86 protein-coding genes and 1 tRNA gene are annotated in these 87,892 nt (G+C 63.4%); 45 read left to right on the top strand and 42 right to left on the bottom strand.

Annotated features, from left to right (window positions below):
* Window positions 1–810 precede the first annotated feature (810 nt).
* Window positions 811–2,160 (bottom strand): membrane-bound lytic murein transglycosylase MltF, encoded by a 1,350-nt coding sequence (gene mltF / locus BLT42_RS10870; protein WP_233342442.1) that lies wholly within the window; start codon window positions 2,158–2,160, stop codon window positions 811–813.
* A 174-nt stretch (window positions 2,161–2,334) separates the two neighbouring features.
* On the opposite strand from mltF, the gene recA reads away from it, so the two are divergent.
* The 4 genes from recA (at window position 2,335) to BLT42_RS10850 (ending at window position 7,286) form a co-directional block, all read left to right on the top strand.
* A complete protein-coding gene (gene recA / locus BLT42_RS10865) occupies window positions 2,335–3,411 on the top strand; it encodes a recombinase RecA (RefSeq protein WP_091770667.1) in 1,077 nt (358 codons plus the stop codon).
* A 156-nt stretch (window positions 3,412–3,567) separates the two neighbouring features.
* Window positions 3,568–4,050: a hypothetical protein gene (locus BLT42_RS10860; RefSeq protein WP_091770665.1), complete on the top strand. Its 483-nt coding sequence runs from the start codon at window positions 3,568–3,570 to the stop codon at window positions 4,048–4,050.
* Between the two features lie 132 nt (window positions 4,051–4,182).
* Window positions 4,183–6,837, top strand: a complete 2,655-nt coding sequence (gene alaS, locus BLT42_RS10855; protein WP_091770685.1) for an alanine--tRNA ligase — start codon at window positions 4,183–4,185, stop codon at window positions 6,835–6,837.
* Complete coding sequence (locus BLT42_RS10850) at window positions 6,837–7,286, top strand: nuclear transport factor 2 family protein (RefSeq protein WP_091770664.1); 450 nt, start codon at window positions 6,837–6,839, stop codon at window positions 7,284–7,286. The genes alaS and BLT42_RS10850 overlap by 1 nt, the downstream gene beginning before the upstream one ends.
* Here the strand turns inward: BLT42_RS10850 and BLT42_RS10845 are convergent.
* From BLT42_RS10845 to BLT42_RS10835, 3 genes are all read right to left on the bottom strand, one after another.
* A complete protein-coding gene (locus BLT42_RS10845) occupies window positions 7,277–7,669 on the bottom strand; it encodes a hypothetical protein (RefSeq protein ID WP_091770662.1) in 393 nt (130 codons plus the stop codon). The genes BLT42_RS10850 and BLT42_RS10845 overlap by 10 nt on opposite strands.
* Window positions 7,670–7,842: 173 nt before the next feature.
* Window positions 7,843–8,187 (bottom strand): hypothetical protein, encoded by a 345-nt coding sequence (locus BLT42_RS10840; protein ID WP_176780334.1) that lies wholly within the window; start codon window positions 8,185–8,187, stop codon window positions 7,843–7,845.
* A gap of 175 nt (window positions 8,188–8,362) precedes the next feature.
* Window positions 8,363–9,577, bottom strand: coding sequence for an NADP-dependent isocitrate dehydrogenase (locus tag BLT42_RS10835; protein ID WP_091770658.1), 1,215 nt, complete (start codon window positions 9,575–9,577; stop codon window positions 8,363–8,365).
* A 106-nt stretch (window positions 9,578–9,683) separates the two neighbouring features.
* Here BLT42_RS10835 and BLT42_RS10830 point away from each other — a divergent pair, with 106 nt between their 5' ends.
* Both BLT42_RS10830 and BLT42_RS10825 read left to right on the top strand, forming a co-directional pair.
* Window positions 9,684–10,433, top strand: coding sequence for an RNA methyltransferase (locus tag BLT42_RS10830; protein ID WP_091770656.1), 750 nt, complete (start codon window positions 9,684–9,686; stop codon window positions 10,431–10,433).
* An 83-nt stretch (window positions 10,434–10,516) separates the two neighbouring features.
* Window positions 10,517–11,872 carry a pyridoxal phosphate-dependent decarboxylase family protein gene (locus tag BLT42_RS10825; RefSeq protein ID WP_091770654.1) on the top strand — a complete coding sequence of 452 codons (1,356 nt, stop codon included), beginning with the start codon at window positions 10,517–10,519 and terminating at the stop codon, window positions 11,870–11,872.
* 11 nt (window positions 11,873–11,883) lie between these two features.
* Here the strand turns inward: BLT42_RS10825 and BLT42_RS10820 are convergent, their stop codons facing one another.
* Together BLT42_RS10820 and BLT42_RS10815 are read right to left on the bottom strand one after the other, a co-directional pair.
* Entirely contained in the window at window positions 11,884–13,080 is a 1,197-nt protein-coding gene (locus tag BLT42_RS10820; RefSeq protein WP_091770652.1) for a hypothetical protein, read from the bottom strand.
* Between the two features lie 100 nt (window positions 13,081–13,180).
* On the bottom strand, window positions 13,181–14,629 hold the full coding sequence (locus BLT42_RS10815; RefSeq protein WP_091770650.1) for an MBOAT family O-acyltransferase: 1,449 nt from the start codon (window positions 14,627–14,629) through the stop codon (window positions 13,181–13,183).
* Between the two features lie 258 nt (window positions 14,630–14,887).
* Between BLT42_RS10815 and rpsD the strand changes: the two genes are divergently transcribed.
* The gene (gene rpsD / locus BLT42_RS10810) at window positions 14,888–15,505 is read left to right on the top strand and encodes a 30S ribosomal protein S4 (protein WP_091770648.1); all 618 of its coding nucleotides are present in this window, start codon (window positions 14,888–14,890) and stop codon (window positions 15,503–15,505) included.
* Window positions 15,506–15,706: 201 nt separating this feature from the next.
* On the top strand, window positions 15,707–16,228 hold the full coding sequence (locus BLT42_RS10805; protein WP_091770646.1) for a hypothetical protein: 522 nt from the start codon (window positions 15,707–15,709) through the stop codon (window positions 16,226–16,228).
* Here BLT42_RS10805 and BLT42_RS10800 read toward each other — a convergent pair.
* From BLT42_RS10800 to BLT42_RS10785, 4 genes are read right to left on the bottom strand one after another with little or no spacing between them, the layout of a single operon-like run.
* Entirely contained in the window at window positions 16,225–16,623 is a 399-nt protein-coding gene (locus BLT42_RS10800) for a DUF427 domain-containing protein (protein WP_091770644.1), read from the bottom strand. The genes BLT42_RS10805 and BLT42_RS10800 overlap by 4 nt on opposite strands.
* A 19-nt stretch (window positions 16,624–16,642) precedes the next feature.
* A complete protein-coding gene (grxD, locus tag BLT42_RS10795; protein ID WP_091770642.1) occupies window positions 16,643–16,975 on the bottom strand; it encodes a Grx4 family monothiol glutaredoxin in 333 nt (110 codons plus the stop codon).
* Entirely contained in the window at window positions 16,975–17,850 is an 876-nt protein-coding gene (locus BLT42_RS10790) for an aldo/keto reductase (RefSeq protein ID WP_091770640.1), read from the bottom strand. Before BLT42_RS10790 ends, grxD begins: the two co-directional genes overlap by 1 nt.
* A gap of 3 nt (window positions 17,851–17,853) precedes the next feature.
* Window positions 17,854–18,090, bottom strand: a complete 237-nt coding sequence (locus BLT42_RS10785; protein ID WP_091770638.1) for a BolA family protein — start codon at window positions 18,088–18,090, stop codon at window positions 17,854–17,856.
* A gap of 152 nt (window positions 18,091–18,242) precedes the next feature.
* On the opposite strand from BLT42_RS10785, the gene BLT42_RS10780 reads away from it, so the two are divergent.
* The 3 genes from BLT42_RS10780 to mddA all read left to right on the top strand — a co-directional run bounded on the left by BLT42_RS10780 (window position 18,243) and on the right by mddA (window position 20,848).
* On the top strand, window positions 18,243–18,746 hold the full coding sequence (locus BLT42_RS10780; RefSeq protein ID WP_143024113.1) for a YHS domain-containing (seleno)protein: 504 nt from the start codon (window positions 18,243–18,245) through the stop codon (window positions 18,744–18,746).
* A 72-nt stretch (window positions 18,747–18,818) separates the two neighbouring features.
* The gene (locus tag BLT42_RS10775) at window positions 18,819–19,817 is read left to right on the top strand and encodes a M28 family peptidase (RefSeq protein WP_091770634.1); all 999 of its coding nucleotides are present in this window, start codon (window positions 18,819–18,821) and stop codon (window positions 19,815–19,817) included.
* A gap of 284 nt (window positions 19,818–20,101) precedes the next feature.
* Window positions 20,102–20,848 (top strand): methanethiol S-methyltransferase, encoded by a 747-nt coding sequence (gene mddA, locus BLT42_RS10770; RefSeq protein WP_091770631.1) that lies wholly within the window; start codon window positions 20,102–20,104, stop codon window positions 20,846–20,848.
* Window positions 20,849–20,926: 78 nt separating this feature from the next.
* On the opposite strand, the gene purL is transcribed toward mddA, so the two are convergent.
* From purL to purC, 4 genes are all read right to left on the bottom strand, one after another.
* A complete protein-coding gene (purL, locus tag BLT42_RS10765; protein WP_233342439.1) occupies window positions 20,927–23,149 on the bottom strand; it encodes a phosphoribosylformylglycinamidine synthase subunit PurL in 2,223 nt (740 codons plus the stop codon).
* 325 nt (window positions 23,150–23,474) lie between these two features.
* Window positions 23,475–24,137 (bottom strand): phosphoribosylformylglycinamidine synthase subunit PurQ, encoded by a 663-nt coding sequence (gene purQ / locus BLT42_RS10760; RefSeq protein WP_091770627.1) that lies wholly within the window; start codon window positions 24,135–24,137, stop codon window positions 23,475–23,477.
* A 13-nt stretch (window positions 24,138–24,150) separates the two neighbouring features.
* Entirely contained in the window at window positions 24,151–24,390 is a 240-nt protein-coding gene (gene purS / locus BLT42_RS10755; protein ID WP_091770625.1) for a phosphoribosylformylglycinamidine synthase subunit PurS, read from the bottom strand.
* A 157-nt stretch (window positions 24,391–24,547) separates the two neighbouring features.
* Window positions 24,548–25,315, bottom strand: coding sequence for a phosphoribosylaminoimidazolesuccinocarboxamide synthase (gene purC / locus BLT42_RS10750; protein WP_091770623.1), 768 nt, complete (start codon window positions 25,313–25,315; stop codon window positions 24,548–24,550).
* A gap of 220 nt (window positions 25,316–25,535) precedes the next feature.
* On the opposite strand from purC, the gene BLT42_RS10745 reads away from it, so the two are divergent.
* Window positions 25,536–25,859, top strand: coding sequence for a DUF1476 domain-containing protein (locus tag BLT42_RS10745; RefSeq protein ID WP_091770621.1), 324 nt, complete (start codon window positions 25,536–25,538; stop codon window positions 25,857–25,859).
* Here BLT42_RS10745 and BLT42_RS10740 read toward each other — a convergent pair.
* From BLT42_RS10740 to purB, 3 genes are all read right to left on the bottom strand, one after another.
* The gene (locus BLT42_RS10740) at window positions 25,856–26,305 is read right to left on the bottom strand and encodes a thioredoxin domain-containing protein (protein WP_091770619.1); all 450 of its coding nucleotides are present in this window, start codon (window positions 26,303–26,305) and stop codon (window positions 25,856–25,858) included. The two genes, BLT42_RS10745 and BLT42_RS10740, sit on opposite strands and share 4 nt — an antisense overlap.
* An 80-nt stretch (window positions 26,306–26,385) precedes the next feature.
* Entirely contained in the window at window positions 26,386–26,946 is a 561-nt protein-coding gene (locus BLT42_RS10735) for a pyridoxamine 5'-phosphate oxidase family protein (protein ID WP_091770617.1), read from the bottom strand.
* 220 nt (window positions 26,947–27,166) lie between these two features.
* Entirely contained in the window at window positions 27,167–28,468 is a 1,302-nt protein-coding gene (gene purB, locus BLT42_RS10730; protein ID WP_091770614.1) for an adenylosuccinate lyase, read from the bottom strand.
* A gap of 426 nt (window positions 28,469–28,894) precedes the next feature.
* Between purB and BLT42_RS10725 the strand changes: the two genes are divergently transcribed.
* Both BLT42_RS10725 and BLT42_RS15005 read left to right on the top strand, forming a co-directional pair.
* Window positions 28,895–29,425, top strand: a complete 531-nt coding sequence (locus BLT42_RS10725; RefSeq protein ID WP_091770612.1) for a transposase — start codon at window positions 28,895–28,897, stop codon at window positions 29,423–29,425.
* Window positions 29,426–30,032: 607 nt separating this feature from the next.
* Window positions 30,033–30,965, top strand: coding sequence for a hypothetical protein (locus tag BLT42_RS15005; RefSeq protein WP_143024112.1), 933 nt, complete (start codon window positions 30,033–30,035; stop codon window positions 30,963–30,965).
* Here the strand turns inward: BLT42_RS15005 and BLT42_RS10715 are convergent.
* The 5 genes from BLT42_RS10715 to BLT42_RS10695 all read right to left on the bottom strand — a co-directional run bounded on the left by BLT42_RS10715 (window position 30,877) and on the right by BLT42_RS10695 (window position 37,263).
* Entirely contained in the window at window positions 30,877–32,094 is a 1,218-nt protein-coding gene (locus BLT42_RS10715; protein WP_091770608.1) for a threonine synthase, read from the bottom strand. The genes BLT42_RS15005 and BLT42_RS10715 overlap by 89 nt on opposite strands.
* A 40-nt stretch (window positions 32,095–32,134) precedes the next feature.
* Window positions 32,135–33,892: an amidohydrolase gene (locus tag BLT42_RS10710; RefSeq protein WP_091770606.1), complete on the bottom strand. Its 1,758-nt coding sequence runs from the start codon at window positions 33,890–33,892 to the stop codon at window positions 32,135–32,137.
* A 78-nt stretch (window positions 33,893–33,970) separates the two neighbouring features.
* The gene (radC, locus tag BLT42_RS10705) at window positions 33,971–34,651 is read right to left on the bottom strand and encodes a RadC family protein (protein WP_091770604.1); all 681 of its coding nucleotides are present in this window, start codon (window positions 34,649–34,651) and stop codon (window positions 33,971–33,973) included.
* 4 nt (window positions 34,652–34,655) lie between these two features.
* A complete protein-coding gene (map, locus tag BLT42_RS10700) occupies window positions 34,656–35,492 on the bottom strand; it encodes a type I methionyl aminopeptidase (RefSeq protein WP_091770602.1) in 837 nt (278 codons plus the stop codon).
* 88 nt (window positions 35,493–35,580) lie between these two features.
* Entirely contained in the window at window positions 35,581–37,263 is a 1,683-nt protein-coding gene (locus tag BLT42_RS10695) for a M28 family metallopeptidase (protein ID WP_233342437.1), read from the bottom strand.
* 219 nt (window positions 37,264–37,482) lie between these two features.
* Here BLT42_RS10695 and BLT42_RS10690 point away from each other — a divergent pair, with 219 nt between their 5' ends.
* Genes BLT42_RS10690 through BLT42_RS10680 form a run of 3 tightly spaced genes read left to right on the top strand, consistent with a single transcriptional unit; the run spans window position 37,483 to window position 39,782 of the window.
* Entirely contained in the window at window positions 37,483–38,055 is a 573-nt protein-coding gene (locus tag BLT42_RS10690; RefSeq protein WP_091770600.1) for a DUF7010 family protein, read from the top strand.
* A gap of 40 nt (window positions 38,056–38,095) precedes the next feature.
* Window positions 38,096–39,187, top strand: a complete 1,092-nt coding sequence (locus tag BLT42_RS10685) for a sensor histidine kinase (protein ID WP_091770599.1) — start codon at window positions 38,096–38,098, stop codon at window positions 39,185–39,187.
* Window positions 39,180–39,782, top strand: coding sequence for a response regulator transcription factor (locus tag BLT42_RS10680; protein WP_091770597.1), 603 nt, complete (start codon window positions 39,180–39,182; stop codon window positions 39,780–39,782). The genes BLT42_RS10685 and BLT42_RS10680 overlap by 8 nt, the downstream gene beginning before the upstream one ends.
* A gap of 7 nt (window positions 39,783–39,789) precedes the next feature.
* On the opposite strand, the gene BLT42_RS10675 is transcribed toward BLT42_RS10680, so the two are convergent.
* Both BLT42_RS10675 and sfsA read right to left on the bottom strand, forming a co-directional pair.
* A complete protein-coding gene (locus BLT42_RS10675; protein WP_091770595.1) occupies window positions 39,790–40,254 on the bottom strand; it encodes an acyl-CoA thioesterase in 465 nt (154 codons plus the stop codon).
* Complete coding sequence (gene sfsA / locus BLT42_RS10670) at window positions 40,254–40,958, bottom strand: DNA/RNA nuclease SfsA (RefSeq protein ID WP_091770593.1); 705 nt, start codon at window positions 40,956–40,958, stop codon at window positions 40,254–40,256. The genes BLT42_RS10675 and sfsA overlap by 1 nt, the downstream gene beginning before the upstream one ends.
* A gap of 64 nt (window positions 40,959–41,022) precedes the next feature.
* Here sfsA and BLT42_RS10665 point away from each other — a divergent pair, with 64 nt between their 5' ends.
* From BLT42_RS10665 to BLT42_RS10650, 4 genes are all read left to right on the top strand, one after another.
* Window positions 41,023–41,805 carry a competence/damage-inducible protein A gene (locus BLT42_RS10665; protein ID WP_091770590.1) on the top strand — a complete coding sequence of 261 codons (783 nt, stop codon included), beginning with the start codon at window positions 41,023–41,025 and terminating at the stop codon, window positions 41,803–41,805.
* A 130-nt stretch (window positions 41,806–41,935) separates the two neighbouring features.
* Window positions 41,936–43,732 (top strand): vWA domain-containing protein, encoded by a 1,797-nt coding sequence (locus tag BLT42_RS10660; RefSeq protein ID WP_091770681.1) that lies wholly within the window; start codon window positions 41,936–41,938, stop codon window positions 43,730–43,732.
* Window positions 43,733–43,881: 149 nt separating this feature from the next.
* Window positions 43,882–43,967 (top strand) — tRNA-Leu (locus BLT42_RS10655).
* A 525-nt stretch (window positions 43,968–44,492) separates the two neighbouring features.
* Window positions 44,493–45,629 carry a site-2 protease family protein gene (locus BLT42_RS10650; protein ID WP_176780333.1) on the top strand — a complete coding sequence of 379 codons (1,137 nt, stop codon included), beginning with the start codon at window positions 44,493–44,495 and terminating at the stop codon, window positions 45,627–45,629.
* Window positions 45,630–45,665: 36 nt separating this feature from the next.
* On the opposite strand, the gene BLT42_RS10645 is transcribed toward BLT42_RS10650, so the two are convergent.
* The 3 genes from BLT42_RS10645 to BLT42_RS10635 form a co-directional block, all read right to left on the bottom strand.
* A complete protein-coding gene (locus BLT42_RS10645; RefSeq protein ID WP_091770586.1) occupies window positions 45,666–47,153 on the bottom strand; it encodes a methyl-accepting chemotaxis protein in 1,488 nt (495 codons plus the stop codon).
* Between the two features lie 336 nt (window positions 47,154–47,489).
* Entirely contained in the window at window positions 47,490–49,586 is a 2,097-nt protein-coding gene (locus BLT42_RS10640; protein ID WP_091770584.1) for a TonB-dependent receptor, read from the bottom strand.
* Between the two features lie 63 nt (window positions 49,587–49,649).
* Window positions 49,650–50,102 (bottom strand): DUF2946 family protein, encoded by a 453-nt coding sequence (locus BLT42_RS10635; protein ID WP_143024111.1) that lies wholly within the window; start codon window positions 50,100–50,102, stop codon window positions 49,650–49,652.
* A 57-nt stretch (window positions 50,103–50,159) separates the two neighbouring features.
* On the opposite strand from BLT42_RS10635, the gene BLT42_RS10630 reads away from it, so the two are divergent.
* From BLT42_RS10630 to BLT42_RS10605, 6 genes are all read left to right on the top strand, one after another.
* Complete coding sequence (locus BLT42_RS10630) at window positions 50,160–50,783, top strand: DNA-3-methyladenine glycosylase family protein (protein ID WP_091770581.1); 624 nt, start codon at window positions 50,160–50,162, stop codon at window positions 50,781–50,783.
* Window positions 50,784–50,960: 177 nt separating this feature from the next.
* On the top strand, window positions 50,961–53,177 hold the full coding sequence (locus tag BLT42_RS10625) for a TonB-dependent siderophore receptor (RefSeq protein WP_091770579.1): 2,217 nt from the start codon (window positions 50,961–50,963) through the stop codon (window positions 53,175–53,177).
* Between the two features lie 66 nt (window positions 53,178–53,243).
* Window positions 53,244–53,525, top strand: a complete 282-nt coding sequence (locus tag BLT42_RS10620; RefSeq protein ID WP_091770577.1) for a hypothetical protein — start codon at window positions 53,244–53,246, stop codon at window positions 53,523–53,525.
* Window positions 53,522–53,842 carry a hypothetical protein gene (locus BLT42_RS10615; protein WP_091770575.1) on the top strand — a complete coding sequence of 107 codons (321 nt, stop codon included), beginning with the start codon at window positions 53,522–53,524 and terminating at the stop codon, window positions 53,840–53,842. Before BLT42_RS10620 ends, BLT42_RS10615 begins: the two co-directional genes overlap by 4 nt.
* Window positions 53,842–55,494, top strand: a complete 1,653-nt coding sequence (locus BLT42_RS10610; protein WP_091770573.1) for a PepSY-associated TM helix domain-containing protein — start codon at window positions 53,842–53,844, stop codon at window positions 55,492–55,494. Before BLT42_RS10615 ends, BLT42_RS10610 begins: the two co-directional genes overlap by 1 nt.
* 179 nt (window positions 55,495–55,673) lie before the next feature.
* On the top strand, window positions 55,674–56,636 hold the full coding sequence (locus tag BLT42_RS10605) for an NAD(P)H-dependent flavin oxidoreductase (protein ID WP_091770571.1): 963 nt from the start codon (window positions 55,674–55,676) through the stop codon (window positions 56,634–56,636).
* Window positions 56,637–56,641: 5 nt separating this feature from the next.
* On the opposite strand, the gene BLT42_RS10600 is transcribed toward BLT42_RS10605, so the two are convergent.
* Both BLT42_RS10600 and ald read right to left on the bottom strand, forming a co-directional pair.
* Window positions 56,642–57,295 carry an HAD hydrolase-like protein gene (locus BLT42_RS10600; RefSeq protein WP_233342436.1) on the bottom strand — a complete coding sequence of 218 codons (654 nt, stop codon included), beginning with the start codon at window positions 57,293–57,295 and terminating at the stop codon, window positions 56,642–56,644.
* Window positions 57,296–57,383: 88 nt separating this feature from the next.
* On the bottom strand, window positions 57,384–58,502 hold the full coding sequence (gene ald, locus BLT42_RS10595; RefSeq protein WP_091770567.1) for an alanine dehydrogenase: 1,119 nt from the start codon (window positions 58,500–58,502) through the stop codon (window positions 57,384–57,386).
* Between the two features lie 248 nt (window positions 58,503–58,750).
* Here ald and BLT42_RS10590 point away from each other — a divergent pair, with 248 nt between their 5' ends.
* Both BLT42_RS10590 and queF read left to right on the top strand, forming a co-directional pair.
* A complete protein-coding gene (locus BLT42_RS10590) occupies window positions 58,751–59,227 on the top strand; it encodes an Lrp/AsnC family transcriptional regulator (protein ID WP_091770565.1) in 477 nt (158 codons plus the stop codon).
* A gap of 80 nt (window positions 59,228–59,307) precedes the next feature.
* A complete protein-coding gene (gene queF / locus BLT42_RS10585; protein WP_091770563.1) occupies window positions 59,308–59,769 on the top strand; it encodes a preQ(1) synthase in 462 nt (153 codons plus the stop codon).
* 191 nt (window positions 59,770–59,960) lie between these two features.
* Here queF and BLT42_RS10580 read toward each other — a convergent pair whose 3' ends face one another.
* Both BLT42_RS10580 and BLT42_RS10575 read right to left on the bottom strand, forming a co-directional pair.
* Entirely contained in the window at window positions 59,961–61,148 is a 1,188-nt protein-coding gene (locus tag BLT42_RS10580) for an OprO/OprP family phosphate-selective porin (RefSeq protein WP_091770561.1), read from the bottom strand.
* Window positions 61,149–61,346: 198 nt separating this feature from the next.
* Window positions 61,347–61,973, bottom strand: a complete 627-nt coding sequence (locus tag BLT42_RS10575) for a nitroreductase family protein (protein WP_091770559.1) — start codon at window positions 61,971–61,973, stop codon at window positions 61,347–61,349.
* 115 nt (window positions 61,974–62,088) lie between these two features.
* Here BLT42_RS10575 and BLT42_RS10570 point away from each other — a divergent pair, with 115 nt between their 5' ends.
* The 9 genes from BLT42_RS10570 to BLT42_RS10530 all read left to right on the top strand — a co-directional run bounded on the left by BLT42_RS10570 (window position 62,089) and on the right by BLT42_RS10530 (window position 71,723).
* Window positions 62,089–62,730: a TetR/AcrR family transcriptional regulator gene (locus tag BLT42_RS10570; RefSeq protein ID WP_091770557.1), complete on the top strand. Its 642-nt coding sequence runs from the start codon at window positions 62,089–62,091 to the stop codon at window positions 62,728–62,730.
* Window positions 62,731–62,828: 98 nt separating this feature from the next.
* Window positions 62,829–63,956, top strand: a complete 1,128-nt coding sequence (locus BLT42_RS10565) for an efflux RND transporter periplasmic adaptor subunit (protein WP_091770555.1) — start codon at window positions 62,829–62,831, stop codon at window positions 63,954–63,956.
* Window positions 63,953–67,096 carry an efflux RND transporter permease subunit gene (locus BLT42_RS10560; protein ID WP_091770553.1) on the top strand — a complete coding sequence of 1,048 codons (3,144 nt, stop codon included), beginning with the start codon at window positions 63,953–63,955 and terminating at the stop codon, window positions 67,094–67,096. The genes BLT42_RS10565 and BLT42_RS10560 overlap by 4 nt, the downstream gene beginning before the upstream one ends.
* Window positions 67,097–67,121: 25 nt before the next feature.
* Complete coding sequence (locus tag BLT42_RS10555) at window positions 67,122–67,712, top strand: NUDIX domain-containing protein (RefSeq protein ID WP_091770551.1); 591 nt, start codon at window positions 67,122–67,124, stop codon at window positions 67,710–67,712.
* A 15-nt stretch (window positions 67,713–67,727) separates the two neighbouring features.
* Window positions 67,728–68,549, top strand: coding sequence for a serine O-acetyltransferase (gene cysE, locus BLT42_RS10550; RefSeq protein WP_091770549.1), 822 nt, complete (start codon window positions 67,728–67,730; stop codon window positions 68,547–68,549).
* Between the two features lie 120 nt (window positions 68,550–68,669).
* On the top strand, window positions 68,670–68,894 hold the full coding sequence (locus BLT42_RS10545; RefSeq protein ID WP_091770547.1) for a DUF3126 family protein: 225 nt from the start codon (window positions 68,670–68,672) through the stop codon (window positions 68,892–68,894).
* Entirely contained in the window at window positions 68,891–69,670 is a 780-nt protein-coding gene (locus tag BLT42_RS10540) for an ATP-binding cassette domain-containing protein (RefSeq protein ID WP_233342435.1), read from the top strand. The genes BLT42_RS10545 and BLT42_RS10540 overlap by 4 nt, the downstream gene beginning before the upstream one ends.
* Window positions 69,667–71,226, top strand: a complete 1,560-nt coding sequence (locus tag BLT42_RS10535) for a glycine betaine ABC transporter substrate-binding protein (protein ID WP_091770545.1) — start codon at window positions 69,667–69,669, stop codon at window positions 71,224–71,226. Before BLT42_RS10540 ends, BLT42_RS10535 begins: the two co-directional genes overlap by 4 nt.
* Window positions 71,226–71,723, top strand: coding sequence for a hypothetical protein (locus BLT42_RS10530; protein ID WP_091770543.1), 498 nt, complete (start codon window positions 71,226–71,228; stop codon window positions 71,721–71,723). Before BLT42_RS10535 ends, BLT42_RS10530 begins: the two co-directional genes overlap by 1 nt.
* 66 nt (window positions 71,724–71,789) lie before the next feature.
* Here the strand turns inward: BLT42_RS10530 and BLT42_RS10525 are convergent, their stop codons facing one another.
* Complete coding sequence (locus BLT42_RS10525) at window positions 71,790–72,554, bottom strand: PhoH family protein (RefSeq protein WP_091770541.1); 765 nt, start codon at window positions 72,552–72,554, stop codon at window positions 71,790–71,792.
* Window positions 72,555–72,844: 290 nt separating this feature from the next.
* Here BLT42_RS10525 and BLT42_RS10520 point away from each other — a divergent pair, with 290 nt between their 5' ends.
* On the top strand, window positions 72,845–73,375 hold the full coding sequence (locus BLT42_RS10520; RefSeq protein ID WP_091770677.1) for a gamma carbonic anhydrase family protein: 531 nt from the start codon (window positions 72,845–72,847) through the stop codon (window positions 73,373–73,375).
* Between the two features lie 30 nt (window positions 73,376–73,405).
* On the opposite strand, the gene BLT42_RS10515 is transcribed toward BLT42_RS10520, so the two are convergent.
* The 3 genes from BLT42_RS10515 to BLT42_RS10505 all read right to left on the bottom strand — a co-directional run bounded on the left by BLT42_RS10515 (window position 73,406) and on the right by BLT42_RS10505 (window position 75,287).
* Window positions 73,406–73,906, bottom strand: coding sequence for a DUF4339 domain-containing protein (locus BLT42_RS10515; protein WP_233342433.1), 501 nt, complete (start codon window positions 73,904–73,906; stop codon window positions 73,406–73,408).
* A gap of 138 nt (window positions 73,907–74,044) precedes the next feature.
* Window positions 74,045–74,668: a PilZ domain-containing protein gene (locus BLT42_RS10510; RefSeq protein WP_091770537.1), complete on the bottom strand. Its 624-nt coding sequence runs from the start codon at window positions 74,666–74,668 to the stop codon at window positions 74,045–74,047.
* Between the two features lie 58 nt (window positions 74,669–74,726).
* Entirely contained in the window at window positions 74,727–75,287 is a 561-nt protein-coding gene (locus BLT42_RS10505) for a PAS domain-containing protein (RefSeq protein ID WP_091770535.1), read from the bottom strand.
* A gap of 197 nt (window positions 75,288–75,484) precedes the next feature.
* On the opposite strand from BLT42_RS10505, the gene BLT42_RS10500 reads away from it, so the two are divergent.
* Complete coding sequence (locus BLT42_RS10500) at window positions 75,485–76,384, top strand: hypothetical protein (RefSeq protein ID WP_091770675.1); 900 nt, start codon at window positions 75,485–75,487, stop codon at window positions 76,382–76,384.
* A gap of 80 nt (window positions 76,385–76,464) precedes the next feature.
* Here the strand turns inward: BLT42_RS10500 and BLT42_RS10495 are convergent, their stop codons facing one another.
* Window positions 76,465–77,274, bottom strand: coding sequence for an arginine deiminase family protein (locus BLT42_RS10495; protein ID WP_091770533.1), 810 nt, complete (start codon window positions 77,272–77,274; stop codon window positions 76,465–76,467).
* Window positions 77,275–77,473: 199 nt separating this feature from the next.
* Between BLT42_RS10495 and BLT42_RS10490 the strand changes: the two genes are divergently transcribed.
* The 3 genes from BLT42_RS10490 (at window position 77,474) to BLT42_RS15000 (ending at window position 80,040) form a co-directional block, all read left to right on the top strand.
* Window positions 77,474–78,454: an LLM class flavin-dependent oxidoreductase gene (locus BLT42_RS10490; protein ID WP_091770531.1), complete on the top strand. Its 981-nt coding sequence runs from the start codon at window positions 77,474–77,476 to the stop codon at window positions 78,452–78,454.
* Between the two features lie 86 nt (window positions 78,455–78,540).
* Window positions 78,541–78,981 (top strand): hypothetical protein, encoded by a 441-nt coding sequence (locus BLT42_RS10485; protein ID WP_143024110.1) that lies wholly within the window; start codon window positions 78,541–78,543, stop codon window positions 78,979–78,981.
* 843 nt (window positions 78,982–79,824) lie between these two features.
* A complete protein-coding gene (locus BLT42_RS15000) occupies window positions 79,825–80,040 on the top strand; it encodes a hypothetical protein (protein ID WP_143024109.1) in 216 nt (71 codons plus the stop codon).
* 209 nt (window positions 80,041–80,249) lie between these two features.
* On the opposite strand, the gene BLT42_RS10480 is transcribed toward BLT42_RS15000, so the two are convergent.
* The 4 genes from BLT42_RS10480 to hfaA all read right to left on the bottom strand — a co-directional run bounded on the left by BLT42_RS10480 (window position 80,250) and on the right by hfaA (window position 84,116).
* On the bottom strand, window positions 80,250–80,861 hold the full coding sequence (locus BLT42_RS10480) for a GNAT family N-acetyltransferase (RefSeq protein ID WP_091770527.1): 612 nt from the start codon (window positions 80,859–80,861) through the stop codon (window positions 80,250–80,252).
* A gap of 697 nt (window positions 80,862–81,558) precedes the next feature.
* Window positions 81,559–82,770, bottom strand: a complete 1,212-nt coding sequence (gene hfaD, locus BLT42_RS10475; protein ID WP_091770524.1) for a holdfast anchor protein HfaD — start codon at window positions 82,768–82,770, stop codon at window positions 81,559–81,561.
* Window positions 82,712–83,722, bottom strand: a complete 1,011-nt coding sequence (hfaB, locus tag BLT42_RS10470; RefSeq protein ID WP_456085548.1) for a holdfast anchoring protein HfaB — start codon at window positions 83,720–83,722, stop codon at window positions 82,712–82,714. Before hfaB ends, hfaD begins: the two co-directional genes overlap by 59 nt.
* Window positions 83,712–84,116, bottom strand: a complete 405-nt coding sequence (hfaA, locus tag BLT42_RS10465; protein ID WP_233342432.1) for a holdfast anchoring protein HfaA — start codon at window positions 84,114–84,116, stop codon at window positions 83,712–83,714. Before hfaA ends, hfaB begins: the two co-directional genes overlap by 11 nt.
* Before the next feature lie 188 nt (window positions 84,117–84,304).
* Between hfaA and BLT42_RS10460 the strand changes: the two genes are divergently transcribed.
* Window positions 84,305–84,970 carry a rhomboid family intramembrane serine protease gene (locus BLT42_RS10460; RefSeq protein ID WP_143024108.1) on the top strand — a complete coding sequence of 222 codons (666 nt, stop codon included), beginning with the start codon at window positions 84,305–84,307 and terminating at the stop codon, window positions 84,968–84,970.
* Here BLT42_RS10460 and BLT42_RS15145 read toward each other — a convergent pair whose 3' ends face one another.
* A complete protein-coding gene (locus BLT42_RS15145; RefSeq protein WP_176780332.1) occupies window positions 84,971–85,585 on the bottom strand; it encodes a GDYXXLXY domain-containing protein in 615 nt (204 codons plus the stop codon).
* Complete coding sequence (locus BLT42_RS10450; RefSeq protein WP_091770518.1) at window positions 85,582–86,901, bottom strand: DUF2157 domain-containing protein; 1,320 nt, start codon at window positions 86,899–86,901, stop codon at window positions 85,582–85,584. Before BLT42_RS10450 ends, BLT42_RS15145 begins: the two co-directional genes overlap by 4 nt.
* A gap of 164 nt (window positions 86,902–87,065) precedes the next feature.
* Between BLT42_RS10450 and BLT42_RS10445 the strand changes: the two genes are divergently transcribed.
* Window positions 87,066–87,494 (top strand): CBS domain-containing protein, encoded by a 429-nt coding sequence (locus BLT42_RS10445; RefSeq protein ID WP_091770516.1) that lies wholly within the window; start codon window positions 87,066–87,068, stop codon window positions 87,492–87,494.
* The last annotated feature ends 398 nt before the right edge of the window (window positions 87,495–87,892 follow it).

The raw sequence follows: 87,892 nt of genomic DNA, 5'->3' as shown, positions 1-87,892 counted from the left end.
AGACGCTGTCGGAAGAACAGGAAGTCTCCTTCCTGCCCAAACCCTTTACGCTGATCCAGCTGGCCGAGAAGGTGAAGCAGGAGATGCTCAAGCGCGCCGAAAAAGGCTGACCGCACACGAAAATCTCCACGCGGCTCGCCGCTGGAGGTTTGAGTGGGCCTCCCTGGGATGGGAGGGTGCGGGACGCCGGCGAATGCCGGTAACCGGTAATGTAAGTAGCGTGACATTCGAGACGTCCCGCACGTGCAGTTTTCCCGTGGCGTCTCCACCGCCGTTTCCAATCCAGAAAGGTACTCAGGTCGGTCGTTTAGTGCCGTCAGACCTTAATGGACGCCCTGCCAGCGCTTAAGGATGTCACCCCTCTGCCCGGACAGGCTGCACGCTCCCGACCGCCGCGAATGACTGAGCTCGTGCCTCCCGTGCGACCGGAACGGCTGAAGCATACAAGCGGCTGGAGGGGGCGGGGATAACATCGCTCAAAATTCGTCATCCTGACGCATATCAGAACCTCGATAGACCGGGCTCCGCATGTGCTACGTCTAGGTCCTGACAAGCGTCAGGATGACGTGGGATAATTTTCGGAGGGCGGGGATAGGCGGTCAAAATCTGGCCCCTGCCATCACCAGATACACCAACTTCCCCCGGAGGAGCGCAGCGAATTGCGGAGTCCGCCTGCGGTTGGCAGCCTGGCTGGATTTCCCGCCGGCAGGCCCCTGTGTATTGCGAGTGTGCGAGGAAGATTGCGCGAAGGAGGCCGTCAGGCTCCGCAATTCCAACCCGGCCAGCGCCCGGGAGCGGGCAGGCGCTCTCCTAAATCCCCTGCGCGTTGAGCAGGGCGCGATATTCGCGAACTTTGCGGACATAGCGCACCGGTTCCTGGCCGCGGGCATAGCCATAGCGCAGATCCCGGTAATAGGCGGGGTCGGACAGGAGGGGCAGGACGGTGGCGAGGTCATCCCAGCTGTTCTTGTCGAGGCCCTGGCGTTCGGCCAGGGCGCGGGCATCATACATATGACCCATGCCGACATTGTAGGCGGCGAGCGCGAACCAGATGCGGTCCTCGCCGGTGACGCCGCTGGGGACGCGTTGGTAGAGATCTTCAAGATAGGCCGCGCCGCCGGCAATGCTCTGGCGCGGATCGGTGCGGTCCTCGACGCCGACGCGCTCGGCGGTCGACAGGGTCAGCATCATCAGGCCGCGCACCCCGGTATCGCTGATGGCGTCCGGGTCCCAGTGCGATTCCTGATAGGCCTGGGCCGCGAGCAGGTCCCAGTCGAAAGTGGTCCGCTCGGCTGCCAGTTCGAACCAGCGCTCATAACGTGGCAGGCGGGTTTCGACCCGGTCGACGAAGCTGGAGACATCGACATAGTTGAAATCGGCAAACTGGCCGAACCAGACTTCGTCCAGCCGTTCCAGCAGATCGCCTTCATGGATCTGGCTGAACCAGGCCGTGAGCACATCTCCAAGTCCCGCAACCTGGCCGGAATAGGCCCAGGCCAGGGATTCCTCCTCGCTCAGATCCATTGCGACAATCAGGTCGGGATGGCGGCGGCGGGCGAAGTCGGCGAGGTGGGAATCGGCGATGGTGCAATCGAATTCGCCGGCATCGACGGCTTCCAGCAGCGGCATGGCGGAGCCGCCGTCTCGCTCGGTCCAGCCTGCCGCATCGCTGCGCACGGGCAGGGCCTGCAGGGTTTCCAGATAACTCGATCCGGCCAGCACCACGATGCGGGCCCGGCCGAGATCGTCCAGCGAGGTCGGGGCCGGGCCGCCATTATGGCAGACCAGTTGTTCGGTCACCGTCTTGTAGGCCGGGCCGAACTGCATCCGCGCTTCACGCCCGGCCGTGACGGTCAATCCCGCAGCCGCAATATCACCCTCGCCATTGGCGAGCGCTGCCGTCAGGGCGGTGATCGAGGGGCGCGTCCGGAATTCTGCCTCGACCCCGAGATGGGCCGCAAAGGCCCGCACCAGATCGACTTCATAGCCGCCGGGGCCGTCATCGCCGGCCAGATAGCTGGTCGGGCCTTCCAGGGTGAGGACCACGAGGCTGCCGCGCGCCTGCAGCGCTTCGACGGATTCGATTGCGTCGGGCCGCGTGGCCTCGCTGCAGCCAGCCAGGGCAAGGGTGATCGCGATGAGACGAAGACTATGGCGCAAGGTCATCTCCGCAAAGATAGGCATTTGCCATGCATCCGCCAAGTGGAATGCGCCCGTATGCCTTTTCGTTCCGTTTTGTTAACCATAAATGTTCCGCTTGTGTTCCGGAACAAAGCTGGTACGTTGTGTCTCGGTTGCCCGTGACCGAGGGGCGTGAAATAAGGGAATATCGATATGAGCAAGGGCGCGATTCGACTCGTGAACGATTCAGGTATGGACAAGAAAAAAGCGATCGAGGCCGCGCTGGGCCAGATTGACAAGGCCTTCGGCAAGGGTTCGGTCATGAAGCTGGGCGCCAAGCCGGCGATGGAGATCGAATCGATCTCTTCCGGCTCGCTCGGGCTCGATATCGCGCTCGGCATTGGCGGTCTGCCCAAGGGCCGGATCGTCGAGATCTACGGTCCGGAAAGCTCCGGCAAGACGACGCTGGCGCTGCACACGATCGCCGAGGGGCAAAAGCTCGGCGGTGTCTGTGCCTTCATCGATGCCGAACACGCACTCGATCCGGTCTATGCCGGCAAGCTTGGCGTTGATGTCGCCGAACTCCTGGTCTCGCAGCCCGATACCGGTGAGCAGGCGCTCGAAATCGCCGATACGCTGGTGCGGTCCGGCGCGATTGATGTGCTGGTGATCGATTCGGTCGCCGCGCTGACCCCGCGTGCCGAGCTGGAAGGCGAGATGGGCGACAGCCTGCCCGGTCTCCAGGCCCGTTTGATGAGCCAGGCGCTGCGCAAGCTGACCGGCTCGATCTCGAAGTCGAAATGCATGGTCATCTTCATCAACCAGATCCGGATGAAGATCGGCGTGATGTTCGGCAGCCCCGAGACCACGACCGGCGGTAATGCGTTGAAATTCTACTCCTCGGTTCGCCTCGATATCCGCCGCATCGGCGCGATCAAGGATCGTGATGAAGTGATCGGCAACCAGACCCGCGTCAAAGTCGTCAAGAACAAGGTGGCACCGCCCTTCCGCGAGGTTGAGTTCGACATTCTCTATGGCGAAGGCATTTCGAAAATGGGCGAGCTGATCGATCTTGGCGTCAAGGGCGACATTATCGAGAAGTCCGGTTCCTGGTATTCCTATAATTCCGAACGGATCGGTCAGGGTCGTGAAAACGCTCGTAAATTCATGATTGCCAACCAGGCCATGGCCAAGGAAATCGAAGCGAAGGTCCGCGCCAATGCCGGGCTGATCGCCGATGTCCTTCTGGTCGGCAAGGATCTGGAAGAAGACGAGGCCATCGCTGGCTAACCGGGACTGCCCGGCTGGTCTTGTTAAAGCACCGGCCGGGCATCCTCCCTTAATCCTTTGATGTCAGGGTGTCCGTCATGGCGCCTGAATGGCTGGGTTCCTGAAAGGGGACCGGGCCATTTTTGCGTCCGGGGCACGCTGCTGAAGGAGAGAGCCATGGCTGTTGGAATGTCGGTCGACCTGGAGCGCGAAATCCGGATCTTCGTGTTCAGCGAGACGGTGATCCCTGCCGACTTCGATTTTGTTGCGCGTCTCTATGGCGATCGCGAGAACTATCGCTTCACCGACCGGGAGATTGTCTTCTTCACCCCCGATGTGTCGATGGCGCAGATCGAGACCGAGGATATTGGCGGCCTGGCCGACAGCTATTTCGAAGCGCTGCGGGCGCGCAATGACACCAAGCCCGATCGGTCAATCTGGGTGATGCCCGACCATGTGCGCAATGATGCCCGGCTCTGGCGTGAATTTACCCGTGAGCCGGAAAACCATCACAAGAGCCGCGAATACATGGACAATTTCGCGGCGGCGCTGGCCGCATACGATCTCCCTTCATCCTGGCTCGATGATATCCGGCAGGGCCGGGGACTGCGTGAATTCGGTCAGGTCGCAGCGCTGCGCAATCTCGCGCCGCTGGGCTGAACCGGGCCACAGCGCCACACCGTCTGGTGCGCGCGACTTGCGCAGGCGGCCGCGTTTCCATATCTCCTGAAAACTGCTAACGCAGCGGCTTCGGCCGGGCGCCGCAAAGACGATGCGATACAGGATGATATGATGGCCAGCTTGCGCGATATCCGGGCAACATTTCTCGACTACTTCGGCACGAATGGTCACGAGATCGTGCCCTCCAGTCCGCTGGTGCCGCAGGACGATCCGACCCTGCTCTTCGTCAATGCCGGCATGGTGCCGTTCAAGAATGTCTTCACCGGCAAGGAGCGGCGCCCCTATACCTGCGCGACCTCGTCACAGAAATGCGTCCGCGCCGGCGGCAAGCATAATGATCTCGACAATGTCGGTTATACCGCTCGTCACCACACCTTCTTCGAAATGCTGGGGAATTTTTCCTTCGGCGACTATTTCAAGGAAAAGGCGATCCATCATGCCTGGGAGCTGGTGACGAAGGAATATGGTCTGGCCGCCGACCGTCTGCTGGTCACGGTCTATTCCGAGGACGAGGAAGCGCGCGTCCTCTGGCGCAAGATTGCCGGCCTGTCCGATGACCGCATCATCTCGATTTCCACCTCGGACAATTTCTGGTCGATGGGGGATACCGGCCCGTGCGGTCCGTGTTCCGAGATTTTCTTCGATCACGGCGCTGACATCCCCGGCGGGCCTCCCGGTTCCCCCGATGAGGATGGCGACCGCTTCATCGAGATCTGGAATCTCGTCTTCATGCAGTATGAGCAGCTCTCCCCGGATGAGCGCGTCAATCTGCCCAAGCCCTCGATCGATACCGGCATGGGGCTGGAACGCATCGCGGCGATCCTGCAGGGCAAGCATAATAACTACGAAATCGACCTGTTCGCCAATCTGATCCGCGCCGGCGAAAGCGTGCTCGGCGTCAAGGCCGAGGGCACCGCGCTGGCCAGCCACCGGGTGATTGCCGACCATCTGCGTTCAACCTGTTTCCTGATGGCCGATGGCGTCAGCCCGTCCAATGAGGGGCGCGGCTATGTCCTGCGGCGCATCATGCGCCGCGCCATGCGCCATGCCCATCTGCTGGGCGCGACCGAGCCGGTGATGTGGAAACTGGTCGAGGCGCTGAAAGTTGAGATGGGCGAGGCCTATCCCGAACTCGTGCAGGCCCAGCCCATGCTCGAGGACACGCTGCGCATGGAGGAAGAGCGCTTCCAGACGACGCTGGGCCGCGGGCTCGGCCTGCTCGAGGAGGCCACCGCCGGCCTGTCCAGCGGTGCTGTCCTGCCAGGCGATACCGCCTTCAAGCTCTACGACACCTATGGCTTTCCGCTCGACCTCACCCAGGACGCCCTGCGCGCCAAGGGGATGACGGTGGACGAGGCCGGTTTCGAGACCGCGATGGACAAGCAGCGCAGCGATGCGCGCGCCAGCAAATTCTCCTCCGGCCAGGCGGCCCCGGCCGAGGTCTGGTTCGCCGTGCGGGACAAGGCGGGCGCCTCGAAATTCCTGGGCTATGACGGCGAGGAAGGCCGCGGCAAGCTGGCCGCGATCGTCGCTGATGCCAAACAGGCCAAGGCGCTCGGATCCGGCCAGGTCGGCGAGCTCGTGTTTGACGCGACGCCATTCTATGGCGAATCCGGCGGCCAGGCCGGCGATAGCGGCCTGATCGAGTTCGGGAATGGCGCGATTTTCCGCGTCACGGATACACAGAAGCGCGGCGGTGACATGCATGCCCATATCGGCGTGCTTGAACGCGGCGAGGTCACGCTCGGCGACAGCGCTGTGCTCAAGGTCGATGTCGCGCGCCGCACAACGACGCGCGCCAATCACTCCGCGACCCATTTGCTGCACGCCGCCCTGCGCGATGTGCTCGGCCCACAGGTGGCGCAGAAGGGCTCCTATGTCGGGCCGGACCGCCTGCGCTTCGATTTCAGCCAGAACAAGCCGATCAGCGCCGCCCAATTGGCCGCTGTAGAGGCCCAGGTCAATGCGGTGATCCGGCAGAATCTCGCCGTCTCGACGCGGGAAATGACCCCGGATGCCGCCATCGAGGCCGGTGCGCTGGCGCTGTTCGGCGAGAAATATGGCGAGACGGTTCGCGTCCTGGCGATGGGCCAGGCGCTCGATGGCGGCGAGAAGCCCTATTCGGTGGAGCTGTGCGGCGGCACGCATGTTGCCCGCACGGGCGATATCGCCCTGTTCAAGATCGTCGCCGACAGTTCGGTCGCCTCCGGCGTGCGCCGGATTGAAGGCCTGACCGGTGAGGCCGCCCGGCTCTATATGGAAGAACAGATCGGCTTTGGCCGCGCGGCTGCTGACGCCCTCAAGACGCCGCCGGCCGAATTGCCGACCCGCGTCGCCAGCCTGATCGATGAGCGCAAGAAGCTCGAGCGGCAGCTGGCCGAGGCCAAGAAGCAATTGGCGATGGGCGGCGGTGCCGCAGGCGCTCCGGCCGGTCCGGAAGAGATTGCCGGGATCCAGTTCATCGGCCGGGTGGTCGAGGGCGTGGGCGGCAAGGATTTGCGCGGCCTGATCGATGAGGCCAAGACCCAAATGGGCTCGGGCATCGCGGCTTTCATTTCCAATAATGAGGGTAAGGCGGCGCTGGCCGTCGGAGTTACCGGCGATCTGGTCGAGCGCTTCTCGGCGGTGGAACTGGTGCGTGCCGGTGCTGCGCCTGTCGGCGGCAAGGGCGGCGGTGGCCGCGCTGATTTCGCCCAGGCGGGCGGTCCCGATGGTGACAAGGCTCAAGCCGGGCTGGACGCGATCCGCGCCGCACTGGCCTCGTGATGGCGAGGCCTTCGCGGACAGCCCCCGGCAGTGATGTGCAAATGCTCGGCGACAAGCTTGCCGCGCGCGCTGTCGCCGCCGCCCGGAGTGATTTCAACGCGGCACTGGCCGATCGCAATATGGATTCGATCGCGGCGGTCCTGGCCGAGGCGGTCACGCTGGTGCCCGGTGATGATGCGGTTCTGATCGAGGGCCGCGAGGCACAGCTTCAGGCCTGGCAGTCGATCTTCACCAATATGCCGGATGTGACCTATGTCCGGGCGCCGTCGCGCATCGAGATCGGTGAAGACGGCGAACTCGCCGCGGAGAGCGGGCGTTGGCGGGGAGCCTGGTCGAGCGAAGGGTTTTCGATCCGCTATACCGGTCGCTATTTCGCCAAATGGCGGTTCGACGGCCTGCGCTGGGTGATTGAGGCTGAAGTCTTCGTGACGCTGAAGCGTCAGTCCTGACTGGCGAGCCAGGTGCGGGCGGTCTTTTCATCGCCAAAGGTTCGATTTTCCCCTGACAATCCGGCCGGCGCGCGCCGATCCCAATAGCTCAGCAGTGTGCGGCTCTCGGGGTCTGCGCAGGCAACGGCTGCGAAGAAGCCGTCACCGACGCCATGTTTGGCGGCGGCGATAGCCATGAAGCGCATCAGCTTTTCCGCTTCACCGGGGCTGAGCAGGTCCAGGCGTGTGTCGGTCAATATGCTCAGATTGCGTATCCCGGGCCACCAGCCGGGCAGGTCGAAACGTTCCAGATAGGACGCCTGAAGGGCTTCCAGGTCGGCGCGGCCATTGACGCGCCAGACACAGAAATTGCTCTCGTGTTCGATCTCTGTTGTCGCGTGCATGCCGTCTCCAGGCGAACTGGCTTGCCCCTGCCAAGGCAGGACCGACCAGGTTGCAGATCCGGGGTGAACCCCACCCGGTCTGTATTCCGCGAGTCCGGAGAGGGCGCAAGCCTGTTGGCCCGGCGCGGCGGCGGTCCAGAGAGGACGGGCGCATGACGGCAAGCCGGCTGGGGTCAGTCGGCGGGCCCGGTGAGCCAGGCTCGGGCGGCGGCCTCGGAGCGGAAGAAGCGCTCATCGGTCATGCGTTCGGTCCTGGAATGGAGTTCGTAATAGACCAGCAGGCCAGCGGCCATTTCATCGCTGCACACGACAGCGGCCCGTTTGCGTTTGCCGTCCGCGCGCGGCGTATCGAGTTCGGCCAGCTGGTGGACCAGCGTGGCGGTATCGTCGGCGGAAACATCGGCCAGGCTCGCATTGGTGATGATAGTCAGGAAGTTGTAATCATTCGACCACCCCGCGTCGGCGCGTGCGGCCAGGACGATGCCGACCATGACGTTTGCGGTCAGCCGTCCGCTCATGCTCCAGACGCAAAGATTGTCTTCGGGCGAGAATTCGTATGAGACGGCCAAACCGGGAACCTGCCTGTTGGGTTGAGCTCGATCATTGCCTGACAAGCGGTGTTTTGACAATACGAAACGGGCGCCGCCACCAAGGTGCCGACGCCCGCCCGATGCTTTGAATTGGCTCGCTAAATCAGGCCATGGCCGCCTTGAAGCGCTCATCGACCTTGTCGAGGAAGCCCTCGGTCGACAACCAGCCCTGGTGATCACCGACCAGAAGCGCGAGATCCTTGGTCATGAAGCCGGCCTCGACCGTCTTGATGATGGTGGATTCGAGCTTGGCGGCAAATTCCATCAGGGCTTCATTGCCATCCATGCGGCCGCGATGCGACAGGCCCTGGGTCCAGGCGAAGATCGAGGCGATCGGATTGGTGGAGGTCTGCTCGCCGCGCTGATGCTGGCGGTAGTGACGTGTGACGGTACCGTGGGCGGCCTCGGCTTCGACGACGGAGCCATCGGGTGACATCAGGACCGAGGTCATCAGGCCGAGCGAGCCGAAGCCCTGGGCGACGGTGTCGGACTGGACATCGCCATCATAATTCTTGCACGCCCAGACGAAACCGCCGGACCATTTCATCGCGGCGGCGACCATGTCGTCGATCAGGCGGTGCTCGTAGGAAATGCCCTTGGCGGCAAAGGCGTCCTTGAACTCGGCGTCGAAGATTTCCTGGAACAGATCCTTGAAGCGGCCATCATAGGCTTTCAGGATTGTGTTCTTGGTCGACAGATAGACAGGCCAGCCGCGCTGCAGGCCGTAATTCAGGCTGGCGCGGGCAAAGTCGCGGATTGAATCATCCAGATTATACATGCCCATGGCGACACCGGCGCTCGGGAAATCGAACACTTCGCGCTGGATCGGCTCGGACCCGTCCGAGGGCTGGAAGGTCATCGTCAGCTTGCCGGCGGACGGGACCAGGAAATCGGTCGCCTTGTACTGGTCGCCAAAGGCATGACGGCCGATCACGATCGGACGCTGCCAGCCGGGAACCAGGCGCGGCACATTGGAAATCACGATCGGCTCACGGAAGACAACGCCGCCGAGAATATTGCGGATCGTGCCATTGGGCGAACGCCACATTTTCTTGAGGCCGAATTCCTCGACGCGGCCTTCATCCGGCGTGATCGTGGCGCATTTGATGCCGACGCCGTATTTTTTGATCGCTTCCGCCGAATCGACGGTGATCTGGTCGTCGGTCTCGTCGCGCTTCTGGATCGAAAGGTCGTAATACTTCAGATCAATGTCGAGATAGGGCAGGATCAGCTTGTCCTTGATCAGCTGCCAGATGATGCGGGTCATCTCATCGCCATCGAGTTCGACGACGGGGGTATCGACTTTGATCTTCGCCATGGTGTTGTGCTTTCTTTTCGGACGGGGGTGTAAGGCGCTAGAAAGCGCTTCGAATGATTTGCGCGCTCTCTAGCATTGGCGCGCGCCAAGGTGAAGGCCCTGCTCCATGACCCAATCGAATGCCGCACCGTCCTTCATCCTCGTTCATCCGCAACTGGGTGAAAATATTGGCGCTGCCGCTCGGGTGATGGCGAATTTTGGCTTGGCCGATCTGGTGCTCGTGGCACCGCGCGATGAATGGCCCAATCCCAAGGCGGTCTCGATGGCGGTCGGCTCGCCCGTGCTCGACAATGCCCGGCTGGTCGACGATTTGACGGCCGGGGTTGGTGGTTTCACAAGGCTCTACGCGACTACGGCGCGGCCGCGCGGGATGGAGAAGCCGGTGATGACCGCGCGCGAGGGCATGGCCGATGTCCGCGCCGCTATCGCTGCCGGTGAGAAGGTCGGTGTCCTGTTCGGCGGCGAGAAGGGCGGGCTGCTCAATGACGCCGTCGCCCTGGCCGATGTGATCATCACCCTGCCAGTGGATCGCAGTTTCTCCTCGCTCAATCTGGGCCAGGCCGTTGGCATTGCCGCCTATGAGTGGATGGCCGAGGAGGGCGCACCGGCGGTGTTCGACCCGGTTTCCGACGTCGCTTCGCGATTCGATCTTGAAGGCATGTTCGAGCATTTCGAGGCCGAGCTGGAACGCGCCGGCTTTTTCTACCCGCCCGACAAGACGCCGCTCATGGTGCAAAACCTGCGCACCGCATTTGTTCGTGGCCGCTGGACGACCCAGGAAGTGCGGACATTTCGCGGCTGTGTGAAGGCGCTGGCCATGGGGCGCGGCAAGGCGCGGACCTTGCGGGACAAATAGCGGCTGGCGAAGGCGGCGTCCCGCCGGGTTGAATTCGCACGGCCGGGGACCCAGCTAGATCGCAACTGGAAAAGGGATGCGCCATGACCAATTCAGACGCGATGCAGCGGGCCGACGCCCTGGCTGAAGCCTATTCTGGGCAGCGCGAGGCCCCGGCCTTCCCGTCGAAGGCAGCGATTGATGCGCTGGCGGGCTTTCAGCAGCCCCTGCCGGCGGCGCCCAGCGATCCGGCCGAAATGATTGCCCTGATGGACCGGCTCGGTTCGCCCGCGACCGTTCGCAATAACAGCCCCCATTATTTTGGTTTTGTCATTGGTGCCGGTCTGCCGGCCGCAATGGCGGCAGAGCGTCTCGCGCTGGCGTGGAATCAGTGCGCCTCCGACTGGGTCAATTCACCCGCTGCCGCGGCGATCGAGGCCCAGGCCGGGCGTTATGTGCTCGAAGCGCTGGATTTGCCGCGCGAGGCCGCTGTCGGCTTCGGGACCAGCGCCACCGCCTGTGGGCTGGCTCTGCTCGCCGCCGCGCGCCGGCATTTGCTCGAACGCGCCGGCTGGGATTTCGATGCCGATGGCCTGGTCGGTGCGCCGGAAATCCGGGTCGTGGTTTCCGAGACGGTCCATATCACCGTGATCAAGGCGCTGCGCCTGCTTGGCTTTGGCGTTCGCCGGCTGGTCCGCGCCGCGGTCGATGACCAGGGCCGGATCGATCCGGCACAATTGCCGCCGCTCGATGACCATACGATCCTGTGTCTACAGGCCGGTGAGGTGAATGCCGGCGCCTTCGACCCGTTTGTCCCGTTGATTGCCGCCGCAAGGGCGGCCGGCGCCTGGGTCCATGTCGATGGTGCCTTCGGCCTCTGGGCGCGGGCGACATCCGCGCTGAAGCCTCTCACCGAAGGGGTCGAGGGGGCGGATAGCTGGACGACGGACGGCCATAAAATGCTCAACACGCCCTATGACGGTGCGATGGGCATTTGCCGCGTGCGCGATCATGTGGCGCGGGCGATGGATGCCAGTGCGGTCTATGCGCCGGCCGGCGCCGAGGCCCAGAAGAATCTGACGCTGGAATTCTCCCGCCGGGCCCGCGGGATTGCGGTTTGGGCGGCCTTGCACACGCTCGGCCGCGCTGGTCTCGATGCGTTGATCAGCTCGCGCGTGGCGCTGGCGCAGCGCTTTGCCGCCGGGCTGCGCGATCTGGGTGTCGAGGTGCTCAATGAGGTCGCGTTCAACCAGGTGCTGTGCCGCCTCGGAGACGACGCGGCGACGCTGGCCCTGCCGGCAGCGATCCAGGCTGATGGCCGGATCTGGTTTGGCGGCACGGTCTGGCAGGGCCGTCCGGCCTTCCGGATCAGCGTCGCCAGCTGGGCCACCGAAGCGGCCGATGTGGATCGGGCCGTCGCGATTATCGGTGAGGTGTTGCGGTCAAAGCGACACGCCTGATGGCTGGAGCGTTAGTGGCTGTTTTGCTCTTCGATCCGCTGAACATCACGCTCCAGCTCGACCCTGTCCCCGCGCGTCAGGAAGGTGCGCGGGCCGGCCTCAGGCTCCGGCGGGTTTGCATCGAGCGCGTCGAAGGATGCGGCTGCATGCAGCTGCCAGGGCGTGCCCGATTGTAGCCAGGCCGCGCGCCCGGCCTGGAAGGCGGCGAGGTCGGCCTCCAGCGTGTCGGCCGAGAGCGGCCGGCCGAAACTTTCGTCAACCGGATAGGGGCCGCTGCGACTGGAGAGACGATCCAGGATCGCCTGCCCCAGCGCCGGGCGATAATGCGAGGGCACATAATACCAGGGGCTTGGCGCTGAGCCGTCGGCGGCGGGCGGGGCGGTTTGTGCCGGCGCGGAGAAGCCGCCGAAATCCCAGGCCTGCAGGGCTGGTCCGTCGAAACAGGCCTGATCGGCCGCGGCCATTTCGCCGCGTGCCGCCAGCTGGGCCGCGATATCGCGGCGCAGGGCAATCTCGGCCGGGCCGGCACCGGCGCGCTGGCGCGCTTCCTCATACCAGGCATGGACCGGGTGGATGAAGACCACGACCTGCTTGCCCGAGGCGAGCAGGGCATCAATGCCGCGGAACAGGAAAGCGACGCGCTCCGGATCGTATTCATAGGAGGCGTAATAACGATAGCGCTTGGCCAGTTCTTCCTCGAAACGATCCGGCAGACCGGCCTCGTTATAGGCCTGCTCCCAGCGCGTATCCGAGCCGCCGGAGATATTGTCATCGACGGTCTGCAGGGCGCGGGCAAAGGCGCTGGTCGACAAGGCCATCTTGGCCAGCGCCGCCAGACGGGAGCCGCCCGCCATCGGGGTGATCCAGTAGGTCGCCTGGGTATTGGTGTCGGTCGAGAACTCGCGCAGATCAACACCGATCACGACGCAATTGAGCGCTTCATTGCGCGCGGCGAGGGCGCTGGCGCGGGCCAGTTCAAAGGCCGAGGTGCCAGCCATCGCGAGGTTTTCATAACCGCCGGGCCAGTCGGGCAAATCGCGCGGAAAACCGTCCATCACCCGCGAACTGCCCAGGGTGATCGTGCCGGCATCGCTGGTCAGGAGGCGGTGGCCGACATGGACCCGATAGCCATCCTCATGCGCGCGGGTACGGCGGGCATTGACGCCCTCGATCGAAATCCACGGCGCGATCTCATAGGGATCGACCACCAGGGTGAAGCCGCCGAAGCCGACAAGCCAGACGATCAGCGTGACTGCGAACAGGCGCGCATAGCGGACCAGGCGCCTGGCAGCGCCGGGTGTGGGGGCGTCAGAAGCGGTAATAGATGAACTCCGCGACGGTCCAGGAATTGATGATGGCGATGAAGAAGAGGCTGGCGATCAGGATCGCGCTTGTCGTGCTTGCTGACCAGCGCCAGCCCTTCTGCAGATTGTTTTCCTGCCCCGCCAGCGTGCGCGGGTCGAGATAGCGCGATACGGCCGAGATCGTGTCCGGCAGGCCCCAGATGATCGCCAGGCTGACAATAATGGCAATGAAGGGTTCGTCGCCGACATTTTCGCCCAGCCCGTTGAGCCCGGCCATGCCGGCCAGCATGGTGCTGGCAGCGTCAAAACTGTCGGCGCGGAAGAAGATCCAGGCGAAGGTGACGAAGGCGAAGGTGAGCAGGGGCGCGAGGAATTTCAGCGGTTTCGGGAAGAACCCGTTCGGGAATTTGCTGTCGATCCAGTGGCACCAGGCCAGGCCCAGACCGTGCAGCCCGCCCCAGACGACGAAAGTCCAGGCGGCGCCATGCCAGAGCCCGCCGAGCAGCATGACGATGAAGAGATTGACCCAGCGCCGGGTCTCGCCCTTCCGGTTGCCGCCGAGCGGGATGTAGAGATAGTCGCGCAGGAAACGCGACAGGGTGATGTGCCAGCGGCGCCAGAAATCGACGATGGATGTGGCGCGGTAGGGTGCATTGAAATTGGCCGGAATGTGAAAGCCGAACATCCGCGCCAGACCCAGCGCCATGTCGGAATAGCCGGAAAAATCGAAGAAGATCTGGAAGGCGTAGCACAGCGCCGAGGTCCAGGCCGCCAGGGCGCCAACCTCGCCGCCATGGGCGGCAATATCGAAGCCGCTCGACGCGAAAGGCTCGAGATTGTCGGCGAGCAGGACTTTCTTGGCCAGGCCGAGCGCGAAGATCGTGAATCCGATGCCGAGATTGTCGGACAGCTTGTCCTTGCGGCTGGCATCGTCGAACTGGTCGGCAATCTCGCGGTGGCGGATGATGGGGCCGGCGATCAATTGCGGGAAGAAGGAAACGAAAAGCGCGTGCTTCACGACGCTGCCGGGGCTGGCATGATTGCGCGCCACATCCACCAGATAGCTGATCTGCTGGAAGGTGAAGAAGGAAATCGCCAGCGGCAGCGCCAGATGCGCCAGCGGCAGGTCGAGCCCGGTGACGCTATTGGTATTGGCGACGAAGAAGTCGGCGTATTTATAGACACCGATCAGAGCCAGGTTGAAGACCATGCCGATCGCCAGCCAGGGCTGGGAGCCGCGATGCCGGATCACCACGCCGAAGCCGTGATTGACGATGATCGAACTGAGCAGGAGCGCCAGATAGCTCGCATTCCACCAGCCATAGAAGACCAGCGAGGCCAGTGTCAGCAGCGCCAGTGCCGCCTGGTGGCCGGCAAAGCGTCGCGCCGTGTAATACAACACCAGCGTGACGGGCAGGAACAGGAACAGAAACTCGATCGAATTGAATAGCAAAGGCCGTCTCCCCAGGCGCTCGATACGGTGTGCCGCATTTGGGCTGAGAGGGAAAGTGGCTTTGTCGGGAGCGGGCTTGACGGCGCGGCACCCGCCGCCGCCTACAGCCATTGACATTCACCCCCACACCGCTAGAACCCCTTTTCCCTCGCCGGAGCCTTGCTCTGTGTGGATCAACCCCAACGGGACGATGCGTGGACCGCCGTTTTAATCGTGGACCTTGAGGGAGGTACACCGGGCCGCATCGATAGAGAGAACATGTCAAAACGTCATAATCAGAAGTATAAAATTGACCGCCGCATGGGTGAAAACCTTTGGGGCCGTCCTAAATCCCCAGTCAATTCACGTTCTTACGGTCCTGGCCAGCATGGTCAGCGTCGCAAGAGCAAGGTCTCCGAATTCGGCCTTCAGCTGCGCGCCAAGCAGAAGCTGAAAGGCTATTACGGCAATATCACCGAGAAGCAGTTCCGCCGCACCTTTGACGAAGCTTCGCGTCGCAAGGGCAATGCTGCCGAGAACCTGATCGGCCTGCTGGAATCGCGCCTCGATGCGCTGGTCTATCGCGCCAAATTCGTCCCGACCGTCTTCGCAGCCCGCCAGTTCGTCAATCACGGCCATGTCCTGGTCAATGGCAAGCGCGTCAATATCGCGTCTTACCGTTGCAAGACCGGCGATGTGGTTGAAGTGCGCGAACGTTCGCGTTCGATGGCGCTGGTGCTGGAAGCCCTGGAAAGCGCGGAACGCGATATCCCGGACTATATCGATCTCGACACCAAGGCGATGAAGGTGACCTTCGTACGGGTCCCGGAATTCGCTGAAGTGCCGTATCCGGTCCAGATGGAACCCAATCTCGTGATCGAGTTCTACTCCTCGTAAGCGATACCATCATCGAATGATCAATCAGGCCGTCTGGATATTCCGGGCGGCCTTTTTGCTGGGCGTTTGAGTGACCCCGCCGCGACAGGGGCATCGCGTTGTTTTGGCCCCGATTTTGCGAATTATGAACAAAGTGTTTCAGTTTGGTGCTGGACGGGGCGGGGCTGATGCCGCCGCCACTTGATCCTGGGGGGATATTCCATGCGCGTGCTTTTTCTGGGGGTCATTACGGCCGCATTGTCCTGTGCCGCCTGTTCCACGGTCAACGAACCGGAGCCGGCGGCGCGTACGGGCTTCATGGCCTCGCTTCCCGCCATGCCATCCCTGCCGACGATTCACATGCCCAACGTCAATCTGGCCGATCTTCACCTGCCGGGCACCAATCGCCAGGCGCCCCAGGTCGATCCCGATCTGGAGGCCGTCGTCTATTGGCGGGTGATTGATGATGATATCCTGGTGGTCCATGCCGACACGCACGGCTGCACGGTACGCTCCGACTTCACCGTCGATGTCGAGCAGTATGATGGCGATATCTATACGGTGCGCCTGACCCGCAATGAGCCGGACCGTTGCAGCCAGAACCTGCCCTGGGGTGTTCAGCTCGGCTTTGGTTTCGAGGAACTCGGTGTGCCCAATGGCGGCAGTATCATCGTGCTCAACCCGATCGACCAGCGTGCCTGGGACTGGAATGAGCCCGGCCGTACAGCCCAGACACAGCGCTAGGCACAGGCCGTCTGCAGCAATTCCACGCTCACCTTGTCGGGATAGAAGGCCAGCCGGTCCTTGATCGCCGCGACATGCGCGAAGGGGCCCTCATAGCTCCAGGCTGCGTTCTCCAGCACTGTGCCATCCTTGAGCCGGATGTGGAAATAGCTCGCCTTGCCCTTATAGGGACACCAGCTGGTGTGCATGGAGCGTTGCAGGAAGCGCGGCGCAATATCGATGCGGCGGACGTAAAGCACAGGCGGGTAGACATGCTCGCGCAGTTCCAGCGCTTCGGCCCGGGCGGCGAGCCGCTCCTGGCCGATACTGATGCGAACGGGCTGGTCGATCTCGCGCAATTCCAGCGGATGATCGATCCCGGGCTGCAGGACGGGACGGTCTGGATTGTCTGTCATGGCGGCCCTTCCTTTGTGATCAGGCGCTTTCAAGCACGCCCTTGTCCTTGAGATAGGTCTGCAATTCACCGCTCTCGAACATTTCCTTGATGATGTCGCATCCACCGACGAACTCACCCTTGACGTAAAGCTGGGGAATGGTCGGCCAATTGGAGAAGTCCTTGATGCCCTGGCGGATTTCAGCGTCTTCGAGGACGTTGACGCTTTCGAAATCGACCTGGAGATGGTCGAGAACGCGGGCCACGACCGAGGAAAATCCGCATTGCGGGAAGACCGGTGTGCCCTTCATGAACAGCACGATGTCGTGATTTTCGACGGTGGCCTTGATGGCGTCGTGGGCGGGGGTGGACATTATTGAGCTCCTGGTAAATCCCTGCCGGAGAGCTGGGGGCTCACCGATCGTGCTTCAAGTCCGGCCAGCCGCGCATTCGCAGCCAGATTGGCGGATCTTGTGGTCAGACATACTACCGCACTCACGCCGTTCTGATCGAGTGTCCATTTCAGCGCACCCCCGGACGGTACGGGGCCGGGCCGGACTCGCGTGCCGGTCATCACCTGTTTGGCGGCGCGGGCGAGATACCACAGATCGGCGCCCGAGGCTGGCAGGCGGGGGCGCGCACGGGCTGCGCCGCTGATCGCCTCAATCCCGATCACCTGCATCCCGGCTTCGGACGCGCGCGCGAGTCGGGTGAGGGCGGCGGCATCAAGGCCCGCATTCACTGGCGCCATCAGGATGTCGAAGGCGCCGGCATCAATCGCCGCATCAAGCTCCGGTCCGCGGCCGCACACGCCGATCTGGCGGATCATGCCGCGCTCGCGCAAGGCCTCCAGCCGACGCAGCAGGCGATCTGACATATCGGCCGCCGAGGGGCCGTGCAGCAGCAGCAGGTCGACATAGGGCGTCTGCAGGCGTTCCAGCGACCCGCGCAGCGACATCTCCACCGCGCCGGCCGAGAAATCGCGGTGGCGGTGAAGATCAATGCCGGCCTTGGTGGCGATGTAGAGCTGGTCACGCGCGCGGCCACGCAGGGCCTGGCCGAGCCGGCGTTCGCCCTCGCCGCGGCCATAGGCCGGGCCGGTATCGAACAGATTGATGCCCAGATCGATCGCCTCGGCGATCAGCCGTGCGGTTTCGCGCCGCGAGACGGCGGGCGAGGCATGCGGTCCGGTGACACCGAAGCCAAGGCGCGAGAAGGGCGTCGCCGGGATTTGGGGCGCGTCGCTCATGCGTCAGGCGTCGGGAGTGCGGGTTTCCAGCGCCAGGGCATGCAGCTCATTACCCATTTTGGAGCCGAGCGTCGCATAGACCATCTGGTGCTGGGCGACGCGCAGCTTGCCGCGGAAGGCCTCGCTGGTGACGACTGCTTTCCAGTGATCATTATCGCCGGCCAGATCCTCCAGCTCGATTTCGGCGTCGGGCAGGCCGGCCTTGATGTGGGCGATGATCTCTTCGGCGGGCATGGGCATGGTGGGGCATCCTGGTGGGGCGGTGATCACGAAATCTTGCATCCGGCCGGTCAAGACGTGACCGTCCGGGCGGGCGGCGACGGTTTTCAAGCGTCTGCGTCCGGCTCATACAGGAGGCGACGCTATCCGTCACCTTGGCCGAGGGGAAGCCCATGATCCGATTGCCTGCAGCGAACCGACCTGTGCGGCGCGTTTTCGTCCTTTTGGGGCTGCTGGCCCTGCTGATCCTGATCGCCGGAAATGCCCTGGCCGGCGAGCCCTATACGGATCGCGAGGGGCGGGCCCTGGGCGGCTATGATGCGGTGAGCTATTTCAGCGAAACAGGGCCTGTGATGGGGCTGGCCACGATTACTGCCGAGCATGCGGGCGCCACATGGTGGTTTGCCAGCGAGGCCGGCCGCGCGCGCTTCCTGGCCGATCCCGCGCGCTTTGCGCCCGCCTATGACGGGCATTGCGCCTTTGCCCTGGCTGATGGCCGCAAGGTGCGCAGCGACCCGCTCGCCTGGCAGATTGTCGATGGCCGGCTCTATCTCAATTTCTCGCCCGCCATCCATCGCCGCTGGCAGCAGGATATTCCCGGCTATCTGGCGCAATCGGAGGCCCATTGGCCGGCGCTGGAGAGCGAGCCCGCAGCGCGGCCGAGCCGCTGGTTCTGAGATTGCGGATATTTCAGTGGGGTTGGCGCGGCGCGCGTGGCAAGCTTTGCCGGTATTAATCGAGGACATTCCATGCGCTATCTATCCTTGCTGACCGCCGTCGGCTTCGCCGCTTTCAACATTGCCTGCCAGACACCGTCCGACGCATCCGCCAACCTGTCGTCCGAGGCGTCGGTCGGGACTGAAGCGGCGCTCGCGCCGGCGATGGACCGGGCGCAATTGCTCGAGGATCTGCGCATTCTCGCGGCCGATGACATGGAAGGCCGTCTGGTCGCCACGGCGGGCAGTGAACGGGCCCGCGCCTATATCATCTCCCGCTTCGAGCAGATCGGGCTTGGAGCGATTGGCGAGAGCTTTGAATCGAGCTTCGAGTTTGGCCGGCCCAATGGCTGGTCACCGACCACGACCGGCACCAATATCATCGCGCGTCTGCGCGGCACGGGCGACAGCTCACGCGTCATGGTGATCAGCGCGCATTATGATCATATGGGCATGCGCGGCGGCGAGATCTGGAATGGCGCTGACGACAATGCGTCCGGCGTTGCCGGCTTGCTGGCCACGGCGGCGAGCTTTGCCGCCGCACCGCCGCAGCACGATATCATCTTTGTGGCTTTCGACGCCGAAGAGCATGGCCTGCAGGGCGCCGAGGCCTTTGTTGCCAATCCGCCCGTGCCGCTCGAGACGATCACCTTCAACCTCAATCTCGACATGCTCGCCATGTCGCAGGAACGTATCCTCTGGGCGGTCGGGACCTATCACTACCCCTTCCTGATCCCGATCGTGGATGCGGTCGCGGCGCGCTCCAATGTCAATCTGCCGATGGGCTATGATGAACCGACCGAGGAGCGTGGGGCCGACTGGACGCATGCGACCGATAGCGGTGAATTCCACGCGGTCGGCATCCCCTTCATCTATCTGGGCGTCGATTATCACCCGCATTATCACGAGCCGACCGATATCTATGAGAATATGACGCTGGATTTCTTCCAGGACGCGTCGGAAACCGTGATCGATTTCGCACGCGAATCCGACCGCCAGCTCGACAGGATCGGCGAGGCCTCCGGGCGGTAAGCCGCGAGCCGACAATCAGTAAACGGGGCCGGCGCGAGATATCGCGGCGGCCCTGATTGTGTCTGGATGCCTTGTTTGATCAATGTTTGGCAGACCGGGACGGTCTGCGCATAAGAATGTTGCTCGTGCGAGAGTAAAGTTTCGCGAATTACAAGTCTCCGCTTTCCCTTGATTCAGTAATCTGACCATGTCAGGGTCGTTTTTTCTCCCAACCCGCGCGATATGTTGACGGCCTTGTTTCGCCGAATACGCGCTTTTGGCCAATGAAATCCGAGGGGGCCGCAATGGCAAGGGCATTCTATTTCCTGTTTGGCGTTTTGAGTTATGTGTTTTTCCTGATCGTGTTTCTCTATTCGATCGGTTTCGTCGGCAATATGCTGGTGCCCAAGGGAATTGATGACGGGGCGGCATCAACGCCGCTGCTAATGGCGGCGATCATCAACATCCTCCTGCTCAGCCTTTTCGCGGTCCAGCACACGGTGATGGCGCGGCAGCCTTTCAAGGTCTGGTGGACGAAGATCATCCCGCACCAGATCGAACGCGCCGTCTATGTCCTGCTGTCGAGCGCGGCCCTGGCGCTGATCTACTGGCAGTGGCAGCCGATGACCGGCACGGTCTGGTCGACGGATTCGCAGATGCTGCAATACGCCCTCAACGGCGTGTTCTTTCTGGGCTGGATCATCGTGCTGGTTTCCACCTTCCTGATCAGCCATTTCCACCTGTTTGGTCTGAAGCAGACGCTGGCAGGCGATGACAAGTCGAGCGGTGAGCCATCAGTGCTGACGCAGAACCTGTTCTACAAACTGGTCCGGCACCCGATCATGACAGGCTTCATCATCGCCTTCTGGGCGACCCCGCACATGAGCGTCGGGCATTTGCTGTTCGCGATCGTGACCACCGCCTACATCCTGGTGGCGCTTCAATTCGAGGAACGCGACCTGATCGCCGAGTTCGGCGACCAGTATCACGCCTACAAGCAACGCGTCGGCATGGTGTTTCCATTGATCGGGCGAAGCTCGAAACCGAAATAGGCGCTGCCTTCCAGAATCAAAAACGCCCGGCTTGAGACCGGGCGTTTTTTTGTGCTGTCGCTGTGAAGCTTTCGCGGTCTATTCGGCCGCCACCACGCTCTTGTTCATCAGGCCGGGCAGCCAGCCTTCCCAGGCGCTGCGCAGACGCGAAAGCTCGAGATTATGGGCGCCATTGACGGTGATCGCCGTGCCGCCGCCCAGGCCGACAACCTGGATCGGGATATCATCAGCCTTGGCATCCTGCAGGATGGCGATGGCGTCTTCCTTCGCAGCGGCGATCAGATAGCGCGCCTGGTCTTCGCCAAACAGGAAGCCATGCATCGGCACATCGCCCTCATGGGCCAGCTTGATGCCGATATCCGAGGCCAGGGCCATATCGGCCGCGGCGCAGGCGAGTCCGCCATCGGAGAGGTCGTGACAGGCGGTCAGGCGGCCGGAGCGTATCTGGCCGCGGACGAAATCGCCATTGGCTTTCTCGGCCGACAGATCGACATGCGGTGAACCGCCATCTTCGCGGCCCTCGATTTCCTTGAGATAGATCGAGGCGCCCATCGCACCGATGGTCTCGCCGACCAGCAGCAGGATATCGCCTTCCTGAAGGCCGCCAAACTGGCCGCACTTGTCGATATCAGGGATCAGGCCGACACCGCCAATGGCCGGCGTTGGCGGAATGGCGGCGCCATTGGTCTCATTATAGAGGCTGACATTGCCGGACACGACCGGGAAGTCGAGCTTGGCACAGGCTTCCGCCATGCCGTCGATACAGCCGACAAACTGGCCCATGATCTCGCGCCGTTCCGGATTGCCGAAATTGAGGCAGTCGGTGATGGCGATCGGATCGGCCCCGGCGGCGGTGAGATTGCGCCAGGCTTCCGCGACGGCCTGCTTGCCGCCTTCGAAGGGATCGGCCTGGCAATAGCGCGGCGTACAGTCGGTGGTGATCGCCAGCGCCTTGTTGGTGCCGTGGATGCGCACAATGGCGGCGTCCGACGGATCCTGTGAACTGGCGACAGTATCAGCCATCACATGGCGGTCATATTGCGACCAGATCCAGGCTTTTGACGCCATGTCCGGCGAGCCCATCAGCTTGAGCAGGATCTCGCCCATATGCGCCGGTTTGGCGACATCGCTGGCGGTGATCTGGGCGCGCACTTCAGGCGCGTGCCAGGGCCGGTCATATTTGGGTGCATCATCGGCGAGCGGTGCGATCGGAATATCGCAGACGGTCTCGCCCTTGTGGGTGAGGACCATGCGCTTGCTGTCCGTCGTCTGGCCGATCACGGCAACATCGAGTTCCCATTTCTCGAAGATGCGCATCGCCACGTCTTCGCGGCCCGGCTTCATGATGACCAGCATGCGCTCCTGGCTTTCCGAGAGCATCATTTCATAGGTCGACATATTGGTTTCGCGTTGGGGAACCTTGTCCATGTCGAGCTCGATGCCGATCCCGCCCTTATCGGCCATTTCGACCGAGGAGGAGGTCAGGCCGGCGGCACCCATATCCTGGATGGCGGCGATGGCATCGGTCGCCATCAGCTCGAGACAGGCCTCGATCAGCTTCTTTTCGGTGAAGGGGTCGCCGACCTGGACGGTCGGGCGTTTTTCCGCGCTGTCATCATCAAATTCGGCCGAGGCCATGGTGGCGCCGTGAATGCCGTCGCGGCCGGTCTTGGAGCCGACATAGACAATCGGCTGGCCCGGCTGCGCACCGCGGGCATAGAAAATCTTGTCGGCATCGGCCAGGCCCACGGCCATGGCGTTGACGAGGATGTTGCCATTATAGCCGGCGTGGAAATTGGTCTCCCCGCCCACCGTCGGCACGCCGACGCAATTGCCATAGCCGCCAATGCCGGCGACGACGCCGTCAACCAGCTGGCGCGTCTTGGCATGGTCCGGCGCACCGAAGCGCAACGCATTCATCAGCGCAATCGGACGCGCACCCATGGTGAAGACATCACGCAGGATGCCGCCAACCCCGGTCGCCGCGCCCTGATAGGGTTCGATATAGGAGGGGTGATTATGGCTTTCCATCTTGAAGATGGCGGCCTGACCATCACCGATATCGATCACACCGGCATTCTCGCCCGGCCCCTGGATGACCTTCTCGCCCTTGGTCGGCAGTTTGCCCAGATGCAGGCGCGAGGACTTGTAGGAGCAATGCTCCGACCACATCACCGAGAAAATCCCCAGCTCAACGAGATTCGGAGCCCGGCCCATACGGTCAAGGATGACCTGGTACTCATCGGTCGAGAGCCCGTGTTCCTTGACGATTTCGGCGGTGATGTTTTCGGCGTAATCCAAGATCAGCTCCTGCGCGCATTCGGTCTATGGGAGTTAGCATTCTGCTGCCGACTCGCCAATGCTCCGATCAGCGAATTGCACGCAGATGCGTGTCGGGCTGCAGCTTCGCTCACCGGGCGATGCGGGCACCCGGGACGTGGTCCTGTTTCTGCGAAACAGGTGCATGTCCCGACTTGGTGGGAAGGTGCTGTCGCTACAAAGGTTTGGCTGACGCCAGATGGCGCGGGTCATTTACTGTTGAGCTGGTCGCGGCAATTCCACCCCTGGACCGACCCTAGTCGGGACACGCACCGGCTGGACGCCGGACCATGTCCCGGGGGCAAAGCTAAGCGCTCCCCAGCAAGCTCTCAAACAGCGCCAGCCCATCCGTGCCGCCATGCTTGGCATCCACAGCGCGTTCCGGGTGCGGCATCATGCCGAGTACATTGCCTTGCTCGTTGACGAGGCCGGCAATGTCATTGGCGGAGCCATTGGGATTGGCGCCGTAGCGGAAGACGACCTGGCCTTCGTTTTCGATCCGGATCAGGGTCTCGGTGTCGGCGAAATAATTGCCGTCATGATGCGCGATCGGGATCATCAGCTTGGCATTGGGCGTATAGCGCGAGGTGAAGCGCGTATTGGTATTGGCGACGGTGATCGGGGTTTCTTCGCAGATGAATTTGAGCTGGGCATTGCGCATCAGCGCGCCGGGCAGAAGCCCGCATTCGGTCAGGATCTGGAAGCCATTGCACACGCCCAGGATCGGCGCGCCGGTGGCGGCATGGGCGATGATCGCCGGCATGATCGCCGAATGGGAGGCCATCGCGCCGCAGCGTAAGTAGTCGCCATAGGAAAACCCGCCGGGAATCATGACGAATTGCGTGCCTTCGGGCAGGGCGGTTTCCTGGTGCCAGACCATGGCGGGAGCGGTGCCGGTGACGCCCTGGATGGCATCATGGGCGTCACGGTCACAATTGGACCCGGGAAAGACGATGACGGCGGATTTCATGGGCAGGCCGCTCCTATTCCAGCTCGATCGAGTAGCTCTCGATCACTGGATTGGACAGGAGTTTGGCGCACATCTCGTCGACGCGGACCCGGGCGGCCTCGACATCATCGCCGGTCAGATCAAGCTCGATCAGCTTGCCCTGGCGCACGGAGGCGACCTCGTCATAACCCATATTGTGCAGCGCGCCGGCAACGGCAGCGCCCTGGGGGTCGAGAACGCCGGGCTTGAGGTAGACGTGGATTTTCGCTTTCACGGGAACGACTCGCTTTTTTTAAGGCCTGCTTTGGATGCGCCCTGCATAATGCGGGCGGCGGACCGATGCAATCGAGCAGCGCCGGTTCTTGCGCCGTGTCGACATGAAAACGCCCCCGGCGATGCGGGGGCGCTGACAGGCGGATTGTGTCCGCAGGCTATTTGGCCGCTTCGTCCGGCGCGTCGGGCACCGAGCGTGGCATGTCCTTCATGACACCCAGACGGCGGGCGACTTCGGCATAGGCCTCGGTGACATTGCCGAGATCGCGGCGGAAGCGGTCCTTGTCCATCTTCTCATTGGTTTCCATGTCCCACAGCCGGCAGCTGTCGGGGCTGATCTCGTCGGCCAGCACGGTGCGGACCATATCGCCCTCATAGAGGCGGCCGAATTCGAGCTTGAAGTCGACGAGGCGGATATTGACCGCGGCGAACAGGCCGGAGAGGAAATCATTGGCGCGCAGGGTCAGCGCCATCATGTCGTCGATTTCCTGCGGCGTCGCCCAGTTGAACGAGGTGATGTGGTCTTCCGACACCATCGGATCGTTGAGCTCGTCTTTCTTGTAATAGAATTCGACGATGGCGCGCGGCAATTGCTGGCCTTCCTCGATGCCCAGCCGCTTGCTGATCGAACCGGCGGCGACATTGCGGCAGACAACCTCGAGCGGGATGATCTCGACCTGACGCACCAATTGCTCGCGCATATTGAGGCGGCGGATGAAATGCGTCGGGATGCCGATATGGCCCAGCTGGACCATGATGTATTCGCTGATGCGATTATTGAGCACGCCCTTGCCTTCAAGGGTGGCTTTTTTCTCGCCATTCAGCGCGGTCGCATCATCCTTGAAGTATTGCACCAGCGTGCCCGGCTCAGGACCTTCATAGAGGATCTTGGCCTTGCCTTCGTAGAGTTTCTTGCGGCGGGACATGGGCGGCGCTCCAGTCGGGGTCCGGGTCATGTTCGGACCAAAAATGCGCGACGCGGCCCGAATCGGAGACCGGACCGCGCGTTGATGGGCTAAATTATCCGCCCTTTGAGTTATTCGCAATCCCTTGCTGCGGTGCGGCATGGCCTGTGCCGGGGCGATTGATTTCGGGCGGTGGGCAAGCTAACCAAACAGGCAACACATTATCCCAAGGAGAGCCGCCATGTCTGGCATTGATGATCGCGAATCCGGTTTCGAAAACAAGTATGCCCATGACCAGGAACTGGACTTCAAGGCCAATGCCCGGCGCAACAAGCTGCTGGGCCTGTGGGCTGCCGAACTGATGGGTCTCGATGGCGAAGCCGCCACGGCCTATTCCAAGTCAGTGATCATCGCTGATTTCGAGGAAGCCGGCGATGACGATGTCTTCCGCAAACTGCGCGCCGACTTCGATGCCAAGAAGGTCGATGTCTCCGACCATCTCCTGCGCAAGCAGATGGACGAGCTTCTGGCCGAAGCCCGTCACCAGATCCAGACCGAGACCTAGGTCTCGGCTGGCGCATTACCGCTTGTAACCGACAGCCAGCGATCAATCGCTTCGCGGATATGGTCGCGGTCGTAATTGGTGGTGACAATCTCGAACACTGTGCCGGTTTCACGGTCCATCAGGACCAGGAAACCGGTGCGTCCGACCAGCTCGTCATAAAGCTCGGTTATGCCGGCCTCGACGGCCAGATCGCGCACGCGCTCGCGCTGGCCGAGGGTGAAGTCGAAGCGGACAAATTCGATCGCGGCGTCTTCATAATCCGGCCGGACATCATCGACGCGCGGTTCCAGGATGCGGCAGGCCCCGCACCAGGACGAGCGGAACATCGCCGCCACCAGCCGTGGCCGTTCCTCAATCGCTTCGGCCTGCGCCGCCCAGTCGCCGCGCATAAAATTGGGGCCGAGAAACACAGCCATGAGGGCCAGGACGACGAGGGCAGTGCGCATGCGGGAGCTCCGTTTGGTGGCTGCCGGGGAAGATAGGCGGCTGACGGTGAATTGCCAGCCCCGCCGCCATCACACTCGCGTTATGCCTCCTCCGCCTCAGGCCGCACCAGGCCCGGCAGGCCATCGATCGAGAGCGCATTGCTGACATAGCGGCGCTCGCGCCATTCCGCCTCGGTGCGGTGTTCATTGGTGCGGATCAGCTGGTCGCGTTCGCCCTTGAAATCATACAGCGGCACGCCCCAGCCGCAGCTGTCCTGGATGCGCGAGATGCGGGCCGTGATGACGGCGCGCGCCTTGGGATATTTCGGGAAAAGGGCGAGCTTCTCCGCAAAACCCGGATCGTCGAAACACACGGCATGGCCCTTGCCATAGAGGCGCAGGATATTGGCCGGCCCGTCCATGGCGCAGAACATGAAGGTGATGCGGCCATTCTGGCGCAGATGCGCCACCGTCTCGATGCCCGAACCGCCAAGATCGAGAAAGGCGACTTCGTGCGGGCCGATAATGCGGAATGTGTCATGGCCTTTCGGCGACATATTCACATGGCCATGGCCCGACGGCGCGGTGGCGACGAAGAACATTTTCTGCGCTTCGATGAAGGCGGTGACGCGATCGTCGATACTGTCGTGGACCTTGCTCATGCAGCGTCTCCCTCGGTTGGGCAGAGCTTATGACGTGATCCGTCGTTTTGCCATCCGTCGTCGCGCTTTCTTCCCCGGCTTGGCGGGGAAGTGGGCCGGACGCCGTCCGGGCCGATGGGGCGGCGAAGCCGGGCTCACCGCGCTGCCGCGCGGCCCCTCCACCATCCTTCGCCAAGGCTACGGATGGTCCCCCTCCCCGGTGAACCGGGAAGGAAAGCGGTTAATCCGCAAACACTCGCGTAAAGATCGTGTCGACATGTTTGAGGTGATAGGCCTCGTCGAAACAGGCTTCGATCGCCGCATTGCTCATATGGGCGGTGACCTCGGGATCGGCCTTGAGGTGATCGACCAGCTGGCCGCCCTCATCCCAGGTTTTCATCGCATTGCGCTGGACCAGGCGATAGCTGTCCTCGCGCGAAACGCCGGCCTGGGTCAGAGCCAGAAGCAGGCGCTGGGAGTTATGGATACCGCCCTGGGCGTCGAGATTTTCCTGGCAGCGATCGGCGTGCACGATCAGGCCTTCAACCATGCCGGCACAGCGCTGCAGCGCAAAGTCGAGATGGCCATTGGCATCCGGCCCGATACCGCGCTCAACGGAGGAGTGGGAGATATCGCGTTCATGCCAGAGCGCGACATTTTCCATCGCCGGGGTGACGGCCGAGCGCACCAGGCGCGCCAGCCCGGTGAGGTTTTCGGTCAGGATCGGATTGCGCTTGTGCGGCATGGCCGAGGAACCTTTTTGTCCCTTGGAGAAGAATTCCTGCGCCTCGCGCACTTCGGAACGCTGCAAATGGCGCACTTCAACGGCGAGATTCTCGATTGCCGAGGCGATCAGGCCGAGCACGGCGAAATAATTGGCATGACGGTCGCGCGGGATGACCTGGGTCGAGATCGGCTCGACGGCGAGGCCCATCGCGCTCGCGACATGGTCCTCAACGCGCGGGTCGATATTGGCGAAAGTGCCGATGGCGCCGGAAATGGCGCAGGTGGCGATCTCGTCGCGGGCGGCCACGAGGCGGGCGCGATTGCGTTTGAACTCGGCATAGAAGCGCGCGAATTTCAGCCCCATCGTCGTCGGCTCGGCATGGATGCCATGCGAGCGGCCGATACAGACGGTGAATTTATGCTCCATTGCCCGCGTCTTCAGCGCCGCGAGCACCCGGTCCATGCCCTGCAGGAGAAGATCGGCACTGTCGCGCATTTGAACGGCGAGGCAGGTGTCGAGCACGTCCGACGAGGTCAGGCCCTGATGCACAAACCGGCTCTGCTCGCCGACATGCTCGCCCAGATGGGTCAAAAAGGCGATGACATCATGTTTGACCTCGGCCTCGATCTCATTGATCCGCTCGACATCAAATTCAACATCCTTGGCCGACCACACCGCCTCCACAGCCGATTGCGGCACCACACCCAGTTCCGCCAGCTTCTCGGTCGCATGCGCCTCGATCAGATACCAGATCTTGTACTTGTTCTGGTCCGACCAGATGGCGGCCATTTGCGGGCGGGTATAGCGGGGGATCATGGGCGGCTCCGTCGGCGCGTTGTGAGCAAGCGCGGGAGATGCGGCAAGGGCGCTAAAAGGTCAAGGGGAGGGGCGTGTACCTCTTCATGCTCGCGCCACGTTGACGGGGAGGGACGTGTACCTTTGGTACGCGTCCCTGGGAGGACTCACTTTTCCGGCTATCTCGGGCGCTTGGGCCCGCCATCGATCGCAGCCGGGCTTCCCCAGAGGACAGGTACCAGAGGTACCTGTCCCTCTTCATTCTTGCGCAGCGTTGGCCGTGAGGGACGTGTACCTCTGGTACGCGTCCCAGGGAGGATCCGGTTTTCCGGTGATTACAGGCGGCGGAGCTCGGCATGTGCCGAAGTACGGTTGTCCCGGGGACAGGTTCTCCCCGCTTTCGGATAAGATATTGCGACAAGAAAGCATGCACGTTATAATTGCGTTATGCCCCGCTCCGCCCGCATCATTCATCCCGGCGCACCCCATCATGTCACGCAGCGGGGCAATCGACGCCAGCAGGTTTTCTTCAGCGACGGCGATTATGCGCAATACCTCAAGCTGCTGACGGAATCCTGCAAGCGCGAACGGGTGCGATGTTGGGCTTATTGCCTGATGCCCAATCACGTCCATCTGGTGTTGGTGCCGGACGATCCGGCGGGCCTGTCGCGGGCTCTTTCGTGGGCACACCGTCTCTATACGCACTATTTCAACACCACTGGAGCCGGCGCCGGAATTCTCTGGCAAGGCCGGTTCAAATCATCACCGATGGATGAGACGCGGCTTCATTCCGTTTGCCGATATATCGAGTTCAATCCGGTTCGGGCCGGGCTGGTCGCGCATGCGCAGGACTGGCCATGGTCGAGCGTGCATGCGCATCTCGCCGGTCAGAGCGATGCCCTGGTCAGGGTAGAGCCGATGTTGTCGCGCATCCCTGACTGGCGGGGTTATCTACACGCGATTGATCCATACGCATGAAGAGGGACGTGTACCTCTGGTGCGCGTCCCGGGGCGGACTCAGGTTTTCCGGCGGTTTCAGGCGGCGGCGCGCGGCATGTGCCGAAGTCCGGTTTTCCCTGGGACAGGTACCAGAGGTACCAGTCCCTCTTCAGGTGAGGCGCGGTATTGCGGATGAGGGACGTGTACCTCTGGTACGCGTCCCGGGGCGGACTCCGGTTTTCCGGCGGTTTCAGGCGGCGGCGCCCGTCATCCACCGAAGCCGGGTTTTCCCTGGGACAGGTACCAGAGGTACCTGTCCCTCTTCAGGCGTGGCGCCGTACTGCGGAAGAGGGACGTGTACCTCTGGTACGCGTCCCTGGGAGGACTCAGGTTTTCCGGTGATTTCAGGTGGCGGCGCCCGGCATGTGCCGAAGCGAGGTTGGTGATAAGCGGTGTTGTGGCAGCCCTGCACCGTGCACATGGCCCGCCTCACCCGCCCTTCGGGCACCCTCTCCTCGCGGAGAGGGAAGGTGGGGCTCGACCTTGCCCGCAGATTCACATCCCGATGCTGCTCCAGCGGCAATCCACTTGCCAAACACGCTGTATACCCCGAAGGTTGCGTTGCGAAAGGTCTTGAGGACAGCGCATGCTACGGGTTTCGGCAATCATTTCCATCTTGAACGCTTGCGTCGCGCTGGCGATATGGTGTTCGCCTGCGTACGCCAGTGACGATTGGCTCGAATTGCGCCGGGTCGAAGTGTGGACGCAGCTGGTCGACAAAAATGTGTCTGTCTCCGCGGGCATCGCCAGCGCAGCGTTGGGAGACCCGATACTTGTTGTGTCCGCTCGCTATGCTTCCTATGTCGAGCTGGGAAGTGAAGTCGAGACAGCAGACGGACAGGGCCTCGCTCACGCCGGGCGATTGCTCTACCAGAGCGAAGCGCCAGACATTCCCGGGATTGTGTACTGCGGTAGAGTGGCACTTGGACAGCTGCGCTCACGCTTGCCGGATGCGACCTGTCTGATCGACGCCGATCAAGACGGTGCGTTCGACTTCGCTTTGGAGCGCGCTTCGACGCTCGCTATTCGCTCATCGCTTACCTATTCAGGCTTCGGCCCGCAAGCCTTGGCCGTACCAATCCCCTATCGCATATCGTCGGGTGAAGAGCTTGGCCGGGTCCGGTTCGAACTCAACGCCATCGATGCCAGCCGGGATAGTATCACTCCTGGACCAGCACTGCTTCTCACCATGAATTATTTTGAAGGCGAGCATCCCCGTGGCGACGATGGAGTGGAGCTTGTCGTTGAACACGCATTGTTCGGAGAGGCGCTGGACTTCTGGGGGTTTTGCATCCGATTTGCCGATGTGTCGGCTGATCGGATTCGCTTCGAATACCTGGGCCAAGTTTCGGAAACCCTGACCTGGGCAAATCGCTTTGCTGGCGGCGCTCCGCCCCGCGATTATCTGTGCGCGGCAGATGATTCCTACATCACATCGCCCCCCAATCCACTTCAGCATTCCGATCCAGCACCCGCGACCCATCCGGCATCGCATACTTCAAACCCGAGCCGCAATTGAACAGCACGCATTCGGCATCGCGCTCGATCAGCCCGTCATTCATCGCCTTTTCCATCGCGGCCAGGGTCGCGGCGCCTTCCGGGCAGAGCAGGAGGCCGTCCTCGCGGGCGCAGCGCACCCGGGCAGCTTCGATAGAGGCCTCGGAGACGGCGATGGCGAAGCCTTCGCTCTCCTTGCAGGCATCAATGATCAGGAAATCGCCGATCGCCTTGGGGACCCGGATGCCCATGGCGGCGGTGGTGGCGTCGAGCCATTCCTCGGCATGGCGTTCGCCCTTGTCCCAGGCGCGCACGATGGGGGCGCAGCCCTCGGCCTGGACGGCGATCATTTTCGGGCGGCGTTTGCCGATCCAGCCCAAGCGTTCCATCTCGTCGAAGGCTTTCCACATGCCGATCAGGCCGGTGCCGCCGCCGGTGGGATAGAAGATCGCGTCGGGCATGCGCCAGCCGAGCTGGTGGGCGAGCTCGAGGCCCATCGTTTTCTTGCCCTCGATCCGGTAGGGCTCCTTCAGGGTCGAGAGGTCAAACCAGCCCATCTTGTCCTTGCCGGCGGCGACCAGGGCGCCGCAATGATGGATGAAGCCGTTGACGCGAAACACATGCGCACCCTGCAGCGCCATCTCGCGGATATTGACTTCCGGCGTATCGTCGGGCGCGAAGACATAGCTCTCCATCCCCAGGCGGCTAGCATAGGCCGACATCGCAGCGCCGGCATTGCCATTGGTCGGCATGGCGAGGCGCTTGATGCCGAAATGATGGGCCATGGCAACGGCGAGCGCGAGGCCGCGGGCCTTGAAACTGCCCGTCGGCAAACGGCCCTCATCCTTGACGCGCACACGCCCGGTGGCGCCCGATGCTTTCGCCGTAGCGGGGACATCAATCAATGGGGTGTCGATCTCGCCGAGGCGGCAGACATCCTTGTCATCGGCGACGGGCAGAAGCTCGCGCCATTTCCAGAAACCGCCGCCGCGGGCCGAGATAGCACCGCGATCAATCACGCCCTTCGCCTTGGCCAGGTCATAGCGCACCAGCAGCGGCTTGCCGGCCTCGGAGAGATTGTGCGGCTCGTCCTTGGGATAGTGTTTGCCGGTCTCGGAGCATTCCAGATGGGTGACATAATCGTGGTGCATGAGGCGGGCTCCGAAGGGCAGGGGTGTCAGGACTGGGATGTCAGTGAGCGAGGCTGGATCCGATGGCGTCCAGCGTCAGGGAGGCATTTTTGAGGCTGATGGTGCGGGTGTCGACCGGCCGGCCGGCAATCCAGGTGCCGCGCACCTGCAGCTCGCGCATCGCCTGCGCTGTCAGGTCCAGCGGGTCGCGGTCGAGCCAGGTGAAATCGGCACGCTTGCCGACTTCGATTGTGCCGATCTCGTCCTCAAGGCCAAGCTGGCGCGCGGCCTGGATTGTCATCGCTTCCAGCGCCTGCCGGTTGGTGATGGTCTGGTCTGCGGCGATCAGTGCATCGCCGGTGCGGGCGCGGCGTTCAATCGCGGTCGCCAGGGTGCGCATCGGATCGACCGGGGTGGCCGGATGATCGCCATGCAGGGTGACAACGGCGCCGCTCGCCATCGCCTGGCCGACCGGCATATAGCGCGCCGTGCGCGCCTCGCCGACGAGATCGGGCAGGATATGGCCGTAATACCAGATATGATCGACGAAGAAGCCAAGGCTGACGCCGAGCCGCGCCGCGCGCTCGATCTGGGCCGGCGTGACCAGGGCGAGATGTTCCAGCCGGTGATGCAGGGCGGCATTGGGGACTGCCGTCTGGGCCGCTTCGATCGCGTCGAGCGCCCTCTCGATGGCCGGTTCGCCCTGGGCGTGGATGGCAATCTGATAACCGCCGCGCTGGGCGTCGAGCACCCGGGCATTGACGGCTGCAGGGGTGTAATTGACGGCGCCGCTCCAGCCGGGCGCGAGGCCGAGCACATCGCGGGTGAAGGGCGAACGCGCATAGGGCTCGGCCAGGGCTGCGCCGCCGATAAAGGGCGAGCCATCCATCCAGATCTTGATGCCCGCGAGCGTGGTCGTGGCGGCATCATCCTCGCCCCATAGCGCCGCGGCTGCGTCATAGCGGTCCGGTGCCGTGTAGAGCACGGTGTTGAGGCTGGCGCGCGCATCGCTGGCCACGCCATGGACCAGCGCAATCGGGTCGCGGGCCCGGCCGACCAGGCTGGCCGCGCCGATTGTAGTGTAACCGGCGCGGGCATAGCGATCATATTGCAGGCTGAGGAGCAGGCTCAGCGCAGCGTCGGAGGCTTCCGGCATGGCGGCCATGACATGGCCAATCGCCTCGATCTCGATCAGGCGTCCAGTCAGCGCGCCCTCTGCGTCGCGCTCAAAGGCGCCATGGTCCGGGTCGGGCGTGGATGGCGTGATGCCGGCAGCCTCCAGGGCGGCGGAATTGGCGAAGGCCTCATGCATCATCTGGGTCAGGATGATCATCGGCCGCTCGGGGGCCAGGGCATCGAGTTCGGCCAGGCTCGGTGGTGGCAGCGGATCAAGCATGGCCGGATCCCAGCCGAAGGCGACAATCCACGGCGTCAGTCCGCGCTTGGATGCTGCGGCGCGCAGGGTCGCCATCAATTCATCGCGGCTGGAATGGGTCACACCGCTGACATCAGTCGCGGCACCCAGCAGGGCAGAGGCGAGCGGATGGGTGTGGGGCTCGATCAGTCCGGGCAGCAGGGCCCCGCCGCGCAGATTGATGCGGCGTGCATTCCACGGCGCCAGCGCATCAATCTCCGCCCGGCTGCCGATTGCGGCGATCACTCCATCGACAACATAGACCGCCTCGGCATTGGCCTCACCGGCCATGGTGATGATCGAGCCGCCCTGGAAAACCTGGTGCCGCGCCGCCGCCGGTGCCCGCAGGGACAGGCCCCAGCTGAGGGCCAACAGGAGGAGGAGAAGGGCGATCAGTCGTGTCATCGGCGCGGGTCCCCATAGATCAAAAGCGAGATCACCATGGGGTCAGCCTAGGCGATTGACGCGCCAAGGCCAGCGCTTTCACATCAGACCGAGTGTCTTGAAACTGGCCGTATTCTCGCGCCCGATCACGAGATGGTCGTGGACGACGATTTCGAAGGGTTTGCAGACCTCGATCAAGGTGCGCGTCATCTCGATATCGGCCTGGCTGGGTGTCGCATCGCCCGAGGGGTGGTTGTGGACCAGGATGATGGCCGAAGCCTCATTGGCCAGCGCCCGCTTGACGACTTCGCGCGGATAGACCGGGGCGTGGTCAATCGTACCCGTGCCGAGCACTTCATCGCCGATCACCTTGTTCTTGCGATCCAGGAAGAGGACGCGGAATTGCTCGGTGGTGGCGTGTTGCATCGCCGTGCGGCAATAGGCGACCAGGGCGGCCCAGGAGGCGATGACGGGGCGGCCGATCACCTGTTCGCGGGCCAGGCGGGCGGATAGGGCCTGGATCAGCTTGAGCTCGGCGGCGCAGCGTTCCGAGATGCCGTCGATGGTGACCAGCTGTTCGACCGGCGCGGCGGCGACACCGCCGAGATCGCCGAAGCGGGCGATCAGCGCCTTGGCGATGGGTTTGACATCGCGGCGCGGGATGGAGCGGAAGAGATAAAGCTCAAGCAGCTCATAGTCGTGCAGGGCATCCCCACCCGCCAAGGTTAGTTTCTGGCGCAAACGCTCGCGGTGACCATCGTTTTGCGCGGGTGAGGCCATGGCGTCAGATGTTGTAGGGGGGCTTGTCGAGGCCCTTGGGCGATTGGGTGAAAATCTCATGCCCGTCGGCGGTGACACCGATGGAATGCTCGAACTGGGCCGAGAGCGATTTGTCGCGCGTCACGGCGGTCCAGCCATCATTGAGGACTTTCACATCGGGCCGGCCGAGATTGAGCATCGGCTCGATGGTGAAGAACATGCCTTCCTTGAGCACCGGGCCTTCGCCGCGGGTACCGAAATGCAGCACATTGGGACTGTCATGGAAGAGCTGGCCGAGGCCATGGCCGCAGAAATCGCGCACCACCGAGCAGCGGCGCTCCTCGGCATAGTCCTGGATGATGGCGCCGATCGTGCCCAGTGTAACGCCCGGTTTGACGGCCTCAATGCCGGCCATCATCGCCTCATAGGTGATGTCGATCAGGCGCTCAGCCTTACGCTTGGGCTGGCCGGCCGTGTACATGCGGCTGGTATCGCCATGCCAGCCATCGACGATGACGGTGACGTCGATATTGAGAATGTCGTCATCACGCAGCGGTTTGGGACCGGGAATGCCGTGACAGACGACATGGTTGAGCGAGGTGCACAGGGAGTGGCGATAGCCGCGATAGTGCAGGGTCGCCGGCGTGGCGCCGTGATCGAGCACAAATTCGCGCGTCAGCCGGTCGAGATGCTCTGTCGTGACGCCGGCCTGGACGTGCGGGACCAGCATGTCGAGCACTTGCGCTCCAAGCCGTCCGGCCTTGCGCATGCCCTCGAAACCCTCTGCGCCGTGGAGTTTGATGCGGCCATCGCGGGGCGAGGGGGCGTCGTAATCGGCAATGCTGTCATAGGCAGTGGTCAAGGGGCGTTCCTCCGGAATCCCTCCCTATAACCAAAACGCGCGCCGTTTGGAACGGCGCGCGCCTGATTTAGTGGTATTTTCTTACGACTTACTCGGCGGGGTGACCGTAGAGATTGCCGAAGAAACTGTCTTCATTCCAGGCCGGAGCCTCATCGCTATCAGCGATTTCGCGGGCGATAATGTAGTTGATATTGGCGAATTTGGCGCCCTGTTCGAACAGGACTTCCAGTTCACCATCAAGCTCATCGGTCTGGCGGTGATAGTGGGTGTTGAGGAACCCCATAAAGCCTTCGCCCTCATCCCAGCGTGGATCCGGCGAGGAGAAGCCGGTCATCAGGAAGAGCGATGGCACGCCCACGCGCACGAAATTATAATGGTCCGAGCGCACGAAGAGCGATTGTTGCGGGATTGGATCGGGGCTGACGGCAATATCCATCCGCGCCGCCGCTCGTGCGGCGATCGGACCGAGATTGGAATGATCGGCACCGAAGGCGATGACATCATCGAATTCATACACGATCACCGGCATGTCGAGATTGACATTGGCGACCATGGCGTCTGCCGGAACCGTCGGGTTTCTGGCAAAATGCTCCGAGCCAAGCAGGCCCTTTTCCTCACCGGCCAGCGCCACGAAGAGCACGGAACGGCGCGGCGTGCCCTGGGCGATGAAGGCCCGCGCTGTTTCCAGCATGATCGAGACACCGGAGGCATTGTCGACAGCGCCATTGCAGATCGGGTCGGCATCATCGTTTGAGCGGCAGGCGCCGCGGCCCCGCATATCGTCATGGATGGAGCCGATATGATCGAGGTGCGCCGTCAGCACGACGATTTCATCGGCCAGCGCCGGGTCGCTGCCGCGCAGCATGCCGACGACATTGGGAGCGGTGAACGGTTCGGAATGCGTGCGCTGGCGCATCGTCGCTGTGTGCGGCAGGTCGAAAGTGGGGAAGCTGGCGCCGTCCTCGGCAGACATCGCCGCCTCAACGTCCGCCAGGCTCATCGGCGCTCCGTCAAACAGGCTGGCACCGAGATCCGCGGTGACACTGGCACTGACCGTGACCGTGTCATAGCCCGACGGGCCGGTGGCGGCGGTCAGCTGGACGGCGGGCAGGGTGAAATAATTCTCGGCGAAGCCGGCGACTTGTTCCTCGGTCCACTCGGTCAGCGAGATCATCCCGACGGCGCCATGAGCTGCGGCGACCTCAAGCTTGGTCCGGCCGGAGATGTGATGCGCCCGTTCTTCGGTCGGGAATCCATCGGGCACGCCGCTCATCACGACGACGATCTTGCCGGCCGCATCGATGTCAGCATAGTCGTCATGGTCGCGATTGGCGGCCGAGACGCCATAACCGACGAAGACCAATGGGGCCGTGACCTCTGACTCCAGCACGCTGGGATTGGTGCTGACCAGGGCCTGACGCCCGATTTCGGCCTCGACACCGTCGATCGTCAAGGCGGCGAATTCCAGGTCGGCGCGCACATCCTGAAGCGGAACCTGGGCGAAATAGCCGCCATTATCGCCAGCCGGGTCCAGACCCAGCAACTGCATCTGGGCCGCGACATAATTGGCGGCAATTTCATACCCGTCAGTGCCGACATCGCGACCCTGCAGATAGTCCGAGGCAAGGAAGCGGATATGCGCTTCGATGTTCCCGGTGAGGATATTCGGCATGAAATCGGCGGGCGCTTCGATGGCGCTGTCGATCGTCGTCTCGGTCGGGCCGCAGGCGACAAGCGCGAGACAGGCCAATGCTGGTGCCAGAAACTTCATGGAAGCCTCCCCCAAAATAGCGGTGATTGTTGGCGCGGACTATAGCGGGCGCAGGCATGGGCACAATGTGAGCGGATGTTAATTATCCGTGAGGTCGAGGGGCGACGCAGCCGGGCGGGTATGACAGCTGTCACGGACGATGGGTGACGCCTGTGTCTGCCGGCCGGCGGCCCTGCGCGGCAAGGTGAGGTCACAAACAGGACAGGAACCCACCTCACCATGACCGATCTGAAACAGACGATTGATCACGAGCGCAAACGCTTCTGCGTCGCCGCGGGCGGCGGTATCTCCCTGCCGGTCGCCGGCGCGATCTGCTGGACCGCTGGCGGCATTGCCGGATTCTTTCTGGAAGCGCCCGACTGGGCCTTCGCCGCGGCGGCGGGGTCGGGTGTGATCTTCCCGCTCGGCATCCTGTTGCAGGGGATATTGCGTTCTCCCTTCATGAAGGCGAAATCGCCGCTCTCGGGCATCACCACGGCGGCGATCATTGCCATCAATCTGCTCTGGCCGATCCACTTCCTGCTGATCGGCGGCTTTCCGGAGGCGGCGCCGCTCAGCCTGGCTATCGGGATGAGCCTGCACTGGCCGATTATCGGCTGGTCCTATGCCAGCCGGGTCAGCCTGGTTCATGCCCTGGTCCGCGTCGCGGCCGTGACGGCGATCTGGATCGCTTTCCCTGACCTGCGGCTGACAGCCATTCCGTTTGTGGTCGCGGGCCTCTATCTATTGGCCGCTGCAGGCCTGCGCTGGGAAGTGGTGCGTTTTCGCGGGCAATTGGCGAGCGCGGCCTGAGGTGGCGGCCAATGCGAGCGGACAGGTGAGGAGAGCGGCCATGATCGAGCGGATGCGCAGCGTGCTGTCGCCGAACCGACCCTGGCTGCATCTGGTCTATCTGGGCTTTTTCTTCTTCGCCTGGCTCTACCAGCCGCCCGGTGCCGACCAGGCCCTGGTCGCGCTGGTAGCGATGGCGGGCTTTGTCGCCCTCTATATCTTCAGCCTGCGCCGCCGCGACTGGACCGTCTATCTCGGGGCGCTGGCGGCGGGCGTGCTCGGTTATGCCTTCATGCCGGTGACGATTGGCGGCGCGGTCTATCTGGTGTTTGCCGCGGCCATGCTGGGCTGGTTACCGCATTCCCGGCGACGCACCGCCGGTCTGCTCGCCGTTGCGCTCGCCATCCTCTCCACCGTCTGGCTGATGCAGCAACCGCTCGTCTATGTGATCGCGCTGCTGATCCTGGCCGGAATTGCGGCGGCCGGCGCGGCCATGGGCGCGCGGCGCCAGCGGCAGGAGGCTGATGGCGAGGCACGCCAGCGCCAGGCCTCCGCCCTGGCCGCCGAAGCGGAACGCCAGCGCATTGCGCGCGATCTGCACGACCTGCTCGGCCATACGCTTTCTGTGGTGACGCTGAAGGCCGATCTGGCCTCGCGCCTGTTCGATGCCGACCCCGAGCGGGCGCGTCGTGAGTTGGCAGAGATCCAGTCGATTTCGCGCACCGCCCTGGCCGAGGTGCGCGAAGCGGTCGCGGGTCTGCGGGGTCGCAGCCTCGACACCGCCGCCCATGAAGCCCGCCAGCATTTGCAGGCCGCCGGCCTGGCGGTCTCGCTGGAGCTGGACGCCGACGCGCTGACGCGGGGCCAGTCGACCGCGCTGGCGATGGTGGTGCGCGAGGCGGCGACCAATATCCTGCGCCATGCCGGCGCCCGCCACGCCATGATCCGGACGGGATGTGATGAGGGGGGTGTCGCGCTGACCATCAGTGATGACGGACGCGGCGGTGCGCGCATCGGCGAAGGCGGACTGGGCGGGCTGGCAGCACGTATCGAGGCGCTGTCGGGGCGGTTCACGATTGATGCGGCACCGGCAGGCGCGGGCACGGTCGTCAGCGTCTGGCTGCCCGCAGGCGAGGAGAATGGCGATGCCTAGACTTGTCCTGGCCGAAGACCAGACCATGCTGCGCGAGGCCCTGGCTGCGCTGCTCGGGCTCGAGAGCGATATCGAGATTGTCGGCACGGCCGCCAATGGCCGCGAGGCCCATGAACTGGTTCGCCGCCATGATCCCGATGTCGTGGTGACCGATATCGAAATGCCGGACATGACCGGTCTGGAACTGGCTGGTCTGCTCCAGCGCTCCGGCGTGCGGGCGCGGGTTCTGATCGTCACGACCTTTGACCGGCCCGGCTATCTGCGTCGCGCGCTGGAGGCGGGTGTGGCGGGTTTCATTCTCAAGGACGGCCCCTCGACCAATCTCGCCGACGCGGTGCGGCGTGTCGCAGCGGGTGAGCGCGTCATCGCGCCGGAACTGGCCGAGCGCGCCTGGAGCGAGGTCGATCCGCTGAACGATGCCGAGCGGCGTCTGCTGCGCCTCGCCGAAGCAGGGCTGGAAAGTCCGGCCATGGCCGAGGCGACGGGCCTGGCCCGCGGCACTGTGCGCAATTATCTGCACAGCGCCATCTCCAAGCTTGGAGCAGGCAACCGGATCGAGGCGGCGCGGCTGGCGCGGGAGAAGGGCTGGCTCTAGCACCGGCTTAGTCCTGCGCCGCCAGCGCCGCGGCCACAGACGGCAGCACCGAATAGTGCGACTTGAAGATCTCCGTCATCCGCGCCGGCTTGCCGGTGGAAAGCTGGAAGCAGACGACTTTCGTGAGAGCGCGAAACACCGTCACCCCGTCGCTGGGACGGACGAATTGATAGCGCCGCTCGGCGCGTAGCCGGCCATCCGATTTCGAGATCCAGACGGCACAATCGAGCGCGTCACCCTCGCGGACATGGCCGAGATAATCGGCTTCGGTGCGGATGATGGCGATGCCGCGATCATCCCGCTCGCAGACCTCGCGGGAAAACCCCTTCGAGGCCCAGTGTGTCCAGGCGGCGGCATCGGCCCATTCCAGATAGCGGGCATTATTGGCATGGCCGAAATCATCGATATCGGTGGCCACGACCTGGATGCGGTGCACGTAAGGGGCGGGCAAGTCCCACTTGAAATCGCTCATCAACTCAGCTCCACGCTCATCGGATGGGTAATCGCGATTCCAGCCGGCGTCACTTCACAGCGATAGGCGAGGATCTCGACCCCGGCCGCATGAGCTGCGCGCAGGGCTTCGCCATAGACCGGGTCGGTATCGTCGGCCGGGCGCAGACGGGTGCAATCGCTGCGCTGGACGATGAAGAGCTGGACGGCGCGCTCGCCGGCGCGTGCCTTCGCTGACAATTCGCCGAGATGCTTGGTGCCGCGGCTGGTGACGCCGTCGGGAAATTCAGCCAGGCCGGGCTGACGCATCCAGTGAACATTCTTGACCTCGACCCAGCAGGGCGGACGGTCCTCGTGTTCCAGCAGGAGGTCGATGCGGGAATTATCGCCATATTTCACTTCGCGCCGCAGCGAGGCATAGCCGCCAAGCTCGGTGAGAATGCCGCCATGCACCGCTTCTTCGGCCAGTTCATTGGCGCGGCCGGGCAGGGTGCCGATCAGGGTGTCCTGGGCCTCGACGATCTCCCAGGTGAATTTGAGTTTGCGTTTGGGATTGTCGGCCCGCGACAGCCAGACCTTGAGGCCGGCATCCTTGATCCCGGCCATGGCACCGGTATTGGCGCAATGCGCCGTCACGACGTCGCCGCCGGGCAGTTCGACATCGGCGAAGAAGCGCTTGTAGCGCGAGACCAGTCGGCCCTCGATCAGCGGTGTGGCAAATTTCATCGCTTGGCATTCTCCTGTTGTGCCACCTATACCCGAGGCGAACAGGGAAACGAGGGGCAATCTCATGGGCAAGACGTCTGGCGTGACAGCGGCGGTGGTGTTGATCGGTGATGAGGTCCTCTCGGGCCGGACCCAGGACAAGAACCTCATCCAGATTGCGCAATTCCTGGCACCGCTGGGGATCAATGTCGTGGAATGCCGTACCATCCCTGATGATGCCGGTGTGATCGCGGACACCGTCAATGCGCTGCGCGCCCGCACCGATTATGTCTTCACCACAGGCGGCATCGGCCCGACCCATGACGACATCACCGCCGACAGCATCGCCGCAGCCTTCGGCGTGCCGATCGATGTCCGTGCCGATGCGCTTGAGGTGATCGAGCACTGGTATGCCAGGACCCAGACACCGCTGACCGAGAGCCGCAAGCGCATGGCGCGCATTCCCGAGGGCGCCTCGCTGATCATCAATCCGGTGACCGGTGCTCCCGGTTTCCAGATCGGCAATGTCTTCGTGATGGCCGGCGTGCCCTCCATCACCCGCGGCATGCTCGAAGACGTCGCCCACCGCCTGCATGGCGGTGCGGTGACGCGTTCGCGCTCGGTCAAGGCTGACAATCTGCGCGAGGGCGATATCGCCATTCCGCTCGGCGAGATGCAGAGCCGCTACCCGCAGGTCTCGATCGGCAGCTATCCCTATTTCCTCGAAGTCCAGGATGGCGAGGTGAAACGCGGCACGCATCTCGTTGCCCGCGCCACTGATGAGCGCGTGCTTGACGCCGTCATCCGTGAAATCGCGGACCTCGTTGCCGGTCTGGGCTTTGCCGGACGGATCGACCCGCAGGATTGAGGCGCATGGCCGCGCCGCCGGCTGGCGCCAGGATGAACGAGAACGCCTTGAGATGGCCCCGATCTCGCCATCGCACGGTTCAAATCGTGGCTGCAAATGCTGCAGCTGGGAACGGGAAGGGGAGACAGGCATGACACGGAATCTGAAGATGGGCACCGCGCTCGCGGCGCTGGTGGCCGCCACCTCGATACAGTCGGCACCGATGGCGCTGGCCCAGGACGAGGCCGCCAAGCAGGAACAACTTGGTGCCATACCCGCCGCTTGCCGCAATCGCGGTCGCGGGGGCAATGAATTGGATGAGATTGTCGTAACCGGTACGAGGATCGCTGGCGCGGTGCGGGCAGAAGCACCGACGCAGGCTGTCCCGCCGCCACCACCGCCGCCGCCGCCCGCTTCGATGGACCGGACGGCCATGCTCGCTGCGCCGCAAGAGCGGAACATGCTGGGCTATGCGCCACTGCCGGTCGGTCCACGTGTGGGCCAGGTCGACCGCGAGCGTTATGAGCATGCCGAACTCAACACCGTGCACGCGACGGTCGACGACCCGGTCTCGACCTTTTCCATCGATGTCGACACGGCCAGTTATGCTGTCGTGCGCGACTATCTCAATGACTGCACCCTGCCACCGCAGGACGCTGTGCGGGTTGAGGAGATGGTGAATTATTTCGATTATGACTACGCGCTGCCGGACAGTCTCGATGAACCGTTTGCGACCCGGGTGCAGGTTACCCCCAATCCGTGGAATGCGCAGACCCAGCTGATGCATGTCTCGGTGCAGGGCTATGAGATGGTGGCCGAGGAACGGCCGCGCTCCAATCTTGTCTTCCTGATTGATGTCTCCGGCTCGATGACTTCGCCTGACAAACTGCCGCTGGCCGTGCAGGCGATGCATTTGCTGGTCGACGAACTCGATCCCGACGACACGGTTGCCATCGTCGTCTATGCCGGCGCGGCCGGGGCGGTGCTCGAGCCGACCCGGGCCCGCGATTCGCGTCAGATCCACGAGGCGCTCGACCGTTTGCAGGCCGGCGGTTCGACCGCTGGCGGTGCCGGCCTGGCGCTGGCCTATGACCTGGCCGAGCGCAATTTCGACGCGGACGCCGTCAATCGCGTCATGCTTCTGACCGATGGCGATTTCAATGTCGGGGTCACCCAGGATGAGCGGCTGGAAGACTTTGTCGCGCGCAAGCGCTCCAGCGGCATTTACCTGTCCGTGATGGGGTTTGGCCGCGGCAATTATAATGATCAGATGATGCAGACCATCGCCCAGGCCGGCAATGGTACAGCGGCCTATATCGACAGCCGCAGCGAAGCCCGGCGCATGCTGGTCGAGGAAAGTTCGAGCGCGCTGTTTCCGATCGCCAATGACGTCAAGATCCAGGTCGAGTTCAATCCGGCGCGCATCGCTGAATACCGTCTGATCGGCTATGAAACCCGCATGCTGGAACGGGCCGATTTCAACAATGATGCGGTCGATGCCGGTGAGGTCGGGTCCGGCCATGCCGTGACCGCCATTTACGAGATCGCGGCACCGGGATCGGAAGGCGCCCTGCTCGAGCCGCTGCGCTATGGCGCTGCGCCGCCGGCGCCGGGGGATATCTCGTCGGAATACGGCCTGTTGCGCGTGCGCTATAAACAGCCGGGCGAGGATGAAAGCCGTCTGATCGAGCAACCGATCACAACGGCAGATGCCGTCGCCGACTTTGCTGCGGCTGATAGTGAAACGCGCTTCTCGATCGAAGTGGCCGGCTTTGCGCAAATGCTGCGCGGTGATCCCTATATCCGGGAGGGTTATGGCTATGACGAGATTCTCGACCAGGCCAGCGAAGCGCTGGGGCCGGATGAATACGGCCATCGCGATGAATTCCTCGAACTGGTCCGCATCGCGCGCTACGCCGCCAATGCCGATGGCCAGAAGGTGAATTGACCCGCCTGAGCTGGCAGACCCGATAAAAGCGAGCCGTGCCCGATGGGTGCGGCTCTCTTCTTTCGCGCCGATGATCGCGGGTGCGCAAGCCGGTGAATTGCCCGCTGGCCTCCCGGGAAAGCGCGTGTAGGATCGCGCTTCGGCGCCGTGCGGGCGTGGCGGAATGGTAGACGCAACAGACTTAAAATCTGTCGATTGAAAGATCGTGCCGGTTCGAGTCCGGCCGCCCGCACCACCCTTCGCCCTGCGGGCTTCGGGTGGCAGGCCACCCGCAGCGCGCACCTGGGGCGAAGAGGTGCCCTCCGAAGCCTTTGGCGCAGGCGGGCCGCGCTCGAGATCAAACCCAAGCTCTTTTCTTTTCGCCGCAAGTTTGCTCATGCCCGCCCTGCGGGCTTCGGGTGGCAGGCCACCCGCAGCGCGCACCTGGGGCGAAGGAGGGCCGCGCTCGACATCAAACCCAAGCTCTTTTTCTTTTCGCCGCATGCCTGCTTTTGTCCGCCCTGCGGGCTTCGGGTGGCAGGCCACCCGCAGCGCGCACCTGGGGCGAAGAGGTGCCGTCCGAAGCCTTGGCGCAGGAGGGCTGCGCTCCAGCCCTCGGCTACGGCCGGGCAGGCCTCAATATGAGGTCTTCTCATGGAGTGGCGATGCCGCACCCGGGGCGACGAAGCGCCGCGCCCGTGAATCGGGCCGCTCGCGCCCACCCGCCTTGAGGCCCGCCGCGCACTGGTGCACTGTGCCGCTTCACTCAAAGGTTCCTGCCATGCGCCCCTATCTCTTCTCGTTCAAAATCGGCGGTGTGGTGGTTCGCGCTGAACCGTCCTGGCTGTTTCTGGCTCTGCTGGTCGGCTGGTCGCTGGCCGTTGGTTTTTTTCCCGATCAGAACGCCGCGCTGGGGACTTCGACCTATGTCTTCATGGCCATATTGGGCGTGTTCGGACTGACGTTTTCGATTATCGCCCATGAACTCGCCCACACCTTTGTCGGTCGCGCCCTCGGCATGCCGATCAATCGCGTCACCCTATTCATGTTTGGCGGCGCCGCCGAGCTGGAGGAGGAGCCGAAATCGCCGATGATCGAGCTGGTCATGGCGCTCGCCGGGCCCTTGATGAGCCTGTTTCTTGCGCTCGTCTTCAGCCAGCTGGCCATGCTCGATCTGGCGGGCGGCCCGCAGGCCCCGCTGGCGATGGTGCTGGCCTATCTCGGACTGATCAATCTGCTGCTCGGCCTGTTCAACATGCTGCCGGCCTTTCCGCTCGATGGTGGCCGCGTGCTGCGGGCCCTAATCTGGCTGCTGGGCGGTGACCGGCGCAAGGCGACGCGCTGGGCCAGTCTGGCCGGGGAGGGCTTCGCGGTCTTCTTCATTCTCGCCGGTATCTATGTGCTGATTTCCACCGGCTCGCTGGCCGGTCTGTGGTGGGTGTTGATCGGCTTCTTCCTGCGTGGCGCGGCAAAATCCTCGCGCGTCGAGCTGGAGACGCGTCTTGCGCTCGGCGATATCGCGGCGATCGATCTGGTGACGCCGGACATTGAAACCGCCGATGCCGGGATGACGGTGGCCGATTTCATCGCCGAAAAGCTGGTCCGTCATCACCGTGACTGGTTTGCCGTCACCGATGGTGAGCGGCTGGTCGGCCGGGCCGGCCTGGCTGAGGCGCAGGCTGTGCCGCTCGAGGCGCGCGCCACAACCCGCTTGTCGGCCATCGCGATCAAGCCGGGGGTGAATGATATCCTGCCCGCCCGGGCCGGCGCTGACCGTGCCTTCGCCCAGATGCAAAAGCATCATTTGCTGCGCGTTTATCTGCTCGATGGCGAGCGCTTTGCCGGTACGCTGTCGATGGTGGACTTGCTGGAATATGCGCGCCTGCGCAATCTGTTTGCCGATGCCCGGCTGGGCTGATGCCCGGCGCTGATGACCGCTGCGCCGGGCCTGGTTTCAGCCCATGGCCTGCGAGGCCTGGCGCACATTCTTGGTTGCCGTGTCGATGCTCTGGCTGGCATTGGCGATTTCGCGGATCCCCGAGGTAATCGCATCAACGCCGGCCGCGACTTCCTGCATATTGCCGGAGATTTCCCGGGTGACGCAGGATTGCTCCTCGACGGCGCTGGCCACCGAGGACGCGACTTCGTCGATCTCGGCGATGGTCTTGCTGATCGAGGCGATGGCGTCGACCGCGTCATTGGTCGCTTTCTGGACATGGGCGATCTGGCTGGCGATCCCGTCAGTGGCCTTGGCGGTCTGATTGGCCAGGCCTTTCACTTCCGAGGCGACTACCGCAAACCCCTTGCCCGCTTCACCGGCGCGGGCCGCTTCGATCGTGGCGTTGAGGGCGAGCAGATTAGTCTGCTCCGAGATGTCATTGATCAGGGATATGACTTCATTGATGCGGGCCGCTGACTCCGCCAGGCCGCCCATGACATCGCTGGTTTGCGTGGCCATGTTGACGGCATTGCGTGTGATCTCGGTGGCACGAACCAGCTGGCTGCCGATCTCATTGGCCGAAGCGGCCATTTCCTCGATCCCGGCCGCGATGGACTGGACGGCAGCGGAGGTTTGTTCCGACGTGGATGACACCGTGGTCGCCTGGCCGGCGGTTTGCGTAACGCTGACCGCAATGCCATCGAGGTCGGTATCAATGCTTTTCTGCGCCGCGGCCCGTTGGTGGCGCAACTCGACCTGCGCGGTGATGTCGGTAGCAAACTTGATGACGCGGTAGATATTGCCATTCATGTCGCGGATCGGATTATAGGTCGCCTGGATCCACACTTCGCGGCCGCCCTTGCCGATGCGCAGGAATTCGGCGGACTGGAACTGGCCGGCGCGCAGCTCGTCCCAGAATTTGCGATAGGCGTCGCTGTCACGCTCGCTGACCGGGACAAACATCGAATGATGCTTGCCGGCGATCTCATCGAGACGATAGCCGAGCGCGCCGAGGAAGTTTTCATTGGCGGTCAGAACGGTGCCATCGAGTTCGAATTCGATCACCGCCTGGGAGCTATGGATCGCGTCGATCTGCCCCTGGGCATGGGCCGCGTTGAGCTTTTGCTGGGTGATGTCGGTGGCGAATTTGACGACCTTGCAGACATTTCCCGACCCGTCGAGGATGGGATTATAGCTGGCCTGGATCCAGATTTCCCTGCCGCCCTTGGCGACACGCCTGAATTCGGCGGCGTTGAACTCACCTTTTCCCAGCTTGGCCCAGAACTGGCGGTAGGCGTCGGATTCCCGCTCCGCCGGGTCGACAAACAGACTGTGATGCCGGCCGGCGATCTCCGCGAGGCCATATCCCATGGCGTCGAGAAAATTGGCATTGGCGGTGAGAATGGTGCCGTCTGGTTTGAACTCGATGATGGCCAGCGACCGGCCCAGTGCTTCGAGTGTGGCGCGGGCATCGCCGCCGCCAAGCTTCAGAAAGGATTTCATTTTGCGTTCCCCGACGAGGCCCGGTTCCGGGCAATTGGGGCAAAGTAAGCATCCATCATGGTTAACGGAATGCTTCATTCGAGGCCGATTGTTTCCCGTAATCTATTATAATAGCTCGCAAAAACACCCGTAGGGAGTATTAACGCCACGCCTCGCGCCCGGCGTGTATGCCGAATTGCCATTACACCCATCAGTTGAAGTTGAGCCGGGTGCGGGGCTGGGTGGAGGCCCTGCGGTCCCGGGTCTGCCTGTTTCCGACCGGGAATATTACCCTTGATCGCGCGGTGGACCGCCAGCTTGTTGGTGCTGGCGGTCCGCTCTGACGCGCGGTCTGTCTCAGCCTTGCAGGCTCAGCCGCAAGCCCAGCGACCGGCCGCTGCCCGGCAGGCGTTCGCCCAGGCCGACATCGGATCCGGCATTGCGGTTATAGCCGCCCAGATGCTGGCGATAGGTCTGGTCGAACAGGTTCTCGACCCCGGCCGACAGGCTGACCCCGTCGCGAACTGTCCAGCTGGCATACAGATTGACCAGCACGAAGCCGGGCGTCTCCGCTTCCGAATTGCTCAGCGAGACCTCGTTCTGCCGCGCCACGGCGACGCTCTCCAGCGTGACCGACCCGACGGCTGCATCGCGGGTCAGGCCGAGCCGCAGGCTGGGCGGGGCGATGCGGTAGAGATTATCGTCGATATCGCGCCGTTCGCCGCGCACCCAGGACGCGGTGCCGTCGAGATGCCAGGCGGCATTGAAGCGGTAGCCGAAATCGAGGTCGAGCCCGTACAGCCGCGCATCGGCATTGGCGAAGCGAAGCGGTGTTGGATCGCCATTCATGGCCGAGACCATCTCGACCGGTGTGTCGATCACGCCTGGCGTGGTGTCATACGGCACGCCCTGGATGAAATCATCGACCGAGCGATAGAACAGGGTCGGCCGGGCATAGGCAGAGCCTGAGGCCCAGTCCAGACCCGCCTCGGCGATCCAGGCGGTTTCCGGCACCAGTTCCGGGTTGCCGACATAGGTATTGCCGTCAGCCAGTCCGCCCGAGGCCTCGGTCGGCAGCCAGGCAAAGCGTTCGACATAGCCCGGCGCGCGGGTCTTGCGGGCGAAGGTGAGGCGCAGGGTTGTGGTCGCGCTGACCGGACGCCAGAGGCGCGCGACGGCGTCGAGCGTGGTGTCGTCCAGGCGCCGGTCCGTCGCATTGAAGGCCATCGCCAGCATGCCCGGCATGGCGGGCACGGCCGAGCCAACCGAGGCCGGGCCCGCCTCTGCCCTGTGCCGGTCGGCGCGCAGACCCAGCTCGGCCTCCCAGCCGCCGACAGCGCCGGTCCACTCGGCGAAGGCGCCGGTGCGCTCCAGGGTGATGCCGGACAGGGAATTGAGCACGAAGCCGGCATTATTCGGATTTGTGATGGCGAGGTCGTGTTCGGCCTGTTCGCCGTCGAAGCCGAGGCGCAGTGAGCCACCCGGTGCGGCGAAGACTGCATCGCCGCCGCCGGACACGGTCTGCGCCGTCGCCAGGGATTCGCGATACATTGCGGGCATCACCGGCGCGGGCCGCAGGTCGAAATTATTCATGGCATGCGCGATCTCGGCCGAGGCGAGATGCGCACTGACCTGCACGCCATCCCAGTCACCGCGATAGCCGATACGGGCGAAATCGGTGTCGAAATAGCGGATATCCATGGCGAAGGGCGGGTTGCCGGTCGCATTGGTTTCCTGACGCCTCAGGTCGAGACTGAACTCATGCACGCCGGTGCGAAAGCCCAGTCCGGCGCCGTAGACGAGACGGTCATGGGCCGAACCGCCAATCGTGCCGCCCGGCCAGCGGATATCATCACCGGTCTCGCTCGAGCCGAGCAGCTGGACGCGGATCTGGTCATTGGCGATCCCGACCACGCCGCCAATCGAGCGGCTGTCGTCGGCGGTCCGGCCGGCAAGGGTCAGCTCATAGCGGGGTTGCCACTGCTCCGTCTCGGCGAACCCGACCTGTTTGAAGACCGTGTTCACGCCGCCGGCGAGACCCGGGCCGCTGCGCACCGGGCTGACGCTGCGGTCGACCTCGATCCGCTCGATCAGGGCGATCGGGGCATAGTGCAGCGGCGGGTCCATCAGATTGGGGCCGCCGGAGTCAAAGCTCTGGCCGTCAATGCGCAAATTGATGCGCCCGCCGGACAGGCCCCGGTACTGGACCTGGCTGGACAGCGCGCCATTGCCGAGCGCAGCGGCGCCGGGCAGGCGGGCGATCAGGACCGCGGCATCCGGTCCGGACGGCGGCAGGGTGGCCGGGTCAAGCCGGTCAACCCGCCCGGTGTCGAGCTGATGGCCCGAGACGGTGATGATGTCGGTGAGGGGAGAGGCGTCCTGGGCGAGTGCCGGCATGGCGCACAGGCAGGACAGGGCGAGCGCGCTCGCCGAGTTCAGGAGGATAGGTGACATGAAAAGCTCCGCGGCGGCCCGCGCGGGCCGCCTTCTGACGGTCAATCTGAAGGGTTTGGAAACTCAGAGACGTGCAGGCGGAGCCCGGACAGGCGGTCCGGGACGGCGATAGGCAGCCGGGGCAATCGTGTCAGCCGACTCGGCCACCCGGATGAGGGGCAGGGGCGGCACCAGGATGGATGGCGTTTGCGGCAGGGCGCCAATGGCTGCGCTGGCGCTGGCAAAGGCGCAAGGCTGGCCCGTGCCGGCATCGTCGCGGGGCAGATCGCTGCCGGTCCGGGTCTCACCGGTCGCCAGGTCGATCCAGCGTTGTTCGGCGCCATGACCGGTACAGAAGACGACGGAAATCGCGCCCGAGGCGCCGTCGCGGTCGAGCATGAAGCCCTGGGGCAGGCTGGCCTGGATGCCAGCGGCCAGCAGCGCAAGGGCGAGAATCCCTTGCGCCCACAATGTCCGGCCCTGGCGCAGCATCGTCAGCATGGTTGCCGGGTAGCATGGTGATCCCGGCGCTGCCATGCGACAAACGCGTCATCGGGCTTTCGCGCCTGCGCCCGCCACGCTAGCGTGGCCGCCATGACCCACCACGCCGTGCACCACCACCTCGTCACTGCCGCCGGCGATCTTTCGCCCGCGCTTGAGGCGGCGCTCATCCGGCTCGGGCCGCTGGAATTTCCACGCCGCGACAGCCAGTCATTCCCGCACTATCTGTGCCGCGCCATCTCCGGCCAGCAGATCTCGGTCAAGGCGGCGCAGAGTATCTGGAAACGTGTCGAGGACAGCGCTGACGGCACGCCGCTGCTCGACCATTTCGTCGCCGGCAACGCGGACCTCCTGCGCGCCTGCGGCCTGTCGGGTGCCAAGACGAAAACCATCATCACCATCGCCGAGACCCACAGGGAAGTCGGGCTTGATACCGACGAGTTGCGCGCGATGAGCATTGCCGAGCGCACGGCCCGGCTGACCGCGATCTGGGGCGTTGGCCAGTGGACGGCCGACATGATGAATATGTTCTATTTCGGCGAGCCCGACATCTGGCCCGATGGCGATGTCGCCGCGCGCAAGACGCTGGAACGCCTGACCTCAAAGCGCCGCAAGACGGTGCGCTCTGCCGAACGTTTCAAGCCCTGGCGTTCCTGGCTGGCGCTCTACATGTGGGCCCATGCCGACGCACCGCCGGACGGGCAGGCGGTCAAATAAGCCCGCGGCAGCGCGAAGCATCTCCGCCAAATCCCGGAAAATGCGACATTTTGATGCAGATGAGAATTGTTCGCATTTAGAGTTTGCATCTGCGAATGATTCTCATTACCAAATCCCACACTTTCAAGAAGCGCCAGCCGAGCCGGGTTGGCTCGCCAGCGTGTGGGGACACCAGTTATGAATTTTCGCTATTTGGCTTTCGCAAGCGCCTTGCCGTTCATGTTTTCCGGCCAGGCTATCGGGCAGAGCCCGGCGGATACGCCACAGGATGACGGCGTCGATGTGATTGTGGTGACGGCCACGGGCCTGTCGCAGGCGTTTTCGAGCACCAAAAGCGACGCGCCGCTGATTGAGACGCCGCAATCAATCTCGCTGATAACGCGCGAGGAAATGGATATTCGAGGCGTGCACACAGTGGCCGAGGCGCTGTCCTATTCGGCCGGCATCCAGGCCGAGGCGTCAGGCATTGACAGCCGCGTTGACGAGGTCTCGGTTCGAGGCTTTGGAGCCGGGGGCTTTTCCTCGAATAACAATTTTGTCGATGGCCTGCGCCTGCCCACGGGCGGGCAGTGGACGCGTCCCGCTTTTGATCCCTTCGGCCTGCAGCAGGTCGAGGTCCTCAAGGGCCCGTCCAGCGTGCTCTATGGCCAGGTTGCTCCGGGCGGTATCGTCAATTTGGTCTCCAAACGGCCGACCGACCGGCCAATGGGCGAGATCATGCTGCAGACAGCCGGCTTTACCGGGCTGAACCACTGGCAGCATCAGATCGCCGGCGATATCGGCGGGCCGATTGCCGGCGCGGGTGATGATTTCCAGTACCGCCTGGTGGGCCTCTATCGCGATGGCGACACCCAGATCGACGAGACGGCCAATAACCGTCTCTACCTCTCGCCCAGTCTCAACTGGGACATCACGCCGGACACCTCGCTGACCCTGCTCGCACAGTATCAGCGCGATGAAGGTGGCTCGACCTATCAATTCCTGCCCGCCACCGGCACATTGTATGAGAGCAATGGCCGCCATATCGAACTGGACGCCTATCTCGGAGAGCCGGACTGGAACCAGTTTGACCGGACCCAGTATCTCGCTGCCGGTTTCCTGGAACACCGCTTTTCGAACGCCCTGCGCTATAGCGTCAATCTGCGCTACACCCATATTGAATCGCTCTACCGCGTTGTGGTGCTGGCCGGTGATACGGTGACCGTGTGCGGTGGCGACCCGATGTGCATCCCCGGTCAGACGATCAATCGCCGCGCCGTACAGGGCCAGGGCGAAACCGATGGCTGGGCGGTCGACAATCAGTTGGAATATCGCTTCTCCACCGGTGCGGTCGAACACACTCTGCTGGGAGGATTCGACTATTTCCGCACCGAGTGGGAGCATTATCGCGACCTGGTGGCGGGCGCCGAAGTCTTGCCGCTGTATGATATCTATAATCCGCAATCTCGCGGCTCGGCGAGCTTTGCCGATAATCTCAACCCTCAAATCTATACCGAGGCCGTCTCCGAACAGTCCGGCATTTATATCCAGGACCAGATCGCTGCGGGCAATTGGCGCTTCGCCCTGGGCGCCCGGCAGGATTGGGCCGAGGACGAGACCTACGACCTGCTCAATGACACGCTGCGCATCACCGAGGCCGAGGCGCTGACCTGGCAGGCGGGCGGTGTCTACCTGTTCGACAATGGCCTGGCGCCCTATGCCAGCTATTCGGAATCCTTCCTCCCCTCGGCGGGCAATTATTTCGACGGTACGCCCTTTGATCCGACGACAGGCCAGCAATACGAAGTGGGTCTACGCTACCAGCCGGTGGGATCGAACGTTTTCATGACCTTGTCGGCCTATGAGATCACCCAGCAGAACGTCACGACGATCGATCCCGATCCCGCGCATCTGTGTGGTGGGCGTTCCTGTCAGGTACAGACCGGCGAAGGGGTGATCTCCGGATTGGAAGCGGAGGCGCGGGCGACCCTGCCTTTCGGCCTCGCCGTCATTGCCACCGCGACCCTCACCGAGGCTGAAATCACCCAGACCAATACGCCGGCCGAACTGGGCAATGCCCTGCCGGGCGTGCCGGAAGCTATGGCCTCGCTTTTCTTCGATTACCGCTTCGAGCACGGTCCGCTCAACGGGATCGGCCTCGGTGGCGGGGCACGCTATGTCGGCGAATCCTACGGCAACAGCACCAATACACTGGTGATACCGGACTATCATTTGTTCGATGCGATGGTGCGCTATGATCTGGGCGCGGCGCGGCCGGACTGGAATAACCTCGTCTTGTCCATCAATGCCCGTAACCTCGCCAACGAGACCAATGTGGCGACCTGCGGCTCGGTGGCGTCCTGTTATTACGGATCCGGGCGCACGGTGAATTTGCGCCTGCAATATCGTTGGTAGCGTTATGGGTTCGACATTTTCCCATCGCTGGCGGGACGGTCACAGAGCCGTGGCGGGCGGGGCATCATGATGGCCCCTCTGCTGTGTGGGGCGGGGGCTGTCCTGGCGGTCCTGGCCTCCTTCGCCTTTTATCTGGGCGGGCGAAATCAGCGCCTGCTGCGGCGCCCGCTGCCCGGCCGGATCGCCATCGCTGCCGGACTGGCGGGCACGGCGCTGGCCATCGCTGCGTTGGCATGCGTCGTCAGCCTGGCGGTCTCGATTTATTGCGTGGTTCTGACCCTGATGATGACGCTTTCCGCCTTGCCCTTTCTCAAACTCGTCCTGCCACTGCAGGAGCGGTCGCGATGAGCCGGGCGCGCGCCGCCGCAGCGCTGACCAGCCGCAACTGGTTGCCGAAAGCCAGTGCCGGGCTTGTCCTCGGTTTCGCCCTGGCCCTGGCGGTCAGCGGTCTGTTCGCCTGGTTTGGCCCGGGCGGGCTGTTCGACGGTGCCGGCAAGACCCAGGTGAATATGTGGCTCATCTCGCCCATCTGGTGCGGTGTGCTGAGCCTGTGCTTCCTGTTCCGATCGGGCCGCGCCGCCTGGATATGGCTCGGGACAGCGACGCTGTTGGCGTTTGCGCTGCTTTATGGCGGACGCTGGATGATCACTTCAGGGGGGCTGTAATGCGCACCGATATCGTTCGCATGTACAAGGATATCCACGCCTGGGTGGGGATTGTCAGCGGCCTGGCCCTGTTCATCGCCTTCTATGCCGGCGCGCTGACCATGTTCGAACAGCCGATTCAGCGCTGGGCCTCGGCGCCTGCCGACCTCGCAGAACCGGTGCCGCTGGAGTCTGTTCCCGCGCTGATCGCCGCGACCCGGGCGGCCCACCCGGAAAGTGCGCGGAGTTACCGCATCCATGTCGAGACCGGACCGGAAAACCCGGCGCGGCTGAGCTGGGATGTCGGCGGTGATCGTGAGCACGGACCCGATGCCGTCTATGGCACGGCCCTGGACGCGGCTGGCGCGCTTGAGACCGCCCGGCTGAATGCCTCGCCGGTGGGCGAATTCATCGATGTGCTGCACCAGCAGGTCGGCCTGCCCTTCGATCACGAGATTTCGATGCCGATCATGGGCGCAGTGTCGCTGCTCTACGCCATCGCCCTGGTATCCGGTCTGATCATCATTATTCCCAGCTTGGTCAAGGACATGTTCGCCCTGCGCCTGGGCAAGAATCTCAAGCGCATGTGGCTGGACGTGCACAATGCGCTGGGCATTTTCAGCCTGCCTTTTCACATCGTGATGGCGTTGAGCGCGGTGGTTTTTGCGTTTCACGACCAGTTCTACGATGCCCAGAATGTGGTGGTCTATCAGGGTGAGCTTGAGGCGCAGTGGAGCCAGGACGGTAACGCGCCCGAGCCCTTTGACCCGCAGGCGCAGCCGCTGCCGCCGGCCGAGATTGTGACACGCGCAGCCACGCAAGCGCCCGGCTTCACCGTCACGACACTTGAATACCGCGCCGGCCCGGATGGCCGTCTGGGCGGGCGGATGATGGGCTATGATCCGCGCTGGGGCATGCGCGGCCCGACCTATGGCCTGGTCGGTTTCGATGTCTATACGGGCGAGATCACTGATGCCGCCTATCTGCCGGGCCACCAGTCGGGCTGGGCGGCACTGGTCACCAGCTTCTTCGCGCTGCATTTCGGCAATTATGGCGGTGAGCCGGTGCGTTGGGGCTATTTTCTGTTTGGTCTGGCCGGCGCCTTCCTCTTTTATTCCGGCAATCTCCTGTGGATCGAGACCCGCCGGAAACGTCTCACCAAGCGTCATGGTGTAAGGGCCCAATCGCGTTCCGCCCATATCCTTGGCGCCCTGACGGTCGGTGTGGCGCTCGGTTCGATTGCCGGCATTTCGACCACTCTGGTCGCGGCGAAATGGATGGCCGGTCATGTCGAAAATCTCGCCATGGCTCATAGCTGGATCTATTATCTGGTTTTTCTCGCCTCGATCGGCTGGGCCTTCCGGCGCGGGGCCGGGCAGGGCGGTGCCGATCTGCTCTGGCTTTGCGCCTTCACCACGCTGCTCATCCCGGTCACCAGCCTGATCGCCCTGCTGCCATTCAATGGCGGGCTGTGGACCTGGTCCGGTCCGGTCCTGCTGCTCGACGGCGTGGCAGCGATTGGTGCAGGTCTGTTTGCCGCCTTCGCCCGGCTGACCCGTCAACGCGCGCTCAAGGGGCCGCGCGACAGTGTCTGGTCGGCTCATGTCCACGAGGCCGAGCGGGCGGCGGCGTGTCCACCGGCTGCCGGCGGTGAGGCGCCGGCTCCGGATTGACCTGGGCTGCGGCGGGACCTGGCGCGAAGCATCCGGCCGCTCCATCACGGCCTCGACATACCGCAAACCCCAAACTAACCTTGTGAACATTGTTCACGAGTGGCTGGCGACAGAACCGGCGACCGTGAAGGTCGATGAAGTTAAGGGTGTCAGAGCCTTTAAAAACAGGGAAATACATCATGGCTGAACCGGACATCCTGAAGGGCAAGATGCGTCTGCCCGTGATTGGCGCACCGCTTTTCATCATCTCCAACCCTGATCTCGTGATTGCCCAGTGCAAGGCCGGGATTGTCGGATCCTTTCCCTCGCTCAATGCGCGCCCGATCAGTCAGCTCGATGAATGGCTCGACCAGATCACCTCCGAGCTGGACAGCTATAATCGCGCCAATCCGGACAAGCCGGCCGCACCCTTTGCCGTCAATCAGATCGTGCATCGCTCCAATGGGCGCCTGCAGGAAGATCTGGCGCTGTGCGAGAAATACAAGGCGCCGATCGTCATCACCTCGCTGGGCGCCCAGGCCGAGCTGAACCAGGCGGTTCAGTCCTGGGGCGGCATCACCCTGCATGATGTGATCAATCAGCGCTTTGCCCACAAGGCGATCGAGAAGGGCGCAACCGGCCTGATCTGCGTGTCAGCCGGGGCTGGCGGCCATGCCGGCGCGCTCTCGCCCTTCGCCTTCGTGGCCGAGACCCGCGCCTGGTTTGACGGGCCGATCCTGTGTTCCGGCGCCATCTCGACCGGCGGCGGCGTGCTCGCAGCCCAGGCGATGGGGGCCGATTACGCCTATATCGGCTCGGCCTTCATCGCGACCGCCGAGGCCCGCTGCGACCAGGCCTACAAGCAGGGCATTGTCGAGGGCAGCGCCGAGGATATCGTCTACACCAACCTCTTCACCGGCGTTCACGGCAATTATCTCAAGGCGTCGATCGCCGCAGCCGGGCTCGACCCGGACAATCTGCCCGAGAGCGACCCTTCGGCCATGAATTTCGGGTCCGGCGGTGGTTCCGATGCCAAGGCCTGGAAGGATATCTGGGGATCCGGCCAGGGCATCGGCTCGATCAAGTCGGTGCAGACGGCGGGTGAATATATCGATCAGCTGGCGGCGGAATATGCCGCTGCGAAGGCGAAAATCTGCGGCTAGAGCGATCAGGCGCGCTGTGTTGCCGCAACTGTCGGGGCAATGCAGCGCGCGATGTCGCCGGGCGTTTTATAGAGATGGTCCGGCTCGCTGGCCGCAAGGATCTCCGGCGTCGCGAAACCCCAGGTGACCGCACCGCAGCCGCAACCGGCCTCTCGGGCGGCGTCGATATCGCGCACTTCATCGCCGATACACAGGGTGCGTTCCGGCGTGCTTCCAGCCTTGCGGATAACTTTGCGGAACACGGCCGCCTTGCCAAACAGTGCCGCGCCGCAGGCGAAATGGCTGACCAGGGCGACCAGGTCGGGCCCCATGACCTGGCGGATCGCGTCCTCGCCATTGGAACTGACGACGGCGATCGAGACCTTGGCGGCGGACAGTTCGCGCAGCAGGTCGGCAATCCCGTCGAACAGGGTGATCTGGTCGACATTCCTTGCGGCACGGTCGCGCACATCGGCGGCGATGAAAGGGAGTTTCCAGGCCGGGATTTGCAGCTCGTCCATGATGGCTTTGGGCGTCATGCCGCGCAGGGCTTCGGCGCGTTCCTCGCAGATCGGGCTGAGACCATGCTTTTCGACGACGTCGGACAGCGCGGTGCGAAACCAGGTCAGGCTGTCGGCCAGCGTGCCGTCGAAATCGAAGACGACAAGGTCGTAACGCAAGGTCAAATCCAAACTCCGGCGGGCAGCAAAAAGGGGCCAGCTGGCGCTGACCCCTTAAGGCTTGCAGATTCTTCTGGCGCTTGCACCCTTAAATGGATGTCAGCCAGTCGGGCTTGATGTAGTGCATGCCGAGATCGCGGGCGACCGGTTCGCAGCAGATCTGGCCATCGGCGACATTGAGGCCGCGCGCCAGGTGCGGGTCGGCATTGAGCGCGGCGCGCGTGCCCTTGTTGGCGATCGCCAGGGCGAAGGGCAGGGTGGCGTTGTTGAGCGCGAAGGCCGAAGTGCGCGAATAGGCACCCGGCATGTTGGCGACGCAATAATGCACCACGCCGTCAATGATATAGGTCGGGTCGTTGTGGGTGGTGGCTTTCGAGGTCTCGAAACAGCCGCCCTGGTCGATGGCGATGTCGACGAGCACGGCGCCGTCCTTCATCTCCTTGAGCATGTCGCGGGTGACCAGTTTCGGCGCGGCGGCGCCGGGGATCAAGACGGCACCAATCACCACGTCGGCCTGCAGGACCGCCTGGTCGAGCGCAACCTGGGTGGAATAGGCGGTCTTTACCGCGCCGGCGAATTGCGCATCGAGTTCGGACAGGCGTTTGGCCGAGCGGTCAAACACGGTGACGTCGGCGCGGGCACCGATCGCCATTTCCGCAGCATGGCTGCCGGCGACGCCGCCGCCGATGATGACGACCTTGGCGGGCAGCACGCCCGGCACGCCGCCGAGCATCAGGCCACGCCCGCCCTGTGATTTTTGCAGGCAATGGGCGGCGACCGAGACCGACATCCGCCCGGCGACCTGGCTCATCGGCGTGAGCAGGGGCAGGCGGCCCTCATTATCGGTGACGGTCTCGTAGGCGATGGCGGTACAGCCGGACTGGCGCAGCCCCTCGGCCTGGACCGGATCGGGTGCCAGATGGAGATAGGTGAAGAGCGTGTGATGCGGCTTCAGCATCGCCGTTTCCGACGGCTGGGGTTCCTTCACCTTGACGATCATCTCGGCGAAATCGAACACATCCTGCGCTGTCTGTACGATGCCGGCACCGGCCGAGACGTAATCCTCATCGCTGCAGCCAATGCCTTCGCCGGCGCCGCTTTCAATGACGACTTCATGGCCGGCGAGCACGAGCTCACCAACGCTGGCCGGTGTCAGGCCGACGCGATATTCGCGAACTTTGATTTCTGTGGGGACCCCGATACGCATGATGTTTTCCGCTTCTGAGTGCTCGATGTGGAGAATCCGGCGTTCAAGGCGTGCCTGCGATCCAGAAATAGAAGAATCTTCAAGATTTACGGCATTTCGCTTGAGTTATCGTGCGCGTCACGCCATAAAGCGCGTCATATATCGTTTGATTGGGCGTAAATCCAGAATATTTTGCGCTCGCCCGAATTATCGCCGTCCAGGCCAGGGCAGACCCGGTCTGCAAGGCCTGCCTGCAAGGAGAGTGTTCCGTGCGTCTTGATGATGTTGATGTCGCGATCCTGACCGAATTGCAGGAGCATGGCCGGCTGACCAATTCCGAGCTGGCCGAACGTGCCGGCCTGTCGGCTTCGGCCTGCCACCGGCGGGTCAAGACGCTGGAAACGAGCGGCGTGATTGATCGCTATGTCGCCATCCTGTCGGAGAAGGCGCTCGGCCGCGGCATCACCGTCTATGTCCAGGTCACACTCGACAATCAGAAACGCGAGACGCTGGTCGCCTTCGAGACCGCTGTCGAAGCGGTGCCTGAAGTGATGGAATGCTATCTGATGAGCGGCGATGCCGATTATCTCATCCGGGTTCTGGTGCGCGACGCCAATGATTATGAGCACGTGCATCGCGAGATCCTGTCGGGCCTGCCCGGCGTGGCGCGGCTGGTCTCCTCTTTCACCATCCGCCGCGTGTTCTCGCGCACGACCATGCCGGTGCCCGAGGAATTGCGGGTCTAGCGGTCCTGTGGCGAGGAAAAGCGGGCCGGCGAGGGCGTTTGGCGATTGCATCGCGGCCGCGCCGGGGCTAATTGCGCGCCATGACCGATAACCGCTATCAAGACCTCGGCCAGCTCGGCGCCACCACGCCGCTGCCCGATCATCCCGACACCGCTGCGCTCGAGCGCGTCGCCAATCCGTGCGATGCGCCCTATATGATCCGCTTCGCCGTGCCGGAATTCACTTCGCTCTGCCCGGTGACCGGCGCGCCTGACTTTGCCCATCTGGTGATTGATTACGTGCCGCGTGACTGGATCGTCGAATCCAAATCGCTCAAGCTCTTTCTCGGCTCATTCCGCAATCACGGGGCGTTTCACGAGGCCTGCACGACGCAGATCGCCCAGCGCCTGGTCAAGGAACTCGACCCGGTCTGGCTGCGCATTGGCGGTTACTGGTATCCGCGCGGCGGCATACCGATCGACGTTTTCTTCGCAACGGGCGAGGCGCCGGCTGGCGTCTGGATCCCCGAGCAGGGCGTCGCCAGCTATCGCGGTCGCGGCTGAGCCCGTTCCACGGACGCCGATCTTCCCGGATATCTTGAAGCCGCGATCAGACCGCGTTGCGTCAGGCGACGCCGTCCGGCTGCCGGGGTGACAGACAAAAAAATAGGCGCTGTTCCTCGAGGGGGGGGAGGGAGGAACAGCGCCAGTGCCGAATCAGCAGGGGGGTGCTGATCGGGCGGGGTGTGGGGTCTCTAGAAGCCGACTTGCAGCCGCAGCTGGGCCACGTCGCTGGTCTCGGTATAAGTCGGCGCGTCGTGTTCGCCGGAGACATAGTTGAACATCACGCGGGCATAGCGTTCGACATACCAGTTGATGCCCAGGGTGAGGGTTTCGATCGTGCCCAGGCCGGCATCGCCCATATCGGCGTAATCGGCCCGTGCCGCGATTTCCCAGGCGCCATGTCCGCCTGCGGACAGCGCCGAGTTCGGCGAGATGCCGCCAAACACGCCGGACGAGCCGCGATAGCCGCGCGTTTCGCCGGTCAGGATATAGCCCAGCGACGCGAAGCCGCTATCGAAGGCCGGGTCGCCAGCCGGACCATCCAGGGTCATGCGGGCAAATTCGCCATGGGCCCAGAACGGGCCGCGGATGATGGCGGCTTCAAGCGCGATCAGATCGGAGCTGTCGGCTTCGCCAAGGGGCTGGCCGGTGCGATAGTCGGCGGTGGCGAAATTATTGGCGAGGTGAGCCTGTGGCCGGTCCCGCAGACGCGTGCCGCCATCATAATCGAGGCTCCGGAACGAAGCGCCCAGATGAAGAGTGGTGCCGGCGTCAGTCTCGGTATGCCAGGTGAGACGACCCGCGAAGGCGCTGGAATCATCGGCTTCGGCGAGCTGGAAATTGTCTTCCATCTTGCCGCCATAGATACCGGCCGAGGCCGTGAAGTTATCACTGGACCAGAAATAGGCGGCGCCAAGACGGCGGTCGATGCCGAAAATATCGGTCAGCAGGCCGCGCTCCATGAAGCTCATATTGAGCGAGGAGGTCTGTTCCTCCATCGAGTTCATGGTCTTGAAATTACCGACCCGGACACTGCCCTCGGGCAGGCGGTAGGTCAGGTGGACATCGGTCGGCGCCGGATCGTCGGGCAGCCAGTCATATTCAGCCACAAGCTTGAGATTGCCGATCTGGCCTTCAATGCCAAACCAGAGTGTGCGCCATTCTTCATCATCACCGGGTGCCGCGCTGAGCGGACTCGACCAGTCGACATCGGCGATGTCGAAATAGGCGCGGCCGCGGAACTTGAAGTAATCGCTCGTCGTCGGGCTGTCCCAACGCGGTCCGGGATTCATGGAGAATTCCCAGCCCTGCGACAGGGCGGCCGGTGCCGTCGTCGCAAAAAGGCCCAGGATTGCAGCTGCAAGCTTCAAGGATTTCATGTCACTCGTCTTCCCCGTTTCGCCCCTGTCAGGCGTTGACCGATCCGGGAAAGCAGGGCGGGGCTGCCACACGTGCGGCAGGCCCGATGCCCAGGCGCATTTCCCGAGACTTCAGAACCGGTTCTGGCGGGAAGAATGCGAGTTGGACAGTATTATGAAATCTTGACGTCCTTAGTTGTCCCTTAACCTTGTTTGACGTCAGGCCTTCCAGCGTCCGACATGGGCGCGCGGCCGGGGCCGTTCCATGACGTCTTCGCTTGCTGTGCCGATATAGATATAGCCGGCGATGCGCTCGCCGGAGCGCAGGCCGAGGGCATCCTTGATGTCGCAGTCATAGGCATACCATTCGGTCAGCCATTGCGCCCCGAAGCCCATCGCCGAAGCGGCAATCAAAAGGTTCTGGCACGCGGCGCCGGCCGATAGCTCCTGCTCCCAGAGCGGAATTTTGTGGTGTTCGGTCACGGTCGAGATCACGGCAATCACCAACGGCGCACGTTCGAAGCGTTGCTGCTCGCAGCGGATCTGGTCCGGGGTCGCGTCCGGATTCTTCACCGCCCAGACCTTGCCGAGAATCATGCCGAAACTGGAGCGGGCCTCGCCTTCGAACAGGATAAAGCGCCAGGGGGCGAGCTTGCCATGGTCCGGAACGCGCGAGGCGATCCCCAGCAAATGCTCGACCTGGTTCGCATCCGGTCCGGGTTCGGCCAGGCCGATGGCCGGGGTCGAGCGGCGGCGGGTCAGCAGGGTCAGCGTGTCGGCACTGGCGTGTGATGGGGCGAGCGGCTCGCCGGGCGCCGGAAAATCGTGAGAAATCTTGTCGTTCATCGGGCGCCTCATGGGGGGTGAGAGATTGTCGCTTTGACGTTTGGGCTCGGGGATCGTTATATCTATCGGGTAACAGTGTGATGTCACCCCGTCGCTGCGGGAGGGAAATGTACCAATGACTGTGGAAATCGCTATCGATGATGACACGCCCGCCGATCGCCGCCGCCGCAAGGTGCGCGATGCGATCATCGACGCGGCCGAAGTCATTTTTACCGCCGAGGGCGAAGAAGGCATTTCCATGCGCCGTCTGGCGGATTCGATCGATTACAGCCCGGCGGCGATCTACAAGTATTTTGCCTCCAAGGATGATTTGTTCGAAGCCATTCGCGACACCTTCTTCGAACGCCTGATGGAACGCATTCGCGGCGCCCAGGAAGTCGGTGGCGAGACGCCCAGCCTGTGTGCCCGCTGCATGCGTGCCTATATCGAAACCGGCATTGAAGAGCCCAATCACTATATGATGGCCTTCTCGACCGGCAAGAAGATTGCCCCCCACGTCCATGATGAACAGGATGTCGCCTTCCAGGCCGAACATGCCCTGGTCGGCATGATCGAGGCTGGCATGGCAGAGGGCGTGTTTCGCACGGTCGATCCCAAGCTGGCGTCCAAGAGTGTCTGGGCCAGCCTGCATGGGCTGACGACGCTGATGGTCTCGATGGAAGGCTTCCCGGCCGGCATGCCGGGCTCGGAACATGTCACCGCCGATGCGGTGATCGACTTCCACACCGACATGATGCTGCGCGGGCTCCGGGCCTAGCGCATACCAGCCATGCATAAATTAGTGAACACTGTTTACTTTTCAAACGGAATTTGACGCCCTATATGGAGCTGTAACTTTACAGCAAGGGTGGACACATGTCCGGAACAAGTCGGCGGCTGGGTGCGAGAACGAGCGTGGCATTGGCCGCGATCGGCGTTGCCATACTGGTATTCGGGGTCTCGGCACTGCGCGCGGAAGCGACGCTGCAGATCAGTGCGCCACCACCTCTGCCGGTCGCGGTCATCGAGGCTGAATATGCCAGCGATGCCAGTATCGAGGAATTCTTTCCCGGGCTTGTCGCGGCGCGGCGGCAGAGTTCGCTCGGCTTTGAACGCGGCGGCCGTATCGATGCGATCGGGGTTGATGTCGGCGACCAGGTTCGCGCCGGTGATGTTCTGGCCGTGCTCGATACGCGTGCCGTGACGGCCCAGATCGCTGCCGCCGATGCCCAGACAGCCGAGGCCGTGGCCCAGACAGCGCTGGCCGCCGAGACCGAGGCGCGCCAGGCGCAATTGCTCGAGCGCGGCCATGTCTCGCAGCAGCGCCTTGATGAGGTGCGGACATCCACCCGCGCTGCCCGGGCACGCCAGAATGCCGCCGCCGCTGCCGCCGACGCGATCCGCGTCCAGCTCGATCTCGCCCGGATGACGGCCCCCTTCGACGGGGTGGTCACGGCCCGCCTCGCCGATGAAGGCACGATCGCCGCGCCTGGCCAGCCCCTGCTTGAACTGATCGAGAGCGGTTCGCTGGAAATCCGGGTCGGCCTGCCGCCGGCGCTGGCCGCCAGCCTGAGCGCGGACCGCAATTACCGCTTTCTGGCCGATAGCGGCGCGATCAATGCCCGTTTCCGCGCCTCGACCGGCGTGGTCGACCAGCATAGCCGCACCGTCACCGTCCTGTTCGACATTGATCCCGGCGCTGTCGCTGTTGGTCAGGTTGTCCGTCTCGCCATGGCGACCCCGATCACAGCTGATGGTTTCTGGGTGCCGACATCGGCGCTCGCTGAAGGGCGCCGCGGTCTGTGGACGGTCTATGTCCTCAATCCCGATGAAGGCGATTACCGGCTGGAGGCGCGGGTCGTCGAGACCGTGCGCATCGAGGCCGACCGCGTCTTTGTGCGCGGCGCCGTGACCGATGGCGAGCTGGTTCTCGCCTCCGGTATCCAGCGTATCACGCCCGGCCTGCGCGTGACACCGGCCGTGCTCGAGGCGCGCGCGCAATGAGCACGATCTTCTTTCGTTATTCCCGCCTGACCATTCTGGCCGTCATTCTGCTGGTGGCGGCGGGTATGGGTGCCTTCATGTCGCTCGGGCGCCAGGAAGACCCCTCACTCGTCGAGCGCTATGGCCTGGTGGTGACGGCCGCTCCGGGCGCTTCAGCCGAACGCGTCGAAGCCCTGATCACCACACCGCTCGAGGACGCGATCCACGAACTGGCCGAAGTCGATTCGACCTCCTCCTCCTCGCGGTCCGGGATATCGATCATCCATTTGCAGATCCGCGAGGATCTCACCGCTACCCAGGTCGACCAGGCCTGGACGCAGATCCGCGAACAGGTCGAGAGTGTGCGCCCGACGCTGCCGGCCGGGGCCGGAGCGCCCGATGTGCGCCGTCAGTATCTCGGTGCTGCGACCATGATTGTCGCGCTGTCCTGGGGCGAGCAGGGTGAGGAAAACCTCCCTATTCTCTCCCGATTGGCGACCGATCTCGAAAGCCGTTTGCGCAATCTTTCGGGCACGGAAGAGACCGCGATCTTCGGCGAGGTCGAGGAAGAATTCCGCATTATTGCCGACCCCGACACGCTGGCAGCGCTGGGCCTGACGGTTGCCGATGTCGCCCGGCTGACGGCCAGCGCCGACGCCCGTGCTCCGGCCGGCGAGCTGCGCTCGGGCACGGTTGATCTCAATATCGAGATCGATGGCGAGTTCGACAGTATTGACCGCATCCGCGCCATTGCGCTGGGGCAGGGCCCGAATGGCGAATTCATTCGCGTTGGCGATGTTGCCGAGGTGGAAAAGGGATCGCGCACACCGGCCTCGGCCATGGCGATGATGGACGGGCACCGGACGGTGCTGGTCGCAGCCTATCTACAGCCCGAATTGCGCGCCGACCTCTGGTCGCGGGATGCCGACGCGGTGGTCGCCGATTTTGCCGGTTCAGTACCGGGTGTCGAGGTCGAGACGATTTTCCGCCAGGGCGATTATGTCGAGACCCGGCTCAACGGGCTGGCCCAGAATCTTGGCTATTCCGGCCTGATCGTGTTCGCGGTCCTGTTCGTCATGATGGGCTGGCGCTCGGCGCTGATTGTCGGCACGGCCCTGCCACTGACCGTGCTGGCCGTGCTGCTGCTGACGCGCATCTATGACGAGCCCCTGCATCAGATGTCGGTGACGGGACTGGTCGTGGCGCTGGGGCTGCTGATCGATAATGCCATTGTTGTGGTCGATGAATACCGCCTGTTCCGGGCGCGTGGCCGCTCGCCGATCGATGCCCTCGATGCCTCGCTGAAACATCTCTTCGCGCCGCTCCTGGCCTCGACCATGACGACGGTCTTCGCCTTCGCGCCGATTGCCCTGATGCCCGGCGCGGCCGGTGAATTCATCTCGATGATCGGGATTTCGGTGATTTTCGCCGTCGTCTCCTCCTTCATCCTGGCGATGACGGTGGTTGGCGCCTTCGCGGCCTGGTTTGATGATGCCGGGGCGAGTGAAGAACCCAGGCGTTTCTGGCGCCATGGCCTCGGTGCCGGCCCCTTCGCACCGCTCTATCGCCGTCTGCTCGACACGATTACGGCGCGGCCCTGGATCGGGATTTTCGGCAGCATACTTCTGCCCATCGCCGGCTTTGCGGCGGCCTCGACCCTGCCGGTGCAATTCTTCCCGCAGACCGATCGCGACATGTTCCAGATCGAGCTGGAATTGCCGTCCTCCGCATCGATCGAGGAGACGCGGCGCCAGACCGAACGGGCGCGCGAGATCATCGAACGCTATGACGGCGTCGAGCGTGTGACCTGGGTATTGGGGCAAAGCGCGCCGCGCACCTATTACAATGCGATCAGCAACAAGTCCGGCGTGTCCAATTACGCCTCCGGCTTCGTGCACACCCGGTCGAACGCCGTGACGCGGCGTATCCTGCCGGCCCTGCAGCTGGAAATGCTCAATGCCTTCCCGCAGGCGCGTTTTCTCAGCCTGCCGTTTGAGCAGGGCCCGCCGATCCCGGCACCGATCGAACTGGTCCTGGTCGGACCGGAACTGACCGAGCTCAACCGGCTCGGCAATGAGATCCGCAGCGTTCTGGCCAGAACGCCCACTATTACCCATACCCTGGCCTTGCTTGAAATGGGCGAACCCGTCGCCCGCATCATGGCCGATGAAGCTTCGGCTGAACTCTCCGGCATGCGCCTTTCCGAACTCGCCGACCGCTTGCGCGGCGATCTGGATGGTGTCGTCGGCGGCAGCGTCCTGGAAGGTGTCGAGGAACTCCCCGTTCGCGTCATCACACGGGATAATCGGCGATCCAACCTCGCCTCTGTCGCCGGCGCGCCACTTCGCTCGAGCGGTGGCAATGTCTTTGCCGCGCCGCTCGCATCACTGGGCGACGTGACCCTGGCACCGCAAGTGTCCATCATCCCGCATGAGGATGGCCGCCGGGTCAATTCGATCTATGGCTATCTGGAGCCCTATACCCTGCCGGCACCGGCGCTGGAGCATTTCTTCACGGCGCTGGAGGCGGCCGATATCGCACTGCCGCCGGGCTATGAATTGCAGATCGCCGGCGAAGCCGCCGAGCGCGGCGATGCGATGGCGGGCCTATTCGGTACCGCCATCCCGCTGATGGTGCTGATGATCGGCTCGGTCGTGCTCGCCTTCAACAGTTTCCGCTATGCCGGGATCATCCTGGTCGTCGCGGTGCTTTCGGTCGGGCTGGCCATGTTTGGCGTCTGGCTGTTTGGCACGCCGCTCGGTTTCAACGCGATTGTCGGCTCGATGGGGCTGATGGGGTTGTCGATCAATGGCGCAATCGTTGTCCTGTCGGCGCTGCGCACCAATCCGGCCGCTGTCGCGATGCAGCCTGGCGCTGTGCAGGCGACCGTGATGGATGCGACGCGTCACATCCTGTCGACGACCCTGACGACGATCGGCGGTTTTGTGCCGCTTCTCCTGTCGGGCGATGCCTTCTGGCTGCCTTTCGCTGCGGCGATGGTCGGCGGCGTCGCCGGTTCGGCCATTCTGGCGCTGGTCTTTGCCCCCTCTGCCTTCGCGCTTCTGGCGCGGCTGGAGGATCGCAAGCGGCGCATTGCCGAGAAGGTCCGCAATTACAAACAGCGGCGCGGTGACTTGATGACGCGTGCGAAACAGGCTTAGAGCGCTCCAGACACGGGAGCAGGACATGTCTCGAACACGCGGTCCCTGGACCATTCATTCCGAGCGCATCGCGTTTGAAAGCCCCTGGATGCGGGTGCACGAATTCGACATCACCCAGCCCGACGGCAAGCCGGGCGTCTATGCGGTGATGTCGCCGCGCAATCTGGCGCTGGTCGTGCTGCCGATCCATGCCGACGGCTCGGTCACACTGGTCGGCCAGCATCGCTTCGCGCTGGATCGCTATAGCTGGGAAATCCCCGCAGGCGGCGGTCAGCTCGACGGCGACCCGCTCGCCGATGCCAGGCGTGAGCTGAAGGAAGAGACCGGACTGACAGCCGATCACTGGAGCGAGATCCTGCAGCTGGACCTGTCCAATTCGATCACCGATGAGCGCGCCATCGGTTATCTCGCCACCGGCCTGCATGACGGTGCGCCGGAACCGGAGGGGACTGAAGTGCTGCAGACCCGCCGCGTTCATTTCCTCGACGCGCTCGAAGAGGCGATGTCGGGGCAGATTCGCGATGCCCTGACGGTGGCGATGCTGATGCGGGCTCACTATATGGCGCAACAGGGCCTGTTGGCGTCAGAGCTTTCCGGTGTCATGCTGAATCGTTGAAGGCAGGAGAATGTGATGTCACAGAGCCAGGCCAAAGCGCCGATTGCCGCGCGCACCGGAACCCAGGCCGTCTGGGCGCGTCTGCGCGTCGAAGCCGCCGCAGCGGCTGCGGAAGAGCCGATCCTCGCCAGTTTTCTCAATGCTGCCGTGCTGCGTCACGACGAGTTTTCCCACGCGCTGGCCTATTGCCTCGCAAGCAAGCTGGCCGATGCCCAGCTCGATGCCATGCTGGCGCGCGATGTCGCCGAGGCCGCCCTGAAGGGTGATCCGGGCATTGTCACCCAGGCGATCGCCGACATGGTCGCGGTTGAAGAACGGGACCCGGCCTGCAAGAGCGTGCTGCAGCCCTTCCTCTATTACAAAGGCTATCAGGCGCTTCAATTGCACCGCGTTGCCCACTGGCTGTGGGGTGAGGGGCGGCAAAATCTTGCCTTCCATCTGCAAAGCCGGGTGTCGGAGCGCTTCGGCGTCGATATCCATCCGGCGGCCCGGATCGGGCAGGGCGTGATGATTGACCACGCGACCGCTGTCGTGATCGGCGAAACGGCTGTGGTCGGTGATGATTGTTCGTTGCTGCATGAGGTGACGCTGGGCGGTACCGGCGCGGCGCATGAAGACCGTCACCCCAAGATCGGACGCGGCGTGATGATCGGGGCCGGCGCCAAGGTGCTCGGCAATATCGAAGTGGGCGACCAGGCCCGCATCGCGGCCGGCTCGGTGGTGCTCAAATCGGTTCCGGCCGGCTGCACGGTGGCCGGCGTGCCGGCCAAGGTGGTGGGCGATTGCTGTCCGCAACCGGCGCGCAGCATGGACCAGACCTTCCCCGACGGGAAATAGACCGCCGGGTCTGCGCCGCATTCGCCATCAGCGCGGATGATCGCAGGCCCTGCACTGGACGCACCCCCCTCGCATGGGCTTATTTGTCGCCAATTCGAATCCCCCGACCGGAGAGACATCGTGAACAAGAATATGACCGCCGGCGAAGCCGCGAAACTGCAACGCTTCCTGCGCAATAAACTCAATCCGGAAATGGCGGTTCAATGCCGCAATCGCCCGGATGAATGCGCTGAAATCCACATCGGCGATGAATGTCTCGGTGTCGTCGCCAAGATCATCGATGAGGGTGAAACCTCCTATTCCTTCGAGATCACCATTCTGGACATTGACCTGGAAGAGCTTTGATCGAGCCGTCGTCGACCGTGCTTGAAGCCCGGGCGGTCACCAAGACCTATCCCGGCGGTGTTCAGGCGGTTGCCGGCGTCGATCTCAGCCTGCAGCGCGGCCAATTGCTGGCCCTGGCCGGTACATCGGGCTGCGGCAAGACCACAATGCTCAAACTGATCAACCGCCTGGAGGAAACTTCGGGCGGTTCGATTTTGTATGAGGGTGCCGACATCACCACGCTCGATCCGGTCGAGCTACGCCGCACAATCGGCTGGGTGATGCAGGGCGATGGCCTGTTTCCCCATTATAGCGTCGCCGCCAATGTCGCCATTGTGCCGCGCCTGCTAGGCTGGGCGCCGGCCGCGATCGATGCCCGCGTGCGCGAAATGCTCGAACTGGTGCGCCTCGACCATGGCGAATTTGGCGCTCGATATCCCGATGCCCTGTCGGGTGGTCAGCGCCAGCGTGTCGGCTTTGCCCGCGCCCTGGCCGGCAAGCCGGACCTTCTCTTGATGGACGAGCCGTTTGGCGCGCTCGACCCGATTACGCGTGACGGGTTGCAACAGGATTTCATGGCGCTGCAGGCCCGGCTCGGTTTTTCCGCCCTGATGGTCACCCATGACATGGCCGAAGCGCTGATCATGGCGGATCAGGTCGCGGTGATGCGGGATGGCTTGATCGTGCAGTGCGGCAGCCCGGCACAACTGCTCAAATCGCCGGCCGATGATTATGTCGCCGCCCTGCTGGACACCCCGCGCCGCCAGATGCGCCGGATTGCGGAGCTGGAGGCATGAGCGAGAATTTCGCCGAGCGCTGGGCTGAACTGCCGTATCTTCTTTCCGGCCATGTCCTGCTGTCGCTGGCGGCGATTTTCGTCGGCATGGCGATCAGCGTCCCGCTCGGTATCTACGCCGCGCCGCGGCCGCGCCTGGCCGGCTCGGTGCTCAATATCGCCGGTGTGATCCAGACGATTCCCGGCCTGGCGCTGCTGGCGCTGATGGTGCCGTTGCTGGGCGGGATGATCGGCTATTGGCCGGCCTTCCTGGCGCTGATGCTGTATTCAATCCTGCCCATTCTGCGCAATACGATTGTCGGCCTGCAAGGCGTCGAGCCCGGTGTGCGCGAAGCGGCGCGCGGCCTGGGCATGACCCCATCCCAGCGCCTGTGGCGGGTCGAACTGCCGCTTTCCCTGCCGGTGATTGTCGCCGGACTGCGCACCTCGGTCGTCTGGGTGGTCGGCGCGGCGACGCTGGCGACCCCGGTCGGGGCATCCAGCCTGGGCAATTATATCTTTGCCGGTCTGCAGACCCGCAACTGGCTTTCGGTATTGTTTGGCTGCGTCTTCGCGGCCGGCCTCGCCATTCTGTTCGACCAGATGATCCGTCTGCTCGAGATTGCGGCGCGGACGCGCCGGCGCGGACTGGCGGGCGGGGTCGCAATAGCGCTGGCGCTGGTGGTCGGGCTTTCGCTCCTGCCGGTACTGGTTCCGGCCTCGGCGCCGGCGGCGACCAATTCAAGCGCGAGCAATGCGCCGGCCAGCCTGGCGGGCCAGACGATCGGCATCGGTGCCAAGGCTTTCACCGAACAATATATCCTCGCCGCCCTGATGCAGGATGTACTCGAAGAGGCCGGCGCTGTCGTCGAGCGCCGCGATAATCTCGGCTCGACCATCGCCTATGACGCGCTGCGCTCCGGCGAGATTGATGTCTATATCGATTATACCGGCACGATCTGGGCGACGCTGATGGAACGGCCGCAGGCAGCGCAGCGTCATGTGATGCTCGCGGAGATGACGGCCTGGCTGCATGCGCGCGACGGCATCCTCACCCTGGGGCCGCTCGGCTTTGAAAATGCCTATGGTTTTGCCATGACGCGCGAGCGTGCGGCCGCTCTGGGCGTCGTCAGCCTGGCGGATCTGGCCGCTCATGCCAGTGAATTATCGGTCGGCGGCGATCCGGAAGTGTTTGTCCGGTCCGAATGGATCGGCACGCGCGACGCCTATGGGCTGGGCGCGATGCGCACGCGGGCGATGGATTCGACCTTCATGTATGGCGCGGTACGCGATGGCCAGGTCGATCTGATCAGCGCCTACACCACCGATGGCCGCATTGCAGCCTATGACCTCGTCGTGCTGGAGGATCCGGCCCATATCCTGCCGCCCTATGACGCGGTGATTCTGCTGTCACCGCGCGCCGCTGCCCTGCCGGGCCTCGCCGAGGCGCTGGCGCCACTGGTCGGGGCGATTGACGCCGATGCCATGCGCGGTGCCAATCGCCTGGTTGATCTGGAACACCAGACGCCGGTCCAGGCTGCCGCCTGGCTCGCGACACGGCTTGGTGGGGACGAATAATGGCAGGATATGTCGGCCATGGCCGTTTGCAGGACGATGAATGGTTGATGCGTGCCTGCGTCCTGATGAATCACGACCTGCCGCCGCATGCGCCGGAATACACGCCGGAAACCGAGTTGAATCGGTCCTACACGACCCAGTCGGCCGAATTCGAGACCCTGTTGGCGAAAATCGATCCGGAGGGCGATATTGATCGCTCCATCTTCCCGATGCTCGCCTTCTTCACCGCCTCGGAGGGCTGGCCGGTCGATATAATCTTCGCTGCGATTGCCGCCTTCCTGGTCTGGATATTCATGCCCAACTGGTATGGCATCATGGAATACGCGGCCTATACGGTGATCGCGGGCTTCATCGCGGTCCAGTATCTGCGCGCCCGCCGGGTGCGTGAGCGCGCGACGCGGGAAATGCTGCGGCTGGGCCTGCAACCGGGCGAGGAAAACAGCCTCACTTTGCGGATGCTGGTGAAATACCGGAAAATGCCGGTGACAATTCACTGAACCGCGAATCAAGACGGCGCGCCCCTTTCGAGCCGCGCCGCCTGCATTTCCGGTCCGGTCTGCGAGCTACAATACCGTCAGCATCGTCGCCACCAGCGGATGGCGCACGATATCTTCCGCTGCCAGGCGGCAGACGGCGATATCCTCAAGCGGTTCCAGCTTGTCGGCGATGATTCCCAGCCCCGACATGCCGGGCAGGAGATCCGATTGTGCCGGATCGCCGGTGACCACCATGGTCGCGTTCCATCCCAGCCTTGTGAGCAGCATTTTGAGCTGCACATAGGTGCAGTTCTGCGCCTCGTCGACGACGACGAAGGCATTATTGAGCGTGCGGCCGCGCATATAGCCGATCGGGGCGATCTCGATCAGGCCCTCGGCCATCATCGCCTGCAGGCGTTTCGGCGAGAGCCGGTCGGCGAGGGCGTCGTAAAGCGGGCGCAGATAGGGGGCGAGCTTCTCTTCCATGGCGCCGGGCAGGAAGCCGATTGATTCGCCGGCCTCGACGGCGGGCCGTGACAGCACAATGCGGCTGACCGATCCGGCTTCGAGCGCTTCGACCGCCTTGGCGACGGCGAGATAGGTCTTGCCGGTACCGGCCGGGCCGAGCGCCAGCACGAGATTATGCTCGTCGACGGCGCGCATCAGCACAGCCTGGCCCTCCGAGCGGGGTTTGACATTCTTGACGTATCTCTGGTCGCGCATGGGATCGCGTGTCTCCGGGCTCCAATTGGTGCCGGGGAAGAGGGCGCGAACCTTGGTCTCCTCTGTCTGATAGTGAGCGGCGTTGAATTCACCGGTACGCGTGCGACGTTTGGCGATGCGCTTGGTCATGGTTCGAGGCTCCACACATGAAAAACCCCTCGGCCAAGGGCAGAGGGGCGACAGGATTGTTGCGATGGGGTCGATTCGGAAAAAACCGGCAGATGGCGCCCGCAGGCGCCAATTTCGGGTGGGCTTGGGTGCAGACTGTCCATGACGCCTGATCGGGCCTTCCGTCCGGAGTTGCCGAAACGATACGGGGCAGCACCCCGAATCGCCGCTACAATGTGAGTGTAGCGCGGTGAACAGACTCTCAACGCCCGCGTCGCTAAAAATTCATGGAATTCTACACGGAGACAGAGATGGCCATTTATGCGTTGGGTGATTCCCGGCCGGAACTGCCGGCTGAAGGCGAGTATTGGGTCGCGCCGGATGCGACCGTGATCGGCCGCGTGATTCTGCGCCGCAATGCCAGTGTCTGGTATGGCGCTGTTGTGCGGGGTGACAATGATCCCATTGAAATCGGTGAGGATTCCAACGTCCAGGACTTGTCCGTCCTGCACACCGACGCCGGTGCGCCGTTGAAGATCGGCAAGGGCGTGACGATCGGCCATCGTGCCATGCTGCATGGCTGCACGATCGGCGATTACTCCCTGATCGGGATTGGCTCGACGATCCTCAACGGGGCGGTGATCGGGAAGAATTGCATCATCGGCGCCCATGCCCTGATTACCGAAGGCAAGGTGATTCCCGACAATTCACTCGTTGTTGGCTCGCCGGGCCGGGTCATGAAGACGCTGGGCGCGGACATGGCAGAGATCCTGAAGGCCTCTGCCGATCATTATGTCGAGAACTGGCAGCGCCACAGCCGGGAGCTGCGGCGAATCGACTAGCCAGGCCGTATTGCGTGCCGGAGGCCGTGCCTAATTGGCGCGGCCCCACAGATTGCGGATGTTTTCATCCGCATCGCGTCCCAGATTGAACCAGGCGGCGCGATCATGGGTGGCGTCGATAATCAGCAGGCGATCATCGCGATCCAGGATATGGCTGAGCTCATTGCGCAGGACGGCGGCCGTCGTCGGGCCGCGCAGCAGCCAGGTGCCGGGCGTGATCTGTTCCAGCTCGCCATAGGCAGTCAGCGCATTGCGAAATTCCGGTCCGGCTTCGGACTGGATTTCGGTAACGATCACGAAATTGGCCGGGCGCACACCTGCGGTGACACGCTTTTCCGGGGCAGGGCCGCCGGCGTTTTCGGCGAGCCAGCCGGTAAATTCCTCGACCTCGGACGCCGCACACCAGCCCTCATCCCGCGCATTGGAGACTTGGGAATGGGCCGCAATCCGGCCTTCGCTGACGAAAGCCTTCATCTGCGGCGGGGTGTAGGGGCCGTAGACACGGCCTTCGACTTTCACAAACCAAGACATTGCAATTCCGTCATCGCGAGGCATTTCGGTTCTTTCTCGCACTTGCACAACTACTTCCTATAGCCCGTATAGGGCAAGAATCAGGCCGACACGGTGATTTTACCGGGGAAACACGACTCAAACTCGCCGAGGCGCGGATCAGGCTGCTTCGCTACTCTTTTTCGCGGCCTCAGGTGGATCGAACACGACCGCGAAGCCATTGTCCAGAATACGAGCCACACATCCTGTCATTTCACCCACACGTAGCAATTCGCCCAGACGAGGCCTTTCGAGACATTCGAAGGCGGCACCGGTCACGGATACGTCCAGCACATTGGCCTGGATCACCACACCGTCATTGAGCAGGATCCGCGCCCGGCCGCGGCCAGGCTTGCGCACGGCGGCGCGATCTTCCTCGAGACCGAGCCGATCCTTGTTGAAACGCCAGGTGATGGTGTCGGCCAGCTTGTCACGCTTGCGCGAGGTCGCGTTGAAGCGGACGGAGAATTCCTCGCCCTCGACGCGCACAATCGTGCCTTCAATCCGGCCAATACTGGAAATCATCAGGATGATGCGGGCATTGGCTGGCGGCGTGCTGCGCGAGGCGACGCGGGCGCCGCCCGGTGAAATATCGAGCAGGCGGCAGGCATGTTCACCCAGCGTCTCCGACCAGAAACGGCCGTGCAGCTGGAGTGGAACGCGCGTATGCCGGCGCCTTTCCTGGGCACCGCGTGCGGCGATCCTGATTTTGCGGCGGTCCAACCGGCCTGAGTCCTGCTGCATGACGACAACCTCCTGCAAGCGCGGAGGATAGGACGAAGCGGTTAAGAAGTGTTTTCAACTACTGGTCGTTTGCGATCATAACCGGGCGCTGCGAATCGGGCCGGGCGTTTTGCGCAAACAGGAAGCCGGGATTGGCCGGCGGCCGGACTTCGCGCAGGCTGGTCCGGATGATCGGCCGTCCGCGCAGACACTCCACCGCTTCGAGTGGCTGGAACAGGCCCAGCGTCCGGTCGACCAGACCTTCCGGGCCCCGCAGCGGCAGGAAGCTGATCTCGACCTGGACCTGTTGCATTTCCATGGTCGTGGCACGCGCAATCACCGAGGCCGGCGAGACACCGCTCAGCGAGGCTTCCAGCGTGGCCTGGATATGGACCGCGTCATGGCCGCGCCACAGGCTGAGGAAATTCTGGTCGCGAAACTCGCGTTGATACAATTCGCACAGGCCGGTGCCGGCGAGCCGGAAGACGTGATGTTGCGGATCGATACGTCCCAGAATGAAGACATGACCGAGCAGGGCGGCAATATCCTGCGGCTCGATATCAGCCCGGTAGGGCGCGGCGCCACCCAGGCGGCGCGCCTGCCAATAGGCATGTAGGGCTTTCGATTGCGCGTGGCGCATTCCACTCTCCAGACACTGCGGTCATAGCGCCGGACGGCTCGATTGCCACGCCGGCTCGTCGGGGGAGTTTCAAGAACGGGGCCATGCAAGCGCGTGGCGAAACACTTCGATCGCGCTCCCCATTGGCGGGAATCGCCTGAGCGGGGAAAACGGCCCGGTGATTGCAAGACCCGGCTCAGGATAGAAGGAGTATGGCCATGCGCGTATCAGTCCGGCACGGTTTTCTCGCCCTGGCGAGTGCGGCAATCGTTTTGTGTATCGCTCCGGTCACGCCGGTTGCGGCGATTGCGCAGGATTGTTGCACCCCGCCACCTCCGCCGCCGCCCTCCTGCTGCAATCATGGCGGCGGTCACACGGTCAATGTGCCCAACATCAATATTCATGGCGGCAATATCAATGTCGGCGTCAATGTCTCGAGCCGCGTCAATGTCACGACCAATGTGACGACCAATGTTGATGCCTCATCCAATGCCACGGCCGGTGCACGGGCCGGGGCGGGCGCCGGAGCCGGTGCGATCACCTATATCGGTGGCGGCAGCTATACACCTTATACTACGGCGCCAGCGGCGACCGCGATCACCGGCCTCAATGTCGCCGGTCTCGAACGCGAAGCCGCATATGAATTCCGTGAGGAACAGCGTTCGCGCTGGGTCGAGGAATGGCGCCTGGTGCGCGCGGTCTGCGTCGATGATACCGGCACACCGCATCCCGCTTCACGCGTCGATAATGGTGACCGCGTTGCCGCGACCTTTGATGGCGAGGTCTATCGCTGTGTTGCCGGGACGGCGATGCAGGTCACGATCGGCTGGCGTCAGGACGGACAGGATAACTGGACCGATGCGCCGACCATCATGTGCCGCAAGGGCGAGGCCCTGCGCCACAGCCCGGGCGGCAGCCTGACCTGCGCCACCCAGGAGCCGCGCCGCAATTGTAATGAGCGCTCCCTGCTTCGCATGTATGGCCCCGGCGCCAAGCTGGTCTTCATGCGCCGCGAGGAACACTACATGGAATCGGTCCGGTATGAGCGCGAGAGCGAAACCACGCGCCTGACCTCGATGACGCTGATGCTCGATGGCGGGGTTGGCGGCTACCGCTGATCCAGAACAAGACACTCACATGCCACTCGGCATGTCCTGGCCCCGGTTCACAAGACCGGGGCCTTTTTTTTGCCTGCGGCTCAGCCGTCCAGCGTTTCGTCAAACCAGCGCAGGGACATGCAGGACAGGCCGGCATCGATGCGGCCGATCTGCTCCGTTGCCAGCGGCACCACGCTATAGCCCGCCTGGTCGAGCATTTCGATCGTGCGGGGGAATTGCGCCCCGACCAGCACGACATCATTGATGCGCAGGGCATTCGCCGCCGCCTCTTCGCCTTGTGGCAGGATCAGGGTTTCGAATTCCTCGAATACGCCGGAGGCTTCCAGGCGCGCTGTGACGAGGACGCAATTTTCCTCGATCAGCGAGCAGTCTGTCTTGAAATGCAACACGCCGGGCGGGGTGGTGACGGTTTTCGAGGCCAGGCCCAGCTTGGTCAGGCAGGCGCCCAGCGCGCCGGCCCCGGCGGCATTGGTGCGCGCTGACAGGCCGATCATCACATGATCCGGCGTCACCAGGATGTCGCCGCCATCGGCATAGCCGGTGCCGGACATCTCCAGCACGGTCTCGAATCGTCGCCGTAGCACCGGGGCGATCTGCGCCGTCTCGCCGCGCCGCGTCGCATTGCCCGGCCGCAGCAGGATGGCGCCCGCGCTGAACACCAGGGCCGGATCCTCGACGAAGACCGAATCGGGAAAGGCTTCCAGCGGCGGCAATACCGTCACCGCCAGCCCGGCGGCCTCCAGCGCGTCGATATAGGCGGCATGTTCCGCCGCGACGCCGTCATAATCGGGATCACCCTGATCGACAGCACGAAGCCCGCGCACGACGGAGCGCGATGGCTCGCGCACAAGGGCGGCATTGAAACGGTAAACCGGGCGGGAGAGGGGCATCAGGCGGACTCTCAGTGTTGAAGACAGATATCGTTGTCACTTCGCCAGCAGCCGTTCAAGTCCCCACTTGCTGATCCGGCATGTGCCCGCAACAGTACAAGAAAGCCCCGTCATTCGGGCCCGGTGCGGCCGCTTCACCCGCCGGCCAAATGGTGGTTAGCTCCCGCCCCTGACCAGCACCGCGCACAAGGCCCGCCCCATGATCCCGCTTTCCATCCTCGAACTCGCCCGTGTCACCCAGGACGGCGATATCCGCAGCGCCCTCGACCGGGCGCGCGATATTGCAGTCCATGCCGAAAAATGGGGCTTCGAGCGGCTCTGGGTCGCCGAGCATCATAATTTCGCGGGTATTGCCAGCGCCGCCACATCGCTCGCCATTTCCCATATCGCGGCCGGCACGAGCACGATCCGCGTCGGCGCCGGCGGCATCATGCTGCCTAATCACGCGCCCTATATCATTGCGGAACAATTCGGCACGCTGGCCAGCCTCTATCCGGGCCGCATCGATCTCGGCCTGGGCCGCGCACCCGGCACCGATCAGCGCACCGTCCAGGCCTTGCGCCGCGCGCCGGGCTCCGATGACCGCTTCCCCCAGGATGTGCAGGAGCTGCAGGCCTGGCTCGCCCCGGCCCAGCCCGGCCAGGCCGTCCAGGCGATTCCCGGGGCCGGCACTGAGGTGCCGCTCTGGATCCTCGGCTCGAGCCTGTTCGGCGCCCAGCTCGCTGCCGAGCTCGGCCTGCCCTACGCCTTCGCCTCCCATTTCGCCCCCGCCTCACTGATCCCGGCGCTGGAAACCTACCGCAACCGCTTCAAGCCCTCGGGCCAGCTGGCCAGGCCCTACGCCATGGTCGGCGTCAACATCGTCGCCGCCGACACCGACGAAGAGGCGCGCCGCCTCGCCACGACCCAGCAGATGAGTTTCACCAACCTGATTCGCGGCGCCCCCGGCCTCTCGCGCCCGCCGATCGACGATATCGACACCTATTGGTCCGCCGCCGAAAAGGCCCATGTCAGCCAGATGATGAGCTGTTCCATTGTTGGCGCGCCGCAGACGGTCAAGGCCGGGATCGAGGCGCTTGTCGAGCGGACGGGCGCGGATGAGCTGATTGTGGTGTCGGATGTCTATGAGCACGCGGCGCGGCTACGGTCGCTGGAGATTATGGCGGGGTGTTGCCAGTGAGCAAGTCTACATTCCTTCTGGCCCTTGCACTGGCCTGCGGATCTGTAGCAGTCGCCGGATGTGCCCCGGCACGGGACCCTGAAGTCGTGAATCAGGACATCGCCCGGTTTGAAGTCATTCGCGTCGCGCCGGGGCGGGTGGTACTTTCGGCGACGATCAGCAATTCAGACCATCGAGCTGTTTGCGTCCCCAACGACATGCTGCCCATTGGTGTCCACGAATCCGATATTTTGGTCGTGGTCGATGAAACCGGGCGAGACGTCGACTTGACGCCGGGCCTCCCATTGCCCGGCCCGGAACGGTTTGTGGTCCTGCAGCCGGGCATGGCCATGCCAATCAGGCCAGTAATGGCTGAGCAATACGGGCTGGTGGCCGGAGGCCGCTATCAGGTCTCGCTTGAAGTGCCAGGATATTATTGCGACCAGATCCTCGATATGCCGCCGCCATACCCGATCGCGGGGCACACGACGGGCTCTCTCGATCAAGTGTTGTTTCGGTCCGACGTTATCGTGGTTGAAATGCCCTGAGTGTGGGGCGCAAACCCGAAGCCTGGGTGTGGGCAAATATGTTTCTGTCGCCATTGCGGGACAGAACAATCCCTAAATCCCTTGCCAGCCAGTGCGCCAGAGCGGAGTTGAGCCGTCAAGGGCGCCGGAGGCGCCGCTTCGCGGGCATGCCCCTTGACGGCTCAACTCCGCTCTGGCCGGGTCTCGGCATGGAATTCAGGGCGGGGTCTGGCCGGCGCGATGGCCTCATTTTCTAGCCAGAACAACATCGCGTTGTCATCCCTGACGGATGCCCGGACGCGAAGCGGTCCGGGCGTAGATCGGGGACCCAGATGCCCGGCCTGTGCCAGCCTGGGCGCCGATCATTTGCCCGGTTTGACTCGGGTTTTTTCACCATGGCACGTCTGGGTCCCTGATCTGCGCCCCGCATCCGCGGGGCATCTGTCAGGCGACGCAGGGGACTGTAATTTTTGGCGCAATTTGCAGATGTCCGGGACTTCTCCCCTTTTGCATAAACCGTTTGTGTTCTCGATTCTGACAAACAGTTATTCGAATGAAAATCAGTTGAGAACAACTTGGATTGGGGATCATTGCTCTACAGTTCTAAACGCCAACTGACCGTTTGGGGCGTTTGCAAATTTACATATCTAAAAAGGTGTGCTAAATGATTCGCTTGTGTAATTTGCGCTCCTTGGGCGCGTTCGTTTTATTGTAAACCCGGCCGCAAGAAGGTTGCGTGCTCTTTTATTTTATCTCAGGCAGAGCCCAAGCAGTCTGAGGAGCGAATTGACCACTTAGTGGTCGAGGTGTTCCTCTGCACGCAGTTGATCTCTCGACCCTTGGCATTGATTGAGGCTCGAGAAGATGAAAAATAGCTTCACTTTCCTTGTGAATACAGTTTTGTTGGTGTCGCTTTCTTGCGGAGCCGGTGCGTTCGCAATCGCGATCCTCGCGATATTTCTCGATTCACCATTTTTTGAGCCATTGTTTAACGCGGCTGCGGGGCTTTTTACCTTCGGTGTCGGTGCGATATTCGGGCTTATTGGCGGAGCCCATCGGTCAGAAACCCGCGATTCTTGATGAGCGGTCAGAGCGTTTAAGCCCGTGGCCAAGGTGTTGTCCCTGATCTACCAAAGTTTGCAAACGGGGATCCCGTCTTTCACCCATAGATCCCACGTCTGGTCATCCCGCCAGATGTTCGGCCTTGAGCCGGACGCGGAGCGGGGATGACAAAGATTTGATATTTTGGATGAAAATGCGGGTGCCGGTCGCTCGCCCGTGCCTCCCCGCTATCGCGGCTCCCGCCACATCGCTTCCAGTGGCGGCGCATCCGGCGCGATCAGGATCTCCCCGATCGATTCAAAGCCGAGCGAGCGATAGAATCCGTCATTGGCCGGGTTGGAGTTTTCCAGATAGGCGGGGCGCTGCGCGCGGTCGCAGGCGGCGAGCGTGGGGAGGATGAGGCGGCGGCCGAGGCCCTGGCCCTGGCGGCCGCGCCGCACGGCGATCGTGAACAGGTAGATATGCGGTGCTTTCGGTTTGTGTGCAGCAAGCGCGGTGTCGGCGGCGAGGGCGCGCATCAGGGCGCGCGGGCCGCCGGTCGCCAGCAGCGAGGCGGCGAGGCCGGGCAGGGCATACAAGGGCAATTCCTTGCTGGCGCCCGGGCCCAGCCACATGGCGGCGGCGTCGGTCCCGGCGAGGCAGGCATAGCCGCGCGGCGTATAGACCCGGCGGGCGAGGCTGCGGAATGTCTGGCGCATCGCGGTCTCATTGCCGAAAATCCAGTCATTGACCGGATCGTCGCGAAACGCGTCCGCCGTGATCGCGCCGAGCAGGGCGCTGTCCTCGCGTCCGGCGCGGTGCAGGTCGTCGGGCAGTGCGATATCGAGCTCATCCATCATCTTTTGCCTCGTGGCTGCCGGTTGGATCTTCCGGCACCAGCCGTGCCCGAGCGCGGCGGCCGCGTCAATTCGGGGCAGGATGAGGGGGGCGGCGGGTTTCGCTCTGGCGACTTATCCCCCAACGGCTCCAATTGTCCCACCTCATCCCGGCGAAGGCCGGGATCCAGATTTACACGCCGGCATCTAGCGGATTTAGCGCTAGTTTTCCGCCCGCTTCCGCTCTCCGAACCGGGTTCCGGCCTACGCTGGAATGACGAAAAGTCGCCCAACTAATCCCCACCCCTCCAACGTGCGCGCATAATCCCCCCGTTCCGGTCGCACGGGAGGCGTGAGCTCAGTCATTCGCGGCGATCGGGAGTGTGGAGCCCATCCGCACGACGGTGTGACAGCCCGAGTTCCGGTGGGGCCATGATCGGGGAAGTGAGGCATTAGGGCTCGACCAATCTTCCACGGTCATTTCGAGGCAGGACCCGTGAGGGGCCTGAGTAAAACTCCACGTGTGGGACGTCACGGATGCCCCCAAAACTTACTCAAGAACCGGCATTCGCCGGCGTCCCACACACCTCCCGGACCGGGAAGGGACCCTCAAACCTCCAGCGGCAGGCCGCGTGGAGATTTTCGTGCCGGCGGATATCAAAAAGCCCCGGACCCCGCCATCAGGATCCGGGACTTTCCGCCCCCCGGCGCTATGACGAAATCAATTGCCCGAATACGGATCGACGCTCTGGAATGTGGCGCTATTGCCGATCGCGGTCGCCGTGCCCGAGAGCAGGCTGCCTGTGGTCATCTGGCCGGTGACGCGCGAATTGATCGCCGCATTATTGGTCTGGTTCATATTGCCATAGGCCGTGACCGGACATTCCGAACAGACATAGGTCGTCGCCGCATTGCCGAAGGCCGTTGCCGAAGCGAGAGCGACGCCGCCGGCGCCACCGGTGAAATTCGTGGTCGCGTTGACGGCGCCATTATTGGTCTGGTCGAGGCCCATATAGGCGTCGGCGCCGATATTGGAGATGATCGCCGAATTGCCGACGCCCTCGGCCGAGAGCGTCACGACATCAATGTCGAAATTGCCGATATCGGCATTGGCTTCGGCATCAACCTGGCCGTCATTATCCTGGCTGCCCTGCATATGGGCATAACCATTCTCATTCTGCATCCAGGCCGAATTGCCATTGGCCGAGGCGATGACCTGCGTCTCCTCAGCCCCGCCGCCGGCTTCCAGACTGGCGCTGGCGCGAACCGAGCCGCGATTGTCCTGGTCGAGATCGACGAGTTGCGAGGGATACATGTAATAGCCCTCGATCGAGGCCGAATTGCCGTTCGCCGCCGCGACCGTCGAGGCCGACCAGCCCAGACCGCCGGTCGGGGCCAGGACATAGCTGTCGGCGGAGACATCGGCGCCGGAATCCTGGCGCAGATCGAGCGTATTGTCGCCGCCATAAGAGACCGAGCCATAGGCATTGGCGGTGGCCGTTGCCGTGGTGACCGAGCTCATCGCATAGCTGGAGACATTGAGGCTGGCCTCGGACGCGACACTGGAACCGTCGAGCGCGGTTTGCGCCAGGGCGGCATCCATGGTCTCGTCATGGATCAGATTGGCCGAATTGCCGATCGCCGAAGAGGTCGTGATCGCGCTGCCATGGATGATGCCGGCGGTCGTCGTGGCCGAGGTCGCGACCGAGCCGGAGAAGGTCTGGTCGCTGGCGACATCATGGGCGGACTCGAAATCGCCGGTCAGGGCGTTGGCCATGCCGACAGCCGTCATGGCTGCGGTATTGGCCGTGGCCGTGTCACCATTGGCGACGACAGAGATGGCAGCGTCCAGATTGAGCTGGCCGTTGAGAACCTCAGTCGTATCGTCCGCGAAGATAGGTGCGGACACTGTCATCGCGGCGCTCGTGGCCATGATCCACACTCTCACGCATTTGGACATTGGAGGTCTCCCTGGAGCCATAGGCCGTGGCGATATTGATGCCGCCGGTGGTATTGGTTGGGCCGCTGCTGACGCCGCCGCCGATGGGGTCGCTATAGGCACAGGCCGCCGATGGATCGACGCCGTAGAGCTGAGCGGAAATTTCAAGCACGGCACGTTCGATCACGGTGCGCACAGCCAGCTGAACCGGCTCGAGCGAGCGGCCGCCAGCGGAGATGTCGACCACCGCATCGCCCCAGAAGGCAAACACGCCGGCGCTGATTTCGCGGCCGATGATCTGTTTCTGGTACGAGATGACGTCGACTGTCTCCATCGTCCGCGTTTCGTTGAGGCGCAGATCGAGGCCGATATTCATCACCCACATGCGGCGGGAGAACAGGCCTGTCGGATCGCTGTCGATGCGGTCGCCGGCCAGAACGTCAACGCCCGACGAGCGGATATTGTAATTGAGCTCGGTGATGCCGCCGACCAGATTATAATCCGAGCCCGGCAGGGACGCGGCATGGATCTGGCGCTGGGTGCCGTCATCATTGCCGATCAGCGAGTTGTTGGCATAGCGCAGTTCAAGCTCGGAAATCGAGGTGTCGAATCGTTCCACCAGGCGGATGCCGGCCTTGGAGAAAGCCGAGATCGCCATCAGGGATGCGCCCTGGGTGATCGCGGCGCCGCCTTCCAGCGAAGCCCGGCCGGTATAATCCGACAGGCGCCCGACCGCGACACGCGGCGAGCGGATATTATTGGCGCGGGCATAATTGGCCAGGCAGACCAGCGCTTCCGAATAGGGCGTTGGATTGGGCGTCACCGGCGAATTGCCGATCGGCGTCACGTAATTGCCGTCAGCTCCGGAGCGGTCGGTCGACGCGCAGCCGGTCAGGGCAAGAACGCTCGCCAGCGAGGCGAGGAGGATTTTGGCTTTAATCATTATCACTACTCACATTGCCATCGGACTGGGCATTGGCGTTGATGTCGCCATTATTGATCTGGTTCGAATTGATGATCACGGTGTTATATTGGCCGGAGACATTGACGTTGAGCTGGTTGCCGATCGCTGTGGCACCCGAGCCGACACCGCCGCCGAACAGGCCGCCACGGCTCGAAACGCCGACGCCGGTCTGGATGACGCCGTCAATGATCACGCGATTACCGGCCGTCGAGCGGCTGGCCGCACCGGCACCGGCCGCTGCGCCTGCGCTGGCAGAGGCGCCCGACCAGGCCTGGGTTTCCTGCCCACCGGCAACACCATAGGGGCGTTCCCATTGCGCCGTCGTCGAGACGGACTGACCAAGCGCGCTGGCCGGGGCCAGAACGGTCATGGACATTGCAAGGGCGATCGTGATCCTGCGGGTTTTCATTGTCTCACGTCCTTCAAAACGCAACTCTCCCCCGGTCATGTGCAATGGGCGTGCCAGCGGGCGAGCGGGGCTATTTGCGTTCGCCTGTTGGGGGAAACTATCTGTTAAGATGTTGAAAGTGCCCGATTGGGGCACTGGAATGAGGAGAATCACTGGTGAGTGTGCCGCAGCGGGACGATCAGGTCCGGACCCCGATATTCAACGCCATGCCGGCCGCTGTCCTGATATTGGCCATCGCCATGGCCGCCGTCGCCATGATCACCACATTCCTACCCGAAACGGGACGCTGGATCTTTGCCGCCTCCCTGGTGATTGGTGGACCGGCCGGCATGAGCTTGCCGGCGCAGCCGCTGGGCCATGTCGCGCCGCTGGTGCTGCACGTCTTCATCCATTTCGGCTGGTTCCACCTGGTGATGAATCTGGCGGTGCTGATCGGCGCCGGCCGCGCGGCCGGGCTGGCACTCGGTGATGGTGTGAAGGGGACGGCCGGTTTCTTCGTCTTCTTCTTCGTCTGCGCGATCGCCGGTGCCGGGCTCGAAATCCTGCTGCCGCACGACCAGATCGTGCAGATGGGCGGCGCCTCGACCGGCGTCTCCGGCCTGATCGCCGCGGCCGGTTGGGTGCGGGGTGGTTATCGCGGGATGTTGAGTCTGACGCTGCCGTGGATCGGCTTCAATGTGGTGATCGCGTTGACCGGCATGGTCCTGCCCATCCCGATCAGCTGGGCCGGGCATATTGGCGGCGTCGTGGCCGGTGCCTGTCTGTTCCCGCTGGTGCTGGCCGTGTTCGGCGAGGGCCGCGGCCGCCGCTTCCGCGCCTGATCACCAGAGCCGGTCAATCCGGCGCACGCCGTCAATCTCGAATCCCTTGATAATGGCGTCGCCATTGGGCGGCAGCGACAGGATCAGCCGTACACCATTGCCACCATCGGGATCGAGCTGGCGCAGACGCGTCTCGAATTGCTGTGCCATGTCGCGTGAGGCGTAATACCGTTCAATATTGAAGGCTGAATGGATCCATATCTCGGGCGCCGCCGCCGCGTCGGCGCTGGCCTCATCGCTGAGCGGATCGGTTGGCCCGGACTCAGTGCGATAGCTCGACCGCACGAAACCATGGATGAAAATGCCGGCATCCGGGCGCTGGCTGTGTAGCGACACAGGCCGCCAATCGCCGTCATCGCCGGGCGCCAGCACGACATAAATGGAATCGCCGCGATCGAATTCGTCCTCGCCGGCCAGCGCGGCGGCATCTAGGCGCTGCAGCTCGGTTGCGATCAGGCTGTAATGTCCCAGGAAGATATCGCGCGGATCATAGCCGCGCACATCGAGCACGACCTCGGTGCCATTGGCCCGGGCGTTGGCATGGTTGATGACGAGATAGCCGAGGAAGGCCGTCATCGCGGCGGCGACAATGCCGAGGCGGACAAGATGGCTCATGAGCTGGCCTCCCGGCCGGTTGTGCCCGGCGCCGTGGATCGCCCGCGGCGCAGGCGCAGCAGCGCCAGGCTGATGACGAAGAGAATCACGCCGCCGACGAAGAAGAAGAGCGCCGTATCGAGCAGGCCACTGAAGGTCTCCGCATACACATAAAGGGTTTGCAGCACGAAACCGGCAATGCCGAGCGCGCCGACAATGCTTTGATCCGGCCGTGTACCCTGGACGATCATCGCCGCGCACAAGGCATAGAAGACGGCACCGATGAGGATCCGGACCCAGATCATCAGGTCCGGTCCGGCCGCCTGGACCAGCGCCGGGATTGCGGCGGCCATCAGGCCCGCAGCCAGATAGGTGAGGGCGGCGACACGACTCGCCTTGCCGTCGGCGACGCGGCGCCAGGCGATACCGGCCATCATCAGGAGGGTGATCGTGGCGATGGCGGTGTGCAGGCCGGAGCCAGCCCCGGCATCGGCATCGCGAATCTCGTCCAGCGGCCATTGCAGCAGATGCGCGCCCAGAACGGCGAGGGCGATGGCCCAGGCGGCCAGCACGCCGCCGCCGGCTATGGCGCGGTCACGTAGCCAGGCCGCGAGCAGGCCGATCGCGCCCGCAATCAGGATTACCGCATCGAGCGCCTCCAGCTGGCCCAGCCGGTCGGCGGCTGCCTGAGACCACATGATGTGTGAGATCCAGACAAAGAGCGCGAGCGCCAGCAAGTTGAAACTGACCCGCGATCCGAGTCGTCGGGCGAGCAGGGCTGTCGCGCCCCAGACCGGCAGATAGGCCCAGACCACGCCGGGGGCATTGGGGTTGAAAGCTTCCATCCCGGCCCAGAGCGCCCCCAGGCCGGTGGCGAGAATCAGGACCGGCCGCGAGGGCAGGGCCAGGGCGACACCGCCGGCGGCCGCGGCCCAGACAAGCAGGGCGGTATTGCGGAAGGACGTCATATTGAAGGTTTGGGCCGTCAACATGATCGCCGCCCCGAACAAGGCGGCACCGAGCAGCGCCAGGGCGTGGCCGATGACCGGGGCGTCGCGATCAAAGGCGCGTCCGGCTCCCAGCAGCGAGGCCCACAGCGCCAGCACAATGGTTGCGAACCGGATCAGTCGCGGCATCGCATCCCAGTTCGCGGCGACAAAGCTCAAGGCCGACATGGCGAGCAGGGTGGCACCGAGAATGGCCAGCGCACCGGCGGCGTTCCAGCGGCCGGGCCGGCTGGCGACATCGCCCAGTATGGCCTGGCGGTGTGCCGCATCGACCCAGCCCGCTGCAATCCAGCGCTCCAGGTCATCGGTCAGTCTGGTGCGATATCCCATCAAGCCACTCCGCTGCGATCAGGTGGAAAACCCTGCCTCCCGGCCCGGGCCTTGTCCATGTTTCTTTGATTCACATCGACCCACAGGCCGGGAGCCCGACGAATTCCATGCGTCACGAGCTGTTTTGTGGTATCAAACAACCAGCTCTGCGAGGAGGGCCTGCGATGAATATGGACTTCATACTGCGCGGCAAGGGCCGCGATGTGGTGATGATCGACGAAGCGCGCAGCCTGCAGGAGGCCGCCAATCTGATGGACTCCCACGGGATTGGGGCGCTGCTGGTCTGTGATGGTCATGACAGGCCGGTCGGTGTCTTGTCCGAACGCGATCTTATTCGCGAAATTGCCCTCAATGGCACCGCCGCCCTGAGCCGGCCGGCCGCCAGCGCCATCCTTCCGGCCTTTCTGACGGCAGCCCCGGACGATCTGATTGATACCGTCATGGTCCGCATGACGGATCGCCGTGTTCGCCATCTACCGGTGCTGGATGCCGGCCAGGTCGTGGGAATCGTCTCGATCGGCGATCTCGTGAAGTCAAAAATCGCGACGGTTGAAGCGGAAACCGAGGCCCTGCGCAGCTATATTCGAGATTGATGCACCCGCTGCTGCCTTGCTGCAGTCGCGACTTCCCCAGCCAGGCAGGCCAATTGCGGTCCGCACTGTCATCAAACTGACTCAAAACGCGGGCAGGGGGTTGCGCCAAACCCGCCATCCTGTAGAACCCGCTTCACCAACGGCGCCGGCGCAGCGGTTTACCACTTGCGCCTCAGCGCCGTTTGTTTATTATGTGAGGTCTTGTCGCTTTTTTCAGATGACTCGTTCCGCCCTTCGGGTGTGACGGTCGGGAATTTTTTTCGCCGGTTTTGGCCGCTGAAACATCTTCTGCACTTCCTGAGAATAGCGAATTGACTTCAAAAACCGGGCGGCTTAAACCCCGCCCTCCTCAACGGGACGGCCCAGAAAATCGGGTCAGAACAGAGAGGGGAAGGCCT

This window comes from Maricaulis salignorans (genome assembly GCF_900103475.1).
GTDB lineage: Bacteria > Pseudomonadota > Alphaproteobacteria > Caulobacterales > Maricaulaceae > Maricaulis > Maricaulis salignorans.
This window is presented reverse-complemented; position numbering and strand designations above follow the sequence as displayed.

Bases quoted from the DNA above. Each gene is read 5' to 3' on its own strand.
- recA (WP_091770667.1), top strand. From the start codon at position 2,335: ATGAGCAAGGGCGCGATTCGACTCGTGAACGATTCAGGTATGGACAAG.
- BLT42_RS10860 (WP_091770665.1), top strand. From the start codon at position 3,568: ATGGCTGTTGGAATGTCGGTCGACCTGGAGCGCGAAATCCGGATCTTC.
- alaS (WP_091770685.1), top strand. From the start codon at position 4,183: ATGGCCAGCTTGCGCGATATCCGGGCAACATTTCTCGACTACTTCGGC.
- BLT42_RS10850 (WP_091770664.1), top strand. From the start codon at position 6,837: ATGGCGAGGCCTTCGCGGACAGCCCCCGGCAGTGATGTGCAAATGCTC.
- BLT42_RS10845 (WP_091770662.1), bottom strand. From the start codon at position 7,669: ATGCACGCGACAACAGAGATCGAACACGAGAGCAATTTCTGTGTCTGG.
- BLT42_RS10840 (WP_176780334.1), bottom strand. From the start codon at position 8,187: ATGAGCGGACGGCTGACCGCAAACGTCATGGTCGGCATCGTCCTGGCC.
- BLT42_RS10835 (WP_091770658.1), bottom strand. From the start codon at position 9,577: ATGGCGAAGATCAAAGTCGATACCCCCGTCGTCGAACTCGATGGCGAT.
- BLT42_RS10830 (WP_091770656.1), top strand. From the start codon at position 9,684: ATGACCCAATCGAATGCCGCACCGTCCTTCATCCTCGTTCATCCGCAA.
- BLT42_RS10825 (WP_091770654.1), top strand. From the start codon at position 10,517: ATGACCAATTCAGACGCGATGCAGCGGGCCGACGCCCTGGCTGAAGCC.
- rpsD (WP_091770648.1), top strand. From the start codon at position 14,888: ATGTCAAAACGTCATAATCAGAAGTATAAAATTGACCGCCGCATGGGT.
- BLT42_RS10805 (WP_091770646.1), top strand. From the start codon at position 15,707: ATGCGCGTGCTTTTTCTGGGGGTCATTACGGCCGCATTGTCCTGTGCC.
- BLT42_RS10800 (WP_091770644.1), bottom strand. From the start codon at position 16,623: ATGACAGACAATCCAGACCGTCCCGTCCTGCAGCCCGGGATCGATCAT.
- grxD (WP_091770642.1), bottom strand. From the start codon at position 16,975: ATGTCCACCCCCGCCCACGACGCCATCAAGGCCACCGTCGAAAATCAC.
- BLT42_RS10790 (WP_091770640.1), bottom strand. From the start codon at position 17,850: ATGAGCGACGCGCCCCAAATCCCGGCGACGCCCTTCTCGCGCCTTGGC.
- BLT42_RS10785 (WP_091770638.1), bottom strand. From the start codon at position 18,090: ATGCCCATGCCCGCCGAAGAGATCATCGCCCACATCAAGGCCGGCCTG.
- BLT42_RS10780 (WP_143024113.1), top strand. From the start codon at position 18,243: ATGATCCGATTGCCTGCAGCGAACCGACCTGTGCGGCGCGTTTTCGTC.
- BLT42_RS10775 (WP_091770634.1), top strand. From the start codon at position 18,819: ATGCGCTATCTATCCTTGCTGACCGCCGTCGGCTTCGCCGCTTTCAAC.
- mddA (WP_091770631.1), top strand. From the start codon at position 20,102: ATGGCAAGGGCATTCTATTTCCTGTTTGGCGTTTTGAGTTATGTGTTT.
- purQ (WP_091770627.1), bottom strand. From the start codon at position 24,137: ATGAAATCCGCCGTCATCGTCTTTCCCGGGTCCAATTGTGACCGTGAC.
- purC (WP_091770623.1), bottom strand. From the start codon at position 25,315: ATGTCCCGCCGCAAGAAACTCTACGAAGGCAAGGCCAAGATCCTCTAT.
- BLT42_RS10745 (WP_091770621.1), top strand. From the start codon at position 25,536: ATGTCTGGCATTGATGATCGCGAATCCGGTTTCGAAAACAAGTATGCC.
- BLT42_RS10740 (WP_091770619.1), bottom strand. From the start codon at position 26,305: ATGCGCACTGCCCTCGTCGTCCTGGCCCTCATGGCTGTGTTTCTCGGC.
- BLT42_RS10735 (WP_091770617.1), bottom strand. From the start codon at position 26,946: ATGAGCAAGGTCCACGACAGTATCGACGATCGCGTCACCGCCTTCATC.
- purB (WP_091770614.1), bottom strand. From the start codon at position 28,468: ATGATCCCCCGCTATACCCGCCCGCAAATGGCCGCCATCTGGTCGGAC.
- BLT42_RS10725 (WP_091770612.1), top strand. From the start codon at position 28,895: ATGCCCCGCTCCGCCCGCATCATTCATCCCGGCGCACCCCATCATGTC.
- BLT42_RS15005 (WP_143024112.1), top strand. From the start codon at position 30,033: ATGCTACGGGTTTCGGCAATCATTTCCATCTTGAACGCTTGCGTCGCG.
- BLT42_RS10715 (WP_091770608.1), bottom strand. From the start codon at position 32,094: ATGCACCACGATTATGTCACCCATCTGGAATGCTCCGAGACCGGCAAA.
- BLT42_RS10710 (WP_091770606.1), bottom strand. From the start codon at position 33,892: ATGACACGACTGATCGCCCTTCTCCTCCTCCTGTTGGCCCTCAGCTGG.
- radC (WP_091770604.1), bottom strand. From the start codon at position 34,651: ATGGCCTCACCCGCGCAAAACGATGGTCACCGCGAGCGTTTGCGCCAG.
- BLT42_RS10695 (WP_233342437.1), bottom strand. From the start codon at position 37,263: ATGAAGTTTCTGGCACCAGCATTGGCCTGTCTCGCGCTTGTCGCCTGC.
- BLT42_RS10690 (WP_091770600.1), top strand. From the start codon at position 37,483: ATGACCGATCTGAAACAGACGATTGATCACGAGCGCAAACGCTTCTGC.
- BLT42_RS10685 (WP_091770599.1), top strand. From the start codon at position 38,096: ATGATCGAGCGGATGCGCAGCGTGCTGTCGCCGAACCGACCCTGGCTG.
- BLT42_RS10680 (WP_091770597.1), top strand. From the start codon at position 39,180: ATGCCTAGACTTGTCCTGGCCGAAGACCAGACCATGCTGCGCGAGGCC.
- BLT42_RS10675 (WP_091770595.1), bottom strand. From the start codon at position 40,254: ATGAGCGATTTCAAGTGGGACTTGCCCGCCCCTTACGTGCACCGCATC.
- sfsA (WP_091770593.1), bottom strand. From the start codon at position 40,958: ATGAAATTTGCCACACCGCTGATCGAGGGCCGACTGGTCTCGCGCTAC.
- BLT42_RS10665 (WP_091770590.1), top strand. From the start codon at position 41,023: ATGGGCAAGACGTCTGGCGTGACAGCGGCGGTGGTGTTGATCGGTGAT.
- BLT42_RS10660 (WP_091770681.1), top strand. From the start codon at position 41,936: ATGACACGGAATCTGAAGATGGGCACCGCGCTCGCGGCGCTGGTGGCC.
- BLT42_RS10650 (WP_176780333.1), top strand. From the start codon at position 44,493: ATGCGCCCCTATCTCTTCTCGTTCAAAATCGGCGGTGTGGTGGTTCGC.
- BLT42_RS10645 (WP_091770586.1), bottom strand. From the start codon at position 47,153: ATGAAATCCTTTCTGAAGCTTGGCGGCGGCGATGCCCGCGCCACACTC.
- BLT42_RS10640 (WP_091770584.1), bottom strand. From the start codon at position 49,586: ATGTCACCTATCCTCCTGAACTCGGCGAGCGCGCTCGCCCTGTCCTGC.
- BLT42_RS10635 (WP_143024111.1), bottom strand. From the start codon at position 50,102: ATGGCAGCGCCGGGATCACCATGCTACCCGGCAACCATGCTGACGATG.
- BLT42_RS10630 (WP_091770581.1), top strand. From the start codon at position 50,160: ATGACCCACCACGCCGTGCACCACCACCTCGTCACTGCCGCCGGCGAT.
- BLT42_RS10625 (WP_091770579.1), top strand. From the start codon at position 50,961: ATGAATTTTCGCTATTTGGCTTTCGCAAGCGCCTTGCCGTTCATGTTT.
- BLT42_RS10620 (WP_091770577.1), top strand. From the start codon at position 53,244: ATGATGGCCCCTCTGCTGTGTGGGGCGGGGGCTGTCCTGGCGGTCCTG.
- BLT42_RS10615 (WP_091770575.1), top strand. From the start codon at position 53,522: ATGAGCCGGGCGCGCGCCGCCGCAGCGCTGACCAGCCGCAACTGGTTG.
- BLT42_RS10610 (WP_091770573.1), top strand. From the start codon at position 53,842: ATGCGCACCGATATCGTTCGCATGTACAAGGATATCCACGCCTGGGTG.
- BLT42_RS10605 (WP_091770571.1), top strand. From the start codon at position 55,674: ATGGCTGAACCGGACATCCTGAAGGGCAAGATGCGTCTGCCCGTGATT.
- ald (WP_091770567.1), bottom strand. From the start codon at position 58,502: ATGCGTATCGGGGTCCCCACAGAAATCAAAGTTCGCGAATATCGCGTC.
- queF (WP_091770563.1), top strand. From the start codon at position 59,308: ATGACCGATAACCGCTATCAAGACCTCGGCCAGCTCGGCGCCACCACG.
- BLT42_RS10580 (WP_091770561.1), bottom strand. From the start codon at position 61,148: ATGAAATCCTTGAAGCTTGCAGCTGCAATCCTGGGCCTTTTTGCGACG.
- BLT42_RS10575 (WP_091770559.1), bottom strand. From the start codon at position 61,973: ATGAACGACAAGATTTCTCACGATTTTCCGGCGCCCGGCGAGCCGCTC.
- BLT42_RS10570 (WP_091770557.1), top strand. From the start codon at position 62,089: ATGACTGTGGAAATCGCTATCGATGATGACACGCCCGCCGATCGCCGC.
- BLT42_RS10565 (WP_091770555.1), top strand. From the start codon at position 62,829: ATGTCCGGAACAAGTCGGCGGCTGGGTGCGAGAACGAGCGTGGCATTG.
- BLT42_RS10560 (WP_091770553.1), top strand. From the start codon at position 63,953: ATGAGCACGATCTTCTTTCGTTATTCCCGCCTGACCATTCTGGCCGTC.
- BLT42_RS10555 (WP_091770551.1), top strand. From the start codon at position 67,122: ATGTCTCGAACACGCGGTCCCTGGACCATTCATTCCGAGCGCATCGCG.
- cysE (WP_091770549.1), top strand. From the start codon at position 67,728: ATGTCACAGAGCCAGGCCAAAGCGCCGATTGCCGCGCGCACCGGAACC.
- BLT42_RS10535 (WP_091770545.1), top strand. From the start codon at position 69,667: ATGAGCGAGAATTTCGCCGAGCGCTGGGCTGAACTGCCGTATCTTCTT.
- BLT42_RS10530 (WP_091770543.1), top strand. From the start codon at position 71,226: ATGGCAGGATATGTCGGCCATGGCCGTTTGCAGGACGATGAATGGTTG.
- BLT42_RS10525 (WP_091770541.1), bottom strand. From the start codon at position 72,554: ATGACCAAGCGCATCGCCAAACGTCGCACGCGTACCGGTGAATTCAAC.
- BLT42_RS10520 (WP_091770677.1), top strand. From the start codon at position 72,845: ATGGCCATTTATGCGTTGGGTGATTCCCGGCCGGAACTGCCGGCTGAA.
- BLT42_RS10515 (WP_233342433.1), bottom strand. From the start codon at position 73,906: ATGTCTTGGTTTGTGAAAGTCGAAGGCCGTGTCTACGGCCCCTACACC.
- BLT42_RS10510 (WP_091770537.1), bottom strand. From the start codon at position 74,668: ATGCAGCAGGACTCAGGCCGGTTGGACCGCCGCAAAATCAGGATCGCC.
- BLT42_RS10505 (WP_091770535.1), bottom strand. From the start codon at position 75,287: ATGCGCCACGCGCAATCGAAAGCCCTACATGCCTATTGGCAGGCGCGC.
- BLT42_RS10500 (WP_091770675.1), top strand. From the start codon at position 75,485: ATGCGCGTATCAGTCCGGCACGGTTTTCTCGCCCTGGCGAGTGCGGCA.
- BLT42_RS10495 (WP_091770533.1), bottom strand. From the start codon at position 77,274: ATGCCCCTCTCCCGCCCGGTTTACCGTTTCAATGCCGCCCTTGTGCGC.
- BLT42_RS10490 (WP_091770531.1), top strand. From the start codon at position 77,474: ATGATCCCGCTTTCCATCCTCGAACTCGCCCGTGTCACCCAGGACGGC.
- BLT42_RS15000 (WP_143024109.1), top strand. From the start codon at position 79,825: ATGAAAAATAGCTTCACTTTCCTTGTGAATACAGTTTTGTTGGTGTCG.
- BLT42_RS10480 (WP_091770527.1), bottom strand. From the start codon at position 80,861: ATGATGGATGAGCTCGATATCGCACTGCCCGACGACCTGCACCGCGCC.
- hfaD (WP_091770524.1), bottom strand. From the start codon at position 82,770: ATGGCCACGAGCGCCGCGATGACAGTGTCCGCACCTATCTTCGCGGAC.
- hfaA (WP_233342432.1), bottom strand. From the start codon at position 84,116: ATGTCCATGACCGTTCTGGCCCCGGCCAGCGCGCTTGGTCAGTCCGTC.
- BLT42_RS15145 (WP_176780332.1), bottom strand. From the start codon at position 85,585: ATGAGCCATCTTGTCCGCCTCGGCATTGTCGCCGCCGCGATGACGGCC.
- BLT42_RS10450 (WP_091770518.1), bottom strand. From the start codon at position 86,901: ATGGGATATCGCACCAGACTGACCGATGACCTGGAGCGCTGGATTGCA.
- BLT42_RS10445 (WP_091770516.1), top strand. From the start codon at position 87,066: ATGAATATGGACTTCATACTGCGCGGCAAGGGCCGCGATGTGGTGATG.